The organism is Exiguobacterium sp. SH4S7 (genome assembly GCF_004336795.1).
Lineage (GTDB): Bacteria > Bacillota > Bacilli > Exiguobacteriales > Exiguobacteriaceae > Exiguobacterium > Exiguobacterium aurantiacum_A.
On record NZ_SJUT01000006.1, the window covers coordinates 55450 to 167571 of the forward strand.

Annotated in this window: 120 protein-coding genes, 3 pseudogenes, 1 riboswitch and 1 other annotated feature (2 of these 125 cut by a window edge); of the genes and pseudogenes, 67 read left to right on the top strand and 56 right to left on the bottom strand. The window is 52.7% G+C overall.

The features are described from left to right. Positions 1-224, bottom strand: the 5' portion of a protein-coding gene (locus EVJ29_RS11480; RefSeq protein WP_131465863.1) for a DUF3221 domain-containing protein. Its footprint begins 148 nt before the window's first position; 224 of the gene's 372 nt are visible here — the first part of the coding sequence; the start codon lies at positions 222-224; the stop codon falls past the left edge of the window. Between the two features lie 133 nt (positions 225-357). Between EVJ29_RS11480 and EVJ29_RS11485 the strand changes: the two genes are divergently transcribed. The 6 genes and pseudogenes from EVJ29_RS11485 to EVJ29_RS11515 all read left to right on the top strand — a co-directional run bounded on the left by EVJ29_RS11485 (position 358) and on the right by EVJ29_RS11515 (position 6041). Then, the gene (locus tag EVJ29_RS11485) at positions 358-1473 is read left to right on the top strand and encodes an MFS transporter (RefSeq protein ID WP_070328095.1); all 1116 of its coding nucleotides are present in this window, start codon (positions 358-360) and stop codon (positions 1471-1473) included. Between the two features lie 13 nt (positions 1474-1486). Next, positions 1487-1741 carry a hypothetical protein gene (locus EVJ29_RS11490; RefSeq protein WP_131441229.1) on the top strand — a complete coding sequence of 85 codons (255 nt, stop codon included), beginning with the start codon at positions 1487-1489 and terminating at the stop codon, positions 1739-1741. Continuing rightward, positions 1734-3979 (top strand): annotated as a pseudogene (locus tag EVJ29_RS11495) (molybdopterin oxidoreductase family protein). Before EVJ29_RS11490 ends, EVJ29_RS11495 begins: the two are co-directional and overlap by 8 nt. Further along, complete coding sequence (locus EVJ29_RS11500; protein WP_070328098.1) at positions 3976-4518, top strand: 4Fe-4S dicluster domain-containing protein; 543 nt, start codon at positions 3976-3978, stop codon at positions 4516-4518. Before EVJ29_RS11495 ends, EVJ29_RS11500 begins: the two are co-directional and overlap by 4 nt. A gap of 20 nt (positions 4519-4538) precedes the next feature. Further along, positions 4539-5045: a QcrA and Rieske domain-containing protein gene (locus EVJ29_RS11505; protein ID WP_070328099.1), complete on the top strand. Its 507-nt coding sequence runs from the start codon at positions 4539-4541 to the stop codon at positions 5043-5045. Positions 5046-5348: 303 nt separating this feature from the next. Beyond that, positions 5349-6041, top strand: coding sequence for a Crp/Fnr family transcriptional regulator (locus EVJ29_RS11515; RefSeq protein WP_070328101.1), 693 nt, complete (start codon positions 5349-5351; stop codon positions 6039-6041). On the opposite strand, the gene EVJ29_RS11520 is transcribed toward EVJ29_RS11515, so the two are convergent. Further along, positions 6042-6554 (bottom strand): hypothetical protein, encoded by a 513-nt coding sequence (locus EVJ29_RS11520; protein ID WP_236633528.1) that lies wholly within the window; start codon positions 6552-6554, stop codon positions 6042-6044. It abuts the gene before it with no gap. 222 nt (positions 6555-6776) lie between these two features. Between EVJ29_RS11520 and EVJ29_RS11525 the strand changes: the two genes are divergently transcribed. From EVJ29_RS11525 to EVJ29_RS11570, 10 genes are read left to right on the top strand one after another with little or no spacing between them, the layout of a single operon-like run. After that, positions 6777-8093, top strand: coding sequence for an MFS transporter (locus EVJ29_RS11525; protein WP_131441227.1), 1317 nt, complete (start codon positions 6777-6779; stop codon positions 8091-8093). Positions 8094-8152: 59 nt separating this feature from the next. Continuing rightward, a complete protein-coding gene (gene moaA / locus EVJ29_RS11530) occupies positions 8153-9163 on the top strand; it encodes a GTP 3',8-cyclase MoaA (protein WP_131505131.1) in 1011 nt (336 codons plus the stop codon). Positions 9164-9167: 4 nt separating this feature from the next. Beyond that, entirely contained in the window at positions 9168-9671 is a 504-nt protein-coding gene (locus EVJ29_RS11535) for a MogA/MoaB family molybdenum cofactor biosynthesis protein (RefSeq protein ID WP_131505132.1), read from the top strand. Beyond that, the gene (locus tag EVJ29_RS11540; RefSeq protein ID WP_131465873.1) at positions 9668-10216 is read left to right on the top strand and encodes a molybdenum cofactor guanylyltransferase; all 549 of its coding nucleotides are present in this window, start codon (positions 9668-9670) and stop codon (positions 10214-10216) included. The genes EVJ29_RS11535 and EVJ29_RS11540 overlap by 4 nt, the downstream gene beginning before the upstream one ends. Then, positions 10216-11451, top strand: a complete 1236-nt coding sequence (locus EVJ29_RS11545) for a molybdopterin molybdotransferase MoeA (RefSeq protein ID WP_131505133.1) — start codon at positions 10216-10218, stop codon at positions 11449-11451. Before EVJ29_RS11540 ends, EVJ29_RS11545 begins: the two co-directional genes overlap by 1 nt. Continuing rightward, positions 11427-11906: a molybdopterin-guanine dinucleotide biosynthesis protein B gene (mobB, locus tag EVJ29_RS11550; protein ID WP_131505134.1), complete on the top strand. Its 480-nt coding sequence runs from the start codon at positions 11427-11429 to the stop codon at positions 11904-11906. The genes EVJ29_RS11545 and mobB overlap by 25 nt, the downstream gene beginning before the upstream one ends. Then, entirely contained in the window at positions 11884-12339 is a 456-nt protein-coding gene (locus EVJ29_RS11555; protein WP_070328109.1) for a molybdenum cofactor biosynthesis protein MoaE, read from the top strand. The genes mobB and EVJ29_RS11555 overlap by 23 nt, the downstream gene beginning before the upstream one ends. Beyond that, the gene (locus EVJ29_RS11560) at positions 12336-12563 is read left to right on the top strand and encodes a MoaD/ThiS family protein (protein ID WP_035385838.1); all 228 of its coding nucleotides are present in this window, start codon (positions 12336-12338) and stop codon (positions 12561-12563) included. Before EVJ29_RS11555 ends, EVJ29_RS11560 begins: the two co-directional genes overlap by 4 nt. A gap of 4 nt (positions 12564-12567) precedes the next feature. Beyond that, positions 12568-13032, top strand: coding sequence for a cyclic pyranopterin monophosphate synthase MoaC (moaC, locus tag EVJ29_RS11565; protein WP_131441220.1), 465 nt, complete (start codon positions 12568-12570; stop codon positions 13030-13032). After that, positions 13029-14039 carry a ThiF family adenylyltransferase gene (locus tag EVJ29_RS11570; protein ID WP_131505135.1) on the top strand — a complete coding sequence of 337 codons (1011 nt, stop codon included), beginning with the start codon at positions 13029-13031 and terminating at the stop codon, positions 14037-14039. The genes moaC and EVJ29_RS11570 overlap by 4 nt, the downstream gene beginning before the upstream one ends. 34 nt (positions 14040-14073) lie before the next feature. On the opposite strand, the gene EVJ29_RS11575 is transcribed toward EVJ29_RS11570, so the two are convergent. Beyond that, positions 14074-14358: an LlsX family protein gene (locus EVJ29_RS11575; protein ID WP_131490567.1), complete on the bottom strand. Its 285-nt coding sequence runs from the start codon at positions 14356-14358 to the stop codon at positions 14074-14076. 89 nt (positions 14359-14447) lie between these two features. Next, positions 14448-15644: a LysM peptidoglycan-binding domain-containing protein gene (locus tag EVJ29_RS11580; protein WP_071398801.1), complete on the bottom strand. Its 1197-nt coding sequence runs from the start codon at positions 15642-15644 to the stop codon at positions 14448-14450. Between the two features lie 279 nt (positions 15645-15923). Between EVJ29_RS11580 and EVJ29_RS11585 the strand changes: the two genes are divergently transcribed. Further along, positions 15924-16673, top strand: coding sequence for a FixH family protein (locus EVJ29_RS11585; RefSeq protein ID WP_131505136.1), 750 nt, complete (start codon positions 15924-15926; stop codon positions 16671-16673). A 35-nt stretch (positions 16674-16708) separates the two neighbouring features. Here EVJ29_RS11585 and EVJ29_RS11590 read toward each other — a convergent pair whose 3' ends face one another. Further along, complete coding sequence (locus EVJ29_RS11590; protein ID WP_070328113.1) at positions 16709-18334, bottom strand: ABC-F family ATP-binding cassette domain-containing protein; 1626 nt, start codon at positions 18332-18334, stop codon at positions 16709-16711. A 132-nt stretch (positions 18335-18466) separates the two neighbouring features. On the opposite strand from EVJ29_RS11590, the gene EVJ29_RS11595 reads away from it, so the two are divergent. Then, positions 18467-19078, top strand: a complete 612-nt coding sequence (locus EVJ29_RS11595; RefSeq protein WP_161567025.1) for a stage II sporulation protein M — start codon at positions 18467-18469, stop codon at positions 19076-19078. Positions 19079-19100: 22 nt separating this feature from the next. Here EVJ29_RS11595 and EVJ29_RS11600 read toward each other — a convergent pair whose 3' ends face one another. The 4 genes and pseudogenes from EVJ29_RS11600 to EVJ29_RS11615 form a co-directional block, all read right to left on the bottom strand. Then, positions 19101-19823 carry a DNA/RNA nuclease SfsA gene (locus EVJ29_RS11600; RefSeq protein ID WP_131490570.1) on the bottom strand — a complete coding sequence of 241 codons (723 nt, stop codon included), beginning with the start codon at positions 19821-19823 and terminating at the stop codon, positions 19101-19103. Between the two features lie 2 nt (positions 19824-19825). Next, positions 19826-20272 carry an SACOL1771 family peroxiredoxin gene (locus tag EVJ29_RS11605; protein ID WP_070328116.1) on the bottom strand — a complete coding sequence of 149 codons (447 nt, stop codon included), beginning with the start codon at positions 20270-20272 and terminating at the stop codon, positions 19826-19828. Between the two features lie 54 nt (positions 20273-20326). After that, positions 20327-21565: a peptidase T gene (gene pepT, locus EVJ29_RS11610; RefSeq protein ID WP_131465892.1), complete on the bottom strand. Its 1239-nt coding sequence runs from the start codon at positions 21563-21565 to the stop codon at positions 20327-20329. Positions 21566-21679: 114 nt separating this feature from the next. Then, a pseudogene (locus EVJ29_RS11615) lies at positions 21680-21805 on the bottom strand (SDR family oxidoreductase); the annotation flags it as partial. Between the two features lie 296 nt (positions 21806-22101). Here EVJ29_RS11615 and EVJ29_RS11620 point away from each other — a divergent pair. Further along, positions 22102-22881: pseudogene (locus EVJ29_RS11620) on the top strand (RNA-guided endonuclease TnpB family protein); the annotation flags it as partial. Between the two features lie 240 nt (positions 22882-23121). Here EVJ29_RS11620 and EVJ29_RS11625 read toward each other — a convergent pair. Next, positions 23122-23796 carry an LrgB family protein gene (locus EVJ29_RS11625; protein WP_070328373.1) on the bottom strand — a complete coding sequence of 225 codons (675 nt, stop codon included), beginning with the start codon at positions 23794-23796 and terminating at the stop codon, positions 23122-23124. Next, positions 23793-24149: a CidA/LrgA family protein gene (locus EVJ29_RS11630; protein WP_070328372.1), complete on the bottom strand. Its 357-nt coding sequence runs from the start codon at positions 24147-24149 to the stop codon at positions 23793-23795. Before EVJ29_RS11630 ends, EVJ29_RS11625 begins: the two co-directional genes overlap by 4 nt. Positions 24150-24300: 151 nt before the next feature. On the opposite strand from EVJ29_RS11630, the gene EVJ29_RS11635 reads away from it, so the two are divergent. Continuing rightward, positions 24301-25038, top strand: coding sequence for a YwqG family protein (locus tag EVJ29_RS11635; RefSeq protein WP_131505138.1), 738 nt, complete (start codon positions 24301-24303; stop codon positions 25036-25038). A 49-nt stretch (positions 25039-25087) separates the two neighbouring features. Here the strand turns inward: EVJ29_RS11635 and EVJ29_RS11640 are convergent, their stop codons facing one another. Together EVJ29_RS11640 and EVJ29_RS11645 are read right to left on the bottom strand one after the other, a co-directional pair. Then, on the bottom strand, positions 25088-28231 hold the full coding sequence (locus EVJ29_RS11640) for an efflux RND transporter permease subunit (RefSeq protein WP_070328370.1): 3144 nt from the start codon (positions 28229-28231) through the stop codon (positions 25088-25090). A gap of 29 nt (positions 28232-28260) precedes the next feature. Continuing rightward, complete coding sequence (locus tag EVJ29_RS11645) at positions 28261-28827, bottom strand: TetR/AcrR family transcriptional regulator (protein ID WP_070328369.1); 567 nt, start codon at positions 28825-28827, stop codon at positions 28261-28263. Between the two features lie 227 nt (positions 28828-29054). Between EVJ29_RS11645 and EVJ29_RS11650 the strand changes: the two genes are divergently transcribed. The 3 genes from EVJ29_RS11650 (at position 29055) to EVJ29_RS11660 (ending at position 32601) form a co-directional block, all read left to right on the top strand. Continuing rightward, a complete protein-coding gene (locus EVJ29_RS11650; RefSeq protein ID WP_131505139.1) occupies positions 29055-30125 on the top strand; it encodes a Fe(3+) ABC transporter substrate-binding protein in 1071 nt (356 codons plus the stop codon). Positions 30126-30256: 131 nt separating this feature from the next. Then, entirely contained in the window at positions 30257-31894 is a 1638-nt protein-coding gene (locus tag EVJ29_RS11655; RefSeq protein ID WP_131505140.1) for an ABC transporter permease, read from the top strand. Next, positions 31894-32601, top strand: a complete 708-nt coding sequence (locus tag EVJ29_RS11660) for an ABC transporter ATP-binding protein (RefSeq protein ID WP_131465906.1) — start codon at positions 31894-31896, stop codon at positions 32599-32601. The genes EVJ29_RS11655 and EVJ29_RS11660 overlap by 1 nt, the downstream gene beginning before the upstream one ends. A 53-nt stretch (positions 32602-32654) precedes the next feature. On the opposite strand, the gene EVJ29_RS11665 is transcribed toward EVJ29_RS11660, so the two are convergent. From EVJ29_RS11665 to EVJ29_RS11680, 4 genes are all read right to left on the bottom strand, one after another. Beyond that, positions 32655-33101, bottom strand: coding sequence for a hypothetical protein (locus EVJ29_RS11665; protein ID WP_071398817.1), 447 nt, complete (start codon positions 33099-33101; stop codon positions 32655-32657). Positions 33102-33206: 105 nt separating this feature from the next. After that, positions 33207-34103: a class F sortase gene (locus tag EVJ29_RS11670; RefSeq protein ID WP_131505141.1), complete on the bottom strand. Its 897-nt coding sequence runs from the start codon at positions 34101-34103 to the stop codon at positions 33207-33209. A gap of 18 nt (positions 34104-34121) precedes the next feature. After that, complete coding sequence (locus EVJ29_RS11675; protein ID WP_236633529.1) at positions 34122-35444, bottom strand: copper amine oxidase; 1323 nt, start codon at positions 35442-35444, stop codon at positions 34122-34124. A gap of 98 nt (positions 35445-35542) precedes the next feature. Next, the gene (locus EVJ29_RS11680) at positions 35543-36322 is read right to left on the bottom strand and encodes an AraC family transcriptional regulator (RefSeq protein ID WP_131490580.1); all 780 of its coding nucleotides are present in this window, start codon (positions 36320-36322) and stop codon (positions 35543-35545) included. Between the two features lie 123 nt (positions 36323-36445). Here EVJ29_RS11680 and EVJ29_RS11685 point away from each other — a divergent pair, with 123 nt between their 5' ends. Continuing rightward, positions 36446-38095, top strand: coding sequence for a glycoside hydrolase family 13 protein (locus EVJ29_RS11685; RefSeq protein WP_131465914.1), 1650 nt, complete (start codon positions 36446-36448; stop codon positions 38093-38095). A 103-nt stretch (positions 38096-38198) separates the two neighbouring features. Then, on the top strand, positions 38199-38705 hold the full coding sequence (locus tag EVJ29_RS11690) for a flavodoxin domain-containing protein (RefSeq protein ID WP_131457933.1): 507 nt from the start codon (positions 38199-38201) through the stop codon (positions 38703-38705). On the opposite strand, the gene EVJ29_RS11695 is transcribed toward EVJ29_RS11690, so the two are convergent. Then, positions 38669-40267, bottom strand: a complete 1599-nt coding sequence (locus EVJ29_RS11695; RefSeq protein WP_131505143.1) for a glycoside hydrolase family 55 protein — start codon at positions 40265-40267, stop codon at positions 38669-38671. The genes EVJ29_RS11690 and EVJ29_RS11695 overlap by 37 nt on opposite strands. Before the next feature lie 265 nt (positions 40268-40532). On the opposite strand from EVJ29_RS11695, the gene EVJ29_RS11700 reads away from it, so the two are divergent. From EVJ29_RS11700 to EVJ29_RS11715, 4 genes are all read left to right on the top strand, one after another. Further along, positions 40533-40733, top strand: a complete 201-nt coding sequence (locus EVJ29_RS11700) for a cold-shock protein (protein WP_016507985.1) — start codon at positions 40533-40535, stop codon at positions 40731-40733. A gap of 125 nt (positions 40734-40858) precedes the next feature. After that, positions 40859-41272: a pyridoxamine 5'-phosphate oxidase family protein gene (locus tag EVJ29_RS11705; RefSeq protein ID WP_131505144.1), complete on the top strand. Its 414-nt coding sequence runs from the start codon at positions 40859-40861 to the stop codon at positions 41270-41272. A gap of 194 nt (positions 41273-41466) precedes the next feature. Further along, positions 41467-41970, top strand: a complete 504-nt coding sequence (locus tag EVJ29_RS11710; RefSeq protein WP_131490582.1) for a DoxX family membrane protein — start codon at positions 41467-41469, stop codon at positions 41968-41970. Between the two features lie 82 nt (positions 41971-42052). Continuing rightward, positions 42053-42349: a DUF3817 domain-containing protein gene (locus EVJ29_RS11715; protein WP_021068057.1), complete on the top strand. Its 297-nt coding sequence runs from the start codon at positions 42053-42055 to the stop codon at positions 42347-42349. Between the two features lie 25 nt (positions 42350-42374). Here EVJ29_RS11715 and EVJ29_RS11720 read toward each other — a convergent pair whose 3' ends face one another. Next, the gene (locus tag EVJ29_RS11720) at positions 42375-43640 is read right to left on the bottom strand and encodes an MFS transporter (protein WP_131465920.1); all 1266 of its coding nucleotides are present in this window, start codon (positions 43638-43640) and stop codon (positions 42375-42377) included. Positions 43641-43750: 110 nt separating this feature from the next. Between EVJ29_RS11720 and EVJ29_RS11725 the strand changes: the two genes are divergently transcribed. Beyond that, entirely contained in the window at positions 43751-44941 is a 1191-nt protein-coding gene (locus tag EVJ29_RS11725; RefSeq protein WP_131505145.1) for a helix-turn-helix domain-containing protein, read from the top strand. A 4-nt stretch (positions 44942-44945) separates the two neighbouring features. Here EVJ29_RS11725 and EVJ29_RS11730 read toward each other — a convergent pair whose 3' ends face one another. Together EVJ29_RS11730 and EVJ29_RS11735 are read right to left on the bottom strand one after the other, a co-directional pair. Beyond that, positions 44946-45953, bottom strand: coding sequence for a S66 family peptidase (locus EVJ29_RS11730; protein WP_131505146.1), 1008 nt, complete (start codon positions 45951-45953; stop codon positions 44946-44948). A 64-nt stretch (positions 45954-46017) separates the two neighbouring features. Continuing rightward, positions 46018-46344 (bottom strand): winged helix-turn-helix transcriptional regulator, encoded by a 327-nt coding sequence (locus tag EVJ29_RS11735; protein WP_131444153.1) that lies wholly within the window; start codon positions 46342-46344, stop codon positions 46018-46020. Between the two features lie 106 nt (positions 46345-46450). Here EVJ29_RS11735 and EVJ29_RS11740 point away from each other — a divergent pair, with 106 nt between their 5' ends. Further along, positions 46451-47251: a VOC family protein gene (locus EVJ29_RS11740; protein WP_070328351.1), complete on the top strand. Its 801-nt coding sequence runs from the start codon at positions 46451-46453 to the stop codon at positions 47249-47251. Between the two features lie 12 nt (positions 47252-47263). Here the strand turns inward: EVJ29_RS11740 and EVJ29_RS11745 are convergent, their stop codons facing one another. Both EVJ29_RS11745 and EVJ29_RS11750 read right to left on the bottom strand, forming a co-directional pair. Beyond that, the gene (locus EVJ29_RS11745) at positions 47264-48256 is read right to left on the bottom strand and encodes a 5'-3' exonuclease (RefSeq protein ID WP_070328350.1); all 993 of its coding nucleotides are present in this window, start codon (positions 48254-48256) and stop codon (positions 47264-47266) included. Between the two features lie 193 nt (positions 48257-48449). Continuing rightward, positions 48450-49760, bottom strand: a complete 1311-nt coding sequence (locus EVJ29_RS11750; protein ID WP_071398830.1) for a hemolysin family protein — start codon at positions 49758-49760, stop codon at positions 48450-48452. 201 nt (positions 49761-49961) lie between these two features. Here EVJ29_RS11750 and EVJ29_RS11755 point away from each other — a divergent pair, with 201 nt between their 5' ends. Then, positions 49962-50759, top strand: a complete 798-nt coding sequence (locus tag EVJ29_RS11755) for a glucose 1-dehydrogenase (protein ID WP_070328348.1) — start codon at positions 49962-49964, stop codon at positions 50757-50759. A gap of 41 nt (positions 50760-50800) precedes the next feature. Here EVJ29_RS11755 and EVJ29_RS11760 read toward each other — a convergent pair whose 3' ends face one another. Beyond that, positions 50801-52756 (bottom strand): ATP-binding protein, encoded by a 1956-nt coding sequence (locus tag EVJ29_RS11760; protein ID WP_131505147.1) that lies wholly within the window; start codon positions 52754-52756, stop codon positions 50801-50803. Between the two features lie 195 nt (positions 52757-52951). On the opposite strand from EVJ29_RS11760, the gene EVJ29_RS11765 reads away from it, so the two are divergent. Both EVJ29_RS11765 and EVJ29_RS11770 read left to right on the top strand, forming a co-directional pair. Next, complete coding sequence (locus tag EVJ29_RS11765) at positions 52952-53272, top strand: PadR family transcriptional regulator (protein WP_071398833.1); 321 nt, start codon at positions 52952-52954, stop codon at positions 53270-53272. Then, on the top strand, positions 53269-54297 hold the full coding sequence (locus tag EVJ29_RS11770; protein ID WP_131505148.1) for a DUF4097 family beta strand repeat-containing protein: 1029 nt from the start codon (positions 53269-53271) through the stop codon (positions 54295-54297). Before EVJ29_RS11765 ends, EVJ29_RS11770 begins: the two co-directional genes overlap by 4 nt. 41 nt (positions 54298-54338) lie before the next feature. Here EVJ29_RS11770 and EVJ29_RS11775 read toward each other — a convergent pair whose 3' ends face one another. The 4 genes from EVJ29_RS11775 to EVJ29_RS11790 form a co-directional block, all read right to left on the bottom strand. Beyond that, positions 54339-55034, bottom strand: a complete 696-nt coding sequence (locus tag EVJ29_RS11775; RefSeq protein ID WP_131505149.1) for a LutC/YkgG family protein — start codon at positions 55032-55034, stop codon at positions 54339-54341. Beyond that, positions 55031-56434, bottom strand: coding sequence for a LutB/LldF family L-lactate oxidation iron-sulfur protein (locus tag EVJ29_RS11780; protein WP_070328570.1), 1404 nt, complete (start codon positions 56432-56434; stop codon positions 55031-55033). The genes EVJ29_RS11775 and EVJ29_RS11780 overlap by 4 nt, the downstream gene beginning before the upstream one ends. A gap of 2 nt (positions 56435-56436) precedes the next feature. Beyond that, entirely contained in the window at positions 56437-57174 is a 738-nt protein-coding gene (locus EVJ29_RS11785) for a (Fe-S)-binding protein (protein WP_070328569.1), read from the bottom strand. A gap of 238 nt (positions 57175-57412) precedes the next feature. Further along, positions 57413-58702, bottom strand: coding sequence for an NCS2 family permease (locus EVJ29_RS11790; protein ID WP_131505150.1), 1290 nt, complete (start codon positions 58700-58702; stop codon positions 57413-57415). A 236-nt stretch (positions 58703-58938) separates the two neighbouring features. On the opposite strand from EVJ29_RS11790, the gene EVJ29_RS11795 reads away from it, so the two are divergent. The 5 genes from EVJ29_RS11795 (at position 58939) to EVJ29_RS11810 (ending at position 61753) form a co-directional block, all read left to right on the top strand. After that, positions 58939-59172, top strand: a complete 234-nt coding sequence (locus EVJ29_RS11795; RefSeq protein ID WP_131444158.1) for a hypothetical protein — start codon at positions 58939-58941, stop codon at positions 59170-59172. Positions 59173-59183: 11 nt separating this feature from the next. After that, on the top strand, positions 59184-60143 hold the full coding sequence (locus EVJ29_RS11800) for a LacI family DNA-binding transcriptional regulator (protein ID WP_131465939.1): 960 nt from the start codon (positions 59184-59186) through the stop codon (positions 60141-60143). A gap of 67 nt (positions 60144-60210) precedes the next feature. After that, entirely contained in the window at positions 60211-60495 is a 285-nt protein-coding gene (locus tag EVJ29_RS11805) for a HesB/YadR/YfhF family protein (RefSeq protein ID WP_016507928.1), read from the top strand. A 96-nt stretch (positions 60496-60591) separates the two neighbouring features. Further along, on the top strand, positions 60592-60726 hold the full coding sequence (locus EVJ29_RS15635; RefSeq protein WP_016507966.1) for a hypothetical protein: 135 nt from the start codon (positions 60592-60594) through the stop codon (positions 60724-60726). 97 nt (positions 60727-60823) lie between these two features. After that, positions 60824-61753: a manganese-dependent inorganic pyrophosphatase gene (locus EVJ29_RS11810; protein WP_131465941.1), complete on the top strand. Its 930-nt coding sequence runs from the start codon at positions 60824-60826 to the stop codon at positions 61751-61753. Positions 61754-61799: 46 nt separating this feature from the next. Here EVJ29_RS11810 and EVJ29_RS11815 read toward each other — a convergent pair whose 3' ends face one another. Genes EVJ29_RS11815 through EVJ29_RS11825 form a run of 3 tightly spaced genes read right to left on the bottom strand, consistent with a single transcriptional unit; the run spans position 61800 to position 65165 of the window. Beyond that, a complete protein-coding gene (locus EVJ29_RS11815; protein ID WP_131505151.1) occupies positions 61800-62921 on the bottom strand; it encodes a DUF418 domain-containing protein in 1122 nt (373 codons plus the stop codon). 21 nt (positions 62922-62942) lie between these two features. Continuing rightward, on the bottom strand, positions 62943-64496 hold the full coding sequence (locus EVJ29_RS11820) for an ABC-F family ATP-binding cassette domain-containing protein (RefSeq protein WP_070328340.1): 1554 nt from the start codon (positions 64494-64496) through the stop codon (positions 62943-62945). Positions 64497-64556: 60 nt separating this feature from the next. Then, positions 64557-65165, bottom strand: a complete 609-nt coding sequence (locus EVJ29_RS11825) for an NAD(P)-dependent oxidoreductase (RefSeq protein WP_131505152.1) — start codon at positions 65163-65165, stop codon at positions 64557-64559. 132 nt (positions 65166-65297) lie between these two features. Further along, positions 65298-65399, top strand: a riboswitch (purine riboswitch). A gap of 78 nt (positions 65400-65477) precedes the next feature. On the opposite strand from EVJ29_RS11825, the gene EVJ29_RS11830 reads away from it, so the two are divergent. The 4 genes from EVJ29_RS11830 to EVJ29_RS11845 are packed head-to-tail and all read left to right on the top strand — an operon-like array spanning position 65478 to position 68430. After that, a complete protein-coding gene (locus EVJ29_RS11830) occupies positions 65478-66059 on the top strand; it encodes a xanthine phosphoribosyltransferase (protein ID WP_131465946.1) in 582 nt (193 codons plus the stop codon). Further along, positions 66056-67360 carry a nucleobase:cation symporter-2 family protein gene (locus EVJ29_RS11835; protein ID WP_131505153.1) on the top strand — a complete coding sequence of 435 codons (1305 nt, stop codon included), beginning with the start codon at positions 66056-66058 and terminating at the stop codon, positions 67358-67360. The genes EVJ29_RS11830 and EVJ29_RS11835 overlap by 4 nt, the downstream gene beginning before the upstream one ends. Before the next feature lie 33 nt (positions 67361-67393). Beyond that, positions 67394-68041 (top strand): NAD(P)H-binding protein, encoded by a 648-nt coding sequence (locus EVJ29_RS11840; RefSeq protein WP_131490593.1) that lies wholly within the window; start codon positions 67394-67396, stop codon positions 68039-68041. Next, positions 68038-68430: an RDD family protein gene (locus EVJ29_RS11845; RefSeq protein ID WP_131490594.1), complete on the top strand. Its 393-nt coding sequence runs from the start codon at positions 68038-68040 to the stop codon at positions 68428-68430. The genes EVJ29_RS11840 and EVJ29_RS11845 overlap by 4 nt, the downstream gene beginning before the upstream one ends. 25 nt (positions 68431-68455) lie before the next feature. Here the strand turns inward: EVJ29_RS11845 and EVJ29_RS11850 are convergent, their stop codons facing one another. Continuing rightward, positions 68456-69721: a purine/pyrimidine permease gene (locus EVJ29_RS11850; RefSeq protein ID WP_071398849.1), complete on the bottom strand. Its 1266-nt coding sequence runs from the start codon at positions 69719-69721 to the stop codon at positions 68456-68458. Between the two features lie 75 nt (positions 69722-69796). Here EVJ29_RS11850 and EVJ29_RS11855 point away from each other — a divergent pair, with 75 nt between their 5' ends. Next, on the top strand, positions 69797-70501 hold the full coding sequence (locus tag EVJ29_RS11855) for an alpha/beta hydrolase (protein WP_131505154.1): 705 nt from the start codon (positions 69797-69799) through the stop codon (positions 70499-70501). 32 nt (positions 70502-70533) lie between these two features. Here EVJ29_RS11855 and EVJ29_RS11860 read toward each other — a convergent pair whose 3' ends face one another. From EVJ29_RS11860 to EVJ29_RS11870, 3 genes are all read right to left on the bottom strand, one after another. Continuing rightward, positions 70534-71739 carry an MFS transporter gene (locus tag EVJ29_RS11860; protein WP_131465953.1) on the bottom strand — a complete coding sequence of 402 codons (1206 nt, stop codon included), beginning with the start codon at positions 71737-71739 and terminating at the stop codon, positions 70534-70536. Positions 71740-71830: 91 nt separating this feature from the next. Next, positions 71831-72622: an endonuclease/exonuclease/phosphatase family protein gene (locus EVJ29_RS11865; RefSeq protein ID WP_070328331.1), complete on the bottom strand. Its 792-nt coding sequence runs from the start codon at positions 72620-72622 to the stop codon at positions 71831-71833. Between the two features lie 52 nt (positions 72623-72674). Next, the gene (locus EVJ29_RS11870) at positions 72675-74303 is read right to left on the bottom strand and encodes a PTS transporter subunit IIBC (protein WP_131505155.1); all 1629 of its coding nucleotides are present in this window, start codon (positions 74301-74303) and stop codon (positions 72675-72677) included. Between the two features lie 221 nt (positions 74304-74524). On the opposite strand from EVJ29_RS11870, the gene EVJ29_RS11875 reads away from it, so the two are divergent. The 3 genes from EVJ29_RS11875 (at position 74525) to EVJ29_RS11885 (ending at position 76398) form a co-directional block, all read left to right on the top strand. Further along, complete coding sequence (locus tag EVJ29_RS11875; RefSeq protein WP_070328329.1) at positions 74525-75289, top strand: TrmH family RNA methyltransferase; 765 nt, start codon at positions 74525-74527, stop codon at positions 75287-75289. Positions 75290-75347: 58 nt separating this feature from the next. Continuing rightward, complete coding sequence (locus EVJ29_RS11880) at positions 75348-75803, top strand: GNAT family N-acetyltransferase (protein ID WP_236633530.1); 456 nt, start codon at positions 75348-75350, stop codon at positions 75801-75803. A gap of 91 nt (positions 75804-75894) precedes the next feature. Continuing rightward, positions 75895-76398, top strand: a complete 504-nt coding sequence (locus EVJ29_RS11885; protein WP_131505156.1) for a hypothetical protein — start codon at positions 75895-75897, stop codon at positions 76396-76398. 33 nt (positions 76399-76431) lie between these two features. Here the strand turns inward: EVJ29_RS11885 and EVJ29_RS11890 are convergent, their stop codons facing one another. After that, positions 76432-76941: a hypothetical protein gene (locus EVJ29_RS11890; RefSeq protein WP_070328327.1), complete on the bottom strand. Its 510-nt coding sequence runs from the start codon at positions 76939-76941 to the stop codon at positions 76432-76434. Positions 76942-77056: 115 nt separating this feature from the next. Here EVJ29_RS11890 and EVJ29_RS11895 point away from each other — a divergent pair, with 115 nt between their 5' ends. Next, entirely contained in the window at positions 77057-77713 is a 657-nt protein-coding gene (locus EVJ29_RS11895) for a TVP38/TMEM64 family protein (protein WP_131465962.1), read from the top strand. Positions 77714-77744: 31 nt separating this feature from the next. Here EVJ29_RS11895 and queF read toward each other — a convergent pair whose 3' ends face one another. Genes queF through queC form a run of 4 tightly spaced genes read right to left on the bottom strand, consistent with a single transcriptional unit; the run spans position 77745 to position 80036 of the window. Then, positions 77745-78233, bottom strand: a complete 489-nt coding sequence (queF, locus tag EVJ29_RS11900; protein WP_070328325.1) for a preQ(1) synthase — start codon at positions 78231-78233, stop codon at positions 77745-77747. A gap of 11 nt (positions 78234-78244) precedes the next feature. Then, entirely contained in the window at positions 78245-78940 is a 696-nt protein-coding gene (queE, locus tag EVJ29_RS11905; RefSeq protein ID WP_201739013.1) for a 7-carboxy-7-deazaguanine synthase QueE, read from the bottom strand. Next, entirely contained in the window at positions 78940-79395 is a 456-nt protein-coding gene (queD, locus tag EVJ29_RS11910; protein ID WP_016509716.1) for a 6-carboxytetrahydropterin synthase QueD, read from the bottom strand. Before queD ends, queE begins: the two co-directional genes overlap by 1 nt. Further along, positions 79392-80036: a 7-cyano-7-deazaguanine synthase QueC gene (gene queC / locus EVJ29_RS11915; protein ID WP_035386372.1), complete on the bottom strand. Its 645-nt coding sequence runs from the start codon at positions 80034-80036 to the stop codon at positions 79392-79394. The genes queD and queC overlap by 4 nt, the downstream gene beginning before the upstream one ends. A gap of 208 nt (positions 80037-80244) precedes the next feature. Between queC and nhaC the strand changes: the two genes are divergently transcribed. The 5 genes from nhaC (at position 80245) to EVJ29_RS11940 (ending at position 85110) form a co-directional block, all read left to right on the top strand. After that, a complete protein-coding gene (gene nhaC / locus EVJ29_RS11920; RefSeq protein ID WP_071398859.1) occupies positions 80245-81621 on the top strand; it encodes a Na+/H+ antiporter NhaC in 1377 nt (458 codons plus the stop codon). A gap of 80 nt (positions 81622-81701) precedes the next feature. Next, positions 81702-82292 carry a DNA-3-methyladenine glycosylase gene (locus EVJ29_RS11925; RefSeq protein ID WP_071398860.1) on the top strand — a complete coding sequence of 197 codons (591 nt, stop codon included), beginning with the start codon at positions 81702-81704 and terminating at the stop codon, positions 82290-82292. 71 nt (positions 82293-82363) lie between these two features. Beyond that, entirely contained in the window at positions 82364-82876 is a 513-nt protein-coding gene (locus EVJ29_RS11930; RefSeq protein WP_131465966.1) for a type 1 glutamine amidotransferase domain-containing protein, read from the top strand. A 131-nt stretch (positions 82877-83007) separates the two neighbouring features. Beyond that, on the top strand, positions 83008-84135 hold the full coding sequence (locus EVJ29_RS11935) for an MFS transporter (protein ID WP_131490602.1): 1128 nt from the start codon (positions 83008-83010) through the stop codon (positions 84133-84135). A 141-nt stretch (positions 84136-84276) separates the two neighbouring features. Further along, positions 84277-85110 carry an undecaprenyl-diphosphate phosphatase gene (locus EVJ29_RS11940; protein WP_070328320.1) on the top strand — a complete coding sequence of 278 codons (834 nt, stop codon included), beginning with the start codon at positions 84277-84279 and terminating at the stop codon, positions 85108-85110. A gap of 166 nt (positions 85111-85276) precedes the next feature. On the opposite strand, the gene bshB2 is transcribed toward EVJ29_RS11940, so the two are convergent. The 3 genes from bshB2 to pdxK are packed head-to-tail and all read right to left on the bottom strand — an operon-like array spanning position 85277 to position 87179. Then, positions 85277-85930: a bacillithiol biosynthesis deacetylase BshB2 gene (gene bshB2, locus EVJ29_RS11945; RefSeq protein WP_016509728.1), complete on the bottom strand. Its 654-nt coding sequence runs from the start codon at positions 85928-85930 to the stop codon at positions 85277-85279. After that, entirely contained in the window at positions 85927-86298 is a 372-nt protein-coding gene (locus EVJ29_RS11950) for a YojF family protein (RefSeq protein WP_016509734.1), read from the bottom strand. Before EVJ29_RS11950 ends, bshB2 begins: the two co-directional genes overlap by 4 nt. Positions 86299-86354: 56 nt before the next feature. Further along, positions 86355-87179, bottom strand: a complete 825-nt coding sequence (gene pdxK / locus EVJ29_RS11955) for a pyridoxine/pyridoxal/pyridoxamine kinase (RefSeq protein WP_070328319.1) — start codon at positions 87177-87179, stop codon at positions 86355-86357. 186 nt (positions 87180-87365) lie between these two features. Here pdxK and cbpA point away from each other — a divergent pair, with 186 nt between their 5' ends. Continuing rightward, positions 87366-88001, top strand: coding sequence for a cyclic di-AMP binding protein CbpA (gene cbpA / locus EVJ29_RS11960; RefSeq protein WP_070328318.1), 636 nt, complete (start codon positions 87366-87368; stop codon positions 87999-88001). Between the two features lie 33 nt (positions 88002-88034). On the opposite strand, the gene EVJ29_RS11965 is transcribed toward cbpA, so the two are convergent. The 3 genes from EVJ29_RS11965 to EVJ29_RS11975 all read right to left on the bottom strand — a co-directional run bounded on the left by EVJ29_RS11965 (position 88035) and on the right by EVJ29_RS11975 (position 89959). Continuing rightward, the gene (locus EVJ29_RS11965; protein WP_131465970.1) at positions 88035-88559 is read right to left on the bottom strand and encodes a GNAT family N-acetyltransferase; all 525 of its coding nucleotides are present in this window, start codon (positions 88557-88559) and stop codon (positions 88035-88037) included. 49 nt (positions 88560-88608) lie between these two features. Next, positions 88609-89493, bottom strand: a complete 885-nt coding sequence (locus EVJ29_RS11970; RefSeq protein WP_201739014.1) for a diacylglycerol/lipid kinase family protein — start codon at positions 89491-89493, stop codon at positions 88609-88611. A gap of 91 nt (positions 89494-89584) precedes the next feature. Next, on the bottom strand, positions 89585-89959 hold the full coding sequence (locus EVJ29_RS11975; RefSeq protein WP_070328315.1) for a hypothetical protein: 375 nt from the start codon (positions 89957-89959) through the stop codon (positions 89585-89587). Between the two features lie 159 nt (positions 89960-90118). On the opposite strand from EVJ29_RS11975, the gene EVJ29_RS11980 reads away from it, so the two are divergent. The 4 genes from EVJ29_RS11980 to EVJ29_RS11995 all read left to right on the top strand — a co-directional run bounded on the left by EVJ29_RS11980 (position 90119) and on the right by EVJ29_RS11995 (position 93993). Next, on the top strand, positions 90119-90550 hold the full coding sequence (locus tag EVJ29_RS11980) for a MarR family winged helix-turn-helix transcriptional regulator (RefSeq protein ID WP_016509745.1): 432 nt from the start codon (positions 90119-90121) through the stop codon (positions 90548-90550). A 118-nt stretch (positions 90551-90668) separates the two neighbouring features. Continuing rightward, the gene (locus tag EVJ29_RS11985) at positions 90669-91304 is read left to right on the top strand and encodes an FMN-dependent NADH-azoreductase (RefSeq protein WP_131465972.1); all 636 of its coding nucleotides are present in this window, start codon (positions 90669-90671) and stop codon (positions 91302-91304) included. Between the two features lie 78 nt (positions 91305-91382). Further along, a complete protein-coding gene (locus tag EVJ29_RS11990) occupies positions 91383-92060 on the top strand; it encodes a uracil-DNA glycosylase (RefSeq protein WP_201739015.1) in 678 nt (225 codons plus the stop codon). Between the two features lie 122 nt (positions 92061-92182). After that, positions 92183-92377, top strand: a binding site (T-box leader). A gap of 53 nt (positions 92378-92430) precedes the next feature. Further along, positions 92431-93993, top strand: coding sequence for an aromatic amino acid hydroxylase (locus EVJ29_RS11995; RefSeq protein ID WP_131505157.1), 1563 nt, complete (start codon positions 92431-92433; stop codon positions 93991-93993). Between the two features lie 39 nt (positions 93994-94032). On the opposite strand, the gene EVJ29_RS12000 is transcribed toward EVJ29_RS11995, so the two are convergent. Further along, positions 94033-95022 carry an alpha/beta hydrolase gene (locus tag EVJ29_RS12000; protein WP_131465977.1) on the bottom strand — a complete coding sequence of 330 codons (990 nt, stop codon included), beginning with the start codon at positions 95020-95022 and terminating at the stop codon, positions 94033-94035. Positions 95023-95054: 32 nt separating this feature from the next. Next, positions 95055-95876 carry a Cof-type HAD-IIB family hydrolase gene (locus EVJ29_RS12005; protein ID WP_131465979.1) on the bottom strand — a complete coding sequence of 274 codons (822 nt, stop codon included), beginning with the start codon at positions 95874-95876 and terminating at the stop codon, positions 95055-95057. A gap of 125 nt (positions 95877-96001) precedes the next feature. Between EVJ29_RS12005 and EVJ29_RS12010 the strand changes: the two genes are divergently transcribed. The 4 genes from EVJ29_RS12010 (at position 96002) to EVJ29_RS12025 (ending at position 99922) form a co-directional block, all read left to right on the top strand. Continuing rightward, the gene (locus EVJ29_RS12010; protein WP_131457893.1) at positions 96002-96694 is read left to right on the top strand and encodes a response regulator transcription factor; all 693 of its coding nucleotides are present in this window, start codon (positions 96002-96004) and stop codon (positions 96692-96694) included. Beyond that, entirely contained in the window at positions 96691-98070 is a 1380-nt protein-coding gene (locus EVJ29_RS12015; RefSeq protein WP_070328309.1) for a sensor histidine kinase, read from the top strand. The genes EVJ29_RS12010 and EVJ29_RS12015 overlap by 4 nt, the downstream gene beginning before the upstream one ends. 65 nt (positions 98071-98135) lie before the next feature. After that, the gene (locus tag EVJ29_RS12020) at positions 98136-98501 is read left to right on the top strand and encodes a DUF1499 domain-containing protein (RefSeq protein ID WP_070328308.1); all 366 of its coding nucleotides are present in this window, start codon (positions 98136-98138) and stop codon (positions 98499-98501) included. After that, positions 98498-99922, top strand: a complete 1425-nt coding sequence (locus tag EVJ29_RS12025; RefSeq protein WP_131505158.1) for a dihydrolipoyl dehydrogenase family protein — start codon at positions 98498-98500, stop codon at positions 99920-99922. Before EVJ29_RS12020 ends, EVJ29_RS12025 begins: the two co-directional genes overlap by 4 nt. A gap of 35 nt (positions 99923-99957) precedes the next feature. Here the strand turns inward: EVJ29_RS12025 and EVJ29_RS12030 are convergent, their stop codons facing one another. The 3 genes from EVJ29_RS12030 to EVJ29_RS12040 all read right to left on the bottom strand — a co-directional run bounded on the left by EVJ29_RS12030 (position 99958) and on the right by EVJ29_RS12040 (position 101772). Beyond that, complete coding sequence (locus tag EVJ29_RS12030; RefSeq protein WP_070329181.1) at positions 99958-100734, bottom strand: flagellar motor protein MotB; 777 nt, start codon at positions 100732-100734, stop codon at positions 99958-99960. Continuing rightward, positions 100712-101494, bottom strand: coding sequence for a flagellar motor stator protein MotA (gene motA, locus EVJ29_RS12035; RefSeq protein ID WP_070329182.1), 783 nt, complete (start codon positions 101492-101494; stop codon positions 100712-100714). The genes EVJ29_RS12030 and motA overlap by 23 nt, the downstream gene beginning before the upstream one ends. A gap of 86 nt (positions 101495-101580) precedes the next feature. Then, on the bottom strand, positions 101581-101772 hold the full coding sequence (locus EVJ29_RS12040) for a hypothetical protein (RefSeq protein WP_233589722.1): 192 nt from the start codon (positions 101770-101772) through the stop codon (positions 101581-101583). A gap of 201 nt (positions 101773-101973) precedes the next feature. Between EVJ29_RS12040 and EVJ29_RS12045 the strand changes: the two genes are divergently transcribed. After that, positions 101974-103353, top strand: a complete 1380-nt coding sequence (locus EVJ29_RS12045; protein WP_131505159.1) for a TrkH family potassium uptake protein — start codon at positions 101974-101976, stop codon at positions 103351-103353. Positions 103354-103373: 20 nt separating this feature from the next. Here EVJ29_RS12045 and EVJ29_RS12050 read toward each other — a convergent pair whose 3' ends face one another. Both EVJ29_RS12050 and EVJ29_RS12055 read right to left on the bottom strand, forming a co-directional pair. After that, complete coding sequence (locus tag EVJ29_RS12050; RefSeq protein WP_131490609.1) at positions 103374-104444, bottom strand: SDR family oxidoreductase; 1071 nt, start codon at positions 104442-104444, stop codon at positions 103374-103376. Continuing rightward, on the bottom strand, positions 104441-106615 hold the full coding sequence (locus EVJ29_RS12055) for a PAS domain-containing sensor histidine kinase (RefSeq protein WP_131490610.1): 2175 nt from the start codon (positions 106613-106615) through the stop codon (positions 104441-104443). The genes EVJ29_RS12050 and EVJ29_RS12055 overlap by 4 nt, the downstream gene beginning before the upstream one ends. Before the next feature lie 135 nt (positions 106616-106750). Between EVJ29_RS12055 and EVJ29_RS12060 the strand changes: the two genes are divergently transcribed. Both EVJ29_RS12060 and EVJ29_RS12065 read left to right on the top strand, forming a co-directional pair. Next, complete coding sequence (locus EVJ29_RS12060) at positions 106751-107236, top strand: restriction endonuclease (protein ID WP_236633536.1); 486 nt, start codon at positions 106751-106753, stop codon at positions 107234-107236. 218 nt (positions 107237-107454) lie between these two features. Continuing rightward, on the top strand, positions 107455-107934 hold the full coding sequence (locus EVJ29_RS12065) for a hypothetical protein (RefSeq protein ID WP_070329187.1): 480 nt from the start codon (positions 107455-107457) through the stop codon (positions 107932-107934). Positions 107935-108007: 73 nt separating this feature from the next. Here the strand turns inward: EVJ29_RS12065 and EVJ29_RS12070 are convergent, their stop codons facing one another. Then, entirely contained in the window at positions 108008-108631 is a 624-nt protein-coding gene (locus EVJ29_RS12070) for a DUF1836 domain-containing protein (protein WP_070329188.1), read from the bottom strand. Between the two features lie 148 nt (positions 108632-108779). Here EVJ29_RS12070 and EVJ29_RS12075 point away from each other — a divergent pair, with 148 nt between their 5' ends. Continuing rightward, positions 108780-109430, top strand: a complete 651-nt coding sequence (locus EVJ29_RS12075; RefSeq protein WP_070329189.1) for a diacylglycerol/polyprenol kinase family protein — start codon at positions 108780-108782, stop codon at positions 109428-109430. Positions 109431-109584: 154 nt separating this feature from the next. After that, positions 109585-110505, top strand: coding sequence for a UDP-N-acetylmuramate dehydrogenase (murB, locus tag EVJ29_RS12080; protein ID WP_131490612.1), 921 nt, complete (start codon positions 109585-109587; stop codon positions 110503-110505). Between the two features lie 72 nt (positions 110506-110577). On the opposite strand, the gene ald is transcribed toward murB, so the two are convergent. Continuing rightward, positions 110578-111708 (bottom strand): alanine dehydrogenase, encoded by a 1131-nt coding sequence (gene ald, locus EVJ29_RS12085; protein ID WP_071398884.1) that lies wholly within the window; start codon positions 111706-111708, stop codon positions 110578-110580. Positions 111709-111839: 131 nt separating this feature from the next. Then, positions 111840-112122, bottom strand: the 3' portion of a protein-coding gene (locus EVJ29_RS12090; RefSeq protein ID WP_131465989.1) for a PucR family transcriptional regulator. The gene runs 941 nt beyond the window's last position; 283 of the gene's 1224 nt are visible here — the last part of the coding sequence; the start codon falls outside the window, past its right edge; its stop codon occupies positions 111840-111842.

Genomic DNA, 112122 nt, shown 5'->3' on the forward strand with positions numbered 1-112122 from the left:
TCAGGGTCGGCTCGTGCGAACAACGCATCAGCGGTTAGTTTTGCCTCGTCCGCACTGATGCCGCTGATGATGAGGGCGGTGCGGTCAGATTCATTCACTTCGATCACATAGCCTTCGACGTCCGGTTCGGTCGTCGCCCGGTTGGCGAAGACGAAACCGATGGAAAAGACGACGAGCATGGCCGTGATGGTCAGAAACAAAAATATTTTAATAGAAGATTTCATAGCGTGCGCCTCCTTCGTTCATTATTCTGTCACGTCTCGAATCGCTTATCTGTGAAAAAAGTAACAGTTAAGTCTAGATGTCATCTTTATGATGAAACTATGAAGTCGTTCGGAAAGAGAAGGGGGAACACATATGACTGATCGTCATTTTTATTCGACCGCCGCGAAGTGGTCGTTCGTAGGATTTACCGTTTTGGTGCTCTCGACGTGGGTTGCCTCGGCAGGATTTGAGCATGTGGATATGGCGTTGTTTGGTTATTACATTGCGGCCGTCATCTGTATGATCGGGATGGTCGTCCGGTTGACGTTATTCTTTGCCCGGCCGGCCACCTCGCAAGTGTTGAAGCGAAGTCTCAAACAGATGAAATCAGAAAAGAAGCGTGCCAGTAAAGCGATCGCCGCGACGACGGTCAACAACATCGTCTTGCAGAAATTTATTTGGGAGCGTGGATGGTACCGCTGGACCCAGCATATGTTAATCGCTTGGGGATGCCTCGGATCGTTCGCCATCACGTTCGGTTTGACGTTCCAATGGATGCGTTTTGATTTGATCGACATCGAGACGTATCAAATCGTCGTCTTTAATATTCCGACGATCAAGATGGCCGCTCACGGGCTGTTCGCCGAGATGGTCTATAACGGCTTGAACATCACCGCGCTCATGCTTTTAGTCGGGGTGCTCATGGCGCTTTATCGCCGCATCAACGATCAAGACGTAAAAGTGACACAGCGGTTCGAGTTTGATATCTTGCCGCTCCTCATGTTGCTGATCGTCACTGTATCGGGTTTGTTATTAACTGTTTCGTACGTGTTCTTCGGTGGATTTATCCATCATGAGCTCGCCTTGTTCCATCAATTGACGGTCATCATCTTTTTATGTTACTTCCCGTTCGGCAAGCTGTTTCACTTACCGGTCCGCCCGATGGCTGCTAGTGTACCGATGAACTATCGGGAAGTCGAAGCGGACGAGACACGCGTCTGTGCCGGATGTGGCACACGCTATGCGACGGACAATCAAGTCGAGGACGTCCAGGCCATCCTACAAGCGCAGACGATCCAGCTCGGCTTGCAAGATGGGACACAGCTGTCTGACTATTGCCAACCGTGTCGCCGTTCGATGCGCGTGAAGATGCAGTTGAATTTAATGAACGGTCAGTTGCCGACACACCCGGTCGATACGAACACGGGCATGTCGATGCCAGGATTCGGGCGCCCAAAGGAGACGAAAGATGAGACACCTGTGCGTTAAATGCGGAGAACCGATGGGTACGCATGAAGAGATCGAACAAGTGAAACAATTGCTCGAAGGGTCGGACCAACTCGTGAAAGTAGACGAAGCACACACGGTCCAAGATCTCTGTCATTCCTGTCGTCGTCGGGCCCGTCTCGATTCGGCGTTAGGACGGTCTGGAAGTGACGGAATGCATTATCCGCTTCAAACGATCAACGGCTATCACGTCAGTGGATTTTCAAAACGAAGAGCGGAAACGTTCTATGGAGGGGAAGACGATGAGTGACTTTTTAACGTCGCCAGAAGTACAAAATTTAATCAAACCGGGCGAGAAATTGATTACGACCCATTGTTGCTACTGCGGGATGCAGTGCGGCATGCACATTCGCGTCGATGAGAAGACTGGGGCCGTCAAAGGGGTTGAACCCCGCTATGATTTTCCGGTCAACAAAGGAAAGCTTTGTCCGAAAGGGGTCACTGCCTATCAGACGATCGAGCACCCAGACCGCATTTTGACACCGCTCATCAAACGGAACGGAAAGTTTGAACAAGCGACATGGGAAGAAGCGCTCGACGTGATTGAAGAGAACTTCAAACGGATCCAACGGGAGCATGGAAAAGATGCGGTTTCCGTCTTCGGTGGTGTCTCGATGACGAACGAAAAGTGTTACCTCGTCGGGAAGTATGCTCGCGTAGCGCTCGGGACACGGTTCATCGACTATAACGGACGTTTCTGTATGTCGTCGGCTGCCGGCGGATTTTTGAAGACGCTCGGGATCGACCGCGGGGCGACGCTGCCGTGGACCGAGTTTGAGCACGTCGACACGTTCTTCGTCGCCGTTCGAACATCGCCGAATGTCATCCGACGACGACGCAACATATTTGGAAAGCAAAAGATAAAGGGGCCAAGATCATCGTGGCCGACCCACGCGAGATTCCGATGGCACGCGTGGCCGACGTCCACCTCGATTTGAAACCGGGAACGGATGCGGCGCTCGCGATGGGGTTGCTCAACTTCCTCGTCGAACACGACTACGTCGATCAAGCTTACGTAGACGAACGCTGCGATAACTACGAAGAGTTGAAGGCGTCCGTCCGGGACTGGTCGCTCGAACGAACGAGCGAAGTGACTGGGGTCGCGATCGAAAAAATTGAAAAAGCTGGTCATATTTATGGGAAGAGCCCACGATCAGTCATGTTGTTCGCTCGTGGTGTCGAGCAACAGTCAAAAGGGGTCGACAACGTATCGCTCTACACATCGATGGCACTTCTGCGTGGCATGATCGGGAAATTCGCCTCTGGCGTTGCGACGATGACCGGACAAGGCAACGGACAAGGTGGGCGCGAGCACGGACAAAAAGCCGACTTGTTGCCAGGATACCGCAAACTCACCGACCCGAAAGCGGTCGAATATGTGAGCGGGGTCTGGGGCATCGATCCTTCCGAAATGCCGAAACCAGGCGTTTCCGCGTTCGAGATGTTTGATGAAATTCAAGCTGGGACGATCCGAGCGATGCATCTCATGTGCTCGAACCCGGCCGTGTCGGCACCGAACCTTCCATACGTCTGGGACAGTTTCAACAAGCTTGACTTCTTCGTCGTCAGTGACTTCTTCATGTCTGAATCTTGTGAGTTCGCGGACGTCGTGTTGCCTGCTTGTTCTTGGGCGGAAGATGAAGGGACGACAACGAATTTAGAAGGACGAGTGATTCGGATTCGAAAAGTCCGTGAGCCGCTCGGAGAGTCGCTCCCAGATTGGGAAATCATGAAACGAATCGCTGAACGAATGGGCCGTGGACAATACTTCCCGTACGAAACGCCGCTTGAGATTTGGGAAGAGTTCCGGATCGCCACGAAAGGCGGACCGGCTGATTATTCCGGTATCACGTGGGATCGGATCGACAACGAATACGGTGTGTTTTGGCCGTGTCCGTCCGAAGATCATCCTGGTACACCGACGATGTTCAAAGAACGCTTTGGGACGGCGAACGGGAAGGCGAATCTACCGGTCGTCACGTATCGTCCGGCGGGAGAATACGCGAATGAAGAATATCCGGTCACGCTCACGACAGGTCGGGTCGTCTTCCACTACCTTACGGGGAACCAGACACGACGCATCGATTTCTTGAGCACGATGTCAAAACTGCCGTTCGTTGAGATTCATCCTGAGCTCGCATCAAGCTATGGTCTTCAAACGGGCGACAAAGTCGAATTGAAGACACGCCGCGGCTCCATGATCGTCGAAGCACGTTTAACAAAAGCGATTCGAAAAGACACGGTCTTCGTCCCTTACCACTGGGGCAAAGAGCTCGCGATCAACCAATTGACGAATCCGTGCCTTGACCCGATGTCGCGCATGCCCGAATTCAAAGTATGTGCGGTTAAAATGAAAAAATTGCCGGCTAACACCCCGCTGCACGTTAACCCGTTGACGGTTCCACTCGGTTCGAGCGTGCCGTTCATGGCGGACCATGCGATTGCGACGAGCTGTCACATCATGGATGAGGAGGTTCCTACAAAATGAATAAGGTCATGTATTTAGAATTTGAACGCTGTATCGGCTGTCGGGCCTGTCAAGCTGCTTGTCGGGAATGCGGGGACCACGATGGGCTCGAGCGGAACTACGTTGACTACATCGATTTCTCGGAGAGCCGTCAGACGTTCCCGATGATCTGCATGCAATGTAAAAATCCGGCCTGTGCCCAGGTCTGCCCGGCCAATGCGATTCAAATCACGCCAGAAGGCGTCGTGTTGTCCGCTTCGGAAGAAAAATGTATCGGCTGCCGCAACTGTACGTTCGCCTGCCCGTTCGGGATTCCGAAGTTCGATTTTGAGAAGAACAAGATGTACAAGTGTGACATGTGCTATGACCGCTCAAAACATGATATCGCGCCGATGTGTGCGTCTGTTTGTCCGTCGGATGCGATTCGCTTCATCGATCATGACGAGATGATGCAATTGCGCCGCCAGCGCGTGCAAATGAACATGATTGAAGGGAAAAAACCATCCCAAGACGATAAGTGGAATTACGTCCCTGAATTCTTTGGCGTCTATTCCGACTGAGGAAGAAAGGAAGATGACTTATGTCAAAAGAACCAAAAGACCGGGAACGATTATCCGGACTCGTTGATAACTTGAGCCGAGCTGACGATGTGAAATTGAATCGCCGCGCGTTCATCAAGTCGACGTTCGGTGCCGGCATCGCGCTCGGTCTCGCGACAATCCCGTTCAATATCGCAACTTTCGTCCGCAGCGAGCCGAGAACCGACCGTCAGTTCATCACGACGGTCGAGGCGCTCGAACAGGGAAAATCGCTTGAATTCGAATATCCGGGCACGGAACCGTCACTTCTCGTCCATTTGAAAACCGGCGAATTTGTCGCCTATAATAATAAATGTACGCATTTACAGTGTCCGGTGTTCTATGTGGAAGAAGAAGACGTGCTCTTATGTCCATGCCACCGCGGTTATTTTAGCGTCGACGGTCAACCGCAGTCAGGACCGCCACAGCGAGAACTTCCTAAAATCTTGCTTGAGATCGAGAACGGGAAGATCTTTGCGGTCGGAAGAGAGATTCATCATGGGGCCTAAAGTATGGAGTTTAATCGGTCTTGTCATTTTATTGGCAACGAATATGGTTCTATTTCAATATACAATCGAAAGCTATATGGTGTATGACCACGCCTCGATGCGTCTATTCATGAGCATCGCCATTATAAATGTCGGCTTGATTATATTGTTATATCGATATTGGAAGAAAATTGAATATAGTGATAAATAATAACCTGCCCTTTGAAGCGCTTCCAAATGTTGATTGCGTTTCAAAGGTATTTGTGTTTAAAATGAAGTCAAGCTTCTAAATTGCACAGGTTTTTTTTAGGAAGGTCGGTGGAAATGACTCACTCTAGTAAAACGATGGTGCTCGATGAAACGAAAAAATTGGCCCATCGGATCATCCATGTTCCAAAAAATGGTTTCTTGTTTCGGGAGCAGGAGGATGCGTCTGAATTTTATATTGTAAAAAGCGGACTGATTCAAATCTCGAAATTGACCGAGAACGGGAAAGAGTTGACGTTACGTTGTTTGAGTGCGGAGGCTTGTTGCGGAGAATTGACGCTATTCGCGATCGAACCAAGATATTTATTCAATGCGAAAGCGTTAGAGGATAGCGAAATTTATGCCGTCAAAATTGACCGGATTGAAACGATGATTTTATCGTCAAATCCTGAGTTTGTTCGCGAGTTCATGATTATGATCAATGAACATATGCGGAAACAACATACAAAATTCCGAGACTTAGTATTGAACGGGAAAAAGGGAGCGCTCTACTCGACGCTCATTCGGATGGCGAACAGTTATGGGGTTGAAGTGGAAGATGGAATTCTCATCGATTTGAAACTCAAAAACCAAGAGCTCGCCAACTATTGCGGCACATCGCGTGAACGCGTGAACCGTATGTTGAACGAGCTCGCGCAAGACGGCGTCATCTCGTTGCCGTCTCGTCAAATCATCATCCATGACCTAGCACGGTTAAAGCTACTCAACCATTGTGAAGACTGTCCCGTCTCGGTCTGTGTCATCGATTGATCACATGACGGCGGCAAGCGCTAGCTCGCCTTCGAAATGTTCTAATCCGTCGGCCTCGATTGTGCAGGCCGATACATAAAACGCACCGTCTTCAACCAGTTCGTAAGACCGGAGTACACCTTCGGCAAGTTTGACGCCGTTTGCGCGGACCTCAACGACGACGCCTTCCATCGAACGGACACGGGCGGCTGCTAAAAAGTCTAGCCAGCGTTTGAACTGGCGGTAGACGGTTACCGTCGTCCCGTCTCTTAAATAGCCAATGACAGCTTTTGAATCCTCAATCGTTACGTCGTGGTGGGTATCGATTCGAACGAGCAAGTTGTGAAGTGCCTCTAGCTCTTCCATCGGGCTTTCGAGTGGAAACGTCAGCTCGATCCCGTCCTCTGTAAACGTAGCTTCGGCAATCGACGTGCCGAAGACACGAAACACGTGGGCACCGTCTTGACTATAGAAATATGGTTGCAGCGCCAGTCGAACCTCTGGTGTGCATTGAATTTGAATCAGATGTGACATCTTCATCCCTCCTCTATTCCTTATCGTAAGGAGTCGGGGAGGGATTTTCTGTGTTCAATGTCACAGAAACAAAAAGAAGAAGATATTGTCACAGATTGATGACAGGGCAATTAAAACTATCAAAATGCGAAATAAGTGTGAAAGAAGGCACACTTTTTTTATAGGGGGGTCGATAGGATGGGATTAGGGTACGAATTGAACCGTTAAGAGGAGGAATAGACAATGCAACAATTAGACAAAGGATCGCACGCGCTCGCCGAGTGGACGCCAGAGGATGCAGGGTTTTGGGAAGGGACGGGAAAACAAGTGGCCAATCGGAACTTGCTCGTCTCCGTCCCGGCATTGACACTCGCGTTTATCGTCTGGCAGATGTGGTCGGTCGCGGCCGTTCAATTGAATTCAATCGGGTTTAGCTTTACACAAGGTCAGTTGTTCACATTGGCCGCACTACCTGGACTCGTCGGGGCGACGTTGCGCTTTTTCTATACGTTTGCGAACAGTATATTCGGCGGAAGGAACTGGACGATCTTCTCGACGTCGGTGCTGTTGTTGCCGCTTCTCGGCATCGCTTACGCTGTCCAAAACGTGAACACACCTTATTGGGTATTCATGATTTTAGCCGCCCTCTGTGGCCTCGGAGGTGGGAATTTCTCTTCTTCAAACGCTAACATTGGTGCGTTTTATCCGAAAGCGAAAAAAGGAACGGCGCTTGGCATTAACGGAGGTATCGGAAACTTGGGTGTCTCGCTCGTTCAATTGATCACTCCGCTCGTCATTACGACAAGTATTTTCGGGTTCATCGGTGGGAACGCGCTTGTGACGGAGACTGGTCAACAGATTTGGCTACAAAACGCCGCGCTCCTCTGGGTCGTCCCGACGATTGTGTTGGCTCTCTGTGCGTATTGGTTTATGGATAATTTACCGACCGCACGCCAGTCGCTCCGTGATCAGGCGAGTGTATTCAAAGAAAAGCATTTTTGGATTCAAACGTTGCTCTATACCGCTGCATTCGGCTCGTTCATCGGCTATGCGGCAGCATTCCCGATGATTTTAAAGTTGAAATTCCCTGAATCGGATTTGATGGCACTTGCGTTTCTAGGAGCGTTCCTCGGCGCATCTTCGCGCCCGTTTGGAGGCTGGATTAGCGATAAGGTTGGAGCGGCCAAGGTGACGCTCGTCGTGTTCGGTATCATGGCGCTCGGGACGATATCGGTCATCATGGCCATCACGAACAACAACTTGACGATGTTCTTCTTGTCGTTCGTCGTCTTGTTCATTGCGACCGGCCTCAACTCAGGTGCGACGTTCGCGATGATCCCACACGTGTTCGTGGCGACGAAAACACCAGCCGTTGTCGGGTTCTCGGCAGCATTCGCGGCATATGGAGCGTTCTTCATTCCGAAGATGTTCGGTTGGTCGCTTGAACTCGTCGGCTCATTCAACGGTGCGCTGTTCGTCATGCTCGGACTTTATGCGATTTCGATCGCGACCACGATTTACTACTACTTGCGAAGCGGGGCTGAAAAACCGATTCGCTGACAACCGAGGAAGGGACTTTGATAGTCCCTTCTGTCGTTGATTGACAGAGAGGATGAATCATGATGACACCATGGACTGATCGACGGAGACGACCGTTAGAAGATTTACGCATCTCGGTCATTGATAAATGTAACTTCCGTTGCCGCTATTGTATGCCGGAAGAGGCGTTCCGCCACCATCAATTCTTAAAACGAGATGAGCTGTTGTCGTTTGACGAAATCGAGCGGTTCGTTCGCATCGTTGCGCCACATGGTGTGAGGAAAATTCGTTTGACTGGGGGCGAACCGCTGCTCAGGCCAAATCTTGATGAGTTGATTCGCCGCCTCCGCACCGTCACGACGATCGAGACGATCGGTTTGACGACGAACGGCGTCTACTTGGAGCGAATGGCTAAAGTATTGAAACAAGCCGGGCTCGACCGGGTTAACGTCAGTTTTGATGCCTTGTCGCCCGAGACGTTCGGGATGATGAACGGTCGGGGCACGTCACCGGAGGCAGTCCTCCGTGGCATTGATGAGGCGAAACGGCAAGGTCTTGAAGTGAAAGTGAATATGGTCGTCCGAAAAGGATGGAACGATCACGAAGTCGCGCCGATGGCCGCTTATTTCAAAGAGCGAAACATCACGCTCCGATACATCGAATTCATGGACGTCGGCACGGCGAACGAGTGGAACGTCGAGCATGTCGTTTCTTCTGAATCGATTCTCGAGGTGTTGAAACAACGAAATGGATTACTCGAACCACTTGCACCTGAATCACTAGGAGAAGTCGCACAACGTTACCGTTACACCGATGGAGCGCAAGTCGGTTTCATCTCATCGGTCAGTCAACCGTTCTGCGGGACGTGTACGCGAGGCCGCCTGTCGAGTGACGGTAAATGGTATACGTGTCTTTTCGCTGAAGACGGGACTGATATTCGTGAACTGCTCCGCAGCGGGGCGAGCGATGATCTCATCGCCATGACACTGAAGATGGTGTGGGAAGTACGCGACGACCGTTATTCAGAAGAGCGAACACGGACAGGGAATCGGACACGCAATCGTATTGAAATGAGTTATATCGGAGGATAGAGACATGCAAGCACACAATCACGCACATCAAAACATGAAGAGCGTCAAGGCAGCCATTTTAACGATTTCAGATACACGCACGCTCGATACGGACGTGTCTGGCGAACATATTTGCACGTTATTAAAAGAGAACGCGCACACGGTCACATATCGTGAGATCACAAAAGACGATGCGACAGAAATCGAAGCGGCCGTCAAACGAATGGTCGACGATAACATGGACGTCATCTTGACGACCGGCGGTACGGGCATTACAAAACGTGACGTCACGATTGAAACGATCCGGCCGCTGCTCGACCGCGAAATGGTCGGCTTTGGTGAGTTGTTCCGTCATGTCAGCTTCACGGAAGACATCGGTCCGGCTGCGATGTTGTCACGGGCCTTGGCTGGACGCATTGGAAATACCATCATTTTCTCGATGCCAGGTTCACGCGGAGCCGTCGATTTGGCGATGACACGATTGATTTTACCTGAAATTTCGCACATCGTCTGGGAAGCGACGCGATGATTGGAATCGTCTTGGCAGGGGGCCGGTCGCGCCGGTTCGGATCTCCGAAATGGCAGGCCCGTTATCAAGGCGCCTCGTTTGAAGAACGAGCCAGGCAGACGCTCGTCTCGACGACGACAGCACAATGGAGCGTCGTACCAGCTGGCATGGTGACCGACGATTATCAGCTTGAAGATACTTTCGAATGGCGAGGCATGGGACCGCTCGCCGGCATCGTCACCGTGATGCGTCAAAAGCCTGACGACTGGTACGCTGTCTGTGCGTGTGACACGCCGCTGCTTCCTTCAGAAGTATATGAGCGGCTCGCCTTAGAACGAGATGGTCGCCCGGTTGTCGCTGTTGCGGACGACAGACTGCATCCGCTCATCGCCTTGTATCCGCGGTCGATGTTACCACGATTTGAAGACGCGTTAAGACGAGGCGAGCGGGCGGTCATGCCTCATGTAGCAGCCGCGACGATCGTCACGTTTGATGAACGGGATTGGTTTAAAAATGTGAACACACCGAGCGAATATGCGGCGGTGCTACGGAAGGAAGTGGACTGATGGAGAAGGTATCGACGTTGTTTCGCAAACCGCTCGCAATCGATGAAGCGATATCACTCGTCCGAGAAGCGACGGGTGAGCCCACAATAGAGACAGTCATGCTGCATGAGGCGAATGGACGTATTCTCGCGACGGACCTCATCGCGACGCATGACGTCCCAGCCTTTGATAAATCGCCGTATGACGGCTTCGCGGTCCGAGCTGTCGACTTGATGTCAGCGAGCCGTGACGAGCCGGTGACCTTGTCCGTTCAATACGTGCAAGGAGCGGGGCACGTCGGCCCACCGCTGTTAGACGGTCACGCCATCCGCATCATGACGGGTGCTAAAATCCCAGACGGTGCAGACGCGGTCGTCATGCTCGAAATCGTTCAGGCGGATGAACAACGAGTAACGTTCAAACGTCCTGTCCGAGATAAAAACATCTCCTATCGTGGGGAAGACGTGGCGACCGGTGCTCATATCGTGAATCGTGGCACCCGTATCAACCCCGGCATCATCGCCTTGCTCGCGACGTTCGGCTACGAGCGGGTCGAGGTGTTCACAAAACCGTGGATTACCGTGTTCGCGACAGGGGATGAACTCTCCGAACCAGGGGAGAGAAAAGCTGAGGGTCAAATTTACAATTCCAACGCCTATATGATTCTTGCTCAGATCGAGGCGCTCGGCGGGAAAGCGGTATATGGCGGGATTCTTCCCGATACGTTTCCCGCGACGAAACATGCGATCGAAGAAGCGCTACACACGAGTGACGCCATCGTCACGACGGGTGGAGTGTCGGTCGGAGATTTTGACTACTTACCGGACGTTTTCGAAGCACTCGGTGCGTCTGTATTGTTCAACAAAGTCGGGATGCGCCCGGGGTCCGTCACGACGGTCGCGAACGTCGAAGGCCGATTGTTGTTCGGGTTATCCGGGAATCCGTCCGCTTGCTTCGTCGGTACGGAATTGTTTGTCGGGACATATATGAAGACGCTATATGGACAAGCCGAGCGTACGGTCGTACAGGCGGAACTCGGTGTTGATTTTTCGAAACCGAATCCGTTCGACCGGTTCGTACGTGCCCATGTGACGATTGATTCGACCGGACACGCGGTCGTTCATCCGAGCGGAAAAGATAAGTCGGGTATCGTCTCCTCACTCGCGTCATGTAACGCGTTGATCCATCTACCGGGCGGGACGAGAGGATTTCAGAAAGGGGACATGGTACGATGTCGAATCATCGATCAACTTTGACGATCTTGCAAGTGGTCGGCTATCAAAATAGCGGAAAGACATCGTTCGTTTCCGAGCTGACAGAACGGTTGTCGGCGACGGGGCTCCGTGTCGGGGTGATCAAACACCACGGACATGGAGGGGCGCTCGACCTGCCAATGACTGACTCGCATCGCCACGCCCTAGCCGGAGCCGTGTTATCGAGTGTGATCAGTGAGAACGGGACGTTCATCGAGTGGAAAGCCGTCGACACGTTTGAATTACTCGTGAATTGGTATGAAGCGCACGTCGATGTGCTGCTCATTGAAGGCTACAAGCAGAAAAACTATCCGAAAGTGGTACTCGTTCGAGAAGGTTTTGAACAACCGGTCAACTTGACGAATGTGATCGCAATCGGTGATTCCGTGAAAGACCGGAATCGCTTGATGAGTTCGGTGGAAGGGTGGATGGCATATGAACTGGTATCAAGTGAATGAACGTCCCCTCGAGCCGATGGCACTCTACGAAGCGGTCCGGCACCGAAACGTCGGGGCCGTCGTCCTGTTTATCGGAACGGTAAGGGAGATGACCGGAACGAAACAGACCGAACTGCTCGAGTACGAATCCTACGTGCCGATGGCCGAGAAAATGCTCGAACAAATCGCGAAAGAAGTCGATGAGCGTTGGCCTGGCGCTTTAACTGCGATTCATCACCGAATTGGCCGGCTCGATATTTTGGAAGAAGCAGTCGTGATTGCGACAAGCTCGGCCCACCGCGCCGACGCTTACGAGGCGAATCGGTACGCAATCGAACGAATTAAGGAAATTGTCCCGATTTGGAAACGGGAGCACTGGACGGATGGCACGAAATGGATCGGAGATCAAAAAGAACAGCAGCCTGGACGCCCGGAAGGAGTGACGCTTAAATGATTAAAGTATTATGTTTTGCCCACGTGGCAGAAGAATTGTCAGTTCGATCTTATACAGTTCCCGCTCCGCAAACAATCGCTTCCCTGCGCAAAGGATTGTCTGACAGGGGCGTGTCGGGTGCGGAGCGTCTCATGTTCGCGGTCAACGAACGCTATGAGACTGACGAGTATGTGGTCGAGGCCGGCGACACGGTCGCTGTGATCCCGATGGTGAGTGGAGGGTGACACGATGGAATTGACGCATATGAATGGACAGGGACGAGCGTGGATGGTCGACGTATCAGGAAAAGAAGAAACGACGCGAACTGCTCGCGCCCGGACATCGGTCGAATTGAGTAGTTCGCTCAAACAGCTCATCACAAACGGCGGGCTTGAGAAAGGTGACGTCCTCGCTGTGGCGCAAGTAGCCGGAATCATGGCCGCCAAAGAGACGAGCCGGATCATCCCGATGTGTCATCCGCTCGCCTTGAAGAAAATTGATTTAACGTTTGAATGGGACGGCACCGATCTCATCATCGAATCATTCGTCAAAACAAAAGGTGATACCGGTGTCGAGATGGAAGCATTGACGGCCGCGACGATTGCGGCGTTGACCGTTTACGATATGACGAAAGCCGTCGATAAAGGCATCGTCATTGGACCGACCTACTTGCTTGAGAAGCACGGCGGGAAGTCAGGAGACTATATCCGATGACACACCTGTCGGAACGTTATGCACGGCAAGCCCGTTTTCATGGAATCGGGGCGGACGGGCAAGCGGAACTGATGACAAAGCGCGTACTTGTCGTCGGTCTCGGTGCGCTCGGTGCGGCTGTGACCGATCAGCTCGTTCGGGCCGGTGTCGCACTCGTCATCGTCGACCGGGATTATGTGGAAGTGACGAACCTGCAACGGCAAACGCTGTATACGGAACAAGACGCGACAGCGGAGACGCCGAAAGCAATCGCTGCGCTTGAGCGGTTGCGAGCAATCAATGGAGACGTTGAAATCGACGCGCACATCGCCGACGTCTCATGGGACTGGCTTCGTCCCTTGCCTCACGTCGACCTCGTCTTGGACGCGACGGACAACGTCGAGACACGTCTGTTGTTGAACGATTTCGCGCTCGAGCGAGGCATTCCGTTCTTGTTCGCTTCTTGCGTCGGGGCGTATGGCATGAACTATACCGTATTGCCGGGTGAGGCACCTTGTCTCCGCTGTCTCATGCGCCACTTGCCGCTCGCTGGGCAGACGTGTGCGACAGCCGGAGTCGTGGCGCCAATCGTCCACCACGTCGCGAGCCGGCAAGCTGTCGAGGCGTTGAAATATTTGACGGGGCGACATGAGAAATTGGAACGTCGACTTTTGATTGAGGACTTATGGGAAAATCAGTCGCAACGACTCGATGTCGAACGGCTTGTCGACGCGGCGTGTCCGTCGTGCCAACAGAACGAGTATCCGAGTCTCGTCTCGAACCGGCAACAGACGGCTCTTCTATGCGGACGTGACGTTGTTCAAGTTCGTCGGTCCATCGAAGGACTTGAGCCGATCGCGAACCAACTTGAGCGCGCTGACATCACAATGAAAAAGACGCCATTCACGTTAGAATGGCGGTGGCGAGGTCACCGGATGCTCTTATTCAAAGATGGTCGGGTCCTCGTCCACGGTGTCAACGACCCGCATGTTGCGGTCGCCATGGTCGATGAGTGTCTCGGTGCATAAAAAAGATGTCCATCGAGGCCGATGGACATCTTTTTTATGCGGCTGTTTTTGCATACCGATTCTTTCGAAGAGAACGATACGTCTCAACCAATGCGATACAAGCACCCGTGATCACAATTCCAATCCAAGTCATATTTTCGTTATTCGCTATTTCGTTCTCGTTCGTCACTCGAAAAATTTCGATATTAGCGAATGTGATCGGATCTCCGGTCGTTTGTGCATCGGAATAACCTAGCCAAATCACAGTAAAGAAGATAACGGTAGATAACCCGATTCCGATTACTGTTTCGATTCCAAGACGTAGCATCGTTCGTCCCATTTCAATTTCTCCCCTCAATGAATGGATGAATCATTCTTAATTTCCATTTACGAGGCGTTTGATAAAAAAGTTTCATACATTACACTTGCTCAGCGTGGAATCGTGAGCACTTGACCGACGCTGATCAAATTGATGTTCGTGATGTTGTTGGCGGCAGCGATTTTGGCGACGGTCGTATTATATGTCGTCGCAATCTTATAGAGCGTGTCGCCTGACTTGACGGTATACTTCACGGTCGTCGCTGGCGGAGGAGTGACGGTTGTTCCTGGGATGACCAGGACTTGACCGACGCTGATCAGGTTGATGTTGGTGATGTTATTGGCAGCAGCGATTTTGGCGACGGTCGTTTTGTACAGTGTCGCAATCTTGTAGAGTGTATCGCCTGCTTTTACCGTATATTTGACAGTCGTCGTTGGGGGTGGCGTGACGCTTGTTCCTGGAATGACGAGCACTTGACCGACACTGATCAAGTTGTAGTTCGTGATCTTGTTGGCGGCAGCGAGTGCAGCGACTGTGACGTTGTAAGCCCGAGCGATGCTATAGAGCGTGTCGCCTGATTTGACAGTATACGTTTTAGAGGTTGAAGTAGATTGGTAAGCGAGCAATTGGGAAACTGTCACGAATTTGTAGCCTTTTGCTTTCAGTTGCGAGATCATCGTCGGCAAGGCGAGCGGTGTGCCTGGCGCACCAGCACCGGTGTGCATGAGGACGATCGATCCTGGTTTGATGTTCGTTTGGACTTTCGTATTGATTTGGCTAGCAGTGAGTCCTTTCCAGTCAATCGTATCGATGTTCCATTGGATCGTATAAGCGTAGCCGGCAGCGCCGACACCGCTCAAGACGGCGCTGTTCACGGCGCCAAACGGAGCCCGGAAGATCGGTTTTGTCGTTTTGCCGGTCAGTGATTTAACAATTGCTTCGGTACGGTCGAGTTCGGTCTTCATTTGAGTGGCGGTCAACTGGGTGAAGTATGGGTGGCTGTACGAGTGGTTACCTACTTGGTGACCTTTAGCTGCGATGTTTTTAATGTATTGAGGATGGTGGTTGGCGCCGGTTCCAGTCAAAAAGAAAGTGGCTTTGACGTTGTTCTTGGCAAGTATGTCCAAAATCTTGTTCGTATTCGCACCATCCGCTCCGTCATCGAACGTCAACGCCACGACTTTACTCGTCGTGTTCACGCTCGTTATGAACTTCGAAGCAGCGGCATCAGCTGATTTTGGATAGGTGACTAACGGTGCCAGCAGGATCAACAAGGCCATCAATAACCGTACAAATTTGCTCTTCATTTTTCCTTTCGCCTCCATTCTTGGTGTATGTATCTTGGTGTCAAGGCTTTCCATATATTGAGCTGTGTATATATTTTATATACCCCGTTTTGTTCCAAAACACGTTATAATCCTAAAAATAGGCAAAGGAATTTTTGGATAATGACTCTCAAATTTTGTGTTCAATTTATGAGCGGAAGACGTGGTAAATATCACAAAATCATCACACAATTCCTGAAAAAGGATGATATCATGAACAATGTGTGAAACGTGTAAGCGATTAACTAGGGGGGATTCATAATGAGACAAACAGTGAAACGAATCGGGATGGCGACAGGAATAATCGGTCTGTTCGTCCTTGGGGCATGCGGGACAGAAGAGGCGGAAAATGCGACGGAGACGGTGCAGTCGATGGAGCCCGTCGAAGCAGAATTGAACGTACCGGCGACAGCGGAAATAGATGAAGCGGTCACATTATCGGTTCGCGTCACGCAAGACGGCAAAGGGGTCGATGATGCGGACGAGATCAAGTTCGAAGTGTGGAAGAACGGCGCCAAAGAAGAGAGTGAGATGATGAAAGCTGCGCTCACAGAAGACGGGGTCTATGAGACGGAAGCAACGTTTGCGGATGAAGCGGTCTATACGGTCCAAGTCCACGTGACGGCGCGGGCGATGCATACGATGCCGACAGCGAAGGTGACGGTCGGTCATCCAGAAACAGAAGCCGAAGCCGAGGCTGAAACAGACCATCACCAACACGCCGGGGCCGATATCACACTCGATCCAAAGCAAGTGACGGCGAATGAAGCGAGCCCGTTCACCGTCAACGTTGAAATTGACCATGAGGTGCTGACAGGTGCGGACGTTCAACTTGAAGTATTCAAAGACGGTGCGGATAAGCACGATTGGGTGAAGCTTGAGGAAACGGAAAACGGAAGCTATGCGGGTGAGTATACGTTCCCGGAGACCGGTACGTACAACGTCCAAGTTCATGTGACGAAAGGACACGACATCCATGAACACGTCATGGAGACAGTCGAAGTCAAATAAAAAAATCGATCGGCGCACGCGCCGATCGATTTTTATTATGCGTTTTGGTAAAGTGATTCGACTTGTTGTTGAAGCGATTCGTTCTCGAGGAACTGGTCGTACGTCGCTTCTTTGTCGACAATCCCATTCGGCGTCACTTCGATGATGCGTGTCGCAATCGTCGAGATGAGCTGATGGTCATGTGAACTGAAGAGGAGTACGCCTTTGAACGTCTCGAGTCCGTTGTTGAGCGCTGTGATCGATTCGAGGTCCAAGTGGTTCGTCGGATCGTCAAGGACGAGCACGTTCGAGTTCGAGAGCATCATCTTCGAGAGCATGCAACGAACTTTCTCTCCCCCTGAGAGGACAGACGCTTTCTTCATGACTTCTTCGCCAGAGAAGAGCATACGGCCGAGGAAACCACGGAGGAACGTATCTGACTCGTCAGCTGGCGAGAACTGGCGTAACCAGTCCAAGATGCTCTTATCTGAGCCTTCGAAGTATTCCGAGTTGTCTTTCGGGAAGTACGATTGGATCGTCGTCACGCCCCATTTGACCGTACCCGTGTCTGGCTCCATCTCACCCATGAGGATCTTGAAGAGTGTCGTGATGGCGACGTCGTTGCGACCGACGAAAGCGACTTTGTCCATTTTGTTCAATGAGAACGTGACGTTGTCGAGTACTTTGACGCCGTCGATCGTCTTCGAGACGTTGTCGACGTACAAGACGTCATTTCCGATTTCACGTTCCATCGAGAAACCGACGAACGGATAACGGCGTGATGACGGACGGATGTCGTCCAGTGTGATCTTATCGAGCAACTTTTTACGCGATGTCGCTTGACGCGCCTTCGAAGCGTTCGAGCTGAAACGAGCGATAAAGTTTTGGAGCTCTTTGATCTTCTCTTCTTTTTTCTTGTTCTGGTCGTTGGCCATGCGCGATGCGAGTTGGCTCGACTCGTACCAGAAGTCGTAGTTCCCGACGTACAGTTGAATTTTACCGAAGTCGAGGTCAGCCATATGTGTACAAACTTTGTTCAAGAAGTGACGGTCGTGGGAAACGACGATGACAGTGTTCTCGAAGTTGATCAAGAACTCTTCGAGCCATTGAATCGCTTTGATGTCAAGTCCGTTCGTCGGCTCATCGAGGAGCAAGATGTCTGGCTTACCGAACAACGCTTGGGCAAGGAGTACCTTGACCTTCTCGCCACCCGTGAGCTCGCTCATGAGTTTATGGTGCGACGCGTCAGTGATTCCAAGACCTTGGAGCACCGTTGCGGCTTCCGACTCGGCTTCCCAACCGTTCATCTCAGCGAATTCACCTTCGAGTTCAGCGGCACGCATGCCGTCTTCGTCAGAGAAATCTTCTTTCATATAGATTGCATCTTTTTCTTTCATGACTTGATACAAGCGCTCATGGCCTTTGATGACTGTTTCAAGCACAGCCTGGTCTTCGTACGCATAATGGTCCTGTTTGAGGACGGCGAGACGTTCGCCAGGTGAGAAGCTGACGTCACCCGTTGACGTCTCTTGCTCACCGGCAAGAATTTTCAAGAATGTTGATTTACCGGCACCGTTCGCGCCGATCAAGCCGTAACAGTTGCCTGGTGTGAACTTGATGTTCACGTCTTCGAACAACTTACGACCACCGAATTGAAGACTTACGTTATTTACTGTAATCATGTATAGAATACCTCGTTTTTCTGATTTGTTTACGACGTGTATTGTATCACGTTTTTTAAAAACGCGCAGTCGCGGGTAAATATGAAACAAATGTGGAACGGATTCGTATGAATGGATAAGGGGGAATCGTTCATGAAAACATCACTATCGATCCGCGAGGCGTGGAACGACTACTACCGCAAAGATTTCGTCCGACTGTTGCTCGTGTTCTTCGTGACAGTCGTCGTCTCGTATTGGTTATTCCGCACGTTCGTCGCGGCCGAACAAGTCGACGAGATTTTAGCCCAACTCGGCGAATCGTTTGAAGCGAGCGGGCTGACGTTCGACTCGAGCGCACGCGACACGATGATCGCCTTGTTCGTGAACAATACACGTGTCACGTTGCTCGCCTTCTTACTCGGGATGATCCCACTCTTCATCCCGTACGTGTTCGTCGTCATCAACGCCGCCGTCATCGGTCTCGTCGCCATGCTCGTCGGTTTCACGGGCGAGTCGGTCATTAAAGTGCTCGTTCTCGGGATTTTACCGCACGGCGTCACCGAAATCTCGGCGATTCTGCTCGGGGCGGCGATGGGACTGTCGCTCAACCGTCATGTATGGAAGAAGTTACGAGGAAAAGAGACGGACGTCACGTTCAAAGCGCTATTGCTCGCAGGGATCAAGACGTTCTTATTTATCGCGGTCCCGCTCCTCGCTGTCTCCGCTGTCATCGAGGCGTACGTCACGCCGCTCTTGCTACAGTAAAAGTCATCGCAGGATGGCTTTTTTAATTGAAGTAATGTGTCGTCTCGAGACAGCGCAGCGGGGTAATTCCTTCTAAGGTGACTTCGCAGTTCAACTGCCAGACTTCGAACCCGTCCACGATCGCGTCACGAATCCGTTGGCGAATCAAAGCGTCGTGTCTCCGCTTCGGATTGCCGGTGAAGATGGGCGCATCATATAAGAAGACATACAATAAAACGGCCCGTCCTGCTTGTGGCAACGTCGCGATCAGTGTTTCAAGATGACGGATGAACCGTTTCGTCTCGACAGGGGTTTTCCTTGCGTTTCCTTCAAAGCGAGGGAGCGGCGTCACGAACAGTTCCGTCAGCGGTGTTTTCACTTCCATGTAGACTGCATCGACTTTGAAATCGAGGCGTGAACCGCCTGACACGATTTCACGTTCGACCCGTTCTAGAGACGGAAAGACCGGCAAAGCGTCCGCTTTCAAGAGATGTTCGACGTAGTCGTTGGCCCGTCCTTGATGGATGCCGATCCAGCGCTTGTCCCGGTCAATCGAGATGGCTTCCACCGTGAAAGAAGTATGGCGTCGCAGATTGTTTGCCGCCGAAACGAGGCAAGGCACACCGTCGAAGACGAGATCACCGATTCGCCCTGTGACCGGACAGTGGCACGCGACAATCTTGTCATCGAGCAACACGTCCATGACGAAGCGGTTGCGCCGCTTGACGATCACCCCTTCTTTTAACGGTCGTTCAAACCGGTACATCGTCAGCCCGTGCGGACGACCGTCGTGTCGAGCTCGAACGTCACGTTGCCGGCCAAGGCGCGTGAAATCATACAGCCGTCTTTCGCTTTCTTAGCAATCCGTTCGACGAGCGTGATATCCCGGTCGGTCGCCGCAGCGCGGACGTTTATCACGGTTTTATAACGGATCGTCTCGTATGTGAACACGCCGTTCGTCACGTCGACGATACCTTCGGCGTCGATCGTGATGCCTTGATGGGAAAGATCGCTCCGTCCAAGCATGGCCGCGAGCGTGATGATATAGCACGTCGCCGCAGCTCCGAGGAGCATCTCATCGGGATTCGTCCCGATACCAGGTCCGTCCATTTCCGGGGGAATCGAAATTTGCGTCTTCAACCGTTCGGCCTCGATCGTGCCGACGTCGTTACGTCCGCCAGTCCAGTCAAGGTTCATGTGAAACGTATGCTTCATAAAAATCGCCTCCAATGTCTCTAGTGTAGAAGAGAATGATTGGAGGCGCATGTGTTATGCTCGCGCGCGTTCGGCGAACGTGCGGAGCGTCTGGATAATGACGTGTGTCGCTTTTTCCATATTGTTGACGGAGACGTACTCGAACTTGCCGTGATAGTTCTCGCCGCCAGTGAAGATGTTTGGCGTCGGGAGACCCATATACGACAGTTGCGAGCCATCGGTCCCGCCGCGGATCGGTTCGATTACCGGTTCGATCCCGAGTTCGCGCATGACGTCGGCGACGGTGTCGACGATGTGTTTGACCGGCTCGATCTTCTCGGCCATGTTGTAGTACTGGTCGTCCATCTTCAAGTCGATGCGTGCCTCGCCGTATTTTTGTTTCCATTCGGCGACAAGCTTCTCGAGCAAGACTTTCCGGGCTTCGAACTTCGTCCGGTCGTGGTCGCGGATGATGTATTGGAGAACTGTCGTCTCGACATCACCCGAGAATCCGTTCAAGTGGAAGAATCCTTCATAATGGCTCGTATGTTCCGGTGCCTCGTCGGCCGGAAGGCGGTTATGGAACGCCATCGCCAGTTTCATCGAGTTGACCATCTTGTTCTTGGCGCTACCCGGGTGGACGTTCGTGCCGTGGAACGTGACGGTCGCTCCGGCAGCGTTGAAACTTTCATACTGAAGTTCGCCAAGCGGACCGCCGTCCATCGTGTAGGCAAAGTCGGCGTTGAAGCGGGCGACGTCGAACTTATGTGGTCCGCGCCCGATTTCTTCGTCCGGTGTGAACGCAATCCGGACCGGTCCGTGTGGGATTTCCGGATGCGCCAGTAAGTATTCGACCGCCGTGACGATTTCCGCCATGCCGGCCTTATCATCGGCACCGAGCAGCGTCGTTCCGTCCGTCGTCATGAGCGTATGGCCGACGTAATCATCAAGTTCGGGGAAGTCACGCGGTGACAAGATAACATTGAGTGCCTCGTTCAAGACGATATCGCCACCCGCATAATGTTCAACGAGTTGCGGATTGACGTTTGTGCCGGTAAAATCGGTCGCCGTATCGACGTGAGCGAGCAGCCCGATCGTCGGCACGTCATGGTCGACGTTACTCGGCAACGTCGCGAACAAGTAGCCGTACTCGTCGGTCTCGACGTCCTCGAGCCCAATCGCCTTCAGTTCGGCCTCGAGATGGCGGATCAAATCCCATTGTTTCGCCGTCGACGGCGTCGTCTCACTCGTAAAGTCAGATTGCGTGTCAATTTTGGCATACGTCATCAAGCGTTCAATCAATTTTGCTTGCATAAAAATACCTCCCCTTATCGTTTCTCATCCGTTTTAGTGTAGCACGGGAACCGTTTGGAGAAGTATCAAAATTGTTTGAAAAATGGACAGGCGACCGAAGCGCCTGTCCATCGTTTACTGGATGATGACACCGCCGTCAATGACGAACTCGGCGCCCGTGAAGTAACTCGACTCGTCTGAGGCGAGGAACAAGACGAGGTTCGAGACGTCGGCCGGCTTTCCGATTCGTTTAAGCGGCACCGCCCGTCACAAGCGCGACTCCACCTTGTACACGTTTCATTGTCCTTCCTCCTTTTCAAAAAAGAAAGCAACCGTCTTCTTTAACATCATTAAGCGAGAATTCTCCCACCTCTAAGCGTCTGGGGCGAGGCCCAACGTAGGTGGAAGATGAATCGCCCGTACATAAACCTCTTGGGCACCCCTGTGACATAATTACGAACATAAGTTCTTGATTCCGTCAGATTTCCCTTCCCCCGCCGCGGGTATCGGAATGGGAAGAGAATCATCCTGACGCCGGGTGTGAAGGAGGGACAGACATGCTGAAGGGCTATAAATACCGGCTCTATCCGACGGCGGCACAGGCCGATTTCCTGGTCAGGACGATCGGCTGCGCCCGCTTCGTCTACAACAAGCTGCTCGAGGACCGCATCAAAATCCGCGAGGAGACGAAGGCGGGGACCGGGCAGAAGCGGAAGCCGCCGACGCAGGCCTCCTACAAGCCGCTGTTCCCGTTCCTCTGCGAGGCGGACAGCCTCGCGCTCGCGAACGCGAAGCTGCACCTCGACACGGCGGTCGCGAAGTTCTTCGCCGGGACGGCCGGCTTCCCGGTGTTCAAGTCGAAACGGAAGGCGCGCGCGTCCTACACGACGAACGACGCGCTCGTCACGGAGAAGATCCCGAACCCGCGCAACCTGCGCGAGGCCGAGGCGCGGCTCAAACGTGCGCAGCGCGCGCTCTCCCGCAAGAAGCCCGGCAGCCGGAACCGCGAGAAGGCACGGCTCCTATTGGCCAAGAAGCACGAGCAGGTCAAGAACCGACGGCACGACTTCCTCCACAAGCTGTCACGACGCATCGTCGACGAGAACCAAGTCGTCGTGGTCGAGACGCTGAAGCCGAGGGAGATGATGCAGGACCGCCGCCTTTCGAAGTCGATCGGGGACGCCGGATGGGGGGAGTTCGTCCGCCAATTGGAATATAAGGCGAGGTTCTATGGACGGACACTCATCAAGGCCGACCCGTGGTTCGCCTCGACCCAAGTCTGTTCGGCCTGCGGCGAGAACGGCGGCAGGAAGGAGCTAGACGTCCGCGAGTGGACATGCGCCGCATGCGGGGCGCTCCATGACCGCGACGTCAACGCGAGCCTCAACCTGTTGAGCCTTGCCGACTGAAAACCTTCAGGGCAGGGACTGCCCGACGCGCTTGGTCCACAACCGTGGCTGGTCAAAGCATGGTCTTCCCAAGAAGCTCCCACTTCAAGTTGCGAAGCAAATAAGTGGTGAGTAGTTCACTTATAATATGAGATGTTACATATTATGAAATATTTTGAACGATTGGCATTAGAAAAGGATAGGGAGCAACAACGGCAACAAAAACGACGTGAAGATGGCGGTCAGACCCATTGCGGCACCACCGGTCGCGCCTGAGAGCGGATGTTCGGTCGCGGCTTGGGCCGTCCCGATGCCGTGGCTGATCGTCCCGAGGGCGAGTCCGCGCGTGAACGGGTCGGTCACGTTGAACATAGATAGAATCACTGGGCCGAGCATGGCGCCAAGGATGCCGCAGGCGACGGCGACCGAAGCGGCGAGCGCGGCGTCACCTTGTAACTGTCGTGCCAGCTCGAGCGCAATCGGCGAGGTCACCGATTTGACGGACAAGGCGAGCAAGACGTGATCCGTCAACTTGAGCGCGGTCCCGAGACCGACAGCGACGAAAATCGTTGATAACGTCCCGAGCACGATGGCACCGAGCGCTCGTTTAGCCCGAGCGAGCAGGATCGGCAAGTTGCGATAGAGCGGCAAGCCGAGCGCCACTGTCGCCGGCCCGAGCAGTGTCGTGATCGCATCTTTCGCCGGCGCATACGTGTCGTACGTCTGTCCAGAGACGAGCAATAACAAGATGAGCGTGAGCGTGCTCAAAAAAACGACGTTCGTGAACGGGGACGCCCATTTGAATGACAGCTTCCGGCTCAACATATAGACGGCAATGGTAATCAATATCCAGAAGACGGTCATGACGCCTCACCGTGTTTTCCGGAAACGAGCGCCGTCACGACGAGGCCGATCGTCATGCTGATGATCAAGGCAAGGAAGAGCGGAACGCCTTCTGCCTTTAAGAGCGAGCTATACGACATGAGCCCGACCGCGATCGGGATGAAGAAAAAGGCGAGGTGCTTCGTCAAGAAGCCGGCGCTATCTTCGATCCATTCGACGCGGATGATCTTGGTCATCAATAAGAGCAGTAACAGGACCATGCCGATGACGCTCCCTGGCACTTTTAAAGCGAGCACGGCGACGATCCAATTCCCGAGCGCGCTCAAGCCAAATAAGAGCGAAAGGCCGATAATCCATTTGATAAGACGTTGCATGTGATTCATCCTTTCGCATATACATTCAAAACGTATGAATTCTCTCAAACTTTATCATCTAGGTCAAGATGGAGGCTATGGCAAAAAAGATAATGGGTACATATGTTCGGGGTGGTATAATGAGCTCACTACTAATAAATGAGGTGTATTTATGGAACAAACGGCAGTCGAACGGTTCATTCAAGAACATCAAATCAAACATGGGGCAGACGTCTTGAACGCGTTCCAACAACGAATCAATTTGAGTATGGTGCCTCGAACGACACGAGAAGAGGTGGCGATTGGCCACTCGAAATTTGGCGGTTATCCAGATTTACCGATCGGGTCGGACCATCCTGGAGAGAACTTGACGTTTTTGGCGCAATTTCGCTTAAGCGACTTTGCCGGCTGTGAGTCGGTCGAGGCGCTTCCAAAAAAAGGGCTGCTGTCTTTCTTTTACGATATGGAAGAACAACCGTGGGGTGACACGGACGAACGTCATCTTTGGCGTGTTGTGTACACGGAAGACACAGACCTTGAACGTGTCAAAGTCGGAGAGGCGCTGAACGAACGGGCAGTCTCGTTTGATGAATCATACGCACCGAACGTTGATGTGCTCGCCCATCTATTGAATGACGATCAGTTCGAGGCGTTCGAAGAGCTGATTGACGATGAGGAATTTCACGCAATCGGCGGTCATCCGAACGCTATTCAAAATGATGTGTTCGAAGAGGTTCAGGACACATATGGTGACCGCTTCAAGCGGCCGTTCCTGCTCTTCCAAATGGATTCGACAGAAGAGCTCGATATCATGTTCGGCGATGTCGGGATCCTCTACTTTTTGATTCCGACAGAGGCGCTTCAGGCCAAACGATTCGAGGAGACCGAAATGATCATGCAATGTTACTGAACACAACAAAAAGAGATTTGACCGGCTCTCGGTCAAATCTCTTTTTGAATTATGCTTGTTGTTTCTTGCGGAACCGAGCGAAGAACTCATAGACGATTGGGACGATGAGCAACGTCAGTAACGTCGAACTTGTGAGTCCGCCGATGACGGTGACACCGAGACCTTTCGAGATGAGTGCGCCGCCTTCGAGTCCGAGAGCGAGTGGTGATAAGGCACCGATTGTCGCGAGCGCCGTCATGAGAATCGGACGAAGTCGCGTACCGGCTGCTTCGAGCAACGCTTCACGCGTCGATAGACCAGCTTCTTCTTTATGAATGACGCGGTCGATCAAGACGATCGCATTTGTGACGACGATCCCGATCAACATGAGCGCACCAATCAAAGCAGATACGGAAATCGTTTCTCCCGTGATCAAGAGGGCGACGAGTCCGCCGATGATCGCATAAGGGAGCGAGAACAATACGACGAACGGGGTGATGGCACCGCCGAACGTGACGACGAGCACCAAGTAGACGATGGCGATGGCTGCGAGCATCGCAAGGCCGAGCTGCGTGAACGATTCCTGAATCTGTTCTGTCACGCCGCCGACGTCATACGAGACGCCCGTCGGGAGATCGATGTCAGAGACACGTTCTTCGATGGCGGCCGACGCTTCCGTCGCCTTGTCCGTGCTAAGTTCGACGCTGACGGTAGCAAGGAGCTTGCCGTCGCGCTGGACGAGCGTGTCCGGCGTCGTGCCTTCTTCGACTTCGATGAAGTCTGAGATTGGGCGCGGCCCGAACGGCGTCGTCACTTCTTGCGCTTGCAAGTCTTCAATGCTGTCATACGTGACTTGTTCCGTCGGGATGATGACGTCGAGCTGTTTGTCATCAATCGTCACACTGGCGAGCGGACTGGCCTGTGCTTGGAACTGACCGATCGTTTGAGCGAGTTGAGCGGCCGAGACGCCAGCTTCAGCTGCTGCTTGTTGATCGACGTTGAACGTGTACTGGACGTATGACTCACGAAGATCAGACGTCGCTTGGCGGACGTAGTCCGTCTCTTCTTCGATCGTCTCGATGAATGTCGGGACAATCGCTTCAAGATCTTCGAGCGAGTTGGCGTAGACGTTATACGTCACACCGCTCGTTCCGGCACCGCCGGCGAAGTTTTGTTCTTTCCATTCTCCGCCTGAGGCAAGTTCGTTCAATTGTTCGATGTCTGCCAATTTGACGTCGGCAAAGTCTTCTGTGTCCGGGTCGTACTGGACGATGAAGATCCCTTGCTTGTTATTCCCCGGGTTGAGCGGGTTTTCGCCACCGACCGTGAACTGGACGTCGGTCGCGTTCGGCTGGTCTTCCATAAAGTACGTCTCGGCGATCTCAGCAGCCGCGATCGAGTCGTCAAGCGTCTGTCCCGGTTCCGGGTCGAACGTGACGAACAGCGTCTTATCCGAACCTTGGTTCAAGAAGTTGACCCCGATGGCTGGGACGAGGGCGAAACTGCCGATCAAGAGAAGTGTCGCGAGTCCGAAGACGACGAGCTTGTGGTTGAGCGACCAGTTGAGCACACCGCGGTACCATTCGGCAAGTTTACCGGGTCCTTCTTCCGGCTTCAGCTTGTCACGGTTTTTAAAGAACGAATCGGCCATCATCGGTACGACCGTGATCGCGACGAGGAGCGAAGCGAGCAAGGCGAAGACGACGGTCAAGGCGAACGGCAAGAACAGTTCGCCGACGAAGCCGGTCACGAAACCGAGCGGCAAGAAGACGGCGATCGTCACGATTGTCGATGACGCGATCGGGACGAACACTTCTTTCGTCGCGGCGATGATCAACGCTTTGCCGCGTAACGGTTCGTTCGGACGAGTGAGTCGACGATAAATGTTTTCGATGACGACAATCGAGTCATCGACGACGCGTCCAATCGCGACGGTCATCGCCCCGAGCGTCATGATATTGAGCGTGATATCGAGTTGCTTCAAGACGATGAGCGCCATCAAGAGCGATAGTGGGATCGAGATGACAGCAATGATCGTCGAACGGAAGTTACGAAGGAACACTAAGATGATCAAAATGGCGAATAGTCCGCCGAGTAACGCCTTCGATACCATCGTCTCGACCGATTCTTCAATCGGCTGACCTTGGTCGAGTGTGATTGAGACGTTCGCCGTATCATATTCAGCCTCAAAGTCGTCTAAAATCGTTTTGACGGCGTTGACGACGTCGACGGTGTTCGCGTCTTGTGTCTTCGTCACTTGAATCCCGATCGAACGTTCTCCGTTCGACCGCGAGATCGATTCTTCGATGCCGCGGTCTTCGATTGTCGCGAGTTCGCTTAAAGCGACGGTCGGGACTGTTGTCGGCACATTCGCAGGTGGGACTGTGCCAGGGACTTCGCTTGGCAACTCAGGTGTCTCACCAGCCGGGAATCCGCTTGGCGCCCCTGGGACGGTCGGTTCAGCTGGAGCTGGTGAGTACGGGATTTGCAGGTCGCGGAACGCTTCGAGCGTCTCCGACTTCCCGTCGATGACGACGGCCTGTTCCGTATCCCCGAGCTCATACAAGCCGAGCGCGATACGGGCATCGTTTGCTTGAATCAACTGTTTGACCGTATCTTCTGTCAAGTTGTATTCGGCAAGTGCGGCCTCGTCGAAGCGAAGCTCGACGCGACGGACTTCTTGACCGGCGATTTGGACGAGCTGGGCACCTTCGACACCTTCAAGGGCCGGTTGGAGCTCGTCTTCGACAAGTTTTGTCAACTCAGCCAAATCGAGGCTTTCATCTGAAACGGCTGCACCGACGACCGGGAACGCGTCGAAGCTGAGGCGTGACACTTGCGGGTCTTGGACGGACTCTGGCAGCTCGACGTTGCTGAGTGCATCTTTGACCTGTTGTTCGGCTGCTTCCATATCCGTGCTGAAATCATAATCGATTTGAATGTTCGAAGCGTTTTGGAACGAAGACGAACGGACTTGTTCGACACCGTTCAAACTCTTCAAGCGATCTTCGAGCACGGTGCTCACTTCGTCGAGCACTTGTTCAGGAGAAGCGCCAGGATAAATCGTCGTCACCGAGACGGTCGGTGTCGTGATGTCAGGCAGTGTCTCTAGTTTCATCGTCAGGCCGGCAAAGATTCCGGCGGCCGTTAAGATGATCGTCATCAACCAAACGGCAAACTTGTTGTTGACGGAGAAGGTCGTGATCTTTTGCATGGGGTTCATTTCTCCTCTAATAAATTAGTCTAGTTTCCCGAATCGATGTGTCGGGCGCGCTCGATGAGTCGAGCGATAATGGCTTGTTTTAAAGCGGTAGGGGGGACGCCGACATTGAAGTGTTCGGACATCATCATCCCTTCAAGGGCATAGCGGATGATCATCGTCTCGACGGGATCGCTCGTCTGTTGAAATTCGGCGAAGAACGTGTCGAGGTCATGCTTCCAACGGTCGGCGTACGCTTGATCGACGGCGAATAACGTCAAGAAGGCGATCATCTTCTCGGCATCGATATGAATTGGCGAGCGTTCCGGATAGAGTTTCGTCTCATCAAATAGGCGGACGAACGCCTCGACCGGACCGTGGCCGTCAGCCTGAAGTGATTCGTATAAATCGTTTTGTTCGGTTTGAAGCCGTTCGACGATGGCGGTCAAAAGCGCTTCTTTCGACGGATAATGATACAACAGGCCACCTTTTGAGACACCAGCGGTCTTTGCGACTTCCTCTAATGTCAGTTGGTGCACTCCGTGCTCCATGATGATCTCGGTCGCGGCATCTAGCAGTTTTTGTTTCGTGATAGTTGATCGGTTTGTCATTTCGTCACTCCTTTCTGTACCGACCAGACGGTCTTTTCATTTCAACTATAGGCGCCTCATCATTTTGAAGTCAAGAAATGATATCGTCAAAACTGTTAAGTTATAAATATATAACTAATGGTAACGTTTTCAAAAAAAGGTTGACATGAGAATGATTATCATCGATTATAGTGATTGAGAGTAATTATCATTACCAACAAAGAGACTAAAACATGGGGGAAATATAAATGAACAAAAAGTACATGGCACTTGGACTTTCGGCAGCACTTACGACATCACTGCTCGCGGCTTGCGCGAGCACGGAAGAGACGACTACTACGGGGGACAATGAGACGGCAGAAGAATCAAAAGTCGTCAACGTCTACTCGAGCCGTCATTACGATGTCGACAAAGAGCTCTACAAACAGTTCGAAGAAGAGACGGGCGTGAAAGTCAACGTCGTCGAAGGAAAAGGTGATGAACTTCTCGAACGTTTGAACACAGAAGGTGAGAACACAGAAGCGGATCTCTTCATTACTGCTGACGCCGGGAACTTGCACCAGGCAAAAGAAGCAGGGCATCTTCAAGCGGTCGATAGCGATGTGCTTGAGTCGAACATCCCAGAAAAATACCGTGACACGGACAAAGAATGGTTCGGTCTCACGAAGCGTGCACGTGTCATCGTCTACGCGAAAGATCGCGTGAAGCCGGAAGACTTGTCGACGTACGAAGCGCTCACGGAAGAACAGTGGAATGGGAAAGTGCTCGTTCGTCCATCTGAAAACATGTACAACATCTCACTCCTCTCGTCATTCATCGAAGTGAACGGCGTCGACCAAGCGAAAGAATGGGCAGAAGGCATGGTCAACAACATGGCGCGTGACCCACAAGGGAACGACCGTGACCAAGCGAAAGCCGTCGTCGCCGGTGAAGGTGATGTGGCCATCATGAACACGTACTACATGGGTCTCATGCTGAACTCAGAAGACGCGGAAGAGAAGAAAGTCGCTGAAGCGCTCGGTGTCTTCTTCCCGAACCAAGACACCACAGGTACGCACGTCAACATCTCTGGAATCGCGATGACGAAAGCGTCGAAGAACTCTGACAACGCGAAGAAACTCATGGAGTTCATGTCTGACCCGTCAGCGCAAGAGCAGTTCGCAAGCGCCAACTACGAGTACCCGGTCAACGAATCGGTCGAGCCGAACGAGCTCCTCAAATCATGGGGTGAGTTCAAAGAACAAGATATCAACCTATCTGTTCTCGGTGAAAATCAGCAAGAAGCCATCCGCATCTTCAACGAAGCTGGTTGGAAATAAGACGACTTCGGCTTGAACGCATGTTCAGGCCGAAGGTTTTTGCGTTTCCTGACAGTCTAAAGGTATGACCGGGACGATGAAACTGATATGATGGGACAGGAAGTAAATGAAAGAAACGGGAGCTGTAAGACATGAACTGGTATGCAATCAAACGACAACTGAATGGATGGTCCATCCTGAGCTTTATCGCGTTGTCGTTTATCGTCTTGCCAGGAATCGTCGTCTTAGTAGAACTGTTCGCACCGGTCAATGACAATTGGCAACACATCCGCGAATATCTGCTGCCGACGTACGTGAGGAACACGTTGTTCATCATGCTCGTGACCGGTTTCTTGACGACCATCATCGGAACGAGCCTCGCTTGGTTCGTCACGGTGTATGACTTCCCGTTACGGCGATTCTTCAAATGGGCGCTCATCTTGCCGCTCGCAATCCCGCCGTATATCGGTGCTTACACGTATCATGGCATCTTGAACTACACCGGCGTCATCCAGACGACGCTGCGCAACGAGTTTGGCATCACCGTGGATCAGACGTACTTCAATATCATGACGATCCAAGGGACGATCTTCATCTTCACGTTGTTCTTGTATCCGTACATTTATACGATCACACGCGCGTTCCTACACAATCAGTCGTCGTCGATGATCGAGAACGCCCGCATCCTCGGACGCGGGTCGTGGGATATCTTCTTCACCGTCGTCATCCCGATCTCGCGCGTCGCCATCATCGGCGGTGTCAGTCTCGTCTTGATGGAAGTGTTGAACGACTACGGCGTCGTCAAATACTTCGGAATCCAGACGTTCAGTACGGCCATCTTCAGCACGTGGTTCGGCATGAAGGACACGTCTTCAGCGTTAAAACTTGCCGGCACGCTCATGATCATCGTCATCGCTATCTTGATGGCGGAACGACTCGTCCGAGGCCGCAAGCAGTTCAGCTATGCGACGACAAAAGTGAAGCCGCTCAAGCCAAGACCGTTGAACGGCTGGCATCGTTACGCCGTGTTCGGTTACGTGGCGACGATCTTCGGCATCGCTTTCGCGATCCCGTTCATCCAACTCGTCGCTTGGACGTTCTTGACGTTCGAGCAAGTGTTCACGGCTGAATTTTTCCGCCTCGTCTGGAACACGGTGAGCGTCGCCTTTATCGCGACAATCATCATTCTCGTATTCGCACTCATCATCGCCAACTATACGCGGTTGTTCCCATCGAATATGACGCGCGTCATCTCGAAAGTGACGACGCTCGGCTACTCGATCCCAGGAGCGGCTATCGCCATCGCTGTCATCACGTTGTTTTTACTATTAGACGAATGGGTGCTAAAAGCAGCGCTCGCGCTCGATCTCGGACAGACGTTCGTGTTCCGGACGACGCTCATCATGCTCATCTTCGCCTACGTCATCCGTTTCCTCGCCATCGGTTACAACTCGATCGAGAGCGGATTTGAGAAAGTCGGGAAGTCGTTCACGGAAGCGTCACGCATGCTCGGTTGGGGCACGGTTCAGACGTTCTTCCGGGTCGATATCCCGATGATCAAAGGGGCGATCATGAGCGCGTTCATCCTCGTCTTCATCGATATTATGAAAGAGTTGCCGCTGACACTGTTCTTGCAGCCGTTCAACTTCTCGACGCTTGCGACGCAGGCGTTCAAATATGTCAGTGATGAGAAGATTCACGAAGCGGCGCTCGCGTCGATCGTCATCGTTCTCATGAGCGGATTGTTAATCTTTGTGTTCCATAAGGTGCTTGATAAGGAGGCCGACTAATGTTTGTTCAAATCAACGATTTACACTTCAGCTATAAAGGTGCAGAAGCAGAGACGATCAAAGGGTTCTCGCTCTCGATCACGAAAGGCGAAATCGTATCCCTCCTCGGCGACAGCGGTTCGGGGAAAAGTACGATCTTGCGCCTCATCGCCGGTCTCGAGATGCCAAATCAAGGCGTCGTCGTCGTCAACGATTGCGTCTGTTGTGACGACTGCCAGTTCATGCCGCCCGAACAACGCGGCGTCGGCATGGTGTTTCAAGACTATGCGCTCTTCCCGCACATGACCGTTGAGAAGAACATCCGCTTCGGCCTCCATAAGCTCAGCCGGAAGGAGCGGAACGAACGGGTCGAGGAGATGCTCACGCTCGTGAACTTATCTGAGTTCCGGCATCGCTACCCGTATGAGCTGAGCGGCGGTCAGCAGCAGCGTGTCGCGCTCGCGCGTGCGCTCGCACCGAAGCCGTCCCTCTTGATCTTAGACGAGCCGTTCAGTAACTTGGACACGTCGCTCCAACACCGGATCCGCGATGACTTGCGCCGTCTCCTCAAACAGACGGGCACGACGACGATCTTTGTCACGCACGACGAGGAAGACGCGGAAGCGCTCGCCGACCGTATCGTCTATCTCGGAGAAGGCAAAATTAAAAAGCAGGTCATGACGGAGAACAACAAGACGTTCAACCCGCAGATTCCTTGCTTTGTGTAAGTACAGCGCACTCATTGATCAAAAATGGGTGCGTCTTTTTTTTGTGAAGTTCATTACTCAAAAAATCGATTGTCTAAAACGGACAGATGCTCCTGCCAATCCGACCAGTAGGACTGGAGTGATGTGATCAATCCATGCCCACCAAAGCTAATTGTACTTTCGTGGGACGCATAAATGATCCAGTTCATTTTTTGGTCAAACCAATAGCGTTCTAAATAACGACCTTCATAACAAGGATCTAATGAAGCGGTGTCGATTTGCCATAGTGTATGGTCCTCATGCAGTTCAAATATAAGCTCCGTCCCTTGGTCCCATACCCATTGGCGGATTTCTTCGATTTTTTGATCAACATCTTCAATATAATCGCTGTCGAATGCAATCACATCGAGTCGAGGAGAAGTGGAAAGAGGGTACCAATAATACGAATCGTTCACACCCCAAATGGTGCGAATTCTTCTCTTTAACTGATTTGCGAATGGTTGTGAAAGTCGAGTCCTCATGACTTGAAACTCCTTATCCTAAATCTATGTATTTTTTGCTACATTCACTATATATGGAAAACAGAAAAAATGCCCTTAGATTTTTTATCCAAGGGCGTTTCGTGTCTACTTCGCTGTCTGAGACGGCTTCGACTCATTTCCAAGCCGGTCGATTGCCGTCACGTAATACGTTGCCTGCTCGTTCGTGACTTCAACACTCTTCCGGGCGTGTGACGGGACGCTCTCGATACGTGTCGCGTTCCCGTCGTTGACTTCATAGACACGGTAGCCGATGACGGCATCGTCACGGACCGCGTGCCATGTGAGCAAGTTACCGCTTAACGTGACGTTCGTCGGGGCGTCGAGTTCGACTGTCGACTTGATCTCGCTATCGACAAGCTCCGTGTAAACGACGAAACGTTGGTCATAACCACCGTCCCCGAACGTACCGGAACACGTGATCAAGTTCAAGTTGCGATTTGACGTGGTGCCAAAAATCTCGTCGATCGGGGCATTTTTCGTGTCATAACTCTCTGTTTTTGTGACACGAAATCGCAGCGTGTTGCCGTTCTCGTCGATAATCGTCACGTCATCGCCTGTCTTCAGTTGATCGAGTTCATAAAAGACGGCGGGCCCCGTCTTACTATCAACGTGTCCGGCGACGACGGCGTTGCCTTTACTGCCTGGTTTGACACCAGGTTCGAACCAGCCGACTTGATTCTCGTCAACGGGTACGCCCATCTGTCCGTTATCGAGCACGCCGACCTGTTCGATCGCGGTGTCGACATTGATGCTCGGGATTTGAATCTGGACAGGTGTCACGGCTTTAGTGCTTTCCTCTTCCTCGGCTAAACGAAGTTTCTTCACCTCTTCCTGTAGAAGTGAGAATTCAGCCGATAAATCTGGGCTCTCCTCTATTTGTTTTTCTTCTACAGGTGGTGATGACGATTCTTGAGCGCTCGTCCACGACCAGAAGCCAAAACAAAATAGAGAGAGCGCCAAAAACAAATGGCGCTTGTTCATTGGGCTCTCTCCTTTAGTTTATTGTTCTGATACTTTACGGTTGCGAAGCGTAACAAAGGCGAGCATGATTCCGCCAAGTATGGCTAAGCCAGCGTAAAGGGTATTCATTGATTGTGCTTGTGCACCACCGAGACCTGTTTCAGGCATCGCTTCCGGCATTGCTGTTTCAGCGAACTTGTCAGGCATTTGTGTCACGATCGCGTTACCGAGTGTTTCACCAACACCGAACATGAACGCGTATCCTTCACGGAATGACATCCAAGCTGCATCTGCGTCACCGGCTACATATTGATCAAACGTTTGGAGCACGAGTGCCTCATGTTGCATGATCGCTTCTTGACCGGCCGCTTGTGGCAAGTTGCCTTCTGTCGCCGCATCGAGGAACGTACTGAAGTCGACAGCGAACTGATCGAGTTTCATGCGTGCTTCTTCGATTTTAGCTTCGTCGCCTTCAAGTGTTGCTGCGACGATGTCACCTTGTGCTGTGATGTGGTTACCGTTCCATACTTTTTCAAACTGAGCCGCACCTTCGTCACCGTAGACCGAACCGATGGCTGCTTTAAAGTCGAGCGTGTTTTGATCTTCAGCCCAGCTGACGTAGTCGAAATCTTCCGCTTTGTCGTAGCCTTTTTGCATGCCGATCGCAGCGAGAGCGAAGTGTTCACCGGCGAGGCTGTTCAATGTCGAACGAAGCTCTACAGCTGGCGTGTCAGCAGGTGTCGGGAATTTGTCAGGCATTTGCGTGACGACCGCTCCTGAGAGGGCTTTACTGATGTCGAACATGAGCTTGTAGCCTTCACGGTATGTCATGTAAGCCGACTCGTAGTCACCGGCGACGTAGTTATCAAACACTGAGAGAACTTGGTCTTCGTGAAGTTCAAGGACGTCAGCGGCTGCTTCTTTCGGTAAGTTGCCTTCTGTCGCAGCATCGAGGAATGTCGAGAACTCTTCGACGAACTCATCGACTTCGGCTTCAGCATCGGCACGAAGTTCTTTGTCGTCTGACTTGGCAGCTTCGACGAAGTCAGCCGAGTAGTCGTTATGGCCGGCGAAGATGTCTTCGAACTGAGCCGCGCCTTCATCACCGTAGATTGAGGCGATGGCTGGCGTCATGTCAAGCGCGTTTTGATCGAGTGCTTTCATTGCGACTTCGGCATCCGGTGCCCCGTCGTAAGCTTTCATCATCGATGTGACGGCTAAGACATAATGCTCAGATAGTAATTGGTCGAGCGTGGCACGAAGGTCTCCAGCTGGCGTGCTCACTGTTGGCGCCTCTGCTGCCTGTGCGTTCAATGGTACGAGTAACCCCAGTGCCAGTGCCGGTGCTACAAATTTGTTCATTGTTTTTTTCTTCATGTTCAATCGCTCCTTTTTTGTGAGTGGTTGTCGTTGTTTACACCCATCTAACGGAGCGATTCAAAAAATGGATCACTTTTTGATTATTTTTTTTCGTTTTTTTGTTGAAGTGTGCGGTAAACCCCTGGTGCGACGCCATATTTCCGTTTGAAAATCCGATGGAAATAAGGATACGTTCGAAACCCGGACAGCTCGGCGATCCGTTCGAGCGAATGTTGCGTATACCGCATTTGCTCTTCGGCGAGCTGAAGCCGGATCGTGTGCGCGTACTCGATGATCGTCATCCCGGTCACTTCCTTAAAGAGATGCACGGTCCGCGATACGCTCAAGTCGACGGCAGCGGCGACGTCGGCAATTTTGAAGTCGGCGGTGACGTTTCCTTCTATATAACGCATCATGCGAGACACGACCGGGGGACGTACATTCGTCCGGACGTCTCGCATCGATCGGTCGAGCATGAGCAGAAGCGCCTCGATCAACTTCTCGATCAACGCAGTGCTCTGTTCATCGGTCGGTCGTCGTGCCTCTTCCGTGACGTGTTGCCAAAGCGAGAGGAGGCGAGGGTCAATCGAGATCGTGGTGAGCCGTGAGCGAGTAGTCGTCGACCACCAGGTGTCGAGCGTCGGACCAGCGCAGAACAAATGATAGTCGCCACTCGCCGGGGTATCGATATTCAACTCATAGTAGTCACCCGGTTTGACGAGCAGCAGATCGCCGGGGTACGCGACGTATGTCTCCCCGTTGACGAGGATTCGGGCCGACCCTTCAGTCTGCAAGCGGATCAAGTACGTGTCCAACCGGTTGGCGAACGGAAAAGTATATGCTGCTGTGTGATACGAATAGCCACAAAAGCCGATTTCCATCGAATTACTCCTTTATAATAGCAAGATTGTGCATATCTTAATCATATCATGGATAGGCACAGGCGGCGGGACAAGGTACGATGATGACGTCAGATTTGAACCGATGATGAGGAGGAGACTTTTATGAAACAATGGTGGAAAGAAGCGGTCGTCTATCAGATTTATCCGCGCAGCTTTAACGACTCGAACGGGGACGGAATCGGGGACATCCCGGGCATCACGGAAAAGATGTCCTATTTGGCTGAACTCGGGATCGACGTCATCTGGTTGTCACCGGTGTACGATTCGCCGAACGATGACAACGGCTATGACATCCGCGACTACCGTGCGATTATGGATGAGTTCGGGACGATGGACGATTTCGATGCGATGCTCGAAGAGGCGCACCGTCACGGCATCAAGATCATGATGGACCTCGTCGTCAACCATTCTTCCGATGAGCACCAATGGTTCATGGAGTCTCGGTCTTCGAAAGACAGCCCGTACCGCGACTACTACATTTGGAAAAAAGGCGAGAACGGTCAGCCGCCGACGAACTGGGGGGCTTTCTTTGGCGGCAGCGCGTGGGCGTACGATGAAGCGAGCGACGAATATTATCTGCACTTGTTCAGTAAGAAACAGCCCGACTTGAACTGGGAGTCGGAGACGCTGCGCCGCGAAGTGTACGATTTGATGGCTTACTGGCTCGACAAAGGCGTCGACGGTTTCCGGATGGACGTCATCAATATGATCTCGAAAGACCAAAGCTATCCGGACGGGAAGACGCGCGGGACGGGCTACGGAGACGGAACGCCGTTCTTCTTCAACGGGCCGCGCATCCATGAGTTCATGCAAGAGATGAATCGTGAAGTGTTGTCGAAGTACGATACGATCACGGTCGGGGAGATGCCGGGTGTCAGTGTCGACGAGGCGAAGCTATACACCGGTGAAGACCGTGACGAGCTCAACATGGTGTTCCATTTCGAGCACGTCGACGTCGGCAACGGCAGCTTTGGAAAGTGGAATCCGACCGACTGGAAGCTGACGGAGCTGAAGACGATCTTCTCGCGTTGGCAAGAAGGACTCGAGGAAGAGGGCTGGAACAGCCTATATTGGAGCAACCACGACCAACCGCGGGCGATCTCGCGATTCGGCAACGATTCGGATGAGTACCGGGTCGTCTCTGGCAAGATGCTTGCGACACTCTTGCACATGTTGAAAGGGACGCCGTACATTTATCAAGGCGAAGAGTTCGGCATGACGAACGTCGCGTTCGACTCGATCGACAAGTACCGTGACATCGAGACGCTCAACGCGTATCGCGATTACACATCGAACGATTTGTTGACGCACGAGGAGATTTTCCGCGGCATCCACGCCCGCGGACGCGACAATTCGCGGACGCCGGTCCAGTGGTCGGCTGACGCGCAAGGTGGGTTCACGACCGGTACGCCGTGGATCGATGTCAATCCGAACTATGTCGACGTGAACGCGGAAGCGGCACGTCTTGATCCGAATTCACTCTTCCATTACTACCGTCAGTTGATCGCGCTACGGAAACAGAATCCGGTCGTCGTCTACGGGAAGTATGAGCTGTTGCTCCCGGAAGACGAAGCCGTCTACGCGTTCACGCGGACGCTCGAAGGAGAGACGTGGCTCGTACTGTGCAACTTCTCAGCTGAAACACAAGAACGGACGTTGCCGTATGACGTCAAAGACCGTGTCATCGGCAATATGGAGCCGATCGAACCGTTCACGCTTCGTCCGTACGAGGCACAAGTGTACAAACTATGACAAAAAACTCGCCCAAGCGGCGAGTTTTTTTCAAGCGTATAGTATTCTCCAAACCATTCGGGAATAGGAAGAGTAGACTCTGACTTAATAAGGGGGAAACGAGATGAAGACGTTGATTGCGTATACGTCACGATATGGTACGAGCGAGAAAGTCGCCCATCTTTTGGCCGCACGGTTGTCCGGAAACGTCCACGTTCAAAACTTGGTCGATGAGCCAGACGTCGATTGGGCAACGGTCGACCACGTCATCGTCGGGGGATCGATCCGGATGGGGAAAGTCCAAGACGAGCTGACCGACTGGTTGAAGCAAAACGAAGTCCAATTGCTCGAACGTCCGCTCGGATTGTACTTGTGCGCCGGCACGCCGACCGCGGCGGAGCGGCAACGTGAGCTCGAAGGCGCGTACGGGGAACATTTACGAGCACACGCCTACTTCGTCGAAGTCGTCGGCAGCGGCTATGACTTTGAGCGGATGGGCTTCCTCGACAAAGCCATCGTCCGGATGATGGCCAAACAGACGGTCAGTTCGCTCAATTTGGACGAAGCACGGTTGAATGAGCTCGTCGAGTCGGCTCAAGCGTCACTTCGCACCCGATCTGAGAAACCATAAGCGAATAAGTCGTGCGCTTCGACCGGGCTACTCGTGGAGATGAGGACATCTCCACTTTTTTGTTCGCCTTCGATGTGTTTTAGCACGACGTTAGCGAGCTGTCCGCCGATCTTTACAGAGATCGGGGCCGAATTCCGGCACGTGACATCTTCGATTGTGACGTGATCGGTCCGGTTGTCGCCGCCGAACAGTTCGATGTCGGCGCGGCTGGAAACGAACCCGCTTGTGGCGATCCGTTTTAATTGAACGTTCCGAGACTTATACTGGACGGCGAGCGCTGGATGTCCTGTATAATCATAGGACGGGTCACCGATGGCCGTAAAGCCATGGATCAATACGTCTTGATACGCCGATATGACGAGGCTACGGGGCGACGACTTGGCGTATAGCTTCGAGCGTACCGGTTCAATCGATAGTAAATTCGTCCCTGAGATGAACCGCGCCGTCTTCGACTCGGGATCGTCGGCTAAGTGGTGCCCGATGTGGCGAAAATTGAAGGACCGGTTATCACGATACGAGACGTGCCCAAAAATATGGACGTCATGGGCGGCCGAGGACGTACCGTGGGCTTTCACCTCGACGCCTCCAAAACAACCTTCCGTCATATTGTTGACGAGCACGACGTGACGCGAACCGTCATCGACCTCGATGCCGTTTGAATTGGAGAAGCCGTGGGCGTGCGTACGTCCGTGCGGGTGATGACAGTAGCAGTTCGTGATGTAGATGGCGTCGCTATGATGCGTCGTGATGCCGTCGTCCCCATAATTCGTCGCCTCGCAGCGGTCGAGCCAGATGTAGCGGCTGCCTTTTTTGGCACGCAACCCGTCCCCGAGGTAATGGTAGTGAGGGGCGGTGATATCGAACGCGTGCAGCCCGGCACCTTTGGCGGTGACGTGATGGACCCAGGCGAATTTGACGTGGGCGAATGTCAACGCGCTCGAAGCCGTGTCTCCACTCGACGTCCGATCGACGTCGCCAAGGCGCTCGACGTTCCAGTCGAGCGTCAGATGGGCGACCTCGATGTGATGGTTCCCATAAAACGGTGTCGCATTTCGCAGCAGCCGGCGATGCTTCGGTGTGCCGTCGGCCAAGCGTAATACCGTGTCCTGCTGTCCCGCACCTTCGAGCACGCAGTTCGAGGGGATCCGGACGCCACGGACGATATAGACACCGGCCGGCACGTGGACGTGGCGGTTCGACCGAAGCGCGAGCCGGAATGCGAGCGTGCAATCCGTCTTGCCGTCCCCGACGGCCCCGTAATCGGTCACGTCGACGTGATGGCGTGTCGTCTGCAGTAAATTCAAATGTTCCGCGTCGAGACGACGCATCCAGACGGGCCGGATGAGATCGTCGACGACCTCGAGCGGGAGTGCACTCGTCACCGGTGTGATTCGTTCCGTCATCGGCAAGTGGGAGCGGTACGACTTCGATTGGTCAGGATAATGGTCGTGTCGCGTCGCTTGATGCCAAGCGAGCGTCTCCGTCAATAGCTCATCTGTCGACCAGGCCGCGTGACGGGCGATGGTGGCAGCGATATGCGTGCGGTCAATTTGATTCATCATATGAGTCGTCCTCCTAACGTTCACTACATGTGATGTACCCGTTTTGAAATTATTTTTAGCAAACCGAAGTATTTAGTAGACAGAAGCATTTATCCATGGTATATTACATATGTGCTTAATTAAGAATAGCTGGAAACATAATTCACAATCGCTTGGGATTATTTTTCATGAAAGATAATCCAACAAGTTTTGTGCTTTTTTTTGGTCAGTTTTTTCTAGTAAGGCACTACTAGAACGCACAGCGTTTATTTCAGGAGGGTTCATTATGAACACAGGTAAAGTAAAATGGTTTAACTCAGAAAAAGGTTACGGCTTCATCGAAATGGAAGGCGGAGACGACGTATTCGTACACTTCTCAGCAATCCAAGGCGACGGCTTCAAGACACTTGAAGAAGGCCAAGCAGTAACTTTCGAAATCACTGACGGAGCTCGTGGCCCACAAGCTTCTAACGTTGAAAAAATCTAATCTTCCTTTCTAAGGAATTTTATAACCTGCTCGCTTCGGCGAGCAGGTTTTTTCGTGTCTTCGTGTTTAATCAAGTGCCGCAAGGGAATGATTATACGAGTGACTATGATAAGGGGGCTTTAAAAATGAATGCTAAAACAACGGCACAACAAATTCTAGATGCAAGCAACGTGGGAACGATGGCCACGGTATATAAAGGGAAGCCGCACAGCCGATACATGACGTTTTTCCATGACGGTCTGACACTCTATACGGCAACCTCGAAAGATACGGATAAAGTCGATGAGTTGAAGAACAATCCATATACGCACGTCTTGATCGGCTACGACGGGGACGGGGTCGGCGACACGTATCTAGAGATTTTAGGAGAGACGTCGGTGTCTGATGACGAGTCGATGAAAGAAAAAGTGTGGAACGAAAAACTTGAGGGCTGGTTCGACGGCCCGGATGATCCAAAACTCGTCATTTTAAAAATCTCACCGCAATCGATGCGTGTGATGAATAAAAAAGGCCAACCGCCACAACAAGTTGATCTTTAAATCAGTGGAAGCAATGTCTCGAGCAGACGTTGCTTTTTTTGGTGTAATTTCCAAAAAGTGACTGACCTGTGACACACATATGAACGAAACGTGAACTATTGTCTCAAGCTATGTGAAAACATGAACATGGGTGATATATTGTGAATGTAATCACATATAAGCCATCATTCAACCATTCAAAAGGAGGAATTATCATGTTCACAAAGTTTTGGCAAAACCACAACATCGCAACCGGCATCTTGACGGTGTTACGGATCTGGCTCGGCTATCAATGGCTCACAGCCGGATGGGGTAAAATCACGGGCGGCTTCGGATCAGGCGGTTACCTTCAAAACGCAGCTTCACTCGCGACGGGAGATCACCCGGCGGTCGCCGGATGGTGGGCAACATTCCTTGAAAACTTCGCAATCCCAAACGCAGCACTTTTCGATATCTTAATTCCGTATGGTGAGTTCTTGGTCGGTCTCGGTCTCTTGCTTGGTGCCCTCACACGCAGCGCGGCTTTCTTCGGACTCGTCATGAACATGGCGTTCTTATTGTCAGGGACGGTCAGCACGAACCCGACGATGTTGATCGTATCGGTCTTGATTCTCGTCGCGGGCTACAACGCAGGCAAAATCGGCGTCGATGGTTTGTTCCTCCGCCGCTTCGTCGAAACGAAAATTGCGCATCGTTCACCAAATCGTCAAATAGCCTAACGACTTTCTAACGTTCTCCTGTGACAAACTTCACCTCTATCGGCTACGATGAACGTAGCATCGATTAAAAAGGAGAACGGATATGAACGCAACTCGATTCAAATGGCTCGGCTATACAGAGGGGATGTCATTCCTGCTCTTATTGTTGATCGCAATGCCGCTTAAGTATTTGGCTGGCATGCCGCTAGCCGTCAGCATCGTCGGTGCGGCCCATGGTTTCCTGTTCGTCGCTTACGTGGCGGCAGCGGTTTACATGGCGTGGCGCTTCAACTGGGGCTTCAAAGTGTTAGTCCTCGCGGTCATGGCTTCGGTCATCCCGTTCGGACCGTTCTTGTTAGAGAAACGAGTCCTTCCATCAACAGAGAAGACATCGAACTGAAAAACGTTCGATGTCTTTTTTTCGTTCATTGATGTGTCGGCGCGCTTTCGACTTCAGCCAGTACCGTCGCTTTTTCAGCCGCGATATCGTGACGGATGCGATGCATCGCGAACAGCGTGATCGAAAGCAGGCATACCATGCAAATCGCATAAAGTGACGTGACCGACATCCATTCGCTCAATAACCCGAACGACACGAAACCGAGCGGGGTGATCCCCATCGCGAGCGATTCGAGGACGCCCATGACACGACCGAGGTAGCTTGGTTCCGTGTTCGTCTGCAAAAACAGTTGGATGGGAATATTGACGCGGATGATGAAGAAACCGCTCAACAAAGCGAATCCGGTGAGGAAGACGATGGCGGGTGTGACCGAGAAGTCAAAATAGAGCGGGACGGCCGGGCCGATAAAGAGGCAACTCATGACGATAAGCGATGTGCGGACCGTCGCTAGACGATACTTGATCTTAAAGAACGGCAGCGCGTGGGCAAGAGAGGCGACTAAAAATCCGACTGCGAACATACTTTCTAAAAAGCCGAACTGGAGCGGGCTGACCCCGATCTGTTGCAAGGCGGCAATCGGGAACAGTACTTCCGAAGCCACGAAGAAGAAGTTGAGGAACGCCGCAAGAATCGTCAGCGTCCATAGCACGCGTTGGCGTTTCAAATAGCGGAAACCGGAGCGGACGTCGTCCCACGTCGATTGATCGGTGGAAGCATGTTCATACGCTTGGAATGTGAGACGTGAGGCGAACAGGGCGGCAATGAGGAACAAGAGGGATGAGCTGAACAAGAACGCTGAAATCGGTAATAGCTTGAACAGCGCCCCGGCTAAAAGTGGCGTACCAATACTTGAGACGGAAATGATACTTTGGATGAGCGAATTGGCGCGTTGAAGCCCGTCTTCGTCGAACAGGAGTGGAATCGAACTCGTCAACGTGACAGACAAGAAAGTGGAGACGATAGAAAGCAGACATGTAATAATCAAGAAAGCAGGAACGCCGAACGTCCAAATGAGGCTCGCGGCCCCGGCCAAGAAGAACAATAGCCCGTTGACCGATTCCATCGTGATGATGACGCGTTTTCGGTTCAATTTGTCGGCATATGCACCGGCAAACGGTGATAATAGAACACGAGGCAACGTCCCGGCCAGTAAGACGAGGGCGAACTGGAGCCCGGAACCGGAAGTTGTCAGCACCGTCAATCCGGCGACGAACGTGAATAGACTGGAAGCGAATAACGACATGAATTTCCCGAGCAACAACACGTGCAAGTTCGAGGTAGAAGTAGTCATACATAGTCTCCTTTGCAATTAAGTTCAATGTGATTTAACATTATAATAGACGACGAAAAGAGATTTGTAAACAATAAGTTCAATTAAATTTAACTTTTAAGAGGTGCTCTATGATTGGACAGCGGATTAAGACGTTACGAAAAGAAAAAAAGTTGACGCAAAGTCAACTCGCAGACGGCATCATCACGAAATCGATGCTCAGTATGATTGAGAACGGGAAAGCCGAAATGTCGATGCGCAGTCTGCGCGAGATTGCCAAGCGGTTGGACGTGTCGGTGCAGTCGTTACTTGTCGATCCTCGCGAGGCAGGCTTACAAAAAATCGTTGAAGAGATTGAATATATGCAAGGAAGTCTTAACTCATGGGAAGATGAAGCTGTTCAAAAGGCTCTCACACCCTACTTAGACTTAGAGATGAACTCGGTATGGCAAGGGAAGGCTTACACGTTGCTCGCGGACAGCGTATTCAATAGTGGAGACGAACAAGAGCTATTGGAGTTGTATGATCGAGCGATTACGGTGTTCGAACGGGTCGAGGAGAAAGAAGAGCTGATCATGGCTCGCATTAGCCAAGCCTTTTATTTACTCATGTGGAATCGTTTTGACGATGCGATTGAACGCATCGACACGATTGAATTGATTGATTCGAGAAGTATGAAAACGAAAACTCGCGTCGAGTTTAGTATGCTCATGGTGTTTCGAAATATGTTGTATGACGATGATTTGCCAGGTGCGGTTCGTCGTCTCGAAGATACACTTGATTATATGAAGCGGACGAAAATATATTATCGCGTCGATGATGTGTACCGCACGATTGCGATTTGTGCGCTTTATTTGAAAGACGAAGCGGTGATTATCGATGCGTTGAAAAAAGCAAAACAATATACTGACTTCACTGGAGACGTGACGATGCAAATTCGTCTAGCGATGACAGAAGCGCTATATGCGATTGAGTATCGGAAAATAGACCTTTTACAACAACAGATTGCTGTCATGGATCAGTTGTTAGAAAGCAATACAGAATTCATCGCGGCATTTGAGATGAGTAAAGGTGTCTATTTTGCCCTGACTGGTGAAGTCGAGACAGGCCGGAAATCATTTTTGAAGCTGTTGGAGCATCACGATCAGTGGGCGAAGCACGGGTTTGTCGATCAAGCGATTTACTTTGAAGGGTTATTAATTGGAACGAGTTATGGATGTGGCGATGAATGGGTCCCGTTGATTGAACGAGAGGTCGAGTTGTTCCCAGAAGGGCGTTTTCGAAGCCATCTGACTTCCATGATAAAAAAAATCAAGGGCTGAATTCTCAGTCCTTGAACGTTTGAATGAGCGTGCCTTTCCCGTCCTCGACTTGAATCGAGGCATGGGCACCGTTAATGAGTGTCAGTTGTGGTGGCACGTGCCCGCAGTCGATGTCATAAATGATGGGAACGTTGAGTAGTTCCTGTAGTTCAGCGTAGACGTCTTCTGCCGTATAACCTTGTACCGGTGGTTGGGCATCGCTGCGGCCGAACAAGATGCCTGTCGTATGATCAAACCAACCGGCCCACTTCATTTGAAGCAAGGTCCGTTTGAGTGCCGGTACATCCATCTCGGCGTTCTCGAAATACCAAAGAATCGGTTCATCGTTCAAATGAGTCTGTTGGAACTGAGCGACGTCACCGTAAGGCGTCCCGATCGTATGCAAGAGGACGTCGATACAACCGCCGAGCAGACGACCGGTCGCTTCCGTCCCACCGAGTGATTTCCATTCGGTCGGCTCGGTCAAATGGTAGAAGCATGGACTCGGGTTACCGTGCTGCCATTCTTTTTGAAATTGCTCTGAAGACAGTTGAATGACGGTCTCGCCGTGTTTCGTCGATAAGACGTCGAGCCAACGCGAGCTCGTCGCATCCCACGATTCCCCGCGCAGATCGACAAGGTTCGTCCCGTGAGCCGAAGCGATGCCGGTCTTGAGCGTGTAGACGAATAAAAATAAGCTGACGTCAGAGTAGCCGAGCATCCACTTCGCTGGGAGCGTGTCCCAAGCGATTTTATCGAGTAGCTCGAGCAACAAGACGCCGCCCCATGGCGGGATGATCAAATCGACGTCCTCATCGTGGAACAGTCGCGTCAGCTCTTCGGCACGGACTGCGGCCGGCGCCGATTTTGCTTTATGTTGTGTCCAAACAGACGGTTCAAATTGAAGCGTGAAGCCGTGGCGTGCGAACGTCGTCTCGGCGTCGTGAAGTAAACTATGACGCGCGGCTGGTACGCCGGACGAAGGGGCGGTGACGCCGACGTGGCGGCCGGTGAGCTGTGGATAACGAATCATGAGATCCTCCTGTGGATAAGTGATGGGCGGTAATACGGAAATGAGTTATCCACATGTGGACAATTTATTTTTGTTGCATGCGCGCAGCGTGCTTCATGCCCCAAGCGTTCATCGTCTCGAGTACCGGGATAAGCGTCTTGCCGTACTCGCTCAACTGATAGTCGACGCGCGGCGGGACTTCCGGATAGACGGTACGGATGATGATATCGTGCTCTTCTAAGTCACGCAACTGGGCTGTCAAAATCTTTTGGCTAATGTTCGGGAGCGAGCGTTTCAGTTCACTGAACCGGAGCGTCCCCCCGTTGATGAGCGCGAGTAAAATCGATGGTTTCCATTTACCGGTGATTAGTTCGAGTGCGGTATCGACTTCACAGCTTGAGATCATCGTCATGAGTCTCGCTCCTCTCTAAGTATCCTTTCGGTAACTATACCACCTTTTTGTGCCGTCTTCTGCAAACGGGACACGGCATGTATAGTAAAGAGAGAGGTGAGAAAACATGAAATTAACCAATATCCAACTCGGACCGGTCACGCTCCGGGTCAGTGAATTAGAAAACATGAAACAGTTTTACGAACAAGTCATTGGAATGGACGTACTCGAAGTCGGTATCGACCGCGTCACGCTCGGTGCGCCGAATACGCCGCTCGTCATCTTGCATGAAGTCAAAGGTGTGCGTCCGAACCGAAAGGCGGCCGGCTTGTTCCACATGGCAATCTTGCTTCCGGACCGCGTCGAACTCGGACGCATTCTCCGTCATTTGATCGAGCGACGGATTGAAGTCGGTCAAGGCGACCATTTGGTCAGTGAGGCGTTTTATTTGAACGATCCGGAAGGGAACGGCATCGAGCTGTATGCTGATCGGCCACGTGAGAAGTGGGAATATGAAGCGAACGGTCACGTGAAGATGTCGACCGATCCGGTTGAGTACGAATCGATGCTCGAGGCGGCAGCGGACCGTCCGTTCACAGGTCTTCCTGTCGGGACGACGATGGGACACGTTCACTTTAAGGTACGTTCCCTCGAAGCGGTGAAATTATTCTATCAACATCGACTCGGGTTTACCGTCACGACCGATTCATACCCGGGTGCACTGTTCCTCGCGGCCGACGGGTATCATCATCACATCGGTGCGAACGTCTGGGCCCGTCCGACTGAACCGATGAACGACGAGGCGGGACTTGAAGCATGGACGCTTTTTGTCGACGCTTCGACGAACCACGAACTCGGAGGGACGACGTCGGAATGGTCGCTCACCGACGACGATGGGATTACGGTCAATATAAAAAGCGTGGACTAATGTCCGCGCTTTTTAACGTGCTGAAATTTTCTTTTGACTCGAATCAAACGAGAGGCGAATGCCGCGTTTTTGATACGCTTGTTCGACCCGTTTTGAATTGATGCTGAGCTCAAGATGAGCCAGTTTCAAATGTTCAAGTTCTGGCACCGTGACATCGAGACGGACGAGCTCCATGTTGCGCTCGGCTTTTTTGCGTGTACGTCTCAAGTTACGGGGCACTTCCTCTGACGTCAGTGCCGCGATCGTTTCATTGATCAGTTGTCGTTTATCGCCTTTGACGCTAAGCGCCGTGTAAAGCTTATCGAGCGAACCGAAGCGTTTGATCAACTGTACCGATTGACTTTCGTCAAGGCCGGCTACAGGTGGGATGCCGTCTGAACGGTCTCCCGTCAACGCTTTGACCGCTGAGAGCTGTTTCGGCTTCAATCCTTCGTACAACGCTGCAATCTCCTCAGGACGAATCTCGAGATGTCGCTTGAGTGGGAGCGGGCGGTTGTCTTGGATATCACAACGAGCTTGCATTTGCTGAAGCTCCTGTGTTTGAAGCCATACTGTGATGCGTGGGCTCACGAGCTGAAGCAAGTCTTTATCCTTCGTCATGATGACGACAGGCGCGCTGCAGCTGAACTTCCGAGCGATGTGGGCAATCAAATCTTCTCCCTCATAGCCTTCGACTTGATATTGCGGGATTCCGCTCTCTTCAAGCAATTGGCGCATGAGTTCCATTTGAGCCTTCAACTCGGGTGGTGTCTGGCGACGGCGGCGTTTATAGCCGGGATAAAGCTCGCGACGCCACAATGTTTCACGTGAGACGTCCCATACGACGACAAAATGAGACGGACGATGTCTGCGTAGAATCGTCCGGATGAGGCCGGTCATACCGATGACGGCACTCCGATCGTTTTTAGATACCTCGCGTCCTTTTTTCGTTCGGCTCGCGGCGGCACCGTAGTAGGCACTGGCCAGCATGGAGTTTCCGTCAATTAAAAATAGTTTACGTTCCATGCGTAACCTTCTTTCTGTAGTTGTTGGACCGAACATTAATGAACTGTTCGGTGATGTTGTGTCAATGAGTGACACGCACTCAAATTAGCAACATATGTGCAGTATATCACGACAAGCCTTGAAAATATAGCGACAGTTCGAGCGTCAATCGAAAAGCCCTCCCTAATGTTCAAGGGAGGGCAGTCAAAGACACTCAGTCCATTTCGGCTCGAAGCTGATCTTTATGCGCAAGAATCAAGTCGACGAAGACGATGCGGTGATTGTCGATCTCGCGGACGATCAGTTCGTGCTCACCTGGCAGGACGAAACGTTCGCCGGTGCGTGCATTCGCTTTTTGCGAGAGGACGAAACCACCAATCGTATCGACGTCATCCTCGATCTCAATGCCGAAGCGCTCTTCGATCTCTTGCGTGAGCACGAGACCAGACAAGCGATAATGGCCTGGATTGACTTCAGTGATCTCGGCTTGTTCGTCCCGGTCGAACTCGTCGCGAATCTCACCGACGATCTCTTCAAGGATGTCTTCGATCGTGAGCAGGCCGGCGGTGCCGCCGTACTCATCGATGACGAGACACATCATCGTCCGTGCGTTCTGCATTTTCACCATCGCTTCTTGGAGCGGTGTGAATTCCGTGACGAGCGGTAACTGATGGATAAACGATTCAAGCGGGGCGTCACTCTTGACGAGTTGGGCCGTGAACACCTGTTTGGCGTTAATAAAACCGAGCACGTCATCGCGGTCACCGTCTCGTGTGACCGGATAGCGCGTATATTGATGCTCTTGGACGGTCGCGATAATCGTCTCGATCGAGTCTTCTTCATCGATCGTCACCATATTCATCCGCGGCACCATCGCATCTTTTGCAACACGTTCATCAAACGAGAAGATATTTTGAACGTAAGCGAGTTCGTTCTCGTTGATTTCGCCACTTCGAAAACTCTCCGTCATGATAATTTTGAGTTCTTCCTCCGAGTGCGCCGTCTCTTGCGCCGTCGTCTTGACACCGAACAAGCGGAGCGTGAGCCGGGCCATACTGTTGAGCACCCGGATAAACGGATACAACAGCTTCGTGAAGAAGTAGAGCGGCCGGGCGACGAGCAGCGTCAATTTCTCGGCTTCATGTACGGCGAGCGTCTTCGGGACAAGTTCGCCGATGACGACGTGTAAAAAGGCGATGAGCAAAAAGGCGATTAAGAACGACAGGAATGTAGAAACCGACGGCGAGACGCTCAAGCGGTCGACGAGCGGTTGAATCATTCCTTCGATTTGATCGGCACCGATCCAACCAAGGCCGAGCGCGGCGAGCGTGATGCCGAACTGCGAGGCGGATAGCGAGTCATCGAGGTTCTCGATCACTTTTTTAGCGACGGACGCTCGTGAGTTTCCTTCTAGAACGAGTTGGTCGAGCCGTGCGCTACGGACTTTGACGATTGAAAATTCGGCCGCCACGAAAAAGGCGGTCATGAAGATGAGAAAGGCGACGATCAATAAACTGAGTAACATGGGACTGTCCAAAAATTCCCCAAAAAATCGGGGATTCACCTCCATAAGAATAAGTTTGTACGTTTTTCAGGCGAGTCCTGAAAACGAATAGTTTGTTTCAGTATAGTAGATTTCCCATAAATATTCAAAAGACAGCCCGAAAGGTTTCATGAAGAGGGGAATGCGGGAACTACAAACCGAGAAGACGAAAGGGGAAACGACATGGCAAACTATCCAGAACTTCAAGGGAAAGTCGCAGTAATCACAGGTAGTTCAAAAGGAATCGGGCGAGCGGTGGCCGAACGCTACGCGAAAGAAGGCGTCAGCGTCGTCTTAAATTATAGAAGCAGTGAAGACGAGATGAAGGAAGTCATCCGCGGGATCGAGGCGGCCGGAGGCAAAGCCGTCGCTGTCCAAGGTGACGTCGCCGAAGAAGGGCTCGCCGAGAAGATGATCGAAAAAGCAGTGTCTGAATTTGGACAGATGGACATTTTCGTCAACAACGCCGGTGTCCAAGTCGAAGCGAAAACGCACGAGATGGAGCTCGACAACTGGCAGAAAATTATCGATACGAACCTGACCGGGACGTTCCTCGGGGTGCGGGCCGCACTCAAGTATTTCGTCGAGCATGATTTGAAAGGAAACATCATTAACATGTCCTCGGTGCACGAGGTGATCCCGCGCCCGGGCTATACGCATTACGCAGCGAGTAAAGGCGGGGTCAAGATGTTCACGAAGTCGGTCGCGCTCGAATATGCGCCGAATCAGATTCGGGTCAACGCCATCGCGCCTGGTGCAATCGACACACCGATCAACGAAGAGACGATGCGAGATCCGGAAGAGAAGACAGGACTCGAAGCGCTCATCCCGACGCATAAGATCGGGCGACCTGAACAGATTGCTGCGGTGGCAGCGTGGCTCGCGTCAGACGAATCGTCTTACGTCACGGGCACGACCATCTTTGCTGACGGTGGTTTGTCGCTCTATCCGGCATTCGGTCCAGAAAACAAAGTTCAATAACATAAGGGATGGCTCGCCCGAGGCGAGTCATCCCTTATTGTTTAGCCGCTCATTTGATCTTCCTCGATATATTTCGGCAAGACGATCGTGAACGTCGATCCGAGACCGACACGTGAGTCGACTCGGATCGTCCCGTCATGCCCTTCGACAATCTCTTTACAGATGGCAAGACCGAGACCGGTGCCACCGATCTTCCGGCTGGCCGAATTGTCGACGCGATAAAACTTGTCGAACAGTTTCGGGAGCGCTGAAGTCGGAATTCCGATGCCAGAGTCCGTGACGGAAATTTCGACGCCGTCCGACTGGTCATTCGTGACGGACACCGCAACTTTTCCGCCGTTCGGTGAATATTTGATCGCGTTATGGAGCAGGTTCGTGAACAGCTGGCTGAGCCGGTTCCGGTCCCCGTACACGAGGATGTCGTTATCACATTCAAACGATAAGTCATGGTGTTGACTCGCGCCTTGGTGGACGGCAATCGTTTCTGCCAAAATATCGTACAAGCTTTCGGGCTCGTTTTGATACGTCTGTTTACCTGACTCCATCCGCTGAACGTCGAGTAAGTTGGAGATTAAATCCTCGAGACGGAGCGTCTCTTGATGAATCATCCCTAAATATTGATCGGTCCGTTCAGCCGGCATCGTCCGGTAGCGCATAAGTTCGGTAAACCCGATGATGCTCGTGAGTGGAGTGCGCAATTCATGAGACACCGTCGCGACGAGTTCTGTCTTCAAGCGGTCGACCTCGGTTTCTTGCGTCACGTCCCGGAAGACGAGCATCGTACCATGGCGTGTGCCGCGCAAATGAATCTTTTCGGCGTACATTTGGATGAACCGTTCTTCTTGATTCATTGAGAACGTCACGCTCTCTTCCATCGCTTCACCGTCGAACGCTCGGCGCATGAACGAGAAGAACGAGTCTTTTTGATCGACTTGGAGACCGAGTTCTTCAAGGTCGGCATCAAGCCGATAAAGGTCCGTCTCGTTTTGCTTCGTGATGGCCTGATTGAACATGACGAAGAGCGCCTGGTTGGCGAGTTTCTCATGCGTCGTATGTTCGACATAAATGACGGCGTCACGGATTGAGTGCAAGAGCCGCGCGGTCTTCTCACGCTCTTCTTCGACTTGATAACGTTGCGACGACAGCGACGACGCCATTTGACGGAACGATTCGGTCAGTTGCCCGACCTCGTTCCGAGTCGATACCAAAACAGGGATGGGTATGACTCGGTCGTCGGTGAGCCGTTCGCTGTTCGTGATCAACTCTTGCAGTTGATCGGTCAACCGTTTTACGTAAGGCCGAACCGCAATGAAGAGGACGAATAGTACCGCGAGTAGTGACAGGAGCCAAAGCACTTGCGCCCATTTCGTATGGGTGGCGAGCTGTGCACGGAGTTGGTTTTCTTCCGCGTTCAATACGTTGCGGTATTCGGTGAACACCGTCTCCATGTCGACGATGCTCGCGCTCATGTCAGCCGCGCTCTTCGCATTGATCTTGAACTTCCGATCGGCCTGAGCTTCGGTTTGAGGCGTCACTTTCCCGAGCGTCGGCATTTGCAGGAACGGCTCGGTGACCGTACCTTCCCGTTTCGCAACGACGTAACGCTCGAGGCTCGGCATGACGCGTTGTTGATAGGCTGAGAATAACGCTCGGGCATCCCCCGCATACGTCTGTTCTTTTTCTGTGACCGCGTTCGTTTCGAACCATGCGGTCTGTGTCTCGATCAAGACTTGTTTCTCTTTGACGCGGGCAAGTAACTCCTCGTCACCGAGGAGGACGTAACCGCGCATCTCATATTGCATCGACTGCCATGTCTCGAAGAGCTCGGTCGCATTCGTGCGACGTTCGCTGACGTTCTCGAGCGATGAAGTCGTCTGCTCGATTCGATTTTCCGTATATACGTATACGGCGAGTGAGGTGAGGAGGATCAGTCCAATGAATAAATAGAAGACGAATAAAAACTGCCTTCCGATCCGCTCGTCAATCCAAGCTTTCATAAGGACCGTTCCTTCCTGGAACTACATACATTCCGGCTGTGACAATTATTTTACTACGAGTGTCGTTCCCCTATTGTACAGATTTGGGCAGAGATATACCACTTATCGAGATGTAATAAACATGCTAGCTAATATTTATTGAACAGTAGTGGTCGATATGCTATTGTTTAATGAATAGTAGAGGAGGCGAATCGATTGAACCCTCAATTTAAAAAAGGGGTCTTAAACTTGTGTGTACTTGCACTCGTCGAGACGAGTGACCGTTACGGTTATGAGCTCGTCCAAGCAATCTCGGCAAGAGTCGTCATCTCGGAAGGGGCGGTCTATCCGCTCCTCAGGCGACTCACGTCGGAAGGCTACTTCACGACGTATTTGAAGGAGTCGGCAGAAGGACCGCCACGGAAGTACTACGCCATCACGGAGCAAGGGAAGATCCATCTAGACGAATTGCGAGCGGAATGGGAATCATTCACGACAGGAGTCAACGAATTGATCAAAAGGGGAGACGACAAATGACAGAAGAACAGTATTTAACTGAACTTGAACGGTTGCTCATGGGGATCAGCATCATCGATCGGGTCGATATTTTGCGGGACGTTGCGGAATACTTTGCGAGCGGGCGACTCGATGGGAAAAGTGACGAAGCGATGGCCGAGGAGCTCGGGACACCAGAAGTGCTCGCCTCAGAACTGCTCGTGTCGGTCGATTCGATCGCGGCGGAGCCGATTGCGCCGCCTGCCATCGTCCAGAGCCCGAACGTGGCGTTTCAACACGTCTCGATTCGCGTTCAAAATGCGCACGTGAACGTTGTACCGTCCGCGGACGGCTATGCCTACGCGACACTAGAAGATGAGACCGAACATGGCGTCAAGATGGACATCGTCAACGACACGCTCGAGGTGCGGATCGAGTCGGAACGCCGCTTCGGACTGTCCGACTTGTTCTCGTGGTTCGGGACGAAAACACCGGTGTTGCATGTCGAGTTGCCGCGTCACACGTATGAATCGGTCCGTCTGAACAATCGGCACGGCTCGAGTGACGTCCGTGAGGTGCGAGCTGCTTTGATTGAGGTCGAGAGCGAGAACGGTCGCATCAACGCGAGTGAGGTCCGGGCCGGTCACGGGACGTTGCGCTCGTCAAACGGGAACGTCTGCCTGACGATGAGCGCGGGCCAAGACTTTGACGTTCAAACATCGAACGGTCGAGTCGAAGTGAGAGATTCTGTCATTGAACGTCTCACTCTTCAATCGTCAAACGGTCGGCTCGACATCGTCGACGTGGACGGCGCAATCGAGGCGAAATCGTCGAACGGACGTATCGATTGTGTGATCGATGCGATTGAACATCCGCTTCGATTGAAGACGACGAACGGAAAAATCGAACTGCGTCTGAAGCAAGAGCCGAGCGACACCGTAATCCGCGCCAAAACGAGAAACGGCCAACTCGACATATTTGGGAATCGGACGAACGAGCGGACGTTCGGGGACGGATCGCTTGAAGTGAAACTGACGAGCACGAACGGAAGCATCACCGTCGAATAAAGAATAAACGAAAAAACTCGCCGTCGTGGCGAGTTTTTTCGTTAGAGATCATGTACGAGAACGTAGGCGACACGGACCGGTCCGTGGACACCGACGATCAAGTTCATCTCAATATCGGCCGAGTTTGACGGGCCCGAGATGAAGTTGACGCCTTGCGGTGAGGCGAGCTCGCCGTTGCGATCGAGTTCGGCCAGTTGTTTCGCCGCTTGCGTCATCCGGGGCACGAGCACCGATTTCGGGATGATGGCGATGTGATCTTGTGGCAACAAGCTGATCGTCCGCGATTTTCCGGGGGCCGCGTATTGGACGATGGTCGCACTTTCAGCGAGTGCTTGGTCGGCAATCGTGATCCCAACGTCAGCTTTCACGGCAAGGGCGCGGCTGTCATCCGGACGCGCGGCATCCCACCAGTCGAACGACCGGCTCGTTTCGGGTGCCCATTCCTTAATGCGTGCATCGTCCTCGGCGATAATCGTCTTGCCGTCGTATCGTTCGAGGAGAAGACGGAGCGTGTCATCGAGATGAGTCGACTCACATTCGACGACGTCGGTATGAATGCGCGTCGCGACCATACGGAACGTCTCGAGGAGTTCCTCTGTTGAAGAGTCTTTCAACACCTCGTCTTGCGGACGGTGCTTGTATACTCGTTTCGGAGGCGTCAAATCGACGTCGCGTCCGAGTTGTCCCGCGATCCGCTTTAAAAAGTCTTCACGGTTGGTGATCGTTCCTGGATTCATTGTGCATTCCCCCGTTTCTTAAACCAGTCGCGGACCGTCTGTTTGGCCGGCTGCGGCAAGTCTTTCGAGTCGGTCCAAGCCGGTAAGCCTTTGTCGATTTGCCCCGCTGTCGCAAACGGGGACGACGCGAACGGCGCGATCTGTTCGGCCGCCTCGAACAAGAACGGGCTCGATGATGTGACGGCGAAGCCTTTCATGGCGATGCGTTCGACGAACGGCGATTTTTTCTTGTCTTCGACGATGACGCGGCGATGCTCGATCAACAGTTCATGGAGCGGGATTTTGACCGGACACGCTTCCGTACAGGCACCACAAAGACTTGACGCATACGGCAGTTCTTTATAGTTCTCGTAACCGTCGAGCAGCGGGGCGAGCACGGCGCCGATCGGTCCCGGATAAATCGAACCATAGGCGTGGCCGCCGATATGACGATACACCGGGCAGACGTTAATACATGCCGCGCAACGGATACATTGGAGCACGGACTGGAACTGAGTCCCGAGAATACCGGACCGCTTGTTGTCGACGATGACGAGATGGAATTCTTCCGGGCCGTCGACTTCACCGACGCTTTTCGTGCCGGCGAACGTCGTGATATATGACGTGAGCCGTTGACCGACCGCGCTCCGGCACAACATGTTGACGAGCACTTCGAACTCTTCGTAAGACGGGACGACCCGCTCCATCCCCATGACCGAGATGACGGTGTTCGGGAGTGACGTGACCATCCGCCCGTTACCTTCGTTCGTGACGAGACCGACGGCGCCGCTCTCGGCGATGGCGAAGTTACAACCGGTGATGCCGACCTCTGCTTTCAAGAAGTCTTTGCGCAGCTCACGGCGCGCGTAGCGGCCGAGCTCGGTCGGGTCGTTCGTTCCGTCGTAGCCATGGGTCGTGAACGTCTTGTGGACATCGTTCCGGTCTTTGTGGAGCGCCGGTGCGACGATGTGCGACGGTGGGTCGTTGTCGAGCTGAAGGATCCATTCCCCGAGATCCGACTCGACGACCGTACACCCTTCTTCGTGAAGCGCCTCGTTCAACCCGATCTCCTCGGTCACCATCGACTTCGATTTGACGACGTGTTTGGCGTCTTTTGCGCGCACGACTTCGCGGATATAGCGGTTCGCTTCCTCCGGCGTCTCGGCGAAGAAGACGTTGCCGCCCCGCTTCGAGATATTCTCACTCAACTGGTGTAAGTAATAATCGAGATGCTCGAGCACGTGCTGGCGAATCTCTTCCGAATGGTCGCGGAACGCTTCCCAATCCCCGAGTTCTCCGGCCGCGTTCAAACGTCCGTCGCGCAGGCGATTTTGCGCCGAGCTGACGGCTTGGCGCATGAACGGGTTATCGATCCCGTCTTTCCGCCGATCTTGAAACTTCTCATCTAACCGAATCCCCATGCTCATGCTTGTTTCACCCCTTCGTTCAACACTTCCGCGATATGCATCACCTTGATCGGATGCCCTTGTTTATGCAGGCGCCCCCCGATGTTCATCAAACAAGACGCATCAGCGCCGATCAACACGTCGGCCCCTGATTTTAAAATCGACTCGACTTTCTCGTCGACCATCTGTACCGACACGTCCGGCATCTTGACCGAGAACGTCCCGCCGAAGCCGCAACAGTTATGTACCCCTTCGAGTGGGACCATCGTCAACCCATCAACGTTTTTCAACAACTGTCCCGGTGCCGCCTCGATCCCGAGCAGGCGCGTCATATGGCACGAGGCGTGATACGTCGCTTTCGCCGGGAATTTCGCCCCGACGTCTGTCACTTCGAGCACGTCGACGATGAACTGCGTCAGTTCGAACGTCTTCGCCGCATGGGCTTCAGCCCGCTCTTTCCAGACAGGATCGTCTTTGAACAAGTGAGGATAGTCGCGCATCATCATGACACACGAGCCGGACGGTCCGACGATATAGTCGGCGTCCGCTTTCTCGAACGTCTCAATCATGTGTTTGGCAATCTTTTTCGTCTCTTCATGGTAGCCGCTGTTATAGGCCGGTTGACCGCAGCACGTCTGCTCGAACGGGAAGCTGACGTCACAACCGAGATGTTCTAATAGTTCGACCGTCGCTTGTCCTACCGATGGGAATAACGTATCGGAGAGACAAGTGACGAACAACGCCACGTTTGGCATGTCCATTCCTTCTTTCCTGATTTTAGTCAAATTCGAAAACGGTTTCACAGTTATTATTCCATAACAAATGAGCACAAAACAGAAAAATGGAATCATTTTCTCAAAAAAATGTAAAATACTGTCTAATTGAGAACTAAATGATAATGAATACATATTCATGAAGAAACTGCTATACGACAGTGATTCCCTGATTAATAACAGAAAAACCCTCGTCGGGAACGAGGGTTAAAGTAAAGTATTATAGGAAAAACATTTCCAAAATAAACAATCCGGCGAACAAGTAGATGAGCGGGTGGACCGTCTCTTTGTTCATCGCCTTGAAGATCGGGTAGAGGATGAAGCCGAAGGCGATCCCACGTTCGATACTGCCTGAGAGCGGCATGATGAGGATCGTCATGAACGCCGGGAAGTATTCACTGAAATCTGTCCAATCGATATAGCGGACGTTCGTCAGCATGAGTGCGCCGACGATGATGAGGGCCGGCGCCGTGATGGCGGCGACACCTGAGATCGCACCGATGAGCGGACTAAAGAACAACGTGAGACCGAACAAGCCGGCGACGACGGCTGTCGTCAGTCCGGTCCGTCCACCTTGGGCGACACCTGCGGCCGACTCGATGTAGGCCGTCGATGGACTCGTTCCGACGAGTGAGCCCCCCATCGTTGCGAGTGAATCAGCGAACAAGGCCCGGTGCCCGTTCTCGATCGTCCCGTCTTCTTTCAACAAACCGGCTTGCTTGCCGACACCGACGAGCGTTCCCGTCGTGTCGAACAACGTGACGAGGAAGAACGACAATACGGCCCCGAATAAGCCATATTGGATGACGTCAGAGAAAGCGGTGAGCGGGTTGACCATCAACCCTTTCGGTAGCGTCGGCATCGCCGTCACGCCTTCGATTTTCAATAGACCCATGAAGTAGGCCGCGATACCTGTGAGCACCATCCCGATAAGAAGGGAACCCGGGACGTTACGTGAGAACAGAAGCGCCGAGACGATCAGCCCACCGAGGACGAGCAAGACGCTCGGTGACGACAACTCCCCGAGACGGACGAGGTTCGCTTCATCCGCGACGATGAGTCCAGACAGCTTCAAGCCGAGCGAAGCGATGAACAACCCGATACCGGTCGTGATGGCGTGCTTCAATGAAGCGGGGATCGCTTGAATCAGTTTCGTCCGGATCGGTGACAGCGACAAGATCAGGAAGAAGACCGACGAGACGAAGACGACGCCGAGCGCGGCTTCGGGTGCAATCTGTTGTTGCGCGACGAGTGTATAGGCGAAGAAGGCGTTCAAGCCCATCCCAGGTGCGACCGCGATCGGCAGGTTGGCATAGAACGCCATCAATCCGGTTCCGATCAAGATGGCGATGATGGTCGCCGTGAACGCCTGGGCGAACGGAATGCCTGCGTCGGATAAAATCGCCGGGTTGACGACCGAGATGTAGGCCATCGTGACGAACGTCGTGATGCCGGCCATCACTTCTTGTTTAACGTTCGTTCCGTGTTGCTGTAAACGGAATAAGTTCATTAGAAAGACTCCTTATAAGTAGTAATTTCCGAACATTAACTGTCCGGTAAAGTGGAATACACGTTATCAACTTGTTGACTATACGAAATCGAATCGACATCGTCAATGATTTCGAGTTAAAAAACTAAAAAATTTCTCATTTTAGCGTTTAATGTTCGGAATTAGAGATTATTACTAAAGTGCTTGCTCTGAAACGCGTTTCAGAATGTACGGTAGAGTCAAAGGAGGGAAGCCTGATGAATCCGACGACGTGGAAGGCTTGGTGTAGCGGGATCGTCTATGAACTGGTCATCAATCAATTGTACACACCGTTCGGACGCATGTTGTGCGCCCAGTTTCAAGATGAGTTTCTTCATTTATCCGTCGAAGAGCGGTTTCGTCTCGCCCAAGCGATTCGGCGACAAGTGATGGCAAGAGATGACAGTCGGTCAGTAGAATGGGTACACTATATGGAAAGACTGACAGATTGAGGTGAGGCGGGATGGCGAACATTCGAGATATCGCGAAACAAGCGGACGTGTCGGTGACGACGGTCTCGCGGGTGATTAATGAACATCCATACGTTTCAAAAGAAAAGCGACAGCGTGTCCATGCGGCGATGGCAGAGCTTGGCTATTTACGGAATCAGCAGGCGCTGACGCTGTCGACTGGGCGCACGCAGCGATTCGTCGTCGTGTTGCCGTATATGGACCATCCGTACTACGGACTGTTCGTCAACGGACTCGCGAAAGCGGCGCTCGTGAAAGGGTATCGTCTCGTCATGTGGCAGACCGAGTACAAGCTTGATCAAGAGCGGCAAGCACTCGACTTACTGAAGCATCGTGAGGTCGATGGGGCAATTCTGTTGTCGCATGCGATGTCGTTCGAAGAATTGGAGACGTACCGTAGTTTCGGCCCGATCTCGGTCGCGACGGTCGGTGCGCCTGAGACAATTTCCTCGGTCCATGTCGACCATTACGCGGCGTTCGTCGCCGGATTGCATGTGTTAACGCAAGCCGGCTATGCGGATATCGGTATCGTCTTATCGCGGCAGTCTAGTCCGAGCTCAATCGCGCGTCAGCGGGCCTACTTCGATGAAGTGGCGTCCGCGCGTGAGCGATGGGTATGGACCGGTTACTTGACGAGTGAAGACGGGATCCGCTTAGCGGCAGAGTTCCTTCAACGAAAAGAGCGTCCCCGCGCGCTCTTTTTGTCGTCCGATTACGTCGCGCTCGGTTTTTTAGGGGAGATGCACCGGCGTGGCGTCCGCATACCGGAAGACGTCGCCATCCTCGGGTTTGACGGCCACCCAATCAGCCAGGCGTTCGGTTTATCGACGATGCACGCGCCGCATGAAGAAATCGGTCGCGCCTTGTTCGACGTGACGTTCGATGGGATGGACGGCGGTGCGGTTAGGGCGCAAAGTCTGACCGTCACGTATCTTTCGGGCACGACACTCTAGGCAACTTCCTCGCTCGCTTTTTGAGAAACGATTAGAATGAAGACAGAAGTCGAGAGGAGGATGTTACATGAAAATCAACGTGACGGAAGAAGCACTCCAATTTTTTAAAGACGAAATGGAAGTCGAGGCGGGACAGACGGTTCGTCTGTTCGCTAAATACGGGGGTTCGACTGATTTGACGCACGGGTTCTCGGTCGGTGTCATCACAGAAGAGATTGATAACGCCGTCGTCGAGACGAACGCAGATGGAATTCGTTTCGTCGTCGCCGAGCAGGACGAATGGTTGTTCCAAGGACAAGACGTCAACGTCGAGATCCGCGGGGATGAAGTCGTGTTCGTCCAAGCTGACTGACATGACAGTTTGTTTACGGATGTGAGACATCCGTTTGACCGCGTCAACCTCGGGGAACAGTCTACGACAAGACTCAGTACCGAAAGGATGAGACAGATGTCAGACAAAGACAAACGTGAACAAGAAGAACAAGAGAAGTTGAACCGGGACCAACCGGATATCTCGCACGAAGAAGATTCAAAAGGTGATCATTCGGACCTCGAAGAGACAGACGAAGACGAACAATCGTGAAGAGCCGAGTCTAGGCTCTTTTTGTTTTGGAATTGAAAGAATGGGGATTGACGGTATAATGGATAAGGGAAAACTACAACAGTGAGGAGAATGCATCATGAGTACAGTACTTGTCTTCGGACATAAAAATCCAGATACGGATACAATCTGTTCGGCGCTCGCTTACGCTGAACTGAAAAAGAAATTAGGCATGGACGCCGAGGCGGTCCGTCTCGGTGAGGTGAACGGGGAGACGCAATACGCGCTCGACCACTTCCGTGTCAAGGCGCCGCGCCTCGTCGAACGTGTATCGGACGAAACGAGCTCGGTCATCTTGGTCGACCATAACGAGTTCCAACAAAGTGCGCCCGACATTGCTGACGTACGCATTTTAGAAGTCGTCGATCACCACCGTATCGCTAACTTCCAAACGGCAGACGCACTCTACTACCGGGCGGAGCCGGTTGGCTGCACGGCGACGATCTTGCTCAAGCTGTACAAAGAACACGGTGTCGAAATCGCATCTGACATGGCCGGATTGATGCTATCGGCGATCATCTCGGACTCGCTCTTGTTCAAGTCACCGACATGCACGGACGAGGATGTCAAAGCAGCGAAAGAGCTTGCAGACATCGCCGGAACTGACGTCGAGGCGTACGGTCTCGAAATGTTGAAAGCAGGAGCCGACTTGAGCCAGAAGACGGTGCCTGAACTCATCTCGCTCGACGCGAAAGAGTTCGCGATGGGCGACTACCGCATTGAGATCGCCCAAGTGAACACGGTTGACGCGAACGACGTGTTGAGCCGTAAAAGTGAAGTCGAGGCGGCGATGGCTAAGACGATTGCTGACAAACAGCTCGACTTGTTCGTCTTCGCCATCACGAACATCTTGACGAATGATTCAGAAGCACTCGTTGTCGGTGCGAAGCATGATTTGTTCGAACAAGCGTTCAACGTCGAACTGTTAGACGGCCTTGCGACACTTCCTGGCGTCGTATCACGTAAAAAACAAATCGTTCCTGTGTTGACAGCAGCGGCGACGAACTAAGAAATGAGAAAGGCTCGAAGCGAGATGCTTCGAGCCTTTCTGCATGCTATGATACTTTCTTCTGAATCCCGTACGTCCCGATCCGCCATAACTTCTCGAACGGTCCGTAGCGATGCGATTTGAGCCACCACATCGAGAAGAACGTTTGGGCAATCAAAATCGCGATGCTCAAGAACAATCCTTCAGTGAGCGACAGACGTCCGTAATACCCGAGCGCGATGACGGGAAGCACGACGACGAGCGTGTGCGTCAAGTAGTTCGTCAGCGCCATCCGGCCGAGCGCCTGGAGCGGACGGAATGTGAGTCCTTTCCGGACGGCGACGGTGAACAGACAGACGTACGTCGTCGCGAGCAGTTTTCCGGAGATGAGGACGGCTGTTAGGTTCGTCCAGTAGTAAGCGCCGCCGCCGTAACGATGCCAAAGGATGACCCCGAAAAACGGCAAGGCGAGAACACTGCAAATGATGGCCGTCCGCGTCAATCCTTGAAGCGTCCATGTGAGCAGCTTCCGCTCACGCCCGATATAGAGACCGAATAAGAATAGGCAAAAGATTTCAATCCCGACAAGCAGAGAGTTTGAGATCGCGCTAAAGATCTCGACGTCGAGCCGGTAATCGAACCAAGCACCAAAACCGGCGTTATACGCGGTCGGGAACGGATAGCCGGGATTGAAATACCCCGTCGTCCACTCCATCAAGACAGATGAGCCATAGAACAAGAGAAAACTCCCGATCAACAAACTCCACGCCCACGTCAAAATCGCGCGGTTGCTCAATCCATAAAACAAGGGGAGCAACAACCCCCACATCGCATACGTATGTAAGATGTCACCCGACCAGATGGCCAGGTGAGCAAGTCCGAACAAGAAAAGGATGATGATGCGTCGGACATAGCGGCTCGCCGAATCCCCGCGCGCGTACGAACGCTCGAGAAAAATCGAGAAGCCGATGCCGAACAGTAAAGAGAAAATTGTATAGAACTTCGTCTGGATGAACAAGTCGAACAGTGTCCTTACGACGAGGTCACTGCCTTCATACATCGGTTTACCGAAGATCCAGTCGCTCCCGAGCATGCTCGGGATGTTGACGAGGAAGATGCCGCACAGGGCAAACCCTCGAATGATGTCATAGAGAACGATGCGTTCGTTCAATTGGATTGGGCCTGTCATGCGACACTTCCTCTACACGTTTTAGAATACTTTTGTCGTCCACGATTCGCAGTTCCAGACGTCGGTGACGATGTCTTGGTAGAACTCCGGTTCGTGACTGATGAGCAAGATGCTGCCTTTATACTCTTTCAACGCACGCTTCAACTCTTCTTTCGCGTCGACGTCCAAGTGGTTCGTCGGCTCATCGAAAAGAAGTAAGTTTGACTCGTTGTTTTGGAGCTTACAGAGGCGGACTTTCGCCTTCTCGCCACCACTGAGGACGGCAATTTTACTTTCGATATGTTTCGTCATGAGACCACACTTCGCGAGCATGGCCCGGACTTGTTGCTGGTTGAGCGACGGGAACTCGCTCCAGATCTCTTCGATACACGTGTTGTTGCTGACGGCCGCTTCTTGTTCGAAGTAGCCGATCTCTAAGAACTCGCCGCGTTCGACCGTTCCTTCAAGTGGGTTGATCAAGCCGAGCAGACTCTTCAAGAGTGTCGTCTTCCCGATTCCGTTCGCGCCGACGAGGGCGATCTTCTGACCGCGCTCCATCTGCAAGTCGAGCGGACGTGAGAGCGGCTCATCGTAACCGATGACGAGACCTTTCGCGTCAAAGATGAGACGGCCTGACGTGCGCGCCTGCAAGAAACGGAACTCTGGCTTCGGACGTTCCGCGCTCAGCTCGATGACGTCCATCTTGTCGAGTTTCTTTTGACGTGACATCGCCATGTTTCGTGTCGAGACGCGGGCCTTGTTACGGGCGACGAAGTCTTTCAAATCAGCGATTTCCGCTTGTTGGCGTTTATAAGCCGACTCAAGCTGCGACCGTTTCATCTCGTACACTTCCATAAACTTGTCGTAGTCGCCGACGTAACGCGACAAATCTTGGTTCTCCATATGGTAGACCAAGTTGATGACGCTGTTTAAGAACGGGATATCGTGCGAGATCAAGATGAACGCATTGTCGTAGTTCTGGAGGTAACGCTTCAACCACTCGATATGGATCTCATCCAAATAGTTGGTCGGCTCATCGAGGAGGAGGATGTCCGGCTTCTCAAGGAGCAGCTTCGCGAGCAACACTTTTGTCCGTTGTCCACCTGACAGGTCAGCGACATCGCGGTCGAGACCGACGTCTAAAATACCGAGTCCGCGGGCGACTTCTTCGACTTTCGCATCGATGATATAAAAGTCGTTCGAATCGAGCGTCTCTTGCAGTTCGCCGACTTCAGCGAGCATGTCGTCCATCTGTTCAGGTGACGCGTCGCCCATTTCCATGTAGAGTTCGCCGATGCGTGTCTCCATGTCGATCAAGTATTGGAACGCGCTTTTCAACACGTCACGAATCGTCATCCCGCGTGCGAGGACGGCGTGCTGGTCGAGGTAACCGACGCGGACGTTTTTCGCCCACTCGATTTTCCCTTCATCCGGTTGCAGTTTGCGCGTGATGATGTTCATGAACGTCGATTTTCCTTCACCGTTTGCTCCGATGAGGCCGATGTGTTCACCTTTTAATAGACGGAAAGACACGTCATTTAAAATGGCGCGGTCACCGAAACCGTGGCTCAAGTTTTGTACTGTTAATATACTCATAATTCGTATTCGTTCCCTTCAAAGTTGACTATCCGATATTGTAGCATGGATTCAAAAAAATTAGTACGCCAGTCCGACCGACTGCCGGACGAAACTGTTCTCTTCGACCGTGTTCAACATGAACTGGGCGACGTCGGCGCGTGAAATCTGTTTACCGTCGGCAGGGATCCCGTCGATGTCCGTCCGGTACACCGATGTTCGCGGACCATCCGTCAGTTGCATCGGCCGCACGATCGTGTAGTCGAACGACGAGTTGCGCCACAGGTCGACCGCGGCCCGGTGGTCGCGAAGCGGCTTCCGGAGCATGAACGTCACGACCGTTCCGGCGATCCCGGGAATCTCTTTGTCAATCCCGGCAGACGCGAGGTATAGAATGCGCGTCACATCGTTCGCTTTCATGGCGGGGACGAGTGCATCGGTCACGCTGGCCAAGAAATCGGCGTCGCTCAAATCGGTCCCGAGACAGCTGATGACGGCGTCGTGCCCTTTGAGCGCGTCGGTCAACGCCGAACTGTCCGAAACGTCGCCTTCTATGATCTCGAGCTGCGGGGTCGGGATGAGTTTTTTCTGTTCGCGCACGAAGGCGGTCACATGATGGCCGTGCTCGATCGCTTGATCGATAAACTGATGACCGGTCCGTCCGGTAGCACCAAGAACGAATAGCTTCATAATGGATGTGGCTCCTCTCGTTTTTCCAGTATCTTCAGTATACAGCAGTTTCAGAAAAATCGGACTTTTAGCAGTCTTTTCATAAACGGGTTGCAATTTCTGCAATCTCGTCTACAATAAACTTTATCTTATATAACTAAAAAGATTCGCACTCGTATATCCGTGAGAATATGGCTCACAAGTCTCTACCGAACCACCGTAAATGGTTCGACTACGGGTGACGCTTGTCGTGTGCATTCTTTGTGTTTTCATGCGGTTCGTCGTCCCCGGGTAGGGGTGACGAATCGCATTTTTTTATTGGAGGGAAACACAATGAAGCAGTTAGAAGACAAAATTAGAGACGAAGGCCGTGCCTTGTCGGACCAAGTATTGAAAGTCGATGCGTTCCTGAACCACCAAGTCGATCCTGAATTGATGCAGGCGATCGGTCGTGAATTCGCAGACCGATTCCGTGATGACCAGATCGACCGAATCGTCACACTCGAATCGAGCGGGATCGCCCCGGCGATGATGACGGCGCTCGAGCTCGGCATCCCGTTCGTGTTCGCTCGCAAACGAAAATCACTCACGCTCCAAGACGACCTCGTCGAAGCGGACGTCTATTCGTTCACGAAACAAGAGACGAACCGCATCAGCTTGAGCCGTCGTTTCGTCCAACCGGATGAGCGTATCCTCGTCATCGATGACTTCCTCGCGAACGGGGAAGCGGCGCTCGGTTTGACGCAGCTCGTCGAGTCGGCCGGTGCGACCGTCGCGGGTGTCGGCATCGTCATCGAGAAGTCGTTCCAGCCAGGACGGGAAAAACTGATCGACAAAGGGTATCGTGTCGAATCACTCGCCCGTATCGCCAAACTTGGAGCAGATAGCATCTCATTCGTAGAGGTGGTCCGATGAACACGTTCAAAACGGCCAGTCTCGGGTTCCAACATCTGCTCGCGATGTACACAGGCGCGGCCATCGTCCCGCTTATCGTCGGTGGGGCCATCGGGCTCGGACCGACTGAGCTCGCGTATCTCGTCGCCATCGATTTGTTCATGTGCGGCGTCGCGACATTGCTTCAAGTATGGACGACCCGCTTCACCGGTGTTGGGCTACCGGTCGTGCTCGGTTGTACGTTCACAGCGGTCGGTCCGATGATCGCCATCGGCAGTTCGAGCGGTATTACAGCGATTTATGGGGCGTTGATTGCGAGCGGTGTCATCGTCATCTTGATTTCAGGCTTCGTCGGCAAACTGGCCCGATTCTTCCCGCCGGTCGTCCTTGGTTCGGTCGTGACGATCATCGGCCTCTCGCTTATCCCGGTCGCCATCAATGATATCGGCGGCGGGACACCGGGTGAGCCTGGTTTCGCTTCAATACAAAACTTGGCGCTCGGCGGATTGACGATCGGTTTGATTCTCGTCTTGAACCGAGTCGGTACCGTGTTCAGTCGGGCGGCAGCGGTCTTGTTCGCCGTCTTGATCGGTACCGGTGTCGCCGCGTTCCTCGGTCTCGTCGATTTCAGCCCGGTCCGTGAGGCCGGCTGGTTCCAAATGGTGCAGCCGTTCTACTTCGGGGTGCCGACGTTTGACGTGTCGGCCATTCTCGTCATGACGCTCGTCGCCATCATCTCGATGATCGAATCGACTGGTGTGTTCTTGGCATTGAGTGATATCACGAAAAAACCAATCGGATCGAACGAATTGACGAAAGGGTACCGAGCCGAAGGTGTGGCGACGATCCTCGGCGGGATCTTCAACAGCTTCCCGTACACGACGTTCAGTCAAAACGTCGGACTCGTCCAGCTGTCGGGTGTCAAATCACGTCGTGTCATCTTTTGGACGAGCGGGCTCTTGATCTTGCTCGGCTTCTTGCCGAAAGTCGCGACGTTCACGACGCTCATCCCGAAACCGGTGCTCGGTGGGGCGATGCTCGTCATGTTCGGAACGGTCGCCGCGTCGGGGATTCGCATCCTTAGCCAAGTCGATTTTGCGAAAAACGAGAACTTGATCACGATCGCGCTCTCGATCGGCATCGGGCTCGGCATCACAGCCAACCCAGGCATTGTCGCCAATATGCCGGAATCGATCCAACTGTTCACGGATAGCGCCATCGTTGCCGGCTCATTCACAGCCCTGTTCTTAAACGGTTTCTTCCGTCTCGTCGATCGGTTCAGTCCCGACGAGGTCGTTGCCGATGAACGGCAAGTCAGCTAGACTGAAAGGAGCACGTAACAAGGGGGAACTAGGATGGGAAAAACAGCACTCGTTGTCGGCGCGACCGGTTTGATCGGACGCGAGCTCGTCGAGCAGTTGCTCGAACAAGAACGGTATGACGCGGTATGGATCGTCGTCCGCCGCTCGAAACGTTGGAGTCACCCGAAATTACATGAAGTTGTCGGCTTTGAGAAGATGGATGAGACGTTGCCTCACATTGACGATGTGTACTGTGCACTCGGTACGACGATTGCCGTCGCCGGATCGCAGCAGGCGTTCAAACATGTCGACCTCGAGTTGCCGCTCGAAGTCGCGCGTGTCGCGAAACGCCACGGCGCCACACGTTACGCCGTTGTCTCGGCACAAGGTGCGTCATTGCGCTCGCCGTTCTTCTACAACCGAGTGAAAGGCGAACTCGAGAACGGGCTCAAAGTGTTCGGGTTCGAGCACTTGATTATCGCTCGCCCGTCGCTCTTACTCGGCGACCGCGAGTCGTTCCGGCTCGGTGAGAAAGCGGCTGAAGTCGTCAGCCGCCCATTCCAACCACTGTTGCTCGAAAAAGTGCCAAACGCGGCCCCAATCCAAGCGTTACATGTGGCCCGAGCTTTGATCATGGCGGCAGAAGAAGGACAAGGCACGGAAGTGTTAACGTCCGGAATGATGCAGGGAATGAGCCAATGAAGCGAGTGACGAGTAAACGCACGAAAGCCGTCATGATTGACGGTGCCATTGCCGGGTTACTAAGTTTCGGTGTCGAACAGCTCGTTCGGAAGAAAGTGAAGAGCGAGTTCGTCCACGCGGTCATCACACCGACACTCGTCTCTTATGCGATCGAGGCGTGCCAGATGAGCCGTGGTGGTCAAACGATCGGCTACAAGCTGATGGGTCTCGAACTGAAAAACGATGACGGAACACCGGTCACGGTCGAGCAAGCGTTCAAGCGTGCCCTTCATCGGGACACGTTGACGATTGCGGCTTACTTCAAGGACCGCGAACACTTCGAGGCGGAAGACGGTGCCGTCTTGCCGCACGACAAAGCTTTCCATATGCACGTAACCGAAAAGAACTGACCTCAGGCGCGAGGTCAGTTCTTTTTTAGTCGTGGATTCGGCTTAGGATGGCGGTCGTCAAGGCGACGACCGTCCCGAGGACGAGACCGTTCGAGAACACGGTCGCAAGGAGCGGCGGTAAATCGTTCATCGCTCCAGGCGGGAGCAACATCGCCCCGGCCCCGATGACGAGCGGGAGGCCGACCGTGAGCGACGCCGTCTTTTGGTTCAACTCGAACGCGGCCTCGTTAATCCCGATGATGATCATCGTCGCGATGAGCGGGGTGACGATGGCGTACCCGACCGCGGCCGGGATGCTTGCGATGAGCGACACGAACGGTCCGATTAAAGCGAGCACCATCATTAAGCCGTGAGCGACGAGGTGAGGGGCACGGTGCACGCTCTCCGTTGACGACAAGAAACCGGCTGTCCCAGAGATCGCGACCGGTCCAGGCGTTCCAAACAAACCAGCGACCATCTGACTGACGCCGCTGACGACGCCGGACGCGGCGACGTTGCCTTCGACTTGTTGTTTCGTCCGTGAACTGACGATGCGCTCAATCAATTTAATGTTCGCGAGCACGTTTGTCATGAGTAGAAGTGTGATGACGAAAGCGGTCGGAAGTAAGTTCCAATCCCATACCCAAGCCCCGAACGGGAACAGCTCGGGAACGAGGAAGAACGAGTCCGAACGAACGATTGGGTTGCCGAGACCGAGCAGGTTGAACAATCCGAACCCGACGAAAAGCGTCATGACGAGACCGTATTGTTTGAAGCGGCTCCGCTCGAGCGTGAGTGCGAATAAGACGAGCCCGGCTGTCGCGACGGCTTGCACGATATTGATGCCGTCCTCGCTCACACCGAAACCGCCTTTAATGACGGCACCGGATAATTGCAGGACGAGCAGAATCATATAGACGCCGAGCACTTGAGGCGTGAACAGCGACAACATGCGCCGTAGCAGTCCGGTCACGGTCATGACGACGCCGAGCACACCGCTCAAGAACAGCATGAAGCCGAGCGCTTGGAGCGTCTCTTGCCCGCTACCGTAAAGGGCAGGGCCGATCGAGGCATAAAGTGTGAACACACCCCACCAAATGCCGGCCGGTCCTTCTAAAATCGGCAGACGGTGACCGAACAGCGTCTGGATGATGCTGAACAATGCGAAGATGAACAGCGAGCGCGAGATGAACGTCATCGTCTCGGCCGGCGACAGTTCAAATAGGGCGGCGATGGCGAGCGGTGGTACAATGTTGGTAGCTAAAATAAAAATAAACCACTGAATCGTCGTGGTTACAGAACTTTTCGTCATGGTGTCCCCCTGGTATTTCCCTTTTTTACTATTAGTGTACCGTGACGACGAAGTGGATGCAAATGGAGGTATATAATGAAGAGAAAACTGAAGTGGATCGGACTGTCGTTGCTTGCTGTCATCCTTGTCGCCGTGATCGGCTTCGTCGTTTGGACGCAACTGACGTACGGACCGACGGATGAAGCGCTTGGCTATGCGGCTGAAGCTGAACAGGTCGACAACCGACTCGAGTTCGGAGACCCGGCGAGTGAGGTCGGGATTATCTTGTACCCGGGTGCAAAAGTCGATAAAGAGGCGTACGCCTATTACGGGACCAGATTGGCGGAAGCAGGGAACTTTGTCGCCATCCCGTCGCTGCGCTTGAACCTCGGCATCTTAGATATCGATGCGGCGGAAACAATCATCGAGGCACATCCCGATATCGAGCTCTGGTACGTCGCCGGTCATTCGCTCGGCGGTTCGGCCGCCTCGGGCTATGCGCTCGAAAACGAAGATAAAGTCGACGGGGTCATCTTCCTCGCCTCGTATCCGATCAGCTCGATGACGGATAGCGACTTGCGCGTCTTGTCGATCTCGGGTGAATTGGATGGTCTGGCGACACCGGCCGATATCGAGACGAGTCTTGACAGCGTGCCGAATGACGCCACATTCCATCAGATCGAAGGTGGCAATCATGCCAACTTTGGGATGTACGGGCCGCAAGACGGGGATAACGACAGCCCGCTCAGCGCAAGAGAACAACTTGATGAGACGATTGATCAAATCGTAGATTGGCTCTAAAAAAACAGCGTGCCCGGGTTCGGGCACGCTGTTTAGCGTTGGTCGAGACGATGACTGAGTGACGTCAAAGCCGCGGTCAGTAAGGCGACGGCGCCACCGACGAGGGCGAGCATCATGACCGGTGCGTTCGCATAGACGAGACCACCAAGAGCAGACCCCATGCCGATGCCGACGTTGCTCGCGACAGGCATGAGTGACGAGGCCAGACCTTTGGCGTCTGGGTTGAACTTCTCGGCCAAATCGATCAAATAAATTTGCGTCGACGTCGTGAGCAGAATCGCCATGAACGACATGAGGGCGATGTTGATGAGACCGAGCGTCACGTTCGACGTCGTCACATAAAGCGCCGCGAGCACGACCGCTTGGATGAGAAAGACGAACCGGAGCCGACCGATCGGGTTATGGCTCGCGATTTTCCCGGCCGCCATGTTGCTGAAGATCGAGATGAAACCGTAGGCGAGCAGGATCGGACTGATCCATGCGACCGGAACGCCGAGCACGCCTTTTAAGATCGGGACGAGATACGTATAGACGACGTACGTCGCACCGAATCCAAGAGCCGGGATGAAGAAGGCGATCAAAATACGCGGATTCGTCAAGAGCCGGAGCTGGTCAGAGATCGATGTCTTCGCGCTCGATAACTGGTTGGGGACGACGCGGTAGACCGCGAATAAGGCGACGACACCGAGTGCGGTCGTCATGAAGAACGTCGCTTCCCAGCCCGCGCGTTGCCCGATGAAAGTCCCGAGCGGAACACCGAACACGTTCGCCATCGTGAAGCCGCCGAAGATGAACGAGACGGCGATGCCGCGCTTCGTCGGCGGTACCGATTCACTGGCGACAAGCATGGCGAGCGAGATGAGCACACCGGTCACGACCGCGGTCACCATGCGTGTCGATAGCAGAAGACCGTAGTTCGGTGCTTGGCTACTCAAGAAATTGAGCACGATGAAGCCGAGCGTGAGTCCGAGCATAAGTCGTCGTTTCGGCATATGGCTCGTGAACGACATCATGAGCGGGGTGCCGATGGCAAAGCTGATGGCGAAGGCGGACACGAGCGTCCCGGCGGTGGCAATCGAGATGGTCAGTCCATCCGCGATATCGGGTAAAATTCCGACAATGACGAACTCACTCGTGCCGAGCACGAACGTGAGCAACGCCAGTGATAAGATGAGCGTCCAGTCGTTGCGACTGAGCGATGGGGTGGTCGTCAAGATGTAATCACTTCTTTCGTTCAAAGGTTGTTAGACATCAGTCGTTTCCAACCATACAGGATTTTTTGGCAAAGCAAAACCCCTTTCTCTCCAGTTCAGAAAGAAAGGGGTTGTCTCATCGCCAAAACGCGGTCGCTTCGACACCGGCATGGTCTGACACGATTGGTCCGTTGTCGCCGTCAAAGACGACGGCGTGACGCGAAACGTGGATCGGGGCGTTCGTCAACATCAAGTCGATGCGAAGCGCCTGCTTGTTCTCGTCCCAACCGGCGATTTTGCCTTGGACGGTCGCATCGCCTTCGCGCTCAGCCGCGAGAAAGAACAAGTCTTGAAGACCGTGGTCGATCAAATAGTCGTAGCCTTCACCGCGCAGAAACGCGTCGTTGTTGAAGTCGCCGAGCAGGAGAGCCCGGTCGTCATCTTCGACGCGGCGAAGCAGTTCATCGAGCTGGTGACGAGCCGGTTCGTCCGCATCATGCCACCAACCGAGATGGCACGAGTAGACGGCTGTCGGTTCGTCCGTGCCGCTAACGACGGCTTTGACGATTTTTCGGGACTTGTAATCGTTCGGGTCGGTCGTTTGGGAGACAAAGAACGACTCGGTCGAGACGAACGGTGTCCGCGATAAGATCGCGACGCCTTCTTCGTAGATGTCATACCCGTAATGGGCGAAATCCCATGTCATGTAATAGGCGACCCCTTGCTCACGGAGTTTTTCAACGAGGACGTGGGCAAAGTTGTTTTCACGGATGAGACCGTCAATCAGCGGCGCTTCTTTATGTTGGTTCACTTCTTGGAGCGCGATGATGTCATACTCCTCGCTCGCGATCCGTTCTACGATTGAGTCGATTTTCTCTTGTTGCCGATCTTCTAACCAGGCGTGACAGTTGAGCGTCAAAATATTCACAGTAGTCCTCCTTTAGAAAAAACAGGCCAACTCGCACGAGCTGGCCTGTTGATTATGCACCGATGACGTCTTGAATGTCAGACTTCAACACGTCGGCTTTCGGGCCGTAGATTGCTTGGACACCGCGGTCTTTCAAGATAAGACCCATGGCGCCGTTCTTTTTCCATTCGCGCTCTTCTGAGACGAGCGACATATCTTTCACTGTGACACGAAGACGTGTCATGCAGGCATCGACGTCCTCGATGTTATCTTCCCCACCGAGTAGAGCGATAATCCCCATGACCTGCTCGTTGCCGGTCACCGTCGATTGCTCTGTCGCTTCTTCCATATAGTTGCCGTTACGTCCAGGCGTCGGCAAGTTCATCTTCTTGATGAAGAAGTTGAACACCCCGAAGTTGATGAAGAAGAACGCAGCCGAGACGAGGAAGAAGTTGATCAAGTCTTGCAGGAGTCCGGCTTTGATGATCATCGGGATCCGCGTCAATAGCTCGATCGCACCGAACGCGTGGACACGAAGGTCGATAATGTCCGCCAAGGCGAAGGCGGCACCGGCCATGAGTGCATACATGACGTAAAGGACTGGAGCGACGAACATGAACATGAACTCGATCGGCTCAGTGACACCCGTCAAGAAGACGGCGAGACCGGCCGAGAGGAACATCGGCTTGTACTGGGCTTTCTTGTCCTCATCGACGTTACGGTACATCGCATAAGCGACACCGATGAGTGCCGCGAACGACAAGATGACTTGACCGACTTTGAAACGGGCCGGTACGACGTCAGCGAGCAGCGTGTTATAAGCAGCCGTATCCCCAGCGGCGCGAAGGTTGACGAGGTCCGTCACCCAAGCTAACCAAAGCGGATCTTGACCGGCGACGACTGAACCAGCTGTCGCGCCTGTTAAAATCGTGTACGTGCCACCGAGCTCCGTGTAGTTCATCGGGACGGTGAGCATGTGGTGGAGACCGAACGGTAACAACAGACGTTCGAGCGCACCGTAGATGAACGGCGCGAGGACCGGTGCCGTGTCACGTGACGTGGCAATCCATTGGCCGAAGCTGTTGAGTGCCCCTTGAATCGTTGGCCAGATGATCGACAGCGCGATCGCCGCGACGACCGAACCGAGGATGACGACGAACGGGACGAACCGTTTCCCGTTGAAGAACGACAAGGCGTTCGGCAATTTACTGAAGTTATAGAACCGGTTATAAAGTGCACCACCGAGGAAACCGGCGATGATCCCGACGAACACACCCATGTTCAGGGCAGGTGAACCGAGGACTGATGTGAAGTAATCAGCGACGACGAGGTCGGCCCCAAAGAGGGATTGGACTGTCGCTTCCGGGTCTTGGAGCATAGCACCGTTGACGTTAAAGATGGCGCCTGTGACACGGTTGATCAAAATAAAGGCGATCAGTGCGGCGAACGCACCGCCGGCCTTGTCTTTCGCCCACGAGCCACCGATGGCGACCGCGAACAAGATATGTAAGTTGACGATGATGCCCCAACCTAAGTCTTCGATGATGCGTGCCGTCGTGAGCAAGATGCTGACGTCTCCGGCTGACATGCCGATCAATTTACCGATTGAGATCATGAGTCCTGCTGCCGGCATAACGGCGATAACGACCATCAAGGCCTTACCGAGTTTTTGCCAAAAATCAAATGAGATGAGCTGTTTCATGCTATACGCTTCCTTCCTGTTCGGAACTTTTTCTCTGTTAAGAACGATCGTCAATGCAATCGCTTGCATTAATGATTGTAATCGATTGCATAAATTTGTGCAACCGGTTTCCTAAAATTCATAAATTTTCATGGAAGGATGAAAATACGCTGTTTTACGACGTCGCTTGTCAGTCGAAACGAATCCCGCTAAAATACTAGAGGTTGAAAGGGGCGAGAAGAATGGGATGGAGACAGACGACATCAGCATTGTCAAAAGAAGAGCAGGCCACGTTGCTTGAAGAGTTGTTACGAACGGGCGTGATGAAAGAAGAGGATCGGCTCTTGTTCTCGATGCTTATGCCAGACCGCGTCAAGCGGATGCAAGACGTATTGAACACGCGGACGAATCACATCACGGTATTGACCGAGGGCGTTGACGATCCGCACAATCAGTCGGCCGTATTGCGTTCGGCGGACGCGTTCGGTGTGCAGACGCTTCACGTCGTCGAAGGACGGGCCAAGTTCAAACCGAACTCGATTATCGCCAAGAGTGCCGATCGCTGGGTCGACGTCGTCGAACACGCTTCCATCGAAGAAGCGATCGATCAGTTGAAAGCGGACGGCTATCAAATACTCGCGACGGCGCTCAGCGAAGAGGCGATCCCGCTCGAAGACGTTGACGTGTCAAAACCGACCGTGCTCTTATTCGGGAACGAGCATCACGGTGTGTCGGAGCAGGCACTCGCGAAAGCGGACGGGAATTACGTCATCCCGATGCAAGGTTATGTCCAAAGTTTAAATATCTCGGTCGCTGCCGCCATCTCGCTTTATGACGTGACGACGCGGGCCCGTCATATCGTGACGGAAGGGTACGGACTATCGATCGAGGACAAACAACGTGTGTTCAAAAACTGGATGGTGCGGAGCCTCCCGAAACGTTCGCTCGGGGTGTACAAACAAAAAGGTTTGAACGCATTTGAGCGAGAAACAGGAAAATCCGAGTAGATGGCGAAATAAACAGGCGTACGAGTAACTTGTCCATATTTCGAAAGGGGATGGAAAGATGAGTACGACCAGTTCATTTATCGTGAAAGATGTGACGACGAACTTTAGCGAGTTTGAAGAGGAATTCTTCAACCTGTATCGCCATCTGTACGGCGACATCGACCAACTTCGTTTTAAAGAACGACTGTACCGCCATGCCAACCCGCTCGTGTTACTCGCATTTTCTGACGACCGGCCCGTCGGATTCAAGATCGGCTACGAGGCTGAGCCATATCGCTTCTATAGCTGGGCTGGCGGCGTGCATCCTGAGTTCCAAAAGTACGGGATCGGCCGCAAGTTGATGGATACGCAACTCGAATGGGTGAAAGCGCAAGGATTCCACTCGATTCGGACGAAAGCGCGCAACACGAACAAAGGTGTCATCATTTTGAACCTGCTCTGTGGCTACGACATCATGGGGGCGTACACGGAAGATGGCGCACCGCGCATCATGATGGAGAAACAATTGAACTGACAGTTGAGCCGTGGCGAGTGCCGCGGCTTTTTTTGTAGGCATGAAACCAAATGAAGCGGCGTCCGTATATAGGAAAAAAGGGGGAGACATTATGGTCAACACGTTCGCATTCGGGGAAGAAGTATACATCGATTCGACAGGGATGGGAGATTCGTTTTTTAGTGGGATGTTCAGTATTTTTCCGATTTTTATTATCGGCATTCTAACCGTGATTATAATCGCTATTATAAGCATGATTCGCCAAGTGACGAAGACGAAGGGCCTATTGAAAGACATGCAACGCTTCGCCTCAGATCTCGCAGATCATCCCGATGACGCATCAGCAAACCGTCTCGCCGATTATTTACGGGACGTGCAGTCGTTTCCGGTCCATCGCACGCAGATGGAGCCGTTCCGGGTGGCACTCGGCAGCTATCAGTTGGTTATGGAGTCGCCGCATGTGAACGATGGGACGAAGGAGCGGGTCGACCGCCAATATAAGCGGCTCGGTATTTTGGACGGCGAGAAGTTCGCCGATGAGCCGGCGCCGAGACGTCGGTCTGGTTCGCGCCATCATGACCACCACAATCATCATAACGACCATCATCACATGTAAAACGCGCCGGGAAGGTCCCGGCGCGTTTTTAGCTTACATATATCGGCTCGCATCAAAATCGATTTCGGTTCGGTGATTGGCCGCATCGATAGCGCTTGAGATACGGTTGGCCCGTTTCTCGACGTCGAGCGCCTTCAGACGGTACAGTTCCGGATCATAAAGCGCGTGCTTGATGACAGAAGTGCCTTCACCGTGACCCGATTGAAATTCGCGTTTCGGACGTTCGGCCAAGTCTTGATACATCCGAGCCTGAGCTCGCAACTGAACGGCGAACTCGATCGCCTCGACGAGCGGGAGCGGTCCATCGTTCGTCTCGATGACGTTATGCAAGTGCGCTTCACAGACGAGGCGGTCGAGACGACGCATGTCGGTCCGAATCGATTGGAGCTCGACCTCGATATCTTCGAGCGAGCGGGATTGGATCGTCGGGAGCGGCTCATCCTTCTCGAGCTCGATGAACGCGACCCGTTCGACTTCTTGTAACAACTTATCAATCTGCTTCAAGAGCAGGTGTTTCAATTTGATGGCATCTGCCAGGTACATTGGGATTCCTCCTTCTGCTTTTTCTAACCGTACCACACTGTGATTCCTAAAAAAAGGAAGGCGTTACTTTTTCGAGGTGAGGCGATATGATGAAAGAAAGAGGGGAGGTCGACCGATGAACAAGTGGAAAACACAATGGGTCATTGCCGTCGTTTTGCTCGTATTCGGGACAGCGACGTTTCTCTATCAGTGGATCGACTTGCGACCGGGGGAGATCCGAGACTATATCGTTCAATTCGGTTGGCTCGCCCCGCTCATTTATATTTTATTGTTCACCGTTCGCCCGTTGATTTTATTTCCGACGTCCGTCTTGTCGGTTGCGGGCGGGTTGGCGTTCGGGACGCTGCCCGGTGTCGTCTATACGGTCATCGGTGCCACGCTCAGCGCACTCGTCGCTTATTATGTAGCGGTTCGCTTCGGAGACCGGTTTCTGCGCCATTTCGAATCGAGCGATTATGAGAAGATTCAGCACAAAATCGAAGAAGACGGATTCTTTTACGTCTTGATCTTACGATTGATCCCGCTCGTCAACTTTGATTTGGTCAGTTATGCCTCAGGTTTGGCGAAAGTGCGACTCCCAGCTTATGTCTTCGCGACCTCGGTCGGTATGATTCCGGGGGCGTTCGCTAATAATTTTCTCGGTAGTAGCCTCGCGAGCGGGGATATGAAGCTGGTCATCCTCGCGCTCGCTGTCTTTGTCGTGTTGACACTCGTCGCGACCGTGTTCCGCGAACCAATCAAGCAACAAATCAACCGTTACAAAAAGAAGTAGGCGCTCAATTGGATGAGCGCCTACTTTTTGCTTAACGGTTGTCGACCGTCTCAGGGTACAAGTCGTGGTTGAACAGGCGATGTTCGGCCATTTGCTCGTACTTCGTGCCCGGCTTGCCGTAGTTGTAGTACGGGTCGATCGAGATGCCGCCGCGGGGCGTGAACTTGCCCCACACTTCGAGGTAGCGCGGTTCCATCAGCTTGACGAGATCTTTCCCGATGACGTTGATGCAGTTTTCGTGGAAGTCGCCGTGGTTACGGAAGCTGAATAAATAAAGCTTGAGTGACTTCGACTCGACGAGTTTTTCGTCCGGAATGTACGAGATGTAGATCGTCGCAAAGTCCGGCTGATTCGTGATCGGACAGAGCGATGTGAATTCCGGTGCGTTGAACTTCACGAAATAATCGTTTTCCGGATGCCGGTTCGGGAACGCCTCGAGCACGTCCGGGGCGTATTCAAAAATGTATGGGACGCTCTTCTGGCCGAGGAGTGACAAGTCTTGTAAGTCTTCTGGTCTCATATTCATTCTCCTTAGACGCCACGTTCGTTGGCGTACAGTAATGTGTGTAGCTGCGGCAAGACACGGACGCTTTGCCATGACGGGTCACGCGCGACGTCTTCCCACAACTCTTTCAAACGTCTGAGCTGCGCGTCGGTGATGTCACCGTCCGCCCCGGGCTCAGGGTTGCCGGCCGACAAGTACATGACGTCCGGGGTGTAGCGGGTTTGGACGTCTTTCGCATAGGCGAGATCGACCTCATCGAACACGGCGATTTTAAACGTCGTCTGTTCGGGACGCAGCCGTTCGACGATGGCGTCGAGTTTTTCCCAATCGGTCGTCATGCCGGACGACGGTGGTTTCGGGCTGAGTGTCACGTCGTCGATGTCTTGGAGCCAGTCTTGATACCGGCTACCTTGTGTCTCGACGGCGAGTTTGACGCCGCGTGCCTTCAACTTTTCGACCAAATCTTTCATACCGGCGATGAGGAGCGGGTTGCCGCCTGAGATCGTGACGTAATCGTACATCCCGAGTGCGTCAAGGCGCTCGATCACTTCGTCAGCCGAGAGCATGTCGGGTTTTTCCGAACCGTCCCAGGTGAAGGCGGAGTCGCACCAGGCGCAGCGATAATCGCAACCGGCGGTCCGGACGAACATCGTCTTCTGTCCGATGGCGCGGCCTTCACCTTGAAACGTCGGCCCGAACACTTCGAGGACAGGTATCTTCATCAGTCCACCAGCCATTCGCGCCGGAACTCGGCGTAGGACGTCGGTGTCTCATAAAGGCGGACGAATTCGACGCGGACGTCGCGTTCGTCAGGCAAGTGCTTAGCGAGCTGATCGAAAATCCAGTAGCACATGTTTTCTGCTGTCGTATTCATATATGGAAGGGACTCATTTAAATAGCGGTGGTCGAGATACGGTTCGAGCTCTTCTTTAAAGATGGCTTTCAAGTCACCGAAGTCGAGCGTCATCCCACGATTGTCGAGAAAACCGCTGATCCCCATTTGAAGTTTGTACGTATGTCCGTGGAGCGCTCGGCACTTCCCATCGTAATCAAACAAGTGATGGGCCGCATCGAACGTTACTTCTTTGACGATTTGGACGCGGTGCGGGCAGTAGATGAGCGAGCCGTCTTGTTTGGCCTCGACGCTCGTCGGGGCGAGGAATGGGGCGTGTTTCATACGCGTACCTCCTCGTATGCAGCGAGCCCGTTTTGACGGAGTACACACGCCGGACATTCGCCGCAGCCTGAACCGAGTACACCGTTATAGCAGGTGAGGGTCCGCTCTTTGATGAAGTCGAACGCTCCGAGCCGGTCCGCGAGTTCCCACGTCTGCTTTTTATCGAGCCACATGAGCGGCGTATCGATGACGAACGGGTAGTCCATCGCTAAGTTGAGCGTCACGTTCAATGATTTGACGAATTGGTCGCGACAGTCCGGGTAGCCCGAGAAGTCGGTCTCACAGACGCCGGTGATGATGTGATGCATACCGAGTTGTTTGGCCATGACGGCCGCAAAAGATAAGAATAAATGGTTGCGTCCATCGACGAACGTATTTGGGACGTCCGCATTGTCGATGTCGAGATCATGTCTCGTCAACGCGTTTGAGGTGAGTTGTCCGAGTAAGGACAAATCGAGGATGTGGTGCGGGACATCAAGTTCGGCCGCGATCTCTTTCGCGACCTCGATTTCCGCATCATGGCGCTGCCCGTAGGCGAACGTCACGGCTTCCACATGAGAGAATTGTTGTTTTGCCCAAAACAGGCAAGTGGTTGAATCTTGACCGCCACTGAAGACGACCAATGCTTTTTCGTGTTGCAACGTGCACACTTCCTTTTTCGCTAGTTTTGATGTCGGAGGAGGTTACGAACTCCGGAGGTCACCCTCGAGCGTTTACTTTACCATAAAAAGACGTTTGACAGGGAAAAGAGAAGTAGGTATAGTAAAGAACATCACTGACACACTTTCATGCATAAAAGCGTTTAAGCGGTTAGGTAGAAAATAATGGAACTGAAAGGAGGGGACGTCGATGCAGATGAAAGGAAAAGAGGCTGTATTCGTCGTGCTGATGAGCGGGATTTCCTTGCTCGCACTGATGTTTTTGGCCAAAGCGACGCCACATATGGCGATCTTTGGCACAATGGTATTAATAGGGGGTTACGCGTATTATCGTACGCGTGACTTTAAACGCATCGAGACCGCGATGATCAACGGGATTCGTGAAGCGATTATGCCGATCATGATTTTATTGTTGATCGGGATGCTGATCGGAGTATGGCAAATGTCTGGCACGGTGGCGACGATCCTCTCCATCGGTTTAAATACAATCTCAGCCCAGTGGTTCTTACCGAGCGTGTTGCTCATCACGATGATCGTGTCATCGTTCACAGGGAGTGCCTTCACGACGGTCGGTACCGTCGGGGTCGCCTTGTTCGGGATCGGGATGGCACTCGGGATTTCCCCGGCGCTCGCCGCCGGAGCCATCGTGTCAGGTGCGCTCTTCGGTGATAAGATGAGTCCGCTATCGGATACGACGAACTTCGCACCGGCTGTGGCTGGTGTCAAACTGTTCGACCATATCCGCTTCATGATGGGGACGACCGTTCCCGCGATTGTAATCACACTCATCTTATTCACAGTTCTCGGACGCGGCGGTCAAGCAGCCGACACGGCGCAAATCGCGGAAGCACAGACGGCACTCGCCGGACGGTTCAACTTGTCATGGTTGACACTGCTCGCCCCGGTCCTCGTCGCCGTTCTCGCCTTCCGTCGGATGCCGGTATTGCCGACGATGCTCGTCGGGATGTTCGCCGGTGTGTTGACGGCCGGGTTCGTCCAAGGTAATTGGAACGTCTCGAACTGGTTCGGTGTCATGCAGGCCGGATTCAAGTCGGGCGTCGAGAACGAGACGATCGCGGCCGTGCTCGATCGCGGTGGCCTTGAATCGATGCTTTGGTCGGTCAGCCTCGTGTTGATTGCCCTCGCCTTCGGTGGACTGCTCCGTGAGCTGGGCGTGTTCCAAGCAATCGTCGATGCGTTACTAGAACGTCTGAAGTCACCAGGCAGCTCGGTGCTGTCAGTCGTGCTCAGCTCGATTGGCGTCAACTTGCTCGCCGGTGAGCAGTACTTGTCGATCTTGCTCCCGGGGCAAGCGTTCAAACAAGGATTTATCGACCGCGGCATCGACCCACGTTACTTGTCGCGTGCGCTTGAAGACGGCGGGACGGTCATCAACCCGCTCATTCCTTGGGGTGTGTCCGGTGCCTTCTTCGCCGCGACACTCGGCGTGCCGGTGCTCGAATACGCACCGTTCGCGTTCTTCCTTTGGCTCAGCCCGATCTTCTCGATCGTGCTCGGTTACGTGAAGTTGGGGAAGCAGCGTGATGCGATCAAGCTCGCATCGTAATGAAAGTGATGTCCTGAACGCGTTCAGGGCATCTTTTTTGTGTCGCCAAGCCTCGTTTGAGAAAATAAGGACGAGGAGGGATGACGATGAAACGGCTCGACCCATCATTTTATGAACAACCGACGCTCGAACTGGCCCGGTCGTTGCTCGGGCACTATCTCGTCCATGATCATCTCGACGGACAGATCATTGGCAAGATTGTCGAGACGGAGGCGTATCTCGGGGCGGTCGATCAGGCAGCCCACAGTTTTGGCGGCAGACGGACGAATCGGACCGAGATCATGTTCGGGCAGTCTGGACATGTATACACGTATCAAATGCACACGCATACGCTCTTGAACGTCGTCAGCGGTCCGATCGGCTCACCGGAAGCCGTGTTGATCCGGGCAATCGAACCCGTCGCCGGGCAGGAGTTGATTGAATTCAATCGTCCTGGCATCAAACGGTTCGACCGGACGAACGGACCCGGTAAACTGACGAAGGCGCTCGGGATCACGATGGACTTGTACGGACACTCGCTCCAACATGAACCGCTCTATATTATCGAAGGGGACGGTGTGAACGAGATTGAGGCCGGTCCGCGCATCGGTATCCCGAACAGCGGCGAGGCGCGTGACTATGCGTACCGCTTCTTCGAGCGGGACAATCCGTACGTCTCAAAATTCCGCTGAATGTTTAACGGTCCGTGACGGGTGGAACAGTCCTTATGTGCATAAAACAAAAATTAGGGAGTGTTTCCGATATGGCAAAAGTAGCAACGCTAATCACGGATATGTTTGAAGACGTAGAGTTCACAGGTCCACGCGACGCATTGGTGGAGGCGGGGCACGAAGTTGTCACGATCGAAAAGGCAGCCGGTAACACCGTCGAAGGCAAACAAGGCGAGGCAAAAGTCACGATCGACAAAAGTGTCGACGACGTGTCTCCAGAAGACTTTGACGCTCTGCTCTTACCAGGCGGATTCTCACCTGACTTGTTGCGCGAAGACGAACGTTTCGTCCAGTTCGCGAAAGCGTTCATGGATGCGAAGAAGCCGGTATTCGCTATCTGTCACGGGCCGCAACTGTTGATCACGGCGAAGACGCTCGAAGGCCGCGACGCGACCGGGTACAAGTCGATTAAAGTCGACATGGAGTATGCCGGTGCGAAGTATGCCGACAAAGAAGTCGTCGTCTGCCAAAATCAGCTCGTCACGAGCCGTCAACCGGACGACATTCCGGCGTTTAACCGTGAGATGCTCAACCTATTAAAATAATCTATCGGCCACGGACATGTTCCGTGGCTTTTTTGTGGAATCGGGAATAGGTAAACAAGGAGGAGATCATCATGAGACGAAGAGCACGGTCCCCTAGCTAAGTCCGTCGAAACGTAGGGTTGCTTGGTGCGATGCGCTGGTTTGAGGCGTTGATTCCGGCCTATACGATTGAACGTCTGTTTTGGGAGTCGCGCGGCATCACGATTCAAGAAGTGGTCTACACGGAAATCGTCTATGCCGTCATCGTCGTGTTCCTTGAAGTGCCGACCGGCGTCTTAGCCGACCGCTGGGAACGACGACGTCTGCTGCAAATCGGCATTGCGCTCGAATGGCTATCGTTTATTGTGTTGTTGCTGTCGTTTTCGTTGATTGGGTTTGTCTTGGCGATTAGTTTGTCCGCCATCGGGGCGGTGCTGCGCAGCGGGTCCGAGAACGCTTTGTTGTATGAAACGCTCGAGCAAGACGGAGATACGGATGCGTTTGAGCGATTGCTAGGTCGCCTGAATGCCATCGGGCTCGTCGCGGCCGTCATCGCCGCCTTTAGCGGAAGTTTGCTCGCGACCAAGTTTCCGTTTGAGTTCAACTACATGCTATCGCTTGTGAGCCTGTTCATCGCGACGATGTGCAGTCTATTGCTCGTCGAACCGAGACGGGTGGTCCACGAAGAAGCGGTGACATGGCGGCAGTTAAAGGCTGGTTTCCGCTTCATTTGGAACGACAAGTCACTGCTCATGCTGACCGGGTCGTTCGTGTTGGTCGTTAGTGCATTCAATTTCGTGGATGAGTTTTGGCAGCTGTACGCGCGTGACGTCAATGTCCCGATCTACTGGTTCGGGGCGGTCTCAACCGTACTGTTGCTCATTCAAATTCCCGGTCAACTGCTTGCCCCGGTGTTATTGAAAGTTGCCCCGGTCGCTCGCTGGCAACAACTCATCGCTTGGGGTATCGGGATCGGGTTTATACTGCTCGGAACGTTCCCAAATCAGTTCGGACTGCTCTGGATGGCACTGATGGCGCTACTCGTCGGGGCGGTCGAACCGCTCTACTTCGGGGTGCTCCATCGCGCTCTTCCGTCCATGATTCGAGCCACGACCGAGTCAACGGTATCGATGCTCTTGCATGGCGGGATTATCGGACTCGGTGTATTGTTCATCGGGGGTGCGGGATTGTCGCTATTTACTGCTTTCTTCGTCATCGGTTCGTTCGTGTGCGCGTGTCAAGCCGTCCTGAGTCGGGGGGTGGTCTCAAGAAGCGGCTAAGATTGCACATTAGCCGGCTTCCTTTATTGATGTAAGGGGAAAGAGGGCATTACGTCCTCTTTTTTTACGTCTTAAGACCGAGAGAGAACGTCGTCCCGTCCGTGTATGATAAAAAGCAATACTGGAGTAGGGGACAATGCAATGGAATGGTATGAATTATTCATCGGTTTTTTATTAGGCGTCGTCGAAGGATTGACGGAATTCGCGCCTGTCTCTTCGACCGGACATATGATCTTGGTCGACGATATTTGGCTCAACTCGAGTCGTTTTCTAGGTCAAGAAGTAGCCAACACGTTCAAGATCGTGATTCAGCTCGGTTCGATCTTAGCGGTCATCGTCGTTTTCAGGAGTCGGTTCAAAGCGTTATTGAATCCGAAAGAATTGCTCGCGATTCGACATGAAGGGCCGACGAAAAAGTTGAACCTGCTACATATCTTTATCGGTCTGCTCCCGGCGGCCGTGCTCGGACTCATGTTTGAGGACTACATCGACACGCATCTGTTTTCGATTAAGACGGTATTGATCGGACTCGTCATCGGTGCGTTCTTCATGATTGCCGCCGACTTGTCCGGCGTGAAACGACAGACGACGCCGACACTCGACGACATCACATACAAACAAGCGCTTGGAGTCGGCTTGATTCAATGTTTCTCGCTTTGGCCAGGCTTTTCACGTTCGGGCTCGACCATTTCGGGCGGAGTGTTGCTCGGGATGAGTCACCGGGCTGCGGCCGACTTCACGTTCATCATGGCCGTCCCGATCATGTTCGGGGCGAGCGCGCTCTCGCTTTACAGCAAGTGGAGCTATTTCACGGTCGACACGCTGCCTGTTTTCCTGATCGGTTTCGTCAGTGCGTTCTTGTTCGCGTTGCTGTCCATCAAATTCTTTTTGAAGTTGATCAACAAAGTGAAACTGACGCCGTTCGCGATTTACCGGCTCGTCTTGGCTGCCGTTATCTACGTCTTGTACTTTTAATAAAAATAACGCGTGTTCGCACACGCGTTATTGAAACTTATTACTCATTCAGTTCGTAAAACCAAGTAGAGGTGAGAACATGGGACATATCGTCGTCGTGCTAGGAACGTTGATCGGGTTAGGGACTGTAGGTTTGTTGCTGTATATGACGCGTTACGCGTTTGAATCATGAGAACGGATAATGATAGAAGCGCTCACGTTGGAGTAACTCCATGACGTGGGCGTTTTCTGCGTTGTCGATTGCACGGAGCAACCCTTCCGTCTGTGAACGGTGGGCGAGCAACGCCTCACGTTTGGCGGCACTCTCCTGACCGACTTCGATGAGGACGTGAGGTTTGCCGAGCTCATCTTCCGTCCGGTGATCAAAAGCGACACCTAAAAATTCGGGACGCTTCGCTTCGTCCATCTCTTGGAGCGCCCGGACGACCGCTCGTGCTGTCGCCTCATGGTCGGGATGGACGGCATATCCTGGATAAAATGAGATGACGCGGGTCGGTTTCACTTCGGCGATCAACTTGCTGAAGCGATTCGTCAGTTCGGTCTCGTCTTCGAATTCGACGGTCTTGTCGCGCAGTCCCCACATCCGGAGGTCGTCGATGCCCATGACGGCACAGGCGTCCTCGAGCTCGCGTTTACGGATTCTTGGTAGTTCTTCACGCGTCGTGAAGATTGGCGAGCCCATATTACGGCCCATCTCACCAAGTGTCAGACAGACGTATGTGACGGGGAATCCGTTCTTCTGATGTTGAATGATCGTTCCGGCCGAGCTGAACGCCTCATCGTCCGGGTGTGGGAAAATAACAAGTAACGGTCCGTTCATTGGCTGTCCACCTCCGATGCTCCTTGCGGGAGCGGTTTGACGTCTAGATGCAGCGCGCAGGCGAGGCGTCCGAGACGGTCGTGCCCGGCGAGCAGCAACTGTTCACCGTGTTGTTCAAAGTCGGTCAATCCTTCGACGTAGAGCCAGCCGTGATCGAGCTTTAGTCCGACTCGATACGGTCCGTCTCCTTTGATTTGACCGATACTGTACTCGATCACGACGTTACGGATAAACATCCCGGCGTTATGGAAATCCGGGTCGTTATGTGTGGCGTAAGCGCCGTTCGTCGTCTCGACGTGAGCGTATAAAGGCGTCGACACGTGTGCGTTTAAATACGTTTGAATCGTTTCAGGTTGAATCGGTTTCACGCTAGTCTCCTCCAATGGCAATAATGACCCAGGACGTTCGCCCCGGGCCACCTTGTTTATGATTGTGTTGCTAGTTTTTGACGATAACCGGTATGGTTCGTCGGCCCAACGTATTGGTTGAGGCGGAACGAGTGACGGACCGCTTCTGTAATGAACTCTTTCCCGATGCGAATCGACTCGTCGACGGAATGTCCATTCGCGAGTGATGCGGCGATGGCTGAAGAGAATGTGCAACCGCCACCGTGCGTGAAAGCAGGTTCGATCTTTTCGCTTTCGAGCAGACGGTACTCGTTACCGTCATAGAGGACGTCAAACGCCGTGTCGAACCCAAGTTTTCCACCGACTTTAACGATGACGATTTCAGCACCGAGCTCATGGATCAAGCGTGCGGCTTCTTTGATTTCTTCCATCGTCGACGGTGTCTTGTCGAGGCCAGCGAGCATACGCGCTTCGAACAAGTTCGGCGTGATGATTTTGGCGACAGGGACGAGGTGCTTACGCATCGCGACGGCGACGTCCGGGTTGAGGATCTCGTCGGCTCCCTTACAAGCCATGACCGGGTCGACGACTGCGTTTTGAATGCCGTACTCTTTAATTTTACGAGCCGCGAGCTCGATGATTTCTGGAGTCGGGAGCATCCCTGTCTTGACGGCATCGACGCCGATTCCGGCGAGGACGGTGTCAATCTGCTTCTCGATCAACGTCGTATCAATCGGGAAGACTTCATGGTGCCAAGCGTTATGCGGGTTTTGGGCTACGATGACCGTGAGTGCGGTCATGCCATACACACCGAGCTCTTCCATCGTCTTCAAGTCAGCTTGAATGCCTGCACCGCCACTCGTATCTGAACCAGCGATCGTTAATGCTTTTTTCATCGTCATAGTCGTTCAATCCCCTTTGTCTGTTTGGATAGTTTCACTATAACGACTTTTAGGCGTTACGACAAATCCCATGACCGCCAAAGGTTGAATCGAAGTTTTAAAAAAGATGGCAGGATTTCAATCATATTTGGGGAATAGTAATGAATAGGGTGTAGACCACTTTTAATTTGCTAGGAGGAAAACCGCATGTTAGTGCATAGCTTATGCATTCCAAAAAAAGACGTCGTCACAATCAGTGAAAAGGCGACGTTACGTGAAGCGCTCGATACGCTTGAAAAGACAGGATACCGCTGTGTCCCTGTCCTCGATGAGACGGGAATATTTTTCCGCGGTAACATTTATAAGATGCATATTTACCGTCACGGAATGAGTGGCGCGAGCCTTGACGACAACGTCATGGAATTGATTAAAAATACGCAGAAATACGTCCACGAGTCGGACGGATTCTTCAAAGTCTTCTTCTCGATCAAAGAGTTACCGTATATCGCGGTCCTAAAAGACGAGAGCAATGAATTTTACGGCATTTTGCCACACGGGAAGATGCTCGGCATGCTCGAAGAGGCGTGGAGCCGTGACACAGGCAGCTACGTCGTCACGATCGCACTTAGCGAGCAGGTAGGTGCGCTCGAGAAAATCACGAAAGTCGTCAGCAAATACTCGTCTATCGCGAGTTTGATGACGCTCGACGCGAAGAGTAAAGTCCTTCGCCGTGTTTTGATCACGTTGCCGCCTGACTGTGATGAGCCGAAGAAAGACAAGATCGTCGCCAAACTCGAACAAAAAGGGTTCCGCGTCGTCGAAGTCGAAAACTTGAACAACTGACGAAAGACCTTCCTCGCTTGAGGAAGGTCTTTGTCATGTCAGTCGCTTTTCCATGCGGATATCAGGCCAAAATTGTTCGTTCCAGTACGTGAACGCATGGATGCGCGCAATTTCTTCATAACCGAGCTTCTTATAGAGATGGTGTGCCGCCTCGTTGAACCCGAACACGCCGAGCTCGATGCGCGGGGTGCCTTGGTGACGAAGCCGTTCCTCCAAAAGTCGGAGTGCCTCGCTGCCCGCACCCTTGCCGCGACCCGCCGCTTCCCCGATGACGAGTCCGAGCCAGGCACTCCCTGGTTCTTGAACGTATAGATGGTTTGCGTCATACATCACGTTCACCTCGCCGACGAGCCTGTCGTCAGCGTAAATGAGAAAGATATCGTGTGTCTGAAGTCGATCCGTCAAGTCGGCGACGGTCATCCGTTGCTCGGCCGCGAGTTCTTCTTCCGAGCGAGCAGGGCGGATCAAATGAACGATTTCGGGATCGTTGTTCCACCGGTTGAACGTCTTGACGATGTCGTCTGACGCTTCGAGCAGCGGAACGAGTGTGATGTTCATCGAACGATCTCTCCTTTCTCGAACGAGCCTTCTGTCCCGAGGCGAGAGATTAGACTGGTTTCAGCACTTGGAGATGGCTTGGGAGCACTTCAAACGTGAGCGGGAGTTTCCCGCCCGTGTCCCCGTCGGCGTTGACCGGAAGCGAATCAGGCGAATCGATATACACCCGCTTCGTCTGGAATGCGGTCACACTGTCTGTTTCTTTAAGCTTACCGGTAAATAAGGCCGGAGCGAGCTGGAAGGCGTCTGTGAAACCGAGATTCTCAAACAAGTAGACGTGAAGCAGGCCATCGTTCAACTTCGCATCAGGCTCGAAGTTTTCAAAGCCGCCGACCGAGTTCGTCAGCGCGATGACGGCGAGAAAAGCGTCCCCGTCGAACGTGTGCTCTTCGGCCTGAACTGATAACGAGTAAGGACTGTGTTCCCGGAACGCTTTGATGCCTTCAATCAAGTAGGCGAACGGGCCCCATTTCGTCTTCTCTTCGACGCTGACTTCATCGACCGCCTCAGCGATGAGGCCGATGGCGATGACGTTCATGAAGTAGCCGTGTTCATACTTCCCAATGTCCATCGGTGACGGTTTTGCCGTTCGCAGCGCTTCAATCGCTTCTTTCGGGTCACTCGGTACGCCGAGAGCCCGTGCCAAATCGTTCACCGTTCCGAGCGGGATGATTCCGAAGTCGGGACGATGATCGGCTTCGGCGAGACCGGCCACCGTCTCGTTCAACGTGCCGTCGCCGCCCATGGCGATGACGGCTTTATATTGTTTCGACGCCGCTTCTCGTGCAAAGTGTGTGGCGTCGTCGGCTTTTTCAGTAAAACGGACGTCGACGTTTCCGTAACGTTCGCGCAGCACTTCTTCAGCGAACGGCGCGTGCTCTTTCCCTAATTCTTTCCCAGACGATGGGTTGACGATCAACATAACTGTATCCATTCAAGACATTCCCCTTTATCAGTCAGATATTGTCCTATATTCCCGTCCGCGCTCAAACCTAGTCATCAAAAAAACAACGCGCGTGCGTTGTTTAGTAATGGCGGAACGCCGACATATCGAGATGGCTCGCATCGGATTCGTCGACGGCGAGCTCGATTTTCAAATATTCGTGGAAAGGCGAATCGTACGCTCCCATGCAGGCAACCGGTTCATGGCCGGGTACGGGCGATTTTCGTTTCGTCTTGACGAACAGGTAGTCTTCGCGCGACAACGTCAACAAGAAACGCTCGACTGCGTGCGGTTCGCGCGTGACGTTCGGCCATGGCAAGTGGTTGAACAGTAAAAAGACCGCGCCTTCTTTTTCAAGGGCATAGTCAGGGGCGATGCCTTCCCGGTTCAACAACTCGATGACCGAACTCAAATAGCCTGCTTTAATCGTCAATGAAATCTCATAATACTCACGCATACCGTCCACCCTTTCTAAAAATCACAATAGTTCTATTCTAAACGTTTCAAGGAGACGCGACAACGGAGAAGTTTCTTGACGAAGTGTTTTTAGCGACGTATACTGCTCATGTCCTGCTATACTAAAGGTAAATGATGAACGAATTGAGGTGAAACCGACATGATTGAATCACTCGAATTGAAGGCATGGGTCGTCTTAGCAAGAGCGATGGACGCAATCAGTGATCGTGTCAAAGACGATCTTAGACGCCACCAATTGAATTCAACAGAGTTCGGTGTTCTATCCGTATTGTATAAACGAGGAGATACGCCGCTGCAACAAATCGGCGATCAAATTTTGATCACGAGTGGCAGCGTCACGTATGTGATCGACAAGCTTGAGAAGCGAGGGCTCATCGAGCGCGTCGCCTGTCCGTCAGACCGTCGTGTCACGTACGCGTCGTTGACAGGCGAAGGCAAGCAATTGATGGACGTCGTCTATCCTGAGCATATTGAAATCTTCAAAGATATTTATGGACCGCTCAGCGAACAAGAGACTGAGACGTTGATCGATTTATTGAAACGCGTCGGCTACAACGCGGCAGGCAAATAACGCCTGCCTGTTTTTTTGTCAATTATCTTGAAGTTGAAATAATTGACGGTGAGATATACAGATGATATAGTTCTAACTGTTGTTATCAAAATAGAGATTACCAGTGGAGGAACCCATTATGAAAAAAGTATTATACGTATCAGCTAACCCAAAACCGACAGAATTGTCATACAGCAAACAAGTCGCAGAAGCGTTCATGACGAAGCTTCAACAAGAAAACGCATCGCTTGAAGTCGAAGCAATCGAGCTTTACGATGTCGACGTCCAAGAAATCGATGGCGACGTGTTAAGCGCTTGGGGAAAATTCGCGTCTGGTGAAGCACTCACAGACGTCGAAGCTTCAAAAGTCGCGACGATGAACGGCATGCTCGAGAAGTTCATGGAAGCAGACCTTTACGTGTTCGCGACGCCGATGTGGAACTTCTTCTTCCCAGCACGCATGAAGATGTTCCTCGATAGCGTCCTCTCAGCCGGCAAAACGTTCCGTTACACAGAGCAAGGGCCGGTCGGTCTCCTTGAGAACAAACAAGCGATCCACATTCAAGGGACAGGCGGCATCTACACAGGCACAGACCTCAACTTTGCAGACGCGTACCTCCGTCAAGCGCTTGCGTTCGTCGGCGTGAACGAAGTGACGACACTTGCGGTTGAAGGAATGAACCAGTTCCCAGACAAGATCGAAGACATCGTTGCTGACGCGACAGCGAAAGCAGAAGCACTTGCGAAAGAAGTAGCAGGCACAGTCACAGTATAATCATCGGACGAGTCCACTGGGCTCGTCTTTTTGTGTGCCGTCGATTCGGGTATGATAAGACGGAAAGGGGCGAATCAAATGGGAGAACAGTTATCAGACCGCTTGCTCGGCGACTGGAGTGACATCATTGAAGCAGAGATGGAGCAGCCGTACTTCGTTGACTTGAAAGCGTTCGTCGATGAGGCGTATGCGACGACGACCGTCTATCCGCAGCGGGAAGACATTTGGAACGCGTTCGTCTACACGAAGTTTAAAGACGTCAAATGCGTCATCCTCGGCCAAGACCCGTATCACGGTCCGAATCAGGCCCACGGACTCAGCTTCTCGGTCCAAGACGGTGTCCGTTTTCCGCCATCGCTGCGCAACATCTTTCAAGAGTTGCATGAAGACTTGGGTTGTAGCGTGCCGAAGAGCGGGAATCTAGAGAACTGGGCCCGCCAAGGCGTATTGTTGCTCAACACCGCGCTCACGGTCGAAGCGAGTAAGGCCGGATCACACCGCGGACAAGGATGGGTTCAGTTCACGGACTCGATCATCGAGCAACTCGGGAAGCGTGAGCAACCGATCGTGTTTATTCTTTGGGGAAACGATGCCAAAAAGAAACAAAAGCTGATCGGGCCGCAGCACGCGATCTTGACATCGGTCCACCCGAGTCCGCTGTCGGCACACCGCGGCTTCTTCGGATCCCGTCCGTTCTCGCAAGTGAACGATTTGATGAAACAGTGGGGACAACCTGAAATTGATTGGTGTTTGTGACAGTTCGCAGTTGCGGACTGTTTTTTGTTGACGTCGACAAAACGATTTGGTAAAGTTACAACCAACAAGATACTTTAACGCTTAAAAGCAAGTTCGCGTAGAAGCATAACTGCATAACAGTAACAAAAGCGATGATCAAACCGAAGTAGAGACATCTTCCCTGGCCCAGAGAGCGTGTGGTGCTGCGAACACGCCCAAAAGATGAATCGAATTACAGTTTGTGAGCTCTCACATGTGAGCGGTCCCCCGTTATCGGATTAGAGTGACTAGACAACGTCTAGTAATCAGGGTGGTACCGCGGCTAAGTCGTCCCTATCGAGTGAATCGATAGGGACTTTTTGACGTCCAGTAGACAAAAGGAGGAAATATCATGCTCACACAATCAATCCCACGCCACTTGGCGCCTCATATCTCGCCCCAGTTTTACAACGAGTACACACCGACCGATCACGCGGTCTGGCGTTTCGTATTACGGCTCAATTTGCATACGCTCGAAGGCAAGGCCCATCCGTTCTACATCGAAGGGTTGAAAAAGACAGGCATGGGACCAGAACGCCTCCCGGACGTCGAAAAAATGACCGCCGAGATGCGAGCGGCCGGTTGGTCGACGGTCGCGGTCGACGGATTGATTCCTGGCGTCGCGTTCTTTGACTTCCAAGGGAACGGGATGTTACCGGTCGCGACCGACATCCGGAAAGTCGAGAACATCTTGTACAGCCCGGCACCAGACATTATCCATGAGGCGGCCGGTCACGCGCCGATGCTGATGGACCCTGAGTTTTCTAAAATCGTGAAACGGTTCGGTCAACTTGGCGCGAAAGCGTTCATGAACCGTGAGGAACACGCCTCGTTCGCGGCACTGAAACGACTGACGATCGTGAAAGAGAATGCCAACTCGACGGAAGCGGATGTCAAAGCCGCCTTAGAAGCGCTGCATGAAGCGAAAGCGCAAGTGACGGGCTTCTCCGAAGCGCAGCAAGTGGCACGTATCTTTTGGTGGACGGTCGAGTTCGGACTGATCGGCGACATCGAGCGCCCGCTCATTTACGGGGCCGGACTGTTGTCTTCGGTCGGCGAGAGCCGTCACTGCCTGACCGACGCCGTCACGAAACATCCGTTCAACCTCGAGCATGCGCTAGAGACGAAACAGGATGTGACGAATATGCAAAGTGAACTGTTCGTCATCCCTGACTTCGAGGCGTTGACGGATGCGCTCGATGAACTCGAATCACGGATGGCCGTCCACACGGGCGGAATCGCATCGCTTGAGAAGGCGCTCGCCTCAGGAAGTCAATCGACGATCCGGCTCGAAGATGGGACCGACCGTGTCGGAACGGTTCGACACGTGACGAACACAGGCCGAGTTGCCCTCGTTCAATGGGGGGACTGCGTGAAAGTTGACCACGGCCAGCTTCGCAATTTGAGCAATCACGGACTACTCGTTTTAGATGGACCAATCCAAGAAGCGCTCGCGGAAGCGGACGTTCGCCTCGATGGCCGCATCGTCAGCGAGACGACAGACGAGATCACGCTAGAAGACGTGAGCGTGCACATCGACGGCAAACAAATCGAGCTCGCGACGCTTGAAGTGAGACACGATTCGCTACCGTCGATCTTCCCGGGCACGGACGTCGAAGAGCTCGTCGTCTTAGAGAAACCGGTTCAAATCGAACGGGACGCCCGGACGTGGACGGAAGACGACCCACTCTTCAATCGCATCCGGCTCATGCGTGAACAAGGTGAGTCGATCGACGCTCTCGTCCCAACGGTCCTCTCTGAGCATGCAGACGCCTGGTTGGCTCAGATTGAATGCTTGGAACTCGTTCAGTCAGACGAGCTTCGTCAAGCACTCATCGACCGGCTACAAGCGTTACGGAAAACTTCAGACTCTCGCAACGAGCTGATTGCCCGCGCAATGGATTTGCTCAAATGACGCAAACAACCCCGACTTTGAAAAAAGTCGGGGTTGTTTTTATTTGGTCGTTTCACGCAAGAACGTGATCAAGCGACGATACGTTGAACTGGCTGCTGGTTGATCCATCTCGAAGTGATAGCTGTTTCCGAGTTCGTATTCATCTCGATTATAGAAGACGCTCGTCACGTCAGTCCGTCCGGAGAGAATCGTCGCGAACTCTTTCGCTTGTGTCTCGAACGACCCCGTGTTCCCGTCGGTGATGAACGTCGGGACGAACGTGGCCGGGATGTTGACGAGAGGAGACGCTTCGTTGACGATGGGGAGGTTCTCCCAATTGTACGTCCCGAAGTAGGCCCAACCGATCCGCTTGAACAAGAAACGGTTGACGGCTTTCGAAGACTCGAGAATCGTCCGTTTCAAATCATACGGGCCAGACAAGAGAACCGCGCCGAGGATCGAGTCTTGCGGGACGACTTGATTCACTTCGGCTGACGGTGCATAGTCATCGTTCAGTTGAATCCCGATGAATTGGGCGACGAGCTGCGCTCCGTTCGAGTCTCCGGCGAAAAAGACGCGGTCGAGATCGAGTCGGAAGCGATCGTTGTTGTCGGCAATATACGTGTACGCCTCTTCGATTTGCTGGAGTGGCACCGGATACGTGACGTCCGGGGCGAGGGCGTAGTTGATGCTGACGACGTTGTAGCCGTTGCTTGCGATCGACGTCGCATACTTGAACACATCGGCCTTATCACCGCCAACGAACGAGCCACCGTGCACCCAAAAGATTGTCGGGACGACATGCTTATCGCCTTCATAGCGAATCAAATCGAACGTCCCGTTCTCGTAGGCAGAATAGTAATCGATGTCTTTACGGACCGACGTCTTTTGAACGACTTCGTCGAATCCTTTGATCGCGACTTCCTTGCCTCCAGTAAATGAAGTTTTGACGAGACGGGACGCAGGCTTCGGTGACAAGAAGACGTAGGCAGCACCGGCGACGGCCGTTCCGACTAGTCCGAGTCCAGCTCGTTTCAATCCTTTATTCATCGTGATTCCTCCTTGGTTCAAACGGTTATTGCTTAACGATTCGTAACGACACTGCTCATGTACGTCTCGATGACGTGGGCGATTCCATCTTCATTGTTTGACTTCGTGATGAAGTCGGCTTTCCCTTTGACCGTGGCGTTGGCGTTACCCATGGCGACACCGAGTCCGGCCCATTCGATCATCGTCAAGTCGTTGTTGCCGTCTCCGCAAGCGATGACGTGTGCTTGGTCGATTCCGACGTGGTCAGCCAAAAAGGCGAGGCTCGTCCCTTTCGTCACACCGGCTTCCGTGAACTCGAGGAAGAACGGTTTCGAACGGGCGACGGCGAGCTTGCCTTCGAGCTCGACTTGTAGCTTCGTCTCGATTGGGGCGAGCGTTTCTCCATCGCCGAGCATGAGGCATTTGACGACAGGGGTCGTGACGGTTTCTTTGAAATCGTTGACGTGGATGACCGGCATGCCCGTCAATTCGCCTTCGAGATCGGTATACGGGTTCGGCTGATCGGTTACGATTTCGTTACCGATGTACGTATGAATCGCGATTTCCTCCCGGACACTGATATCATGGAGGTGGGCGACTGTGTCTGGCATTAACGTGCTTGAGAAGATTTCTTCATTTGTTTCACAATTGATGATTGAAGCACCGTTGAATGACAAGATGTAACTACCATATTTGGCGAGCTCGAGTTCACGAGCTGCTTCCCACATGGCGTACGTCGGACGTCCGCTTGCTAAAACGACTTTGTGGCCGCGTTCTTGGACGTCAAGTAACGCCGCTTTCGTGACAGGGGAAATCGTGTGGTCGCTCGTGAGGAGCGTATCGTCCATATCTAAAACAATCATGTTATAACTCATAGTGGTAAGGAGTCCTCCTTCAGAATCTAATGACTCCATCCTAATACGATTTGAGGTCAATTGACAACCTTGTCGCAAAAACGTAACTATAATGTAGAGTAGTGAACTCCAGAAGAGGTGGAAATATGAATCGGATATTAGTAGCCGAAGATGAGCATGCGATTCGCAGCTTTATCATCGTAAATTTAAAACGAGCCGGATTTGATGTCTTTGAGGCAACGAACGGCCGTGAAGCGGTCACCGCGTTCGATCGTGAACCGTTCGATATCGTCTTGCTAGACGTCATGATGCCTGAGATGGACGGCTTTGAAGCGTGCGCCGCAATTCGTGACTTAGACGAGAACGTCGGGATCATCATGTTGACGGCACGCACGCTTGAAGAAGATAAAATCGAAGGTCTCGGGAAAGGGGCGGACGACTATATCGCCAAGCCGTTCAGCCCGGGCGAGCTCATCGCGCGCATTCATGCGCTCCTGCGACGCGTCGAAAAAGTGAAGCGCAAAGAGAAGAAACGTCTCAAGTCAGGACCGTTCGCCATCGACTTGGCGGCGAAACAAGTGACGAAATACGGACAATCGATCGATTTGACGCCGACCGAATATGACTTGATCTGTCATCTCGTCCAAAACGAAGAAGTCGTCTTATCACGTGATGCGCTTCTTGATGCGGTTTGGGGCATCAACTACTTCGGGGACCGGAAGACGGTGGACGTCAACATTCGCCGCTTACGGCAAAAGATTGAAGACGACCCGAGCCATCCGGCCTATATCGAGACGCTATGGGGGCATGGCTATAAGTGGCGGAGACATGACGGATGAGACAACAGCTCGTCATCCGCATGATGATTGTCGTGACACTCGTGCTCTTACTGCTCGTAAGCGTCCTGTCGTACGGTACGTACCGTTATTACTACGAGTATGAGTCCGATGCGTTGGTCAGCCATGCGACGACAAGTGCTTATTTGTATCCACAGGCGCAAGTCGGATTTGAGACACCGAGCGCGTTCTCGGTCCTCGTCCGGACGTTCGGGTATCCGGGTACGGATTTGACGATGGTCGACCGCTCTGGCGCGATTATAAAAACGACCGGACAGCGAGCACAACAAGCGTCGTATACACCTGAGCAGCTCGAGCGTCTCGCTAGAGGAGAGTCGGTCGTCCAAGACTATGACGTGAACGAAGAACACTTTCTGTCGGTGACGAGCCCAATCATGACCGAGGGAACGGGTGAGTTCGCCATCAGTTTCACGCGTCCGCTCGCAGACTTAGACACGCTCATCCGCGAGATTTGGATGGCGGTCCTCATGATCGGTGTCTTGATTTGGCTCGTGGCGCTATACGCGGTCATCCGAATCGCGGACCGCTTCGTCCGTCCGATCCGCGAGATTATTGAGACGGCTGACGAGATGGCGCAAGGTGATTTCGACGTCGAGGTATATTCGAACGAGAAGCACGAGCTCGGGGCGCTTGCCCGGACGCTGACTTACTTAGGCGCTAAAGTGCAACAGCACCAATCGACGCGCAACGAATTCTTGTCGAACGTCTCCCATGAGCTCAGGACGCCGCTCACTTCAATCAAAGGCTGGACTGAGACGATCCGAGGCGGGGACGAACAACTGTCAGACGAGACAGAGCTCGGTCTGAGTATCATTCATTCGGAGACCGAGCGAATGATCGGTCTCGTCGAGCAATTGCTCGACTACACGAAAATCGAGGAGAGTCGTCTCGTGCTCTATCGTCAAGAGCTCGATCTCGTCTCCCTGTTACGCAAAGTAACGATTCAACTGAAACAATCGCTTGAAGATAAGCAGATTACGTTGATCGAGCGCTACCCGGCCAAGTCGGTCGGTCTATTCGATGAGAACCGGCTCAAGCAAGTATTCTTAAACTTACTTGAAAACGCGATCCGGTTCTCACCAGTCGGCGGGACGCTCACGGTTCGCTTCGTCCAGTCGGAGCGGGTCGCCTTCATCTCGATTATCGATCAAGGACCTGGCATCTCGAAAGAACACTTGCAGCGCATCACGGAAATGTTCTATCAAGCGCAAGTGACGAAAGGCAGCAGCGGCCTCGGCCTTGCGATCGCTAAGGAGTTGATCGAGGCGCATGAAGGGAAACTTGTCATCGAAAGTGAAGTCAGACAAGGGACGACTGTGACAGTTCTGTTACCGCTCGACCCGAGCGAACTGCAATAAAAGGGTTAAACCTTCCGAATTCAGGATACATACAATTGTATGTAGAATGAGGGAGGTTTTTTGTCGTGGCCGCAAAAACATTGAAACCGTTGAAAGGAAGTCCGAATGCCGTATCGACACAAACGTCGATCAAAGCGCTGCACATGGACCCGCTTCCGTATGGAAAAGACCGCGATCAAACGGTCGAAACCATCAAAATGGTGATGGGGCAGCTACCTCGGACGGAGCTTGCCGAGGAGACGACGGACACGCTCCATTACGTCGTCTCTTCGAAAGTGATGCGTTTTAAAGATGATGTGGAATTTTTATTTGACGATGAAGCGAGACAAGTAGAATTTCGTTCTGCTTCACGACTCGGTCATTCCGACTTCGGTGTGAACCGGAAACGGATGGACGACGTAAGCAAACGATATCGGAGGTTGATGGGATGAAGGACTATCAGTTGATTGTAATCGGGGGAGGCGCGGCCGGGATGACGGTCGCAGCCGGTGCCGCGAATTTAGGTGTGAAAGTCGCACTGATTGAGAAGAAAAAACATCTGGGTGGCGATTGTCTCCACGTCGGCTGTATCCCGTCGAAGGCGCTCATCGCAGCCTCGAAAGATGCGAGTTCGATGATGCAGGCCGCACGTGTGCTCGGAGCCGAGTTTGACGGGCGCGATCATTATAAGACGACGAAAGCACGAGTCGACAAAGCGCGGGCGATCATTCAAGAATACGATGGGACGGAGCGTTTCGAAAAGATCGGGGTCGATGTATACATCGGAGAAGCGTCGTTCCAAAGCCCGTACGAACTGAAAGTCGGTGACGATTTACTGATCGGTAAAAAGTTCGTCATCGCGACCGGGTCGAAACCGACCGTCCCGCCAATCGATGGATTGGACAACGTTTCCTACTTAACGAATGAAAACGTGTTTGAAGAAGAGACGCTCCCAGAGAGCATCATCGTCATCGGGGCCGGCACGGTCGGACTTGAGCTGGCACAGTCGTTCGCGCGGCTCGGTAGCCAAGTGACCGTGCTCGAGGCGCAAGACGCGTTCTTGCCGAAAGAAGACGAGTCTGTCAGTGCGTTGCTCCGCTCACAGCTTGAGATGGCGCTGCATCTAGAAATCGGTGTCAAGGTCAAACAGATTGCTGAAGTGGCAGGACGCATCAAAGTCACAGCCGAAGTCGATGGGGAAACTGTCGAGTATGAGGCGGAAAAACTGCTCATGGCGACAGGACGTGCTCCACGCATCGAAGAACTTCGCCTTGATCGGGCGAAAGTCGACGTGAAAGACGGCTATGTCGATGTGACGTCGACGTATCGGACGTCACAGTCCCACATCTTCGCCATCGGAGATACGATCAAGACGTTACCGTTCACACATGCGGCTGGCGAAGAAGGCAAGGCGGTCGTCGCCAACGCCTTGTTCGGGCTATGGAACAAGGTCGATTACAGCAAGATGCCTTGGATCACGTTTACCGACCCGGAAGTGTTCCATGTCGGATTGACCGAGGCCGAGGCGCGTGAGCGTCACGGGGATGACATCGAAATCTTTGAGGCGAAGCTGTCCGAAGTCGATCGGTTCGTCGCCGATCGCCAAGAGACAGGCTTCGTCAAAATCATCACCCGGAAGAACGGCAAGATTCTCGGAGGACACGCGGTCGGGATGACGGCTGGCGATTGGATGCAGATTGTCGTCTATGCGATGCAACGCGGTGATAAAATCGGCAAGTTGTCACGTATGATCTATCCGTATCCTTCGCGGAGCGAGGCCGTTAAGAAAGCGGCCGATCTATACTGGCGGAAGCGGCTCTTCGAGAGCCCGCTCACCGAGCTCGCCCGAAAATATTTTGAATGGACACGTTAACAAAAAGCCCACTCTGTCGCAGAGTGGGCTTTTCTTCATGGTAAGACGAGCGTTTCGATCATTTTTGGTGAACCTTCTGATAAGTCGACGAGCGGCTTGATCAATACTTCGACACGGCGATTTTTAGAACGCCCGGCGTCCGTTTCGTTCGTCGCAATCGGCTTATATTCCCCGTAGCTTGCGAGCGTGAACTGATTCGGATTGAGCGACTCATTCGTCAACAGACCTCGCATGAACGCAGTCGCTCGGGCTGAACTGAGTTCCCAGTTCGACGGGAAACGAGCCGTATTGATCGGCACGTTATCGGTATGACCGGACACGACGATTTCTCGATTCCCGGCTTGTTCGAGAATGCCGCTGATCGACTGGGCGACCGTGCGGGCGTCAGCGTCGAGTGTCGCTTCCCCCATGCTGAACAAAGCCCGGTCTTGGATCGTCAGGACGAGCCCACTTGAGTTGATGGTCGCCTCGATTTCGTCTTCTAATCCATTTTTCTTAATGTACTGATTCACTTCTTCTTTTAACTCGTCGAGTTTGGCTAGCTCATACGTCCGCGGATTGGCGGTCGTATCTGTCTTGTCCGTTCGGCTAATGTCACTGTTTGACGCCGTTGAGGCTTGGAAGACACTCGTGCCGCCTGAGAACACTTGATTGAACGATTGAGACATCTTATTGAGCTTCGTCTGGTCGACGTTACTTGAGGCGAACAACACGATAAACAAAGCGAGAAGTAACGTCAGCAGGTCAGCGTAAGGGATGAGCCAGCCTTCCGGGATGTGTTCTTCATGATCATGCTTCTTTTTGCGCTTCATAGTTCGCTCGCTCCTTTGGAGACAAATACACGGCCAACTTATCTTCTAACGTCTTTGGTGACTCTCCGCCTTGAATCGACAAAATTCCTTCGATCATCATTTCCTTGACGACGACCTCGCTTTTCGAATATTGCTTCAACTTGTTGGCAAACGGGAACCAAAGAACATATCCACTGAAAATCCCGAACAGCGTCGCGACAAAGGCGGCGGAGATGGCGTAGCCGAGTTTATCAATATCGGATAAGTCTTTTAGCGCGGCGACGAGCCCGATGACGGCTCCAAGTACACCGAGCGTCGGAGCGTACGTGCCTGCTTGCGTGAACACATCAGCGTTCGCTTTATGGCGTATTTCCATATTCTCGATATCACGCGACATCACTTCGGCGATATATTCAGACGGTTGACCGTCGATGACCATCATCATGCCTTGTTTCAAAAACGGTTCTTCGACTTGCTCGAGTGCCGTCTCGAGTGACAGCAGGCCTTCTTTACGTGCCTGCGTCGACAGGTCGACGAATTGCGTCAACAAACCAGATTTGCTTGGCAGTTCTTGTTTTTTGAATAAAATCTTAAATAGTTGGGGTACCGTCTGTAGCTGTTCTTTCGAAACGGCGATACTGACCGCGGCCGCCGTCCCGACAAAAATAATGACGAGGGCCGCAGGGTTGATCAGCGGAGCGACCCCCGCTCCTTTCAAAATCATCCCTCCGATTAACGTAAAGAAACCGAGTAAAAGTCCGACTAAAGTGACGACATCCATGTCTATGTTTTCCACCTTTCTAAAAAAAATCAAGATATAAAAAAAGCGAGAGACTTAACTCGTCTCCCGCAAATGCGTTCCGATGGTTAAGCGCCGTTTTCGTCAATCAGCAGTTGGATGCTGATATTTCGTTCTTCACGCTCTATATCGGTTAGCACATCGTATTTTTTTAATAATGCGTACAATTGATTCATAACTTCTTGATCAAGTGACCAATTCAACAGTTCTTCGAGCTGGAAATAGAGATGGGCGGGCATACATTGTGATTGACGCTCCAACCTTCGCGAGACATCCTTTAGCGAATGATCTACCGTACTAGGGTCCACGGTTTCATTCAACCTCCTCAATATTCATAAAGTCTATCTCTAATATTACCAAAAAAATATAGGAAGGGTTAGCGATACATTTTTCTAGTTGGCAATTTACACGTCGAGGAGTAAGATGATGCTTAGAAAACTCGATTTAAAGGAGATAGCGAGATGCGACATCGATTGACCGTACGGGAATTGCGCCTTAAACGAATTGAGGCGCTATACCGGCTCATCTTTGAAAAACCGGCCCGATTTATCGCGACTGGATTTTTACTCGCCATCTTGATCGGAGCGACGTTGCTGTATATGCCATTCGCCCAAACCGAACCGGTCTCTTGGATCGATTGCCTCTTCATCGCGACGTCAGCAGGCACGGTGACCGGCCTGTCGACGATCGACATCGGCTCATCGTTCAATACGTTCGGCGAGCTCGTCATCGTCGCCTTGATTCAAATCGGCGGACTCGGATTCATGACGGTCGCGCTCATGCTGCTCAGTGTGCTCGGTAAGAAAATCGGCTTAAAACAGCGCATCTTACTCCAAGAATCGCTCAACTTGTCAGGTCCGGGCGGAACGGTCCGCCTCGTCCGCAACATCGTCTTCACGACCATCATCGTCCAGTTCATCGGAATGTTATTTTTGACGGTCGAACTTTACAGCACGAGCGATTATCGGTTCGGCGAAGCACTATATTATGGCTTTTTCCATGCCGTCTCGGCGTTCAATAACGCAGGTTTTGCATTATGGCCCGACAGCTTGATGCAGTTCGAGCAGAATACGGCCATCGTCGTCACGATTTCGATGCTCTTGATGATTGGGGGTCTCGGATTCACGACGATTGCCGACGCGACCGAAGTGAAACGATGGAAGCGACTCGCTTTGCATTCGAAAATCATGATTGCTTCGCTTGGCGTCATCAACGGAATCGCCTGGTTCGGACTTATGCTATTCGAGTGGGTATCAGTGGAAGGTGCACTTTACGGCCGCCCGATTGGCGAGGCGTTAAACGTCACGTTCTTTCAAGCGGTGACGACACGGACGGCTGGATTCAATACGGTGGACATCTCGATGATGGCGCCGGTGTCGATCGGATTAATCCTCATCTTGATGTATATCGGGGCCGGAGCGGCATCAACGGGATCTGGTATTAAAGTGACGACCGTCGCTGTCATTTTAGCGGACATGTGGGCGTTCATCGCCGGTAAAAAAGAGACAGTCATTCTCGAGCGGACGGTCGACGCGTTTCAAATCAAGAAAGCATACGTCGTCGCCATCTCGAGCTTCTTCTTTATTATGTTGATCACGGCACTCACGATTTTGACGAATGATCACATTCCGGCGACCGCCCTCTTGTTCGAGACCGTGTCTGCCTTCGGAACGGTCGGGCTCTCGCTCGGCATCACGGCTGAACTGAATGACGCCGGGAAAGGGTTCATCATGTTCATGATGCTCCTCGGCCGTGTCGGCTCGCTGACCATTCTGTTCACGGTCGCACGACAGATGGACCGGAAGATCCGTTATCCGAAAGAGAAGCTGTTAATTGGATGAAGACACACAAAAAGCCCTGGTCAGGGCTTTTTGTGTGTGTTGTAATAAGCGACGATGTCAGGCAAGTAGTCTTGTAAATCCGGGCAAACGATGCCGGTCCCGTTTAACGCTCGGAGCGTCTGCGTCGTGTCGAAATGGACTTGATGCTTAAAATAGGCGAGCAGTTCTTTTGGAACCCCATATCGTTCCGATAGCTGCAAAGCGGAAAATCCGGTTTCTGCGGCGAAATGGGGAATCGTTCCGCGAGGCGAGCGACCAAACATCGCTTCATGGATCATACGGTACACTTCCCGAGCCCCATGCGGGAACGGGTCGGTCAAATGGAACGTGCGCTTTAGACCGACTGGGGCGTGGGCGAGATAAGCAGTCGCTTCGACCACGTAGTCATACGGTACGAGGTTCACTTCGATGTTTTGCCGTCCGATATACGGGAGCGGCGCCGCTTGACGCAACTGGTCCATCAACTTCAACACGAAGTAGACGCCATCGAATTTTTTCGTCTCTCCGGTCTTGCTATGACCGATGACGATACCGGGACGGATGATCGTCGCGGGTATCGAGCCGAGTTCACGGGAGACGATGGCTTCCGCTTCATACTTCGTAGCCTCGTAATGGTTTTTAAACTGGACCCGATGCCATAGCTCGTTCTCATAGACGGTCCCTTGGCGGCGTCCGGAGACGTAGGCGGTACTAAAGTAGACGTATCGCTTTAAATGTTTTGCCCGTTTGGCGAACGCCGTCATATGCTTCGTCCCGAGCAAGTTGACTCGGTAGCCGACGTCATACGGGATGCTCAAGTCATAAGCGGCCGCTAAGTGGAAGATATAATTCACTTCCCGTTCGATGACCGACCGCATGATCGGGTCGAGAATGACTTCCGGGAGTGTGATATCGGCTTCAACAAGCACTAACTGCTCGTCTTGAAGCGAAGTCGTGGCCAACAGTTCTTGTTTCAAAGCGAGCGCTTCTGGTCGTTGTGCCGGTAAATGGAGCGCATAGATCGTTCCAATCTGATCTGGCAATGTCGCGAGATGGGTAATCAGCTTTCCTGCTAAAAATCCTGGGAAACCGGTAAAGGCATATTGATTCATGACGTCTCCTCCGCTACATCTAACGTGAACGTGAACGTCGAGCCAACGCCTACGCTCGACTCGACTTCGATGCTGCCGCCGTGCGACTCGATGATCTCCTTACAGATTGACAACCCGAGGCCGGTGCCTCCGATTTGACGCGTATCTGAGTTGTCGACACGGTAGAATTTTTTGAACAGTTCTTCGAACGCGTGCTCGGGAATCCCGATTCCAAAATCTTGGACGGACACGTGGGCTTGCTTGTGCTCTTTCCGGACGCGAACTTCAATCTCATGACTGTGAGGTGAGTACTTGATGGCGTTTGAAAGCAAGTTGATGATGACTTGCTCGATCCGGTCTTTGTCGGCGACGAGAACGAGCAACTCGTCGGCATCATCGAAATGAATCGAGTGGTCAGTCGTCTCGCGGAAGCGCTCGACGACTTCACGGACGAGCTCGTTCAGGACGAAGCGGTCTTGTTTATACTCTTGATTGCCATCTTCCATGCGCTGAATATCAAGGAAGTCGTTCAACAAGTCCGTCAACCGCTTCGCTTCTTTCGCCATCGTCTTTAAATAACGTTCGCGCTTGTCCTTCGACAAGTCACGTGTCAGCATCAATTCGATGTATCCCGATAGAGAAGATAATGGCGTTCTCAACTCGTGTGAGACGGTGCTGACCAACTCGTTTTTGATTTGGTCCATCCGCTCTTCTTCGGTCCGGTTGCGGAAGACGAACAAAAAGCCACTATCCATACCAATCTGCCGTTTTGTGTCCATTCCGGTTCCGTACATCTCATAATACTGTTCGTCGCGATCGTTCGGTTGCGGAATCGAAAAGCGGAGCGACACTTCACGAGCCGACCCGTCGAGCAAGAGGTCGATTTTCTTTAACATTTCAGTGCGATCACGGCTCCGGAATGTCGTCAGGAGCGGGATGCGTTCCTGCATCTTGTTCGGAGCGATGCCGGGCAGGTCGAGTAAGCGCCGGGCATGCACGTTCATGAACAGGACACTACCGTTCGATTCGGTCAAGACGAACGCCTCGTTCGATGCTTGCAGAATCGATTGGATGATGTCGCGCTGACGAGCAATCGCATTTTTCTCTCGTTCAAGCATGCGCTCGACTTTTTTACGGTCACTAATATCGCGCATGACGGCGACGCGGAGCGTCTGGCCTTGGAACGTCACTTCTTTCGGATAGACTTCCATCTCTAAAAAGGTACCGTCCTCGCGCCGTCCGATGACTTCGTACGGGGTTTGAATGTGATTACGGACCCGTCTGAGGACATCGGCCCGGTAGCCTTCCGCGATAAATTCGATCGTTTGGCGTCCGACCATGTCCTCGGCCGGGATACGGAAAATCGTTTCGGCTGCCTTGTTCGCGTCAAGAATCGTTCCCCCTTCGTGAAACAGGACAGCTTCAATCACGGACTCAGCAAACATGCGGTAACGCTGCTCTTTATGGAGCAGTTCGCCTTTGAGCGCGATTTCAGGGCTGACATCAAAGACGAAGAAAAAGAAGCCGATGATTTGATTGTGTTCATAGACCGGCTGCATGAACAGTTTGCCGACAAAATGGGTACGATCTTTACGCTGAAACTTCCATTCTCGGTCTCCACGATCGAGTGCGACGCGCAGCATCTGTTCGAACGACAACAAGCGCTCCGTCTCGTCTTGATAATGCGTTCGCTTCTCACTCAGTTCTCGCGACTCGAACAAGGCGAACGGTGTCATCTCATAGAGCACTTCGTGAGGTTGATAGCCGAACAGCTCGGTCGCTCCTTTATTGAAGCGATTGATGAGCAGATTGGCATCTGTCATGATCATCGCCATGTCGAGCTCGGTATGCATCATCGCCTCAAAGGCGTTATGTTGGACCGTGACCCGCGTGTCGAGCGGGAGCGGCTCGATGGAGAGAATATATATATGTTCATATGGGATCGCATGGACGCGAATCGTCGGCATCTCGTATATCCAAGGAAGTCCTTGCTCCATCCGGCGCGACAATTCCATGGTGAGAGGTGACTGGTTGACCATGTGGAAAATATTCGTTTTCGTCTGTAAGTCTTCAGGAAACTGCTCCATGAACGGACGATTCGCCTGAACGATCGTACCGTCCTTCGTAATCAGCGCGACGCCGTAAGGTAAAGCGTGCAGCAGTTCGTTTTGGAGATACATCCTTTTCTCCATTAACGTTTGATCCCTCCTTCTTTATATCAAACGGGTACATTTGGAATACATTCGACAGAAGACCCTTTGTTTTCCTGCATTGATTCGGTAAAGTAAATAAAAGAAACGGTAGGGAGGACGATTGACGTGAAAGGAATGGCGCTTAGCCTATTGATCGCCATCGGATTATGGTGGTGGGGAGCACCGATGTGGAGCGTCGTCACGGTGCTCGCTCTCGGGATTGCTTGGCTCATCTGGCGGATGCGCCTGTCGACGATTGATCGGATTGATCGAATGGACGGCCGTGAGTTTGAGCTGTTTTTAGAAGAAGTATTCACAGCGCTCGGGTACACCGTGACGGTCACACCGGCGTCACGTGATTTCGGGGCGGATTTGCTCCTTGAAACGTCGGACGGCTGGTCGATCGCGGTCCAAGCAAAACGCTATGAAAAAGTTGTCGGACTCGAAGCGGTCCAGCAAGTAGCCGCGTCCGTTCCATACTACGGGGCGAACGAAGGATGGGTCGTCACGAACTCGTCCTATACGGATAGTGCATACGAACTCGCCGAACCAAATCAAGTTCGTCTGATTGCAAGAACAGAGCTCGAACAGCTGCTCAAACAGGCTGGATTTAAGCGCTAAAGTGGCGCCTGTTCACAGCTTTGACAGACTGGCGGATTGTGTCGAAGAAAAAGGGGTTGTCTTTTTCCTCAAACGGTGCAATAATCATCTTCGTCATATGAAATATGTAGTAGTTGAACAGAGAAACACGACTACTAGAAACTAAATTGGGGTTTCACAGAATGACCAACCGAACAAACACAAAAATCGAGGTTGGAACGTAGTAGGAGGAAAAAGCGGTGCGCAAATTAATTTATGTAAAAGGTTGTGTCTTTACGCAAGGCGAGGCGACCATTTATGACGAAACAAATGATGCAATCGGATCTGTTCACCGCGACACGGAGGGCAGTGTTCAAGTGCACAACTTGTCCGGTCGACAAATCGCTCACGGGAAGTACATCCCGAACTGTCAAAAGTGGGTCGTCATGAACCACGACGGGCAAGCGATTGGTCAATTGAAAGACAAGTTCTCGTTATTCGGGAAAAAGTGTGAATACAACGTCTATGAACGTGGTCTCTACACGATTCAATACGATGTCGAACGCTACAAGTTCAGTGTTCGCGATAAAGCTGGAAAACTTGTGGCGGAACTTCGCAAACAAGATGACGATTCTTTCTGTTTGACGAAAGAGGCGGATCAGCTCTCGATGTTCGAGTTGTTGTCAGTTTTGAAGACGTTGACGGTCAAATCACGGATGCCGGTCGCCATGTCAGTCTAACCAATATGACGAACACCAGTCACTGCGACTGGTGTTTTTTTGCGTTCCACAAAAAAAGCTTCATTTGATTGGCTCAAATGAAGCGGCTTAAATAGTGTTTGGCCTCGAGCTCGAGTGTCGTCACGCGGTGCGCGTACAAACAAAGCTTCAGGACGTGCATGATGTTTGGATGGGTATGTCCCATCTTCTCGATCGAACGCTTCGCACGAGTGTCTAACATCTCGATCGGGCTCGTCGACTTGGCATACTCCGCGTACAAGCGGTAGAAGTCGATCGGGGAGATGAGGTCGTCCTCGTCGCGGTCGGGATTGTTGAAGATGAGTGCGAGCAGCGAGCTCGTCTCTTCGAGCGAAAACAAATGCTTCAAGTCGTCTAGCAAATAAATGATCGCAGCCTGTTGCAGTGAATATTTTTTACCGACCCGAGGGACACCGATGATTTTGCGAACTTCGCGTTTCGTCCAGTTTTGAATCGTCGTCGCGGACAAATGTTCTCCGGTCAGTGTGTTGGCCAAGGCCACGATTTGATTGATCGACAATCCGTTCTTTTCAATATGAAACAAATGGATTTTACGAAGCTCTTTCGGGAAATGCTCACGCACTTCTTCAGGAAAAAGTGAGATGGCCCGATCGACGTCACCAACCCGCATATAGTGAAGGCAATCAGCCAACGTTTGAATCGAAATTGCATCGCGCATACAGGCATCCTTTCTATAGCCGACTTCGTTCGCGGGCTATACAGTCATTTGACCTCATTCTACCAAATGTTTGAAAAGGAAGCTAGGTTCTGGCCTGATTAAGGTATAATGAATACGTATAAAAATCGCACATAAAGGTGGTCCAAGGATGAATGAATGGGTCAGTTCTATTCTGTCCATCGTCATTGTCCTGGTGTTTCTCGTCGGTCTCGAACAGATTGGCAAGCGCCTCGGCTGGACGGATGAGACAATTCGAAAGAGCGTACATATTGCGGTCGGGCATTGGTCATTGCTCGCCGTCTGGTTGATGGACACATGGTACATCGCCGCCATACCGCTCGTTTTCTTTACGTTCGCAAACGCGTGGCTTCTATATAAGAGCCCGTCTCCGGTCCATCAGACCGAGCGGAAGTCGCTCGGGACCGTCTATTACCCGATCGCACTCCTCGTCATCTTGTTCTTCTTTTTCGAGACGGAACCGCTCGCCTTTTTAGCGGGCTCGCTCGTATTGGCATGGGGAGACGGCTTAGCAGCCCTCATTGGACGCAAATACGGGACGGTGATCTATGACCTGTATGGGCAAAAGCGATCGTTCCAAGGCAGCATGGCCATGTTCTTAAGTTCGTACGCGGTACTCTTTTTATTGTTTTTGTGGAAAGATATTCCGATGTGGCAAGTGGTAACTTATGGGTTTATCATTTCTATCATAGCGACGCTAACAGAAGCGATTTCGTATCGAGATTGGGATAATTTCACAATCCCGATTGTCGTAGCCGTCGCGACATCATTATTGTTGTAAACCATTTGCTAGATTGTAAAGAAAACGTTGCTTGTCACTCTCGGTAAACATTTGTATACTGTGTTTCGTACTGAAACCATTCAGCAACGTGTCCGAGGCGAACTTTTTCGCTTGCGGCACTAATAAAATAGACCGTAAAGGATTGAGGCAACGCATGAGCTTTTTAGACCAACTACTCACAATCATCCCGGCCGAGCGCTTCAAGCAAGACGAGCCGCTGTCAGCACACACATATACAAAACTGGGCGGGAAAGCGGATTATTTCGTGGCCCCACACACGTATGAAGAAGTTCAAGCCGTCCTTGAGCTCGCCCATCGCGAGAACGTACCATTCATGATTCTCGGTTTCGGGTCCAACTTGATCGTTCGAGACGGCGGCCTGCGTGGCATCGTCTTGAACTTGAACGAGTTGAACACGATTCGCCGCGACGGCAACCGGATCATCGCCCAAGCAGGAGCGGCCATCATCGACGTGTCGCGCCAAGCGCTCACTGAAGAGCTGTCTGGACTGGAGTTCGCATGCGGTATTCCGGGAACGGTCGGAGGCGCCGTCTACATGAACGCGGGTGCCTACGGCGGCGAGACGAAAGACGTGATCGCGAGTGCGGTCGTTTTGACGCCAGACGGCGAACTGCTCACGCTCTCGAAAGATGAGCTTGACCTCGATTATCGAACGAGCCGGGTCTCAAAAGAAGGATTGATCGTCCTAGAGGCGACGTTCGAACTCGATCCGCTCGGTTATGAAGCGATCAAAGACGTGATGGACGATTTGACGCATAAGCGTGAATCGAAACAGCCACTCGAATATCCGTCATGCGGTAGTGTGTTCAAGCGCCCGCCCGGTTATTTTGCCGGTAAACTGATTCAAGATTGCGGACTGCAAGGCAAGCGCATCGGCGGGGCGGAAGTATCACTCAAGCACGCGGGCTTCATCGTCAATATCAATCAGGCGACAGCGACTGAGTACATCTCGCTCATTCGTCACGTCCAAGCGACGGTCAAACAGAAGTTTGAGATTGAACTTGAACCTGAGGTGAAAATCATCGGTGAAGACATCGCCGTTGAAAACGCATAAACATACGAAAGACGCCCGAACGGGATTTTCCGTTCGGGCGTCTTTCTGTCCGCATATTTCGGATGTGTTCGATTACGCGTGGAGCTGCTTCGTGACGGCTTCAGAAGCCGGTACGAACGTGTAGCCGAGGTCACGGGCGACGGCTTCGTATGTGACCGTACCGTCGATGACGTTCAACCCTTTGAGGAGCGCTGCATTTTCGCGAAGCGCCGGGAAGATTCCTTTTTGAGCGCACTCGACGATATAAGGCATCGTCGCGTTCGTCAAACCGAGCGTCGACGTGCGCGGGACCGCCCCTGGCATGTTGGCGACGGCATAGTGCTGCACACCGTAGCGTTCGTACGTCGGTGCGTCATGCGTCGTAATATGATCGATCGTCTCACAGATCCCACCTTGGTCGATGGCGACATCAACGATGACGGACCCCGGTGACATTTGTTGCACCATCTCTTTCGTGACGAGCTTAGGTGCTTTCGCGCCCGGGATGAGGACGGCACCGATGACGAGATCGCTTTCGGCGACTTGCTTCGCGATATTATAGCGGTTCGAGATGAGCGTGTTGATCGTGTTCCCGAACTGGTCGTCGATTTGGCGGAGACGAGCCGGGCTGATGTCCATGATTGTCACGTTGGCTCCGAGACCAATGGCGATGCGGGCCGCGTTCATCCCGACGACACCGCCCCCGATGACGGTGACGTTCGCACGAGGCACTCCAGGAAGACCTGACAAGAGGATCCCTTTGCCGCCATGCGGTTTTTCTAAAATTTGCGCCCCGATTTGAGCAGCCATCCGTCCTGCGACTTCGCTCATCGGTGTGAGCAGCGGAAGCGTGCGGTCGACTTCGACCGTCTCGTAGGCGATGGCGGTCATGCCTGAATCGACGAGCGCTTTCGTGAGTTCAGGTTCGGCCGCTAAATGTAAATACGTGAAGAGCGTAAGGTCTGAACGGAAATATTGATACTCTGACGGCTGTGGCTCTTTTACTTTCAAGGCGAGTTCAACGTCTCCCCAAACGTCCTGTGCTGAATCGACGATGCTTGCCCCAGCGTCGATGTACTCCATATTCGTGAAGCCGCTCCCGATGCCGGCTCCCGTCTCGACGAGCACCTCGTGTCCGAGTTCCGTCAAGACTGATGCACCCATCGGCGTCAACGCGACGCGGTTTTCGTTATTTTTAATCTCTTTCAGTACCCCGATTTTCATGTGTAATTCCCCTTTCTATCTGCTGACACAATTTGTTCACACCTCTAGTATAGACCCAAGTGAAATCGCTGTCTTTAGCATGGATTCTAAAAGCGACAACCCCCACTTTGTGATTTTTCACAAAGTGGGGGTCAGTCGTCTTGACGATATTGTCCGGCCTTGATCGCTAAATAAATAGCGGCCCGTTCCGGGAGCGAGACTTGGGTGATGCTCGTCAGTTCTTCGATCCGTCGAATCCGATACAAGACCGTGTTCGGATGGATATGGAGGTGGGCGGCGACTCGTTTGACGTTCCCGTCAAAATAGAAATACCATTCAAGCGTCGTCACGAGTTCGGTGCGGTGGACTTGGTCATACGCCTGCAACCGTTCGATCGTCGGGTGCGTCTCGAGGCGCAGGCCGATTCGTCTGGAC

Bases quoted from the DNA above. Each gene is read 5' to 3' on its own strand.
- EVJ29_RS11775 (WP_131505149.1), bottom strand. From the start codon at position 55,034: ATGAATCCAGGAACGATCACCAACCGTGAAGACTTTTTAAAGCGGATC.
- EVJ29_RS11490 (WP_131441229.1), top strand. From the start codon at position 1,487: ATGGGTACGCATGAAGAGATCGAACAAGTGAAACAATTGCTCGAAGGG.
- EVJ29_RS12005 (WP_131465979.1), bottom strand. From the start codon at position 95,876: ATGAGTTATAACATGATTGTTTTAGATATGGACGATACGCTCCTCACG.
- moaC (WP_131441220.1), top strand. From the start codon at position 12,568: ATGGAATTGACGCATATGAATGGACAGGGACGAGCGTGGATGGTCGAC.
- EVJ29_RS11790 (WP_131505150.1), bottom strand. From the start codon at position 58,702: ATGAACTTATTCCGTTTACAGCAACACGGAACGAACGTTAAACAAGAA.
- EVJ29_RS11890 (WP_070328327.1), bottom strand. From the start codon at position 76,941: ATGTACCTGGCAGATGCCATCAAATTGAAACACCTGCTCTTGAAGCAG.
- EVJ29_RS12075 (WP_070329189.1), top strand. From the start codon at position 108,780: ATGAATGAATGGGTCAGTTCTATTCTGTCCATCGTCATTGTCCTGGTG.
- EVJ29_RS11985 (WP_131465972.1), top strand. From the start codon at position 90,669: ATGAAAAAAGTATTATACGTATCAGCTAACCCAAAACCGACAGAATTG.
- pdxK (WP_070328319.1), bottom strand. From the start codon at position 87,179: ATGACGATGAAAAAAGCATTAACGATCGCTGGTTCAGATACGAGTGGC.
- EVJ29_RS11575 (WP_131490567.1), bottom strand. From the start codon at position 14,358: ATGGGACGAACGATGCTACGTCTTGGAATCGAAACAGTAATCGGAATC.
- EVJ29_RS11975 (WP_070328315.1), bottom strand. From the start codon at position 89,959: ATGCGTGAGTATTATGAGATTTCATTGACGATTAAAGCAGGCTATTTG.
- EVJ29_RS11795 (WP_131444158.1), top strand. From the start codon at position 58,939: ATGAATCCGACGACGTGGAAGGCTTGGTGTAGCGGGATCGTCTATGAA.
- EVJ29_RS11660 (WP_131465906.1), top strand. From the start codon at position 31,894: ATGTTTGTTCAAATCAACGATTTACACTTCAGCTATAAAGGTGCAGAA.
- EVJ29_RS12010 (WP_131457893.1), top strand. From the start codon at position 96,002: ATGAATCGGATATTAGTAGCCGAAGATGAGCATGCGATTCGCAGCTTT.
- pepT (WP_131465892.1), bottom strand. From the start codon at position 21,565: ATGCAAGCAAAATTGATTGAACGCTTGATGACGTATGCCAAAATTGAC.
- EVJ29_RS11805 (WP_016507928.1), top strand. From the start codon at position 60,211: ATGAAAATCAACGTGACGGAAGAAGCACTCCAATTTTTTAAAGACGAA.
- EVJ29_RS11990 (WP_201739015.1), top strand. From the start codon at position 91,383: ATGGGAGAACAGTTATCAGACCGCTTGCTCGGCGACTGGAGTGACATC.
- EVJ29_RS12050 (WP_131490609.1), bottom strand. From the start codon at position 104,444: ATGAATCAATATGCCTTTACCGGTTTCCCAGGATTTTTAGCAGGAAAG.
- EVJ29_RS11880 (WP_236633530.1), top strand. From the start codon at position 75,348: ATGAGTACGACCAGTTCATTTATCGTGAAAGATGTGACGACGAACTTT.
- EVJ29_RS11580 (WP_071398801.1), bottom strand. From the start codon at position 15,644: ATGAAGAGCAAATTTGTACGGTTATTGATGGCCTTGTTGATCCTGCTG.
- EVJ29_RS11710 (WP_131490582.1), top strand. From the start codon at position 41,467: ATGTTCACAAAGTTTTGGCAAAACCACAACATCGCAACCGGCATCTTG.
- EVJ29_RS12060 (WP_236633536.1), top strand. From the start codon at position 106,751: ATGGCGCTTAGCCTATTGATCGCCATCGGATTATGGTGGTGGGGAGCA.
- bshB2 (WP_016509728.1), bottom strand. From the start codon at position 85,930: ATGAACGGACCGTTACTTGTTATTTTCCCACACCCGGACGATGAGGCG.
- EVJ29_RS11830 (WP_131465946.1), top strand. From the start codon at position 65,478: ATGAAGCAGTTAGAAGACAAAATTAGAGACGAAGGCCGTGCCTTGTCG.
- EVJ29_RS11895 (WP_131465962.1), top strand. From the start codon at position 77,057: ATGAACAAGTGGAAAACACAATGGGTCATTGCCGTCGTTTTGCTCGTA.
- EVJ29_RS11560 (WP_035385838.1), top strand. From the start codon at position 12,336: ATGATTAAAGTATTATGTTTTGCCCACGTGGCAGAAGAATTGTCAGTT.
- EVJ29_RS11700 (WP_016507985.1), top strand. From the start codon at position 40,533: ATGAACACAGGTAAAGTAAAATGGTTTAACTCAGAAAAAGGTTACGGC.
- EVJ29_RS11665 (WP_071398817.1), bottom strand. From the start codon at position 33,101: ATGAGGACTCGACTTTCACAACCATTCGCAAATCAGTTAAAGAGAAGA.
- mobB (WP_131505134.1), top strand. From the start codon at position 11,427: ATGTCGAATCATCGATCAACTTTGACGATCTTGCAAGTGGTCGGCTAT.
- EVJ29_RS11750 (WP_071398830.1), bottom strand. From the start codon at position 49,760: ATGTTACTCAGTTTATTGATCGTCGCCTTTCTCATCTTCATGACCGCC.
- EVJ29_RS11825 (WP_131505152.1), bottom strand. From the start codon at position 65,165: ATGAAGCTATTCGTTCTTGGTGCTACCGGACGGACCGGTCATCAGTTT.
- EVJ29_RS11785 (WP_070328569.1), bottom strand. From the start codon at position 57,174: ATGCCAAACGTGGCGTTGTTCGTCACTTGTCTCTCCGATACGTTATTC.
- EVJ29_RS12045 (WP_131505159.1), top strand. From the start codon at position 101,974: ATGCGACATCGATTGACCGTACGGGAATTGCGCCTTAAACGAATTGAG.
- EVJ29_RS11535 (WP_131505132.1), top strand. From the start codon at position 9,168: ATGCAAGCACACAATCACGCACATCAAAACATGAAGAGCGTCAAGGCA.
- EVJ29_RS11965 (WP_131465970.1), bottom strand. From the start codon at position 88,559: ATGAACATCACACTCGTTCCGCTGCTCGAAGCGTCAGACGACATCGTC.
- queE (WP_201739013.1), bottom strand. From the start codon at position 78,940: ATGAAGATACCTGTCCTCGAAGTGTTCGGGCCGACGTTTCAAGGTGAA.
- cbpA (WP_070328318.1), top strand. From the start codon at position 87,366: ATGTTAGTGCATAGCTTATGCATTCCAAAAAAAGACGTCGTCACAATC.
- EVJ29_RS11625 (WP_070328373.1), bottom strand. From the start codon at position 23,796: ATGACCGTCTTCTGGATATTGATTACCATTGCCGTCTATATGTTGAGC.
- EVJ29_RS11525 (WP_131441227.1), top strand. From the start codon at position 6,777: ATGCAACAATTAGACAAAGGATCGCACGCGCTCGCCGAGTGGACGCCA.
- EVJ29_RS11980 (WP_016509745.1), top strand. From the start codon at position 90,119: ATGATTGAATCACTCGAATTGAAGGCATGGGTCGTCTTAGCAAGAGCG.
- EVJ29_RS12055 (WP_131490610.1), bottom strand. From the start codon at position 106,615: ATGGAGAAAAGGATGTATCTCCAAAACGAACTGCTGCACGCTTTACCT.
- EVJ29_RS11970 (WP_201739014.1), bottom strand. From the start codon at position 89,493: ATGGATACAGTTATGTTGATCGTCAACCCATCGTCTGGGAAAGAATTA.
- EVJ29_RS11800 (WP_131465939.1), top strand. From the start codon at position 59,184: ATGGCGAACATTCGAGATATCGCGAAACAAGCGGACGTGTCGGTGACG.
- nhaC (WP_071398859.1), top strand. From the start codon at position 80,245: ATGCAGATGAAAGGAAAAGAGGCTGTATTCGTCGTGCTGATGAGCGGG.
- EVJ29_RS11685 (WP_131465914.1), top strand. From the start codon at position 36,446: ATGAAACAATGGTGGAAAGAAGCGGTCGTCTATCAGATTTATCCGCGC.
- EVJ29_RS11600 (WP_131490570.1), bottom strand. From the start codon at position 19,823: ATGTACCGGTTTGAACGACCGTTAAAAGAAGGGGTGATCGTCAAGCGG.
- EVJ29_RS11555 (WP_070328109.1), top strand. From the start codon at position 11,884: ATGAACTGGTATCAAGTGAATGAACGTCCCCTCGAGCCGATGGCACTC.
- EVJ29_RS11930 (WP_131465966.1), top strand. From the start codon at position 82,364: ATGGCAAAAGTAGCAACGCTAATCACGGATATGTTTGAAGACGTAGAG.
- EVJ29_RS12030 (WP_070329181.1), bottom strand. From the start codon at position 100,734: ATGAAGCGCAAAAAGAAGCATGATCATGAAGAACACATCCCGGAAGGC.
- EVJ29_RS11655 (WP_131505140.1), top strand. From the start codon at position 30,257: ATGAACTGGTATGCAATCAAACGACAACTGAATGGATGGTCCATCCTG.
- EVJ29_RS11730 (WP_131505146.1), bottom strand. From the start codon at position 45,953: ATGATTCGTTATCCACAGCTCACCGGCCGCCACGTCGGCGTCACCGCC.
- EVJ29_RS11500 (WP_070328098.1), top strand. From the start codon at position 3,976: ATGAATAAGGTCATGTATTTAGAATTTGAACGCTGTATCGGCTGTCGG.
- EVJ29_RS11695 (WP_131505143.1), bottom strand. From the start codon at position 40,267: ATGATGAATCAAATTGACCGCACGCATATCGCTGCCACCATCGCCCGT.
- EVJ29_RS11780 (WP_070328570.1), bottom strand. From the start codon at position 56,434: ATGGGGATTCGGTTAGATGAGAAGTTTCAAGATCGGCGGAAAGACGGG.
- EVJ29_RS11520 (WP_236633528.1), bottom strand. From the start codon at position 6,554: ATGTCACATCTGATTCAAATTCAATGCACACCAGAGGTTCGACTGGCG.
- EVJ29_RS15635 (WP_016507966.1), top strand. From the start codon at position 60,592: ATGTCAGACAAAGACAAACGTGAACAAGAAGAACAAGAGAAGTTGAAC.
- EVJ29_RS11540 (WP_131465873.1), top strand. From the start codon at position 9,668: ATGATTGGAATCGTCTTGGCAGGGGGCCGGTCGCGCCGGTTCGGATCT.
- motA (WP_070329182.1), bottom strand. From the start codon at position 101,494: ATGGATGTCGTCACTTTAGTCGGACTTTTACTCGGTTTCTTTACGTTA.
- queF (WP_070328325.1), bottom strand. From the start codon at position 78,233: ATGAGACCAGAAGACTTACAAGACTTGTCACTCCTCGGCCAGAAGAGC.
- EVJ29_RS11635 (WP_131505138.1), top strand. From the start codon at position 24,301: ATGGAACAAACGGCAGTCGAACGGTTCATTCAAGAACATCAAATCAAA.
- EVJ29_RS11770 (WP_131505148.1), top strand. From the start codon at position 53,269: ATGACAGAAGAACAGTATTTAACTGAACTTGAACGGTTGCTCATGGGG.
- EVJ29_RS11630 (WP_070328372.1), bottom strand. From the start codon at position 24,149: ATGCAACGTCTTATCAAATGGATTATCGGCCTTTCGCTCTTATTTGGC.
- EVJ29_RS11650 (WP_131505139.1), top strand. From the start codon at position 29,055: ATGAACAAAAAGTACATGGCACTTGGACTTTCGGCAGCACTTACGACA.
- EVJ29_RS11735 (WP_131444153.1), bottom strand. From the start codon at position 46,344: ATGACGATGATCTCAAGCTGTGAAGTCGATACCGCACTCGAACTAATC.
- EVJ29_RS11720 (WP_131465920.1), bottom strand. From the start codon at position 43,640: ATGACTACTTCTACCTCGAACTTGCACGTGTTGTTGCTCGGGAAATTC.
- EVJ29_RS11935 (WP_131490602.1), top strand. From the start codon at position 83,008: ATGCGCTGGTTTGAGGCGTTGATTCCGGCCTATACGATTGAACGTCTG.
- EVJ29_RS11740 (WP_070328351.1), top strand. From the start codon at position 46,451: ATGAAATTAACCAATATCCAACTCGGACCGGTCACGCTCCGGGTCAGT.
- EVJ29_RS11505 (WP_070328099.1), top strand. From the start codon at position 4,539: ATGTCAAAAGAACCAAAAGACCGGGAACGATTATCCGGACTCGTTGAT.
- EVJ29_RS11675 (WP_236633529.1), bottom strand. From the start codon at position 35,444: ATGAACAAATTTGTAGCACCGGCACTGGCACTGGGGTTACTCGTACCA.
- queD (WP_016509716.1), bottom strand. From the start codon at position 79,395: ATGAAACACGCCCCATTCCTCGCCCCGACGAGCGTCGAGGCCAAACAA.
- EVJ29_RS11840 (WP_131490593.1), top strand. From the start codon at position 67,394: ATGGGAAAAACAGCACTCGTTGTCGGCGCGACCGGTTTGATCGGACGC.
- EVJ29_RS11515 (WP_070328101.1), top strand. From the start codon at position 5,349: ATGACTCACTCTAGTAAAACGATGGTGCTCGATGAAACGAAAAAATTG.
- EVJ29_RS11585 (WP_131505136.1), top strand. From the start codon at position 15,924: ATGAGACAAACAGTGAAACGAATCGGGATGGCGACAGGAATAATCGGT.
- EVJ29_RS11855 (WP_131505154.1), top strand. From the start codon at position 69,797: ATGAAGAGAAAACTGAAGTGGATCGGACTGTCGTTGCTTGCTGTCATC.
- EVJ29_RS11760 (WP_131505147.1), bottom strand. From the start codon at position 52,756: ATGAAAGCTTGGATTGACGAGCGGATCGGAAGGCAGTTTTTATTCGTC.
- EVJ29_RS11725 (WP_131505145.1), top strand. From the start codon at position 43,751: ATGATTGGACAGCGGATTAAGACGTTACGAAAAGAAAAAAAGTTGACG.
- EVJ29_RS11820 (WP_070328340.1), bottom strand. From the start codon at position 64,496: ATGAGTATATTAACAGTACAAAACTTGAGCCACGGTTTCGGTGACCGC.
- EVJ29_RS11870 (WP_131505155.1), bottom strand. From the start codon at position 74,303: ATGAAACAGCTCATCTCATTTGATTTTTGGCAAAAACTCGGTAAGGCC.
- EVJ29_RS11885 (WP_131505156.1), top strand. From the start codon at position 75,895: ATGGTCAACACGTTCGCATTCGGGGAAGAAGTATACATCGATTCGACA.
- EVJ29_RS11815 (WP_131505151.1), bottom strand. From the start codon at position 62,921: ATGACAGGCCCAATCCAATTGAACGAACGCATCGTTCTCTATGACATC.
- EVJ29_RS11595 (WP_161567025.1), top strand. From the start codon at position 18,467: ATGAAAACATCACTATCGATCCGCGAGGCGTGGAACGACTACTACCGC.
- EVJ29_RS11925 (WP_071398860.1), top strand. From the start codon at position 81,702: ATGACGATGAAACGGCTCGACCCATCATTTTATGAACAACCGACGCTC.
- EVJ29_RS11875 (WP_070328329.1), top strand. From the start codon at position 74,525: ATGGGATGGAGACAGACGACATCAGCATTGTCAAAAGAAGAGCAGGCC.
- EVJ29_RS11485 (WP_070328095.1), top strand. From the start codon at position 358: ATGACTGATCGTCATTTTTATTCGACCGCCGCGAAGTGGTCGTTCGTA.
- EVJ29_RS11590 (WP_070328113.1), bottom strand. From the start codon at position 18,334: ATGATTACAGTAAATAACGTAAGTCTTCAATTCGGTGGTCGTAAGTTG.
- EVJ29_RS11605 (WP_070328116.1), bottom strand. From the start codon at position 20,272: ATGAAGCATACGTTTCACATGAACCTTGACTGGACTGGCGGACGTAAC.
- EVJ29_RS11745 (WP_070328350.1), bottom strand. From the start codon at position 48,256: ATGGAACGTAAACTATTTTTAATTGACGGAAACTCCATGCTGGCCAGT.
- EVJ29_RS11810 (WP_131465941.1), top strand. From the start codon at position 60,824: ATGAGTACAGTACTTGTCTTCGGACATAAAAATCCAGATACGGATACA.
- EVJ29_RS11570 (WP_131505135.1), top strand. From the start codon at position 13,029: ATGACACACCTGTCGGAACGTTATGCACGGCAAGCCCGTTTTCATGGA.
- ald (WP_071398884.1), bottom strand. From the start codon at position 111,708: ATGAAAATCGGGGTACTGAAAGAGATTAAAAATAACGAAAACCGCGTC.
- murB (WP_131490612.1), top strand. From the start codon at position 109,585: ATGAGCTTTTTAGACCAACTACTCACAATCATCCCGGCCGAGCGCTTC.
- EVJ29_RS11835 (WP_131505153.1), top strand. From the start codon at position 66,056: ATGAACACGTTCAAAACGGCCAGTCTCGGGTTCCAACATCTGCTCGCG.
- EVJ29_RS11645 (WP_070328369.1), bottom strand. From the start codon at position 28,827: ATGACAAACCGATCAACTATCACGAAACAAAAACTGCTAGATGCCGCG.
- EVJ29_RS12000 (WP_131465977.1), bottom strand. From the start codon at position 95,022: ATGAATAAAGGATTGAAACGAGCTGGACTCGGACTAGTCGGAACGGCC.
- EVJ29_RS11755 (WP_070328348.1), top strand. From the start codon at position 49,962: ATGGCAAACTATCCAGAACTTCAAGGGAAAGTCGCAGTAATCACAGGT.
- EVJ29_RS11850 (WP_071398849.1), bottom strand. From the start codon at position 69,721: ATGACGAAAAGTTCTGTAACCACGACGATTCAGTGGTTTATTTTTATT.
- EVJ29_RS12015 (WP_070328309.1), top strand. From the start codon at position 96,691: ATGAGACAACAGCTCGTCATCCGCATGATGATTGTCGTGACACTCGTG.
- EVJ29_RS12025 (WP_131505158.1), top strand. From the start codon at position 98,498: ATGAAGGACTATCAGTTGATTGTAATCGGGGGAGGCGCGGCCGGGATG.
- EVJ29_RS11845 (WP_131490594.1), top strand. From the start codon at position 68,038: ATGAAGCGAGTGACGAGTAAACGCACGAAAGCCGTCATGATTGACGGT.
- EVJ29_RS11640 (WP_070328370.1), bottom strand. From the start codon at position 28,231: ATGCAAAAGATCACGACCTTCTCCGTCAACAACAAGTTTGCCGTTTGG.
- EVJ29_RS11545 (WP_131505133.1), top strand. From the start codon at position 10,216: ATGGAGAAGGTATCGACGTTGTTTCGCAAACCGCTCGCAATCGATGAA.
- moaA (WP_131505131.1), top strand. From the start codon at position 8,153: ATGATGACACCATGGACTGATCGACGGAGACGACCGTTAGAAGATTTA.
- EVJ29_RS11690 (WP_131457933.1), top strand. From the start codon at position 38,199: ATGAAGACGTTGATTGCGTATACGTCACGATATGGTACGAGCGAGAAA.
- EVJ29_RS11680 (WP_131490580.1), bottom strand. From the start codon at position 36,322: ATGGAAATCGGCTTTTGTGGCTATTCGTATCACACAGCAGCATATACT.
- EVJ29_RS11670 (WP_131505141.1), bottom strand. From the start codon at position 34,103: ATGAACAAGCGCCATTTGTTTTTGGCGCTCTCTCTATTTTGTTTTGGC.
- EVJ29_RS12070 (WP_070329188.1), bottom strand. From the start codon at position 108,631: ATGCGCGATGCAATTTCGATTCAAACGTTGGCTGATTGCCTTCACTAT.
- EVJ29_RS11705 (WP_131505144.1), top strand. From the start codon at position 40,859: ATGAATGCTAAAACAACGGCACAACAAATTCTAGATGCAAGCAACGTG.
- EVJ29_RS11715 (WP_021068057.1), top strand. From the start codon at position 42,053: ATGAACGCAACTCGATTCAAATGGCTCGGCTATACAGAGGGGATGTCA.
- EVJ29_RS11940 (WP_070328320.1), top strand. From the start codon at position 84,277: ATGGAATGGTATGAATTATTCATCGGTTTTTTATTAGGCGTCGTCGAA.
- EVJ29_RS11995 (WP_131505157.1), top strand. From the start codon at position 92,431: ATGCTCACACAATCAATCCCACGCCACTTGGCGCCTCATATCTCGCCC.